Origin of the sequence: Enterobacter cloacae complex sp., assembly GCF_900322725.1 — a bacterium.
Lineage (GTDB): Bacteria > Pseudomonadota > Gammaproteobacteria > Enterobacterales > Enterobacteriaceae > Enterobacter > Enterobacter quasihormaechei.
The window spans coordinates 57,672-142,732 of the sequence record NZ_LT991959.1 but is presented as its reverse complement, the minus strand read 5'-3'; the positions used below and the strand labels follow the sequence as shown (position 1 = coordinate 142,732).

The following is an 85,061-nucleotide window of genomic DNA, read 5'->3' as shown; positions in this document are numbered from 1 at the left end:
CTCTTCAAACAGCTTTTTTACATCCAGATTATCCTTTTCCAGAGGGCCTCCGATCAGTGGATAAATAAAGGATAAAACCAGCCATTATCACAAAGTTACAGCTATAAGGGGCGACACGACTAGCTTCAGTTTATACACAGCTTTGATGTTATTTCAGAGAGTACACTTACTATAGTTTATTCTATTGGCTCATCACAGCATATCCTCTGCATAATACAGCTTATTGTTCACCAGTTACAGCTTATGATTAACAAGCTACAGCTTATGTGATCATGCTCCTGGTTCAGTACTGACGCGGCCTTCAGAGGTTCCGGGATCTTCTTTGGATCTAACTGGGATCGTTTTAAGGATCTTGTTGCTGGATCGAATGGCTGTATATGTGGATAACGTGCTAAAAATAAACGTAATTCAGAGTTTAACTAATGATCACCTTTCATCGTGATACCAAAGCGTAACTGCTCCCTCCAGCTTCTGTGATATTGCGCTTCCTCGCCTGCTCGCTCGCGTTGCTCGGTCACATGGCTGCGGCGAGCACTGCTAATCTCGTTATCACTTTTGATCACGACGGCTCATAGATAAATGCACTACTACTACCAGCGAATGTGCCGGCGGTGTTGAAGTTGTTCAATCGCTTTGAATGGCAGGCAGAGTCTGCATATGATGCCTCCCTGCTCCATCAGTTCATGCTGATCGCCGGACTGTAAATGCCGGGAAAGGATGGTTCGTGCAATTTTAGGATTGCTTCTCGCTCACCTTTTTCGATACTACGTCGGTTCACCGAGCTGAGCTCTTCTCGATATCCTTCTCTTAAAGTGTTATGCCATGGCCATAAGTGAATCTCCGTATTGCAACACACGCTGTGCCAGTTCGCGTACAAAGGCTTAGGCGCCAGATGCTTAGCCTTGTTCATGCCTTCTTCTTGAAGACATCTTTGTAGTTTTTACTTGCATAGCTGCAAAGATATTTATCCAGTCTGTTTATGACCTATCGCTTATAGATACACTATTTTCTTTGCTTTTTTCATACAGGATCATCGCTACGGGGAGGCTTTCGTCCATACCTATAAAGTTTGCATACTTACAATGGCGATCAGTTTAATTTGAGTAAGGAACACTAGTGTATTTACATTGAAACATACATGCTAAAGACCTTACTTTTTGAGATGCTTTGCTAAATTTTCATCGGTTTGCAAATTTGGTATTGCTTTGCTTTTTTTTCCAAGATTTAATATAACCATGCAAAGTTGTGAACAAGGAATATACAATGGGATTAATGGATACACTTGATCAGTGCATTTCTGCCGGTCATGAAATGACGAAAGCTATCGCCATTGCTCAGTTTAACGATGACAGCCCTGAGGCAAGAAAAATCACACGTCGCTGGCGTGTGGGTGAAGCAGCCGATCTTATTGGGGTGTCTTCACAGGCAATCCGCGATGCCGAAAAAGCAGGACGCCTTCCCCATCCGGATATGGAGAAACGTGGTCGAGTAGAGCAACGAGTGGGCTACACCATTGAACAGATCAACCACATGCGTGATGTTTTCGGCACACGTCTGCGCCGCCCTGATGATAGCTTTCCGCCAGTTATCGGAGTGGCTGCACATAAAGGGGGAGTCTATAAGACGTCTGTATCAGTCCATCTTGCACAGGATCTGGCGTTGAAAGGACTTCGCGTTCTACTTGTAGAAGGTAATGATCCTCAAGGTACAGCATCTATGTACCATGGTTGGGTACCAGATTTACACATTCACGCTGAAGATACTTTGCTTCCCTTCTACCTGGGTGAGCGTGATGATGCTTCATACGCTATCAAGCCAACATGTTGGCCTGGCCTGGATATTATCCCTTCTTGTTTGGCATTGCATAGAATCGAAACAGAACTAATGGGGCGTTACGATGAGGGTAAGTTGCCAACAGAACCGCATATGATGCTTCGTCTGGCAATAGAGACGGTTGCTCATGATTACGATGTTATTGTAATTGATAGCGCGCCTAACCTCGGTATTGGAACTATAAATGTCGTTTGTGCAGCGGATGTATTGATCGTTCCAACTCCGGCTGAGCTTTATGACTATACGTCTGCTTTGCAGTTTTTCGATATGCTGCGGGATTTATTGAAAAACGTTGACCTCCAAGGTTTTGAGCCAGACGTCAGAATTCTGCTGACGAAATATAGTAATAACAATGGTTCCCAGTCTCCCTGGATGGAAGAACAGATACGCGATGCCTGGGGAAGCATGGTTCTTAAGAATGTGGTGCGTGAGACTGACGAGGTGGGTAAAGGTCAGATACGTATGCGTACGGTATTTGAACAAGCAATCGATCAGCGCTCTTCGACCGGAGCTTGGCGAAATGCTCTGGCCATTTGGGAGCCTGTTTGTAATGAAGTTTTTGACCGCTTGATTAAACCTCGCTGGGAGATCAGATAATGAAACGTGCGCCTGTCCTTCCCAAAAACCCTATAAAAGAAGTCCGTCCTGATACTGAGCAGTCAGTGGCACCTGCTGCACCGATGGTAGATTCATTAATTGCTCGGGTGGGCGCTATGGCTCGTGGAAATTCTATTCTGCTACCGGTTTGTGGACGAGAAGTTAAATTTATACTGGAAGCCATACCGGGTAAGAATGTTGAAACCGCATCGAGTGTCTGGTCCGGTAATGAACGTGATCAGGAGCTACTGACCGAGGATGCTCTGGATGATCTGATCCCCTCTTTTCTTCTAAGTGGACAGCAGACCCCTGCATTTGGTCGGCGGGTGGAAGGCATCATTGAAATTGCTGATGGTAGTCGTCGTCGCAAAGCCGCTATCCTTACATCATCAGATTATCGTGTTCTCGTGGGGGATCTAGATGACGAACAGATGATGGCTTTATCCCGGCTGGGTAACGATTATCGCCCTGTAAGTGCTTATGAACGTGGAAAACGTTATGCATATAGGCTGGAAACTGTTTTCAACGGAAATGTCTCTGCGCTGGCTGAAGCGGAGAATATTTCCCGTAAGATCATCACGCGTTGCATCAACACGGCCCAGTTACCAAAATCTGTGGTTGCCCTGTTTACTCACCCAGGTGAACTTTCCGCACGCTCCGGTGAAGCGCTGTACAAAGCTTTTTCGGGAAAAGAAAATTTATTGTTGCAACAGGCACAGCAGCTTCATGAGCAAAAGACAGCTGGTGTCATCTTTGAACCCGAGGAAGTAATCAGCTTACTGACAGCTGTACTGAAAGAGCCATCAGGTAAAAAAGTTAATCTTAGTACCCGTCATCAGTTTGTGCCTGGTGCTACTGCCCTTTACAAAGGCGATAAGGTGATTTTTAATCTCGATAAATCTCGCTTGCCTGAAGAGTGTATCAAGCAGATAGAAAGCATACTGCGCGACTTACAAAAGGTTTAGTCTGTTTGGTTCAGCTAGAAAGCTTTGATGCTAATTTCCTATATCCTTAATATTTTACATGCTGCTTCGGTATATAGAGCCCGAAGCAGCCATTCTCTGTGCCATAGCACCTGTGTAATTGATAAGAGCATTTATATTTTTCTATCTCAGGGTTAACGCAATCTAAAGATCTAGTTGCTGTTACTTTTTCCAGTCAAGAGCTATCATTTCATCTCCCTTCTGCGTGGCGTAAATCATTCTGTAACCTGGCCCGGAACGCCATGCCGCACTCTGGATTGAACTGGGACCACGGTCCCACCTCGTGTCTGTGATGCAGAACCGCTCCGGTAATCCGGCCCGGACTCCCGGCACCGCACCCGAAATTGAACTGGGACCACGGTCCCATCTCGTGCCTGCGAGGCGGAACTGCTCCGATAAACAGCGCGGACTGCCGGTACTGCACCTGAAATTGATCTGGGACCACGGTCCCACCTCCTGTCTGTAATGCAGAACCGCTCTGGTAATCCGGCCCGGACTGCCGGCACCGCACCCGAAATTGAACTGGGACCACGGTCCCATCTCGTGCCTGCGAGGCGGAACTGCTCCGATAAACAGCGCGGACTGCCGGTACTGCACCTGAAATTGATCTGGGACCACGGTCCCACCTCCTGTCTGTAATGCAGAACCGCTCCGGTAACCGGCCCGGACTTCCGGTACTACACCCGAAATTGATCTGGGACCACGGTCCCACCTCGTGCCTGCTAGGAGGAACTGCTCCGGTAACCGGCCCGGACTTCCGGTACTACACCCGAAATTGAACTGGGACTACGGTCTCACCTCGTGCCTGCGAGGAGGAACTGCTCCGGTAACCGGCCCGGACTCCCGGCACTGTACCCGGAAATGAACTGGGAGCACGGTCCCACCTCCTGCCTTCGAGATGGAACTTATCTGGTAATCCGTCCCGGACTTCCGGTACTGCATCTGAAATTGAACTGGGACCGCGGTCCCACCTCCTGTCTGCGAGGCAGAACCGCTCCGGTAATCCGGCCCGGACTGCCGACACCGCACCAGGGATATAACTGGGACCACGGTCCCACCTCGTGCCTGCGAGGCGGAACTGCTCCGGTAACCGGCCCGGACTCCCGGCACTGCACCCGAATTTGAACTGGGACCGCGGTCCCACCTCCTGTCTGCGAGGCAGAACTGCTCCGGTAACCGGCCCGGACTCCCGGCACTGCACCCGGAAATGAACTGGGACCACGGTCCCACTCTATTCCGCAATTTCTATCACGATCTAAATTCTGAGTATGTCATCTTTATTCATGTGTATAGTGCGTCAGGATATTATGTTCGTTTTGTTCCCAGGTCCTTCCTCGCTCACATATGGACTTAATCCTGCCGTTCGGCTACGGCGAGCACTACTCGTTTTCTCAAAATTATAATTATCATATTGTTTTCAAAAATCTTGACCATCAGGGTGGGGTTCTTCAACTGATCCTCGCTATGGGAATATCTTCCCAGCGTGTGGTATAGGCTGGAGACAGCATCTCGCGTTTCATCTGCCATTCAGGAGATATGCCTCGCCCGGCAAACCAGACTTTGCCCTTGCCTGAATGATTAATCCCGTCCAGAACTTTCATCAAAGCGTCGCTATGCTTCCGGGGCTGCACCTCGTCGAACAAATTGAGCTGAGACACGCCGCTCGGTGTAAAGTCGTTCAGCATCACTCCGGCTTTTGCATAGCGATGACCATCGAGCCAGATACGGTCCAGAGCTTTCAGTGCGGCGCTTATGATGTCACGGGTATCTTGTGTAGGAAGGAACAGCTTTTCGCTCGCTATGTTGCCGTAATACGTTTCATTGACAGCAAAAGGGGAGGTTTTGATAAAGACCGATATATGTCGGCAAAATTGTTTCTCTCCTCGAAGCTTTTCGGCCGCACGTTCGGCGTACTGACAGATCGCCTGTCGCAGGGATTCGTAAGTATTGATGCGCTCCCCGAATGAGCGACTACAGACAATCTGCTGCTTCGCGGGCGGTGCCTCTTCAAGAGATATACAGGCCTCACCATTCAGTTCGCGAACAGTTCGCTCCAGCACTACGGTAAAATTCTTGCGTACAAATGCTGGATTCATGCGCGCCAGCTGCAGTGCGGTTTTTACCCCATATGTATTCAGCATTTTGCCGATGCGGCGTCCGACTCCCCAGATTTCCTCCACTGGCTGCAGCGACAGCAATTTCTCTGTTCGGCGTGGATTGCCCGTGGTCAAAGCCAGCACGCCGCCAAATTGTGGCCACTCTTTCGACGCCCATTGCGCGCTTTTAGCGAGCGTTTTGGTCGGCCCCATCCCTACCCCGATTGTCAGCCCAGTTCCGGAGCGCACGCATGCACGCAGTTGCCGCCCGAAGTCCTCATAATTGATGCAATTGTCTATACCGCGGATGTCCAGAAACATCTCGTCGATACTGTACTGCTCTACGCGTGGCGCCAGCTCCTGGAGGTGAGACATAACCCTGTTAGACATGGAGGCATAAAGCTCGTAGTTGCTGGAAAAAGTGACCACAGGCTCAGGAAAATGCATAGCCTTCAGCTGAAACCAGGGAATCCCCATTTTAATGCCGAGGCGCTTTGCTTCCTTTGAGCGGGCTATAACGCAGCCGTCATTGTTGCTTAGTACCACCACTGGCTTGTCCCGCAGGTCAGGCCTGAATACCTTCTCGTAGCTGGCGTAAAAGGAATTCACGTCTGCAAGGGCAAACATCAGCCTTCATTCCGGGTTTTGTGAATAAACGCCGTGACGACGCCGAATATCTGCATTTCATCAGGGTAGATTACGGGATAAGCGGGATTCATCGGAAGCAAGGCAATGCGCGGCTTCAGCTGCAGGCGCTTAACTGTGAACTCGCCATCAGTTTCCGCAATAACAATATCTCCGTGCACAGGTATTTCTGCCTTATCGACCACCATTAGATCACCGGAGTGCAGGCCCATATCCTTCATCGAATCGCCTAAAGCACGGACAAAGTAGGTCGCGCTGGGGCGGCTGATGCAGTAAGTATTCAGATCAAGTTCGTCTTCCGTATAGTCAGCTGCCGGCGAGGGAAAGCCAGCCGGACAGCTTTCCGTAAACAGCGGGACTTTATACTGTGAAGGCTCTGAAGCGGGAGAGACAAAAACGATCATGATATACCTCTTATAATAACTGTATTTATATACAGTATTATTTAAGATAATTTCCGTACTGCAAGCTGAATTTCAACTGCCTGGTACAGGTCATTGTTCTGGTTCAGAAAAGAGATGCTGTTTATCCACAGAATCTGTGAGTAACTTTGTGAGATTACTGTTTCTCAATTCATTTAAGACGTCGTGCCGCTACTGTAGCCGGGCCGCTTCGTATGCAAGGGTTCGCTCTGCCGGTGTCCTCACCCGGTCGCAGTTTCCTTCAAAGGTATTACCCGCTGTCTTCCCGTCGTTTTCCGTCTCAATTTTCGCCTTCAAACCGTCCAGCCAGCGTCTGCTTTTTCACTGCGCTGCGGCTTGCGGTACCGCCCCTGCATTCTCCGCTTTTCGCCCGGCTGTCGTATCGGCACGGCGTAACTGGCGCCGCATTTGAGAAAGGAGAAACAGCATGTCCCGATACGTCCTTGGCAATTGTGTTGAAGTTATGTCCGGTTTCCCGGACAAGGCCGTCGATCTGATCCTTACAGACCCACCCTATCTGGTCGGCTTTCGCGACCGTTCCGGGCGAACCCTTGCGGGCGACAAAACTGACGAGTGGCTGCAACCGGCCTGCAACGAGATGTATCGCGTGCTCAAAAAGGACGCGCTGATGATCAGCTTTTACGGCTGGAACCGCGTGGATCGCTTTATGGCGGCCTGGAAAAATGCAGGGTTCAGCGTTGTGGGCCACCTCGTTTTCGCCAAGACCTACACATCAAAATCCGTCTACGTCGGATACAGCCACGAGTGCGCCTACATACTGGCAAAAGGACGTCCGCCGCTGCCGGAAACCCCTTTGCGCGACGTGCTGGACTGGAAGTACACCGGCAACAAACATCACCCGACGGAGAAGCCCGTATCGAGCCTTCAGCCGCTCATCGAGTCCTTCACGCGCCCTGGTGGCATTGTTCTCGACCCCTTTGCAGGCAGCGCCTCTACCTGTGTGGCCGCACTACAGGCAGGGCGGCGGTACATCGGTATTGAGCTGCTCGAACGATATCACCGGGCCGGCGTTCAGCGGCTGGCCGCCGTTAAGCGTTCATTGTGCCTGCCCGCAGCCAACGGTGACTGGCTTCCGGAGGCGGCATGACGAATTACGCCGGAAACGAAGCGCTGCGGGCCGACGTTGCCGCCCTGGCAAACAGCATGTGCGATCTACGCGCCACGCTCAATGCGCTGGAATCCCGCTATCGATACGACGCGGAGAACCTGACGGAGCGCCTGGCCCGCCAGACAATTTTCCGCATCAACGCGCTTTATCTTGAAGCATACCGGCAGGCGCTGGAGCTGGACGCCAGCTTTAAAGACTGACACGGGCGGGCGGAAACGCCCGTCAGAAGACGACTCTGGAGAATAAAAATGTACGGAACACGCGAAGAACTCTGCACCCGGCTCGAAAACATGTTCACCCCCGACGAGCCGTTGGTACTGCTGGTCTGGACCGAAGAAGCTTTTTATGTCGCCTGCGGCGAACTGGACGTAAAGCCGGAGCCTGCCGAGATTCAGGGGCTGATGGAAACAACCGGCAATACCGATATGGCTGTATATCGCAGGGAAGGCGTCACAAATTCTGGCGTATGCGACCTTCTGATACGACACCGTGAGGCCGTGTCACGCGAGGTGAGCGTTCCCGCGGCGCTGCTCATGCGCGTACTGCGGCGACAGGAGGGCGATCTGGAAAATCTAATCGGGCAGGCATGGGAGGCGGGCCGACCGACGCCAGAATCCCTTAAACAGGCGCTGCACGACGTCAGAGTGCTGATGCAACGAATCTGATGCAGCCACAGGGCCGGGGGCAATCCTGGTCCTGCCTTGCCGGCCCTGCAAAGTAAAAGGATGTCGCCTGCTCCGCTTCTCAGGCCGCGCCGTTGCGCGGCGGCAGGAACGCCGTGCCTCCACTCTGGCCGTGCTGCGTCAGATACAAGGGAAGCTGGCGCCGTCACTCTCACCCGGTCGCAGTTTTGTCTGAAGGGATTCTCCGCCGTCTTCCCGTCGTTTTCCGGCTCAGATTTCGCCGTCAAACCGTCCAGCCTGCTCCTGCTTTTTCACTGCGCTGCGGCCTCGGTGACGCTCTTGTATCTGCCGCGTGCGCACGGCTGTCGTATCGGCACGGCGCAAAGGATGCCGCATTTGAAAAAGGAGATCGTCATAAATACCGCATACCATTTCATTCACCGCCATACCCGCAATACCCTTATCGCGCGCGGCTGGCCAGCAGAGATGGATATCCAGACCCGACTCAGCTATTCGCAGGGCGACGGCGTGGCGTTCTACGGCTCGCTCACGTCAGCACAGCTGGTTCACCTTCTCCCTGAAATTGCCCTGCGCGGCCTGATGGACGACCGGAACATGCGCGAACTCGTTGGTGAAATTGCGGGCAGTAGCCTGAGCGTGCGTCTGTATCCAAACTCGCTGAGCCGCCAGTATGCACACAGCGGTACGATCTCGCTGGAGTACAGTGGGCTGAGCGAGCGCCACGCCGTGATGCTGTTGACGGCGCTGCGGGCTGAAATCAACCACGTCTGCGGCTGCGTCGCGGCTGCGGGATATCGCGTACTCGAGGCGTTTTCCCCCTCCGGCAATCCTCTGCTCGTTTACCGGAAAACCCGCAATTTTTCGTGTCGATGAGGTTGAGCCGGAGGACGATGCTGATAGCTGGGATAACGAGGCCGTCGACAGGCTGCTGCTCGCTATCCTCGACGGCAATATCAGCTACCGCACCATTCAGATCCAGATTGAGGCGCACGGGCTGATGCTCGCGCAACATACCGTCCGGTATGCATGGCGAAAGGACGAACTGCCGGTACGCAGATGGTTTGATCGTAGCTGGCTGCGCATAGCGGTTCGTGAGGCGAGAGAGGAAGTCCAGGTACTTCTGAGGGCACTTTCCTCACTGCGGCCTGATATCTGACGCTGATGCGGGGCTGGAGCCCCGCATGGAAGAGGGTAATGCAAAACGGATGTCGCGCGCTCCGCTATGCCGGCGCGACCTCCACGGCGTTACGGCCGCGCGGGGAATGACGTTCGTGCGGCCTGCGGCTTACGCCGTGCCTCCACTGTAGCCCGACCGCTGCGACTGCAAGGGTTCGCTGCGCCGCCATCCTCGCCCGGTCGCAGTCATTTTCTAATGTCAGTCGCCGTTCTTCCCGTCGTTCTCTCGCTCAGTATTCGCTCGATAACCGTTCAGACCGTCTCAGCTGTTTTTCTGCGCTGCGGCCTCCGGTGGCGCCCCTGCATTCTCCGCTTTTCGTCGGGCTGTCGTGTCGGCACGGCGTAAGCCGGAACTCAGACGACATCGACTATGGAGGATTTTTTATGAGTACTACGACCGCCACACCGGCTGTTTACGTGGGCACGTACCACAAATACAACTGCGGCAGCATCTTCGGGAAATGGTTCGACCTGACGGAGTTCGACTCAAAGGAGGACTTTATCGGTGCTTGCCATGAGCTGCACGCAAACGAGCACGATCCGGAGCTGATGTTTCAGGACTGGGAGGGCATTCCGCCACAGTTTGCATCTGAATCCTCGGTGGAATGGGCGTTTGTCGAGGGGTACAGGCGCACGGAGGAAGAGGGCAGGGCCGCGGCGTATTTTGCCTGGGCGGAGTATACGGGCGAGTCCGATTACGACGCCTTTGACGATGCCTACCGGGGCGAGGCGCAGAGCGAGGAGGACTACGCATACGAGTACGTGACTGAGCACGCTTTGCTGTCTGCCATACCCGATGATTTGCGCTGCTATTTCGACTACGAGGCGTATGCGCGCGATCTGTTCAGCGGCGGCCTGGTGTTTGTCGACGGCTACGTGTTCCAGAACTGATTAACGGGCAGGGGCGGGGCCCCTGCCGACAGGAGAAAAACGATGAAGCTTGATGCACATATCCGTGACATGTTGCGCCAGTACAAAAAAACCATTAACGCGCAGCGCAGGGAGAACGGTTTGCGGGAGATAGACACCGCCCGGGTCGTGGAGGAAATGGTGGAGTTTATACGGTGCCAGCAGGCGGTATACATTGCAGGCGTGTATATCAGGCAGTCTTAACCGTCGGGCGGTGAGAGCCGCCTGTCAGTCCGCGCGAAAAACCTGGCAGGCCGGGCCTGCCGGCGGAGGACGCAGCGCCTGCGGCGCCGCGAACTTCCGCCTCCGTCGGTGTATACTTTGCTCGAAGCTTTTTCAAAGAGGTGATGTCGGATGAGCGACTTTAAAATCGCAAAGTTTTCAAAAGAAGATCAGGACAAAGTAGCCGTGGACCTGGTGGCGTCAGGCGTCGCGTACAAAGAGCGCCTGCCTGCCGGTCGTCGCTGAGGTCGTGGCCAGAGAGCAGCCGGAGCATCTCCGGGAGTATTTTATTGAACGGGTTAGGCACTACCGCATGCTCAGTACACATCTGCTGAACGCAAACGATCCGAGGTATATCGGGATGGCCGAAGCCAGTAGTAAGCCCAGGTAACCAGTCAGGATAAGTAAGAAAATCACAATGAAAATCAGATTTTTAACAGTAATTAGCCCTTAGCCTCTTTATGGATTGAGTGTAAAATAACGCTGATATCCCCGAGAGCGAAGTTATGGAGCCCAATCTGTAGCCGTGATGTATAAAAATTGTTGAACTAGTTGCATGTTTGCCGGGCTTGCCCGGTTTTTTTTCGCGCGCGTCCGGGCGGGCTGTCATGCTCCGCACAGAGCCAGCCAGGCTGTCTCTGCCCTCCGGGCTTCCATCCCATGACGCAATCCAACGCTTGCAGCAGCCGTTCCGGCTGCGCCGCTCAGTCGCACCGTCTCCTGCGCTTCCGGCATGGCATCGATTAAAACCAACGGCATCGATGCCATGTAAGGCGCAACACCGTTTTGCCGCGCGCGGCTTAGCGTCATTACGGCGTGACCCTGCTCATCCTCAGGGTGCTGATAACATGACTGTCCTCCTTGCTGTCCAGGGACGGTAAAGCCTTTCGCAATAAATTTTTCCCGGTCACCCAGGACGTCTGCCTTGACCGGTGGCGTTCACGCACTTGCGGCTAAGGTTCTCAAACGGGTTAAGTGCCTCATCCCCGGTATGGTTCAGCTGGTTCCCGCAAAACGTCAAAACCGCGGCTCCCGAAACACAACGGGTGACGGGGTTTAAGGGCAAAACGGGTTCAGATGGTGGGAGGCGGTGGCGGTTTTACCCGACGACACCTTTACCCGTGAACAGGCGGAGGCCGTTGCGGCGCAGTACGTCAACGTGGCGATCGAGGACGATCAGTGTTCGCAACTCTCACCCGGTCGCAGTTTTGTCTGAAGGGACTCCCTGCCGTCTTCCCGTCGTTTTCTGGCTCAGTTTTCGCCGTCAAACCGTCCAGCCAGCGTCTGCTTTTTTACTGCACTGCGGCATGTCATCTGATGCTGATGCGGGCCCGGGGCTGGATCCCCGCAAGGAAGAGGGTAATGCAAAACGGATGTCGCGCGCTCAGCTATGCCGGCGCGACATCCACAGCGTTAAAGCCCTGCGGTGAATGAAGTTCGTGCGTTCTGCGGCTTACGGTTAATCTAAGGAAGTTCTCATTCAAAGCCGCTTACGCTTGTTGATTACAGAGTATCTGCCAGGCTATCTATGACTCTGATGCGGAGAATGCCAACTCCGGGGAACATCAATAAAAAGAGCAACGAAACTGAGACTCCTGTAGCCCTCTCTGAGAGGGCTTTTTTTTGCAAAAAAAAGCCAGCTCGGACAGAACTGGCTGGGTCTAGCAGTAAGTAGGTATTACTTCGCACTCATTTCGACGTGTACCCTATTCCTTTAGTCAAGCATTCAGATGCCGGGTGCCTCCCGGTGGACTTGCATCACTTTGCAAACCCGCAACGTTACGTCCAGCAGTGACTGGTTGCCCCTCCGCTCAGGGGGATTCATCTGTATGGCAGAGATATCGAATCACTCGTGCCATTAAAATGTAGCTGACAGACAAAATAAAGTTGTGAGCATTGTTAAAATTCTTCGCTAATCATTCATTCCGTATACCCATCAGGCATTAGAAGAAAGTAGATTTTCGTTCCTTTGAGTTATTTATTTAATACACCTTTTTACTTTTGAGAAATGGATTACATTTACATTCTCTTGTAATGATGACCCCTTTGGTCTCCCTTCCGAATTGCAGGATTTCATTTCGGAAGGGACTTTTTTACTTTCCCGCCTTGATAAATACTCATTATTTTCTAGACTCTTACATAGACTTTGCTATGTCAGGTGAAGTCGTCGTTCAGGACTACCCGTGTGCTCAAGGATGAGCCACCCTGATTTGTTCAAGCTTTTCCCTGCCAATTAATCATCCGTCACTTAAAGAATTGTCCATTCGTATAACGGGCTCCTTAATACTTGCTATGGTTAAAGCCCAGAGGAGAGACTGTGTCCGAACCTCAGGGATGAGGTTCAATTTTTCCCGCAATTTGCTTTTCAGACTTTGTTATGCACCAGTATGTCTTTCTTAGTCTGGCGGTCCAGAACGTTAATGTCTTGATCAGTCAGGTAGATTGGCCTCACCCAATCGCAGGAGGTATCTACCACCATCGGAACGCTTCCACTCGTTACGCAGTTCGCGGTCAACATCGTCGCCATGCATATGATTAACAGTCTATTATACAATACTGATCTCTTTATTTGCTTCAACCCTGCGCTTCGTTACTGCTTCAGAGTTAGCGGATTTCTCTTCGGTACGCTGCTGGTCTGCTTTCGCTTTCGCCTTTCTGGTGACGCGAATACGGCCCAGGCCAAAAGTGGCGACAATAGTGTAAAAAACCGATGTGGCCAGCCTGACTAACTTATTGATATTCAGATACAAATCGCACCATGACTGATTTCGCCAGGTTAAACAGAGCGCGACGTTTATCCAGCCAGTTGGAGCCTACCTTGATTAGCAGTGTCACGTGCTCTACATCGTCTTAATGAAGCAGTTAACCGCTGGATGGATAGAATCACGCAGCTGAACGCGCAGGATATTAATCCTGCTCAGGATGGAGGAGCTATTGGACCTGTAAGAACGATAGCTTCACCGTTATGGCAAATGTCGAAGCCGTGAAACAAATGCCATACCCCATGGATTATTTTTCCCGTCAGCATATCTTCGGTTTTACCATGCGAGTAGTAGGCTATCTGCACACACTCATTGTGTCTTATCCAATAGTATCCTTCTTTCATAATTTACCCCATAAATTGTTGCATTGTGAAGTATATATGATTATTCGGAACATTAAGGTTCGCGGAGAATTTTTACATTGTGATGCCGGTGCTTTCCGCCGACTCATCTCTGATTTTCAGAATGAAACCCATATTTTCACTCAGTAGTTAAACAGACGTTCCACATCTTCGATGAAATTCGTTACATGCATAACTATAAGGATATATTCAAGCGTTCAATAGTTAATCTGTGTCGACAGAGTAAGCCTGAACTGGCATCGGGCATAAGTAGCTACATTGGTAATAAAAGAGGGGGCATGGCCGATTGGGTCAGGCGCGCCTTGTGATTAGTCATCCGGAAATTTGCACCACCAGGCTGTCCCTGGCTTGACGCTGGGCTTCATCACAATGGGGATCGCATTGCTGTGTCAGGGAAGTGTACCTGATCCCACCGGGATGTCGTCGCGATTGCTGTTGATTACGGCCATCTTGCCTTTTGGCTTGCGGTAAATGCTGGTGAAATGCATCAGCATTAATGGACAGCTGAAGACGTCAGGTATATTGCAGGCGTCCGGGCCGGAGGGTACCTGTCATCACGCGTAAAAAACTGGCAGGCTTCCGCCAGCGAGGGGAGGGACTTGAGCCGCGCTTCGCGCCACTCTGAGTACTTTCTTCGTGCTAAATAGCTAACTACAAAATAAATGAATTCTGTTAATCGAAAGTGTCAAAAAGACAAAATCAGAATTGTTGTATCAAAAATGACTCAGATATCCGGGGCTTTTCGGTTATGTTTTTTGAATCAGGTGCGGCCTGTATAACTACATAAATTGATCTTACGTTGACGTTGCCAGGCTTGCCTGGCTTTTTTTTACCGTGGAGTTGAGGAGAGTGTACACCGATGCAGGCAATCCTGGCCTGAGTCGTAAAGACTAAGCTAACGTTAAGGGGAACATGATAATTGATGGCTTCAAGATATTGAAAAATCAGAATTTTACAATCAATTATGCCTTAGTTTAAGTATGGTTTTAGTGTAAGATACAGCTCCTATCCCCGAGAACGTAGATGTATAAAAATTAATGTAAGTGTGCATATTTACCGGGCTTGCCCGGTTTTTTTTCGCGCGCGTCCTGGCGGGCTGTCATGCTTCGCACAGAGTCAGCCAGGCTGTCTCTGCCCTCCGGGCTTCCATCCCATGACGCAATCCAACGCTTGCAGCAGCCGTTTCGGCTGCGCCGCTCAGTCGCACCGTCTCCTGCGCTTCCGGCATGGCATCGATTAAAACCAACGGCATCGATGCCATGTAAGGCGCAACGCCGTTTCGCCGCGCGCGGCTTCCCGTCATTGCGGCGTGACCCTGCTCATCCTCAGGGATTCCTCTCGCCCGCCTGAGTTCCTCCTCCGGGTGCTGATAACACCATAGTCCTCGTTGCTGTCCAGGGACGGCAGCGCCTTTCGCAATAAATTTTTCCCGGCCATTCCGCAGAGCTTCATTAGACCGAAAAAAATTTCCCGCTCACCTCGGACATCTGCCTCGGCCGGTGGCGTTTACGCACCTGCGGCGAAGGTTCTCAAACGGGTGAGGTGTTTTATCCCCGGGATGGTTCAGCAGGTCCCCGCAAAACGTCAAAACCGCGGCTCCCGAAACTCAACGGGTGACGGGTTTAAGGGCAAAACAGGTTCAGAAGGAGGTTTTCAGTGAGCGAGGCGCTGGCGGTGTTACCCGACGACACCTTTACCCGCGAACAGGCCGAGGCCGTTGCGTCGCAGTACGACAACGTCGCGATCGAGGACGATCAGGGTTCGCATTTTCGTCTGGTTGTCCGTAAGGACGGGGAAATGGTCTGGCGTACGTGGAACTTCGAGCCGGGCGGCACGTACTGGCTCAACCGCTATATAGCGGAATACGGCATCCGTAAGCCGTAGTAAGTAAGTAGTGCCCTGCCGGAGCTGCCACTCCGCAGGGCCGGACAATTATCAACACGGAGAGGTATCAACAATGTCTGTAGCGAATGTTAAAGCAAAAGCACCCAAAAAAGCGAGCACCAGAAAAATCACGAAGGCGCAGGAGGCTGCCCTGAAGGCTGCCCTTGAGGCCGCCGAAGTCGAGTATGTTCCGCTGTCCGATCTCGTTAAATCCCCGCTTAACGTGCGTACCATCCCGTACTCCGTGGACAGCGTTCGCGGTCTGGCTGACTCCATTGAGACGCTCGGGCTGCTCCAGAACCTGATTGTGCAAACCCTCGAAGACGGGAAGTTCGGCGTGGCCGCAGGTGGCCGCCGTCTGACGGCCCTGAATCTTCTGGCGCAGGAGGGGCGTGTGCCGGATGACCACGCCGTGATGGTCAGGCGCGTCTCTGACGATATTGCTGTGCTCGCCTCCGTTGCCGAGAACGAGCAGCGCGCCGCCATGCACCCCGCCGAGCAAATCGCAGGTTTCCGTACGCTGGCAGAGCAGGGCAAAACCCCAGCGCAGATTGGCGACGCCCTCGGATTCAGCACCCGCCACGTCCAGCGCATGCTGAAGCTGGCAAACCTCGCCCCGTCCCTGATGGACAGGCTCGCGCAGGATGAACTGACGGTCGAGCAGTGTCAGGCGCTCTGTCTTGAGGACGATCATGCCCGTCAGGTCGAAGTGTTCGAAAGCGTGAAGGCCAGCTGGTCAGGCGCACCCGCACACCTGATTAAGCGCGCTATTACCGAAACTGAAATCAGCACCGACAGCGCCAGGTTCCGGTTCATCGGACGTGATGCCTACGAGGCGGCGGGCGGCTGTGTTCGCGAGGACCTGTTCAGTCAGGAAGAAGGCGACGGCACGGCTGACAGCGTACTGGTCGATCGTCTGGTGCAGGAAAAGCTGGAGCGCATCGCGCAGGACATTCAGCAGCGGGAGGGCTGGTCGTGGAGTCGCGGACGCGCAGCCCGCATCTGGTACTACGGCGAGGACGGCAATGAGTTCGTTCAGCCCGACGAACCCGAACCGGTATACACCCCTGAACAGCAGCAGCGCCTCGATGCGCTGCATGAAGAATGGAGCAGCTACGACTCCCGCTGTGACGAAACGGACGTGCTGGAAGCCGAAATCGATGCGATCGAACAGGCCGCCGCTGTCAGCGCGTGGACTGACGAAATGAAAGCTGGAGCGGGGGTGGTGGTCAGCCTGTACGAAGGGCAGGTGTACGTGCAGCGCGGGGTGCGCCTGAAAGCTGATGAGCCGGAAGAAACCGAAGAAAGCAGCAGCGGTGCCACGGTACCGTTCACCTCGCGCCAGCCCGATGCCGCAGAGGGGATCAGCCTCCCGCTGCTCACGAAAATGTCCTCCGAGCGTACGCTGGCGGTACAGGCCGCGCTGATGCAGCAGCCTGAAAAAGCGGTGGCGCTGATGGTCTGGCGCCTGTGTACCTGCGTCTTTTCGGGCTGTCTGACCACGACGCATCCGTTCCGCATCAGCCTGACGGTGTCTCACAGCAGCCTCACGGAGAATGCCCCGTCCGGAAAGAGCGGCGCAGCGTTTGAGATGCTCATGACCGAAAAAGCGCGCCTGAAAGCCCTGCTGCCGGAAGGCTGGGAGAAGGACTTCACGACCTTCTTTGCCCTGAGCGGCGAGGTGCTGATGTCGCTCATGGCCTTCTGTACAGCCTGTTCCGTGGACGGGGTGCAGACCCGCGATATGGGGCACACCTCTCGCAGCACCCTCGATACGGTCGAAGCGGCAATCGGATTCCACCTGCGCGACTGGTGGCAGCCGACGAAGGAGAACTACTTCTCCGGTCTGAAGCACCCGCAGATTGTGGCTGCCCTGAACGATGCAGGACTGACGGGCGCTGCGGGAGACGCGGAAAAGATGAAGAAGGGCGACGCCGCAGCACATGCGGAGCACTTCATGCAGCATACCCGCTGGGTTCCGGCATGGCTGAAAGGTCCGGAGCCAGTCGCTGAAGCCGACGCTGATTCTGATACTGACACCACTGACACGGCACAGGCCGCCTGATAACGGAGCGCCGCCCTGCGGGGCGGCAGTAAGGAGATACTCATGCAGACTGTTCTGACCCCCGACGTTCTGAAAACCATGTCCTGTGATGAGTTCGAAGACTGGCGCGACAGCGGCGAGGACTACCGCCGCGAACTGACCCACGCCGTCATGCGTGACCTGTGCTGCCCTGACAACTGGAGCATGAACGGCGAGTACCGCAGCGAGTTCGGCGGCTTTTTCCCCGTGCAGGTGCGCTTTACGCCCCCGCACGGCAGCTATCACGTAGCGGTATGCAGCCCTGGTGCCATCAGTCCGGTATGGATGGTGGTGTTCGTGCCCGCCAGCGGTCGCCCGTTCTCCGTGGTGCGTACCCTGAAAGGCTATCAGCCGGAGCTTGTCAGCCACACCCTCAGCCTGACGGCGCGTCTCGATATGGACGGTTATTCTCTGGCAAGCATCATCAGCATTCTGGCAGCGGAGGGTGCGGCATGATCCCTTCGCATCTTTCCCTGGTACCCTTCTGTCCTGAGCGACGCGCCGCGATGGAGGCCATTGCCGAGGTTGAGCGCAGGCGCTCGCGCGGCGCGGTGTCCACGGCGTTCCCGTATGCAAGCGCCTTTTTCCGCCGCCTGACCGGACGCAAACGCGTCACGCTCAAAGAGATACGCCTGTTCGCGCCGGTGCTAAGTGCGCAGGAGCTGCGGGGAAGCAGGGACAGCTGGCTGAGGGCCATCGATGCCCTGATAGAGAGCCGTGGAGTCTGCTGCTGGCTGCCGCTGCCCGTCAACGCAGGCGAGCGGCTCTTTCCGGAAGAAAGCTTCAGGCACACCGAACGGGCGCGCCGTCAGGACGCGATGCTTGCTGAGAAATACACCCGCCAGCGCCGCAAGAACTCCTGCGTACGTGAACGGGCGTACCAGGCGCTGGCGGGACAGGCGGAAATCGACCTGGCCTTCCACACGCCGGAGACGGTCAGCACCTGGTGCGCCCGCTGGTCGGGGACTGAACTGCGCCAGTTCGATCTTGAAGATATGTTCTGGCGCTGGAGCGAGCGTTTCCCGTCCCTGTCCGCACTGGACCAGGATGAGTATCACGGCGAACCGCTCTGGAGCGTGGTGTACGAGGCCAGCCTGCTGACGGAGGAGGCTCCCGCTCTCGTGCGGCAGCTGGAGCGCTGGATGGTCCCTAACAAGCTGATCGCGCGGAGCCACGTTTGAAGTGGCGTTACTCCTTGCGCTGGAAGCGTCCCGGTCCCTGTCCCGGTGAACCAGTGCTGGCTACCGAAGTGGTGGAGGCAGGGATGCCAGAACCCGAATCAGTGGTGTCACTGTGGGTGGCTGGCGCCGGATATGCTGTATGCTTGACATCCTCCCCCACCTTCTCACTTCGCGAATCAGGAGGGGGATTCCTTTTCAGGTAGCAACACGTTGCCGCATTGCCCGGTTCCACGCTTAACGGCTTATGCCGCCTTACGGGCGCGTCCAGGATACATCCCGGACAACACGGCATGTCCTGCCGCGAGAATATTACGAGCGCCGTTTATGTCGGCGTTCGCTTCGTAACCACACGCCACGCAGACAAATACTGCCTGCGATTGACGATTTTCCTTCGCTGTATAGCTGCAACACGCGCACTTTTGGCTAGTGTATGCAGGAGTTACGACTAGCACTTCTCCGCCGTGCCAGAGCTGCTTATATTCGAGCTGGCGGCGCATTTCGTACCAGCCCTGATCAAGTATCGCCCGGTTAAGACCAGATTTTGCCGCGACGTTGCGCCCCGGCTCGTCTACCGTACCCGCTGCCGATTTTGACATGTTGGAAACCTTCAAGTCCTCAATAACGATCATCGCGTGTTTTTTGCTGACTGTTGTTGTGACTTTGTGAAGATAATCGCGGCGGATGTTAGCGATATGCGAGTGTAAGCTGGAAATTTTCGCTTTCTGTTTCTTCCAGTTCGCGCTGAATTTCACCATGCGGGATAGCTGGCGCTGTAGCCGCGCCAGCTTCACCTGATTCTTTTTAAAGCTGTTTACCGGCTCAAAGATAGTACCGTCTGACAACGTTGCCAGCTTACTGATACCCGCGTCCAGCCCGATAGCAGACGTTGACGGGTGTACTGGCTGGGCGACCTCAATTTCTACCTGAAATGATATATACCAGCTGCCGGCGTGCTGGCTGACCGTTGCGTTTTTGATTTTGCCGATAACAGCGCGGGACTGGCGGAACTTCACCCAGCCCAGCCCCGACGGCAATTTAACGCGCTTGCGGTCGAGCTGGCAGTATTTGTCAAAGTTGACGAATCTGATCGAATCGTTACCTTTGCTCTTACGCTTGAATACCGGTTTTTCAGCCGCCAGCCGCTTATCAAAGCAACGTTTCCACGCCCCGTGCAGGTCTTTCAGTTTCTGCTGCAGGTTGTCTGTGTAGCCTTCTGATAGAAAGGCGGTTTCCGGCATCCCCTTCATCGCTGTAAGCATTTTGCATAATTCAGCGTATGTCGGCAGTTTCTGACCAGTATCAAGAATGCGTTGCGTTTCTGCCAGGCCATAATTCCAGACGAAACGAGCGCAGCCGCACATCTGGCGCAGTCGTTGCGCCTGTACGTCCGTCGGTTCCAGTCTGTATTTATACGCCTTCAGGATAAGCATTTTAATTCAGTATGTATTGAAGTAAGGTGTGTAAATTAACCACAGAAATGGCCTGGAATCAAGCGATGCAGGAAATCAAAAGAAACAGGCATAGTGCCTATTTATTGCATGTTCACATCGTTTTTGTGACGAAGTATCGCAGAAAGGTTTTCGAGGAATTTCACCTCGAAAAAGTGAATCAGTATGTATCAGAGGTGTGCGGTGATTTCGGGGCGGAACTTAAAGAATGCGACGGTGAAGCGGATCATGTTCATATGCTGATCGAGTACCCCCCAACGGTGCAGTTATCTAAGCTGGTCAACAGCCTGAAAGCCGTCACCAGTCGTCGGCTACGGAATGAGTTTCTGGACTTGCGGGCGGCGTACAGTAAGCCCGTGCTGTGGTCACGCAGCTATTTTGTCGGCTCGTGCGGAGGATCGCCTCTGGAAGTCGTGAAGAAGTACATCCAGCACCAGCGAGGCTGACAAATCTTTGACGCTGGCGCGTCATCGAAATTCCCCTCCCACCTCCTTCGGTGGGAGCACCCTTTCGTTTTTAGGTGGATTTTTTGTGTGGAGCCTCGATCAGGGGGGCGCCTGGAAAACGGGAAATATCCTGTGTTAAGCCTTTTTTCAGCTGGCATGACGGACTGCTAAGAGCGATCTGCGGACATTACTAATAGCATTCTGTATGAATAACGGGGAACTGGTCAGCATAGCTGTTAGCTCCTGCGACTGCTCCCCTGAACCTGGTAAGGTTGAATTTTCACGGCTATTGTTAAATATCTGCACACCGGAGGACGTATAAATGACTGAAGAAGTATATAAAGATGTTTCAGAGGATCTGTCTGAGTTTGTCGGAACGCATTTTGTTTACACCTATGACAACGGCTGGAAGTATGAGTGGTATGCGCGCAACAGCAATACCTGCGACTACCGTATCCACCAGGGACTTGTCGGCGGGCGCTGGGTCACTAATCAGAAAATGAATGCCGTACAGTTTGCACCCGGTATTTTCAAGGTTGACTGGCACGAGCCTACGGGGACATGTGTAAGCTTGTTGTTCGATATAAGGAGAAAGGTAATTCACGGCACGATCTTCTTCCCGCAATGGATCGCTGGAGAAGGACAGCATCCTGAGAAAACAATCTGTTACCAGAACGAATTCATTGAAGACATGCATCGCTTTCGTGACGAAGGTCCGGCTTATCCTTATGTGATTATTCCTGAATTTGCAAAAGTAACGTATATGAAAAATGAAGGGCCTGATAACGACGAGGTGATCAATATGCCACCAGGTCAGCTACCTTCTGATTTCTTCGATGATAAATAGCCCGGTGTATTCGGATAAAGGGAGGCCACCTCCCTTTTTTAGTGGGTAAAGTATGCCTCGTGATTTAACTTCACTCCGGTATATTTACAGTCAATCACCGAAATACTACTCACGTACAAACTCGTTTCTGTCATACGCGACCATTCCACTCAGGACAATAAAATAATGGTTATTTTCTTTTAACTGCAACAATGCAATGTTCGCAACAAAAATAATTAATTTTTGCTTATTATGCAGTAAACATTCTTCTTCCCTGCCTGGATCCGAAAACCTACAAAGTCGGATCTTTACTGACTATTCTCAGGAAGTGATGAGGAGCTACGGCAGGATTAAAAGGCGGTAAGCATCTGAAGGTCCGCTATGAGCGAAAAGCGGATGTCAAAATCATGGCGATAGTGATGTTATTCTACATTAGACATAACAACCCGGCCACGAACTCACGCATCAGGCGGTAAATGGTGGATGACTACAACCTCGGAATCCATCTTTATGGACGGATAGTGCTCACGCATCCCTTCCAGCATTTCGGCATCCGGCCATTCCGCACTTTTATTAAGCCTGGCCGCAACGACAGAAAGTGGCATTTTTTCAACGTGCGTGACACATACCATGACCGTGTCAGAGGCATCCTGAGCATTTTCGTAAAGCATAGGGCCCGGCACAATTTCCCGTTCCCGCCAGCGGATGGTATGAAGCTTCCTGCCTGCGCGGACGTTCGGCAGCAGGCGAGGCACGATCTTAAGTTTCTGCAATGACATTATCTCCGGTGAAAAGGCTCCTCCCGGGGGCGGGTGAGTGATGACGAAATATCCTGCGGCTACCACGCATCCCATTTTTAACATAACAATGCTTTCCTGCACCACTTGATAGGACCTCATCTCGTTTCGCGGCCTCAAGCCTGTTTACAGTATCTTTTCCTGTCTGTATATCGAAACGCGCCTGATTATCCCGGCTTGTTTGCATAACTATGCTGCGAATGTAGTTCTAGATGGATTAGTGAATGTAAATGTTAGAAACATCCGCTTCTGGCACTAAGCGGACTAGGTAACAGATCTGAAGGTCTGCTGCGAGCGATAAGCAGACATTCATTTATGAAGCTTGAATGTGAGCGCCCTTATCAGTTCACGGATTCAGCCTGTTCTACAAACAAACTTCGATTGATGAATTGAATTAATAGAAGCTTTTAGTCTGCCTCATCACATATTGTTTTTTGTCGACAAAACTTAGGATTGATTTGCATCTCAACCATAAGGACGAAGTATGTCAGCTAAAAAACGTATAGCCATTACCGGTGCTTCAGGGAAAATTGGCAGGGTTACAGTCGAGTGGCTTGAGAAAGCAGGTTATGAACTGTTTCTCATAGATAAAAAAGCCCCCTTAACCGATGCCCATCCAGCGATGATCGCGGATTTAGAGAATTTTGGTGCAACGCTCGATGCACTTTCCTCCGTAGGGGAGGATGTTTATTCAGGACCTGAACCTGCCGCCTTTGATGCCGTAGTTCACCTTGCCAGTATTCCTCACCCCCGAATGATCCCTGATTCTGACGAGTTCAGAAATAATATGCTGGTCACATTCAACGTGTTTGAGGCATCCAGGCGCCTGGGGATTAAAAATATCATCTGGTCATCTAGCGAAGTCCCTACCGGCGTGCCTTACGACCAATGGGATGCACCGTATGTTCCGGTGGATGAGCACTACCCAGCCCGGGGGATCAGCATTTATGCACTGACTAAAGTGCTGGGTGAAGAGATGGCCCGTCAGTTCTGCCTTAATAACGCTGACATGCGCATTACCTGTCTGCGACTTTCTAATGTTATGGCTCCAGAAGAGTACGCGCAGTTTGAAAGCTGGCAGAACGATCCTGCCGTAAGGCAATGGAATATGTGGACTTATGTTGACGTCCGGGATGTTGCCCAGGCGATTGAGAAAGCTATCGAATATGATGTCAGGGGTAAAGATGTGTTCTTTATTACCTGCGATGTGACCTGCATGCGAACCCCCACTCAGGAACTTCTGGATCGCTACTATCCAGGCGTTGAACAACGTAAAAATTTTGCAGGTAATGAGTCAGCACTCAGCAGCGAAAAGGCAATGCGCGTCCTGGGATATCGCCCTGCGCACCGTTGGACCGATAGCATGTAATGCTCATGCTCCCTCCTTCGCTACCGGTCTTCACATGGCCGGTTAACCCCTTTAACCGGAGAATCATATGAGTGAGAAAAAACTGGCTCTGATTACTGGCTCGAGCAACGGTATCGGCCTTGCACTTGCTGAAGAATTTGCAGCTAACGGATACGATCTTGTCATCGTCGCCAGGGATGAAAAAAAACTTTCAGCCACGGGTGAAAACCTGCAAAAACGTTTTTCAGTTAACGTACACGCGTTCAGTGCTGACCTGAGTGAGTATGACCAGATAACAGACCTGCAGGCCAGAATGGATGATGCCGGTTTAGCCCCTAATGCACTGGTCATCAACGCCGGCCAGGGACTCGGCGGCGCGTTTATCGACGGTACCGATCTTGAAAAAGAGCTTAGATTAATCCGGCTCAACGTTGATGCTGTGGTACATCTTTCTAAAATATTTATCCCACAGCTCGTTGAGCAGGGTAACGGGCACGTTCTTATCACATCGTCGCTTTCCGGCTCGGCGCCAATACCTTTCGAAGCGGTTTACGGGGCGTCAAAGGCTTTCGTAAACTCCTTCTTTTACGCCATACGTAACGAGCTGATGGGTAGCGGTTTATCAATGACGCTTCTGATGCCTGGGGCAACGGAGACCAATTTCTTCAAAAATGCAGGACAGGCTAGCACGACCGTGGGTTCGATGAAAAAGGACGATCCGAAAGAAGTGGCAAAACGTGCCTGGTATGCGCTGATGACAGGACATGAATTTGTCTATGGCAGTGAATATGCCGAATATGAGGGCGAGGTGATGAACAGAATGATGAGTGAGTCACACAAGGCTCAGCGTCACCGAATCATTTCTGAACCCGACTCTGCCACAAAAAAGTAAATCCGCACGGCGACGGGCATCAGCCCGGCGCCTCTTTCATCAGCATAAATACAATGCCAAAAGCATGGTTGCTGACGGCCTCATTTCATCTTTTAAGCAACCTGCCCCGAGCAGGCTACCGATGACACATTAGTTTTTCATCCAGCGTTCAAAAGCCGTCTTCCAGTCAGGATGCCAGCGCGACAGGGCCGGGCGGTTGTCCAGCATATCCTGGGCGGCCCATAGGATACGCTTAGCATCCATCTCGCTGGTAACGGCGTTATCAGGGCAGATGATATAGAAGTCACCACGCTCAAAGCGCGGGAGGAAATAATCAATAACCTGCGCAGCCGTCCACGCTTCATCGGGCTTGTTACCGCTGCGCTCATTCATACCGGGATCGTTCATATCGGTCCATGTATAGCCTGGCACCAGAAGATGAGCGGTGAGCCTGGTGCCGGTTTCCTTCACAAGCTGATGAGACAGCTGCTCCGTCAGCACCTTTACGGCTGCCTTAGAGGCGTTATAGGCTGCGAACCCTGGTGGGGTCGTAATACCCTCCTTCGAGCCCAGGTTAACGATCGCACCGTTCTCATCCATTTTTAACATTTCCGGCAGAAAAATATGCTGTGTGGCAACCATGGACAGCAGGTTTATCTCCATCTGCTGTCGCCAGAGAGTTGGGGAATCACAGGCGCCGGCAGCTATTTTCACGCCGGCATTGTTAAACAGCAGATTTACTTTCCCCCAGGCGCTGTAAACGGTGTCCTTGAGCTGTTGGAGATCTTCATCACGGGTAATGTCGCCAGTGACCAGCAGCGTTTCAGCCTCCAGTTCGCCGGCCAGCTGCTCGAGCGCCTGTCTGTTCCGGTCAAAAAGACAAAGCTTCATGCTCTTTCGTGCCAGCTCCCTTGCCGCCGCAGCGCCAATACCTCTCGCCGCGCCGGTTATTACGGCAACGTTACCTGCACTGATGACTTTATCGTTCATGATTTACTCCCGTCAGTAATGCGTACCGATATGAACATAAGAAGAAGTGCTAACAGGGAAAAAGCAGCCCCTGTCCACCCCGTAGAAATCCAGCTTCCTCCCGAAGCGATAACGAAACCGCCTGCAGCTGCGCCAAGTGCATTGGAAATATTAAACGCGCTGTGGGTCAGGGAGGAGGCGAGAGTCTGTGCTTCACCGGCAATGTTCATCATATGGGCCTGAAGCGCCGGCACGAGCGAAAATCCGCACCCGAGCATAAACAGCACTATGAGAACCGGGGTCTGCAGTGTGCCCGTAAGGGAAAACAGGCCCAGAAAGACGATGTTCCAGGCGATGATGCCAAATATGGATGGGATCAGCGCAATGTCCGCCAGCCTGCCACCGATAATGTTGCCGGCAACCATGCCCGCCCCCCAGAGAACCAGGATCCATGGCACGGCTGAGGTTGAAAACCCGGCAGCTTTCGTCAGCGCTGGGGTGATAAAGCTGTATACGGCAAACATGCCCGCAAAGCTGACTGAAGCGACGGCAAATGTCATCAGGATCTGTGGGCTCTTCAGGGCGCCAAGTTCCTTGAGCGGTGAAGCGGACCTGTCGGCCGCCACGGATGGAACAAAAAGCATAACCATTATGGACGTCAGCACCAGTCCCGCTGCCACCATCCAGAAAGAGATTCTCCAGCCCAGCGTCTGGCCCGCCCATGTGACAAGCGGAACGCCGGCAACGTTCGCTACGGCCAGTCCCAGCATAACGTAACCGATATACCGGGCTTTGTGCTGTGGCGAGACCATTGAAGCCGCCACGAGCGCGGAAACGCCGTACCAGGCGCCATGAGGCATACCAGAAATAAAGCGGGCTGCGAACATGGAGTTATAGCCCATGGCCAGAGCGCTCAGGGCATAGCCTGCAAGTGTAATAATTAACAATATCAGCAGAAGGTTTTTACGGGCCTGGCGCGCGCCAAGTATCGCGATCGCAGGGGCACCGACCACCACGCCTGCAGCATAGGCGCTGATATAGCCTCCCGCGGCAGGAATTGAAACGCCGGTTCCCCGCGCAAGATCCGGCAGGAGGCTCATGGGCGCAAACTCGCCCGTTCCAATGCACAATCCGCCCGCGCCCAGCGCAAGCATGGCCGGAAAAAGGCCCCCTGGTGGATGAATACGTTCATCCTGCCGTGAAAGCGTTTGTTCAGACATTGACTATAACTCCTGATCCTGCTCACTGCCGGCTGCAAAAAAAGAAGAACCGCCACCTGTCGGGTAACGGCTCTCAGCTATGTGCAACTTATGAGTCACAATGTTCCGGAAAGAACGGCAACAGGCAGTGGTATATTGAACTGAAATAAACTATAAACGCCTCCTTTCGGTTATTGATGAATCAGATAGTCAGTAACGATGAGTATTATTCAACAATTCTGTTTCTGGTTTCGCCATGCAGGGTGATAAGCGTTATTTCGGCAGGTTTCCCAAGCCGGAAGGGAAAACCGTTCCAGATGCCGGAACCGTTGCTGACGTAAAGCATCATGGTCCCTGCTTCGTAGAGCCCGGATACAAAACCGTTATTAGCCGATGCGACCAGCCTGTCCAGACCAGCAATCATACCGCCGTGAGTATGTCCGGAAAGCTGAAGGCTAACTCCTCTTTCTGCGGCTTCGTCAGCATTTTCAGGCCTGTGGTCAAGAAGGATGACGGTTTCACCCGGGCGGGAAAACTTCAGGGCCAGGGGCAGATCAGGACCCGGCAGGCCGTATGATGGCGCAACGGCATCCGTCACGCCCGAAAGATACAGCGAGTCGCTGCCACGGCTTATACGGTAACCGGCATTATTAAGTAAATGCAGGCCCAGTTTTTCAAAGGTCTGGATCCAGTTTTCAGCGCCGAAGTAATATTCATGATTGCCCGTTACGGCAAAAACGCCGTCCTCAGCCCGCAGCTGTCCAAGCGGCTCAATGTCGGAGAAACGCGCTTCTGGCCAGCCATCAATCATATCCCCGGTAACCACAATCATATTCGCACCGAGCTCACGGGTGCGGGTAACAACATCCTGTATCCAGCTTCGCGGCAGCAGTCTGCTGGCGTGCAAATCCGTCAGTTGAACTATCCGGTAACCTTCAAAACGGGGGGGCAGGCTCCTGAGCGTGACGTCTATCTTTTTCACTTCAGGAACCGCTGTACCATTTTTCAGGGCCAGCGCTGTGAGCATGGCCGCCAGAACAGGCAGGATAAACCAGAAAGCCGTATGCCATTTCATCCGGCGTCCTGATACCAGTCGGTGCAATATCCAGAATAGGTCACGCAGTACTAACAGGACTGCCATAAAAACGGTCATACCGAAAAGGCCGGTAGTAAGCAGCAGCAACGGTTTTGGTATCTCGGGAGAAAACATATTCCCCGTAAATAATTTCGTGAGCAGATGAAACTCGCAGGCCACAATCATTGCGCCTGCGACGGCTATTTTTACCGAAACCGGGGCGGGAAGCGGCCTGATAAAACGAAACAGCACGTAAAGCGCTGGAATGAGGGTCCAGATATGAAACACGCGGAAATCTCCCGGGAATGAAAAACTGTTAGTTTGCCGTGGCAGCGGGTTGCAACGTTTTGTTGATTGAATCTAAACTTACCATCCTTCAGGAACGATTCAATGCAATGTCATTTGACATTGCATTGAATTTTAATCAACGGTTTAACGCCATGTCCTCCAGACTGTCTACCACGCTCACCCGAAGCGATCTTGCTGAGCTCAACGCATTTCTTATCACTGAGAAAAGGCGCAGTTTTACCAGGGCCGCTATAGAACTGGGGATCACCACCTCTGCGCTGAGCCATACCATACGCAATCTCGAGACGCGCCTGGGTGTCAGGTTGTTGAACAGAACAAGCCGTACGGTCTCTCCGACCGAAGCGGGCGCAAGCCTTGCTCTGCGTCTTGAAACAGGCTTTAAAGAAATAGGCGACGCGCTTGAGGAAATTAACCGCATGCGCGATCGGCCTGTTGGAAAGCTCAGGCTTAATGTGCTGAGTGACGGAGCACGCCTCATCATGGCGCGACATCTTCCGCGCTTTATCAGCAAATATCCTCAAGTGGAGCTCGAAATCAGCGTTGATGACAGAATGGTCGATATCGTCCAGGAAGGATTTGATGCCGGGATCCGCTTTGGTGGCACCGTTCCTGAAGATCTCGTTGCAGTCCGACTGGGGGGAGAGCTCAGATGGGTGGCGGTGGCATCGCCACGCTATCTTTATCAGCATACCCCACCTGCCGTGCCTGAGGATCTGCGCCTGCATAACTGCATTCAGCTGCGAACCGGGCAGGGCGTCATCTACAAATGGGAATTCCGTAAAGGAGAAGACTATCGCGTCATTGACGTCAGGGGGCAGCTCTGTGTGAGCGAAACGGCGCTGGCAATTGAGCTGGCGCTGTCCGGCGTCGGTATTGCTTACTGCCTCGAAGACCGGGTGCGTGATGATATTCGTGAAGGCAGACTCAGGATTGTTCTTCCGGAATGGGCTCCTCTGGAAGAGCCGATGTATCTGTACTATCCAGGTCACAGACAAGTTCCCCAGGGATTAAAGGAACTCATCGAAATTCTGAGAGAAGAAATAGAACTAACACACGCAGTTTCAGCCTGAATCAGACTCAGGGATTCGCAAATCACCTGAGCCTGAGTTTCATAACCTGTTATGGATGTTTTTGAAGCATTTCCTTAAGGTTATGACGCGAGGTCGTAATGATAGTCCAGGGATCTTTTGGCGCGTCATGCTCAACAATATACCACTCAACCCCACTGCTTCTCCCCGCACTGATGATTGAGCGCCATTCCAGCAAACCTTCACTTGCCGGAGTGAAATTCATTTCGTCATCACGAATACCGATAGCAGCGTTATCTTTTGCATGAACCGCATAGACGCGTCCTGAATATCTTGCAATTATTGACGCAGGATCCTGTCCTCCACGTGCAGCCCATGCCACATCGAGTTCAAGGCTAAGATTATTTTTGTGGGTGTGCTTCATAATCAAGTCCAGGGCTGTCACATCATCATACTTCTTCATCTCAAAATTATGATTATGGTAAGACAACGACATTCCTTCATTCCTTAACGCCTCCCCCATACGATCAAGCCTCCTGGCGTAATCTATCCATTCCTGTTTTGTCGTAGGTCGTTCATTAACCTCAATCCATGGTACAACGAGGTGAGAGTTACCTATACCTTTGTTAAACTCGACAATTTTTCCGCGCTCGCTCTCAAGAGCAGATAGCTGTACATGCGATGAAATAACGTTAAGCTGATATTTTTTCAACGTTTCCTTCATTGTCGGTAAATCCAGGTGATGATCACCGACAAGTTCTACATGTGAAAATCCCGCTTTTTTAGCCATAGCAAACTGTGCATCGGTATCACCAACATTTCTAAGCGTGTACATCTGAATAGCAATATCGTCCTGCGCTTCGGTACGGGCATACCCCACCATGCTTGTCATCATAAGGAACCCACAAAAAAACGATTTATTAATCATTATCGCTCCCATCAAAAAAGTAATCGATTACAAAATATATTTTGGCAGATTTTTAATACAGCAAGCATTACATAAAAACGTGAACTAAATCACTGAAAGTAATTTTCCCCAATAAGCAACAAAAGTTAATTTATTTGACATTTTGTTAAAAATCTATCCACAACAGTAATTCAACTTCATTACAGAGGTCGCTAAATATACGGGTCGGCATTAACCATTAGAGTCCGTGCTTAACGTCCGCTCATGGCACGAAGCGGACTAGCTAACTGAGCTTAGGGCCTGCTGAGAGGGAAAATCGGTCGTTAACAAAAGGTCTAAGGGAGCGCGGAAATTATCCAGAGAGCCCTAATCCAGTTTGATAGAACAGGGCTAGCTAAGAAATAACAGCATTAAACTATTATTAATAAACCATGCTCGTTGGGGGAGACTGTGAGCATGTCCAGTGGTGTACAGGCAAAAACACTACTAGTAGCGTCCACATCGGGTACGACCGCAATAACCCGGGCTCCGCTGGCATTGCCGGCGCGTATCCCCGCATCGGCATCTTCGAAAACAAGGCATTCAGTAGCACTGAAGCCTAGAATGGATGCTGCTTTGAGATACCCTTCCGGAGATGGCTTACCGTTAACAACATCTTCTGCGCAGACCATAACGGAAGGAAGCGGTAAACCAGCTGCGGTCATCCTTTTAATTGCCAGTTCCCTGCTGGCCGAAGTGACCAGCGCCCAGCGTTCTGCAGGGAGGCTGTTCAATAAATATGCTGCGCCAGGAAGAGCAACTATGCCGTCAAGGATCAGCAGTTCACGGGCATCGAGCTCATCTGCGGTTGCTATGGCTTCTTCACCTGCGCCAATGAAATGCACGACTGTATCAAGCGTTTGACGACCATGGGCAAAACTAATGACCTTTTCTGCATTCAAATGGTACCGGGCGCTGAATCTCCGCCATTCGTTTTCAACCACCGCCGTAGAGTCTACCAGTGTGCCATCCATATCAAACAGTAACGCCTTAACGTGTAACACGTAATATTCTCCTGCTGCTTAATATATTAATCACACCAGGTCTCACTCCCCTCAATGACAGTGCGGATGCTGGCATGGATTTCTTCAGGTACGATGCGCGTAAGAGAAAGCTCAGGCAAATTATCTGGATCGAAATAGCCAATATCCAGGGATTCATGACTGACAGCAAGTTCTCCCCCGGTAACTTCACAGGAAAAAATCATTTTATAAACGTGCCAGGGATACGGAGGATGCCCGTGCTGGTTACGATCCCAAACTCCTAACAACCGACTGACGCTGACCTCCAGGCCCGTTTCCTCATGTACCTCTCTGATGATGGCTAAAGAGGGGCTGTCACCAACATCGGCCCAGCCGCCAGGCAGACTCCATCCCATATCATCAGATTCACGTACCAACAGAACTTTTCTCTCATTGAGAATGAGGGCGCGTACGTCAGTTTTAGGCGTGGCATATCCGGTCTCTGCTTTATGCAGGGCTTTGAGCGTGTCAGTCTGAAGATCAAAACGGGAAGAGAGCATCCTTTCCGCAATGCTCATAAGCGTGTCATAGCGCTCACGATCATAAATGTCTTTCGCATAGGTCAGCCCGGATTGAGCCAGTGCCTGCAGGCGCTGAGCGATACTGACCAATTCTTTGTCGTTTAAGGTTTCAGGCATGTAGACTCCGTTCTGAAAGGGATGACGGGAAATAATGACCACTGCAGTTGATGATTATCCCTCTTCAACGCAGCCTGTATATCAGCAAATCTATTATGTTTATCCAGAACTAAATTAATGAGGTCGGAACGGATAAACAACAGGAAGATTCCCATGACGTCGCACTCAGAGCATTTCTTAAGGGAGCATATGCGTGATGAGATGGCATCTATGTCTGACCTGCTCCCCGCTGATTAATACATTGTGATATCAGTAACGTCCGCTTCTGGCACATAGCAGCCCGTCCTGCCAGCTCAAAAAACAGGCTTAACACAGGATATTTCCCGTTTTCAAGTCATACCTCATGGAGAGCTGGAGTGAGGAGTGAAAGGCGGCTACCCGTAGGCAGAAACTGGAGCGTCGTGGTAACAGGATCGCTCACCTGTCTGCTGATGAATTGATTGAGCGGAAAATGACTGCACAGCCTGACTGTTTTCATGGAAAGTCACCTCGTTGAGCAAAACGATATAACCCAGGCGTCGTCCCTGACGGGACACGGCTGTCGTGAACAGAGCCAGCAAGCTGTCTCTGCCCTCCGGGCTTCCATCCTGACTCAACCTCAACACCACGGCTTGCTCCGACCGTTCCGGTCACGCCGCCTTCACTGCACCGGCGGTAAACCGCCGATGCTCTGCTGACCGGAACGCGATTCGCCAGCGGCGATTCACGTTCCGGCGGGTGTGCATCCTCCGCCCTCCGGCGAACCACCTCCCGTGGGTTCTGCGCGGATGGCGTAGTCGTAGCACCGGCTGGTCACACCGCAAGGGGTGAAATGCACGCCGTCATAAACTTTTTGCAGGCAAAAACTTTCCGCCGTCGCCCCTTGCGCTGCTCCCTGTCGCCGTTGCTCCTCTGCCCTTGCCGCGAAGAACTCACCGGGAGATGGAAACATCACCAGACAAGGAGAAAACCAGAATGCACACACAAAACGTCAAAACCGCCGCTTCAGAATCTACCGGAAGATGGGGTTTAAACCCAAAAATCCGTCTGGCCTGCGTTATCGCCGAACAGCGTACTTATCTGAATGAACTCTGTCAGGTCTGGAACCTGCAACTTTCTCAGGACGACGAGGCGGAAGAAGTCTGCAACATCCTCTGTGCCATGAGCAAAAACGTCTGGTACGAGGGTGTCCTCGACTGGATGCGCGAGAAGCCGCTCCTGTCATTCCACGTCGTGCAGCCGTGGCTGGAGGCAAAAGCCCACGCCGTGCGCCTGTACGGTGATACGGGGCTGGCAGCATGGAATTATGCGAACCAGAGCCTTAAAGACTGCATGAACTTTGAATACGCCATGCTCGCAGAGTGAGCGCGGCAACATTAACACCCACGGCGGCAGGGGATGCCGCCAGCGACAACGGAGAAACATCATGATCAGCAATAACAGCACGTTCAGCTTTGACGCATGGGAAAAAAACGCACTCAGCGAGCTTGGAAGCCTGCAAATCCGCTTCAGTAAAGCCCTGCTTAAGTATCAGGGTAGCACCGATAAAACGGCTGTCGGAGAGGCTGCAACCCGCTATATGAGCGAACTCAGGGATGCAGCCAGGCGCATCCAGAAAGCCACGCCAGCCATCCAGCAGAAAGTCGACGAGATTGCCGACATGCTGTGCGTGATGGCGCAATTTTCGGGTATTACGTTCGACGAATAACCACCACGGCGCTTTCAGATCAGCGCCACTAACCAGAAGGAGATAAGCCATGCATTTACACCTGACCGAATCCAGCGCCGAAGCGGGCATTTACGCAACCAGTGAGGCCGAGCGCGCGTACTGGCTGAGCCGCGAAAGGTCATACGTTACCGCGCCCGTTGAAATCGACGTGACCGCGTTTCACGAGGCGGCGGGACGCATGTACCCGATGAACTGGCAGTGCAACACGGCGCAGAACACGGAAACCTTCATGCTTCAGGAGATGATTTGCGGAAACGTCACGGAAATCTATGTGCGCTGCGGTCGTCGTTATTTCCGTATGCAGGACTACAGCAACAGGAACCACGCCGACATCGTGCGGAAAGTTAAGGAGGTGTTCAGCCCGAAAACCACAGGCCAGAAATGAAAAAGGCAGACTTTCGTCTGCCATCTCCCGCCGGATTCCACGCGGCTAAACGATGAATCCGGCCTCAACTAAAAGGAAACATGTATGAATCATTTCAGTAGAGCGTCGATTGTCACACCGACCGCCCTGTATGTCCAGATCTGCGCGGCAGAAAATCAGCCCGTGAAAAGGCAGGTGCGGATCAAACGCGCCGAGATCGCGCCGGAGGATCTCAGCACCGAAATGCGGGCGCTGGGGCGTCATATCGCGAAGTGCCGCAAAAAAGGGCGCGCCGTTCGTGTTCCCGCCATGCGCGGGAGCGAGTGGGGGCAGGTGTTACGCACGCTCGAAATGAAGCGGGCATTTAACTGACGGAGGAGCCGCCCCGCAGGGGGCGGCATTTAAGGAGGAGGAACGATGTCTCAACTCAGTTTTGCCAGCTTCTTTGATCGGGTGAAAGAGGCCGCACCAGCCACCCCCGTTAAGCCCGCATTGCCCGCCGTGAATGCGCAGACGATGCCGCACCGGATGATGGGCATCGAAGAAGCCCGTCGCCGGTTTATCACCGTGTTCGGGGATACCGCCCGCAACCTGCGCCGCTGGGAGGTGTTCAGCGACTTTATCACGCTGGCGGCCAGCGAGCTTGATATGGCGCGTATCCGAACGCCTGAGAACATTGCCCGCAGTCGTGAAATCTGCGCGAAGTACGGAGAACGCGATATCAGCAACCTGCACGAACTTTTCGGCCTGATGGTCTGCGCTCTGGAGGCAAAATTTCACGACTTTCTCGGCGCGATCTTCATGGAGCTGGAGCTGGGCGACGACCGCAACGGGCAGTATTTCACGCCCTATAACGTCCAGTCACTGCTGGCGAAGCTGCTGATGCCGGATATTGACGAGACGATACGCCGCGAAGGGTTCGTGACGGTGAGCGATCCGGCAAGCGGCGCGGCGGGGATGATTGTGGCGTATGCGGAGTTAATGCTTGAGGCGGGCTACAACCCCTCTGAGCAGATGTTCAGTAGCTGCATCGATATTGACCCGATCGCGGCGGATATGGCCTTTATCCAGCTTTCACTGCTCGGTATTCCTGCCGAGGTGGTCACGGGCAACACGCTCACGATGCAGCTTAAAAGGGTGCGGTATACGCCCGTGTACTACATCAACAACTTTGAGAAGCGCCTGGAGGAACAGCGCCGTATAGCTGCCATGCGTAAATTTTTGCAGGGATTAAGGGAGGCCGCGTAGCCGTAAGCAGGGCAGGGGACAACCCTGCCTTTTGCGCCGCTAAAAACATCACGCCCCTGCGGGGCGAACGGTGCGGGCCGCGCTGACGCGCCGCCCCTCTCCGTTCTCCGTGTGTCGTTTTGCCAGCTCTCAACATCCTGGTCTGTCCGGTACATCCTCTGTGCTCTTTCTTCTGCTGTATCTCTCTGAGGGCAAAACAGGCAGAACCATGGCCCCCTTCGGCTCCCCGTCCGTTCCGGCCGGGTCGTCAGCCCGACTGCGCCAGACAGCTGCTGGCGCACCTGTCAGTCTCCGCCGAACCCCTTCGGGTTTCGGGCTCACGCTACGGTCTGATGGCGAAAAGCAACACCCGCGCTTGCAGTGTCCCTACAGGACACGCCGCTTAAACCGTGACGTAAATCAAATTTCCGTCACTTTAATGGCCGGAATGATGCTTTGCCGCCGGCAAATCTTCATTCCGGACGTGCGCATTTTGCCGTCTGAAACAGTCCGTCTTCATCCTTTCGCGGAGGGCTGCTTTTAGCAACAGTCCCTTTTTAAATCCAGGGGTAAATAAACGCTTCGCGCCCCTGGATTTAAAAATTGCCGGTTGCTCATTGCCCTTCGCCGCTCAGTGATGAAGTCGAACAGTTTTTTTATTCAGACAGGGAGAAATGAAAAATGCGCACGCAAAAGGTCAACACCGCCACTAATGAATCAGCCGAACCGTTTAATTCAGGATTTACGGAAAGCTGCCGCGTGGAACAGCCGGAAAGAAAACTCAGGATTGTTCCGTTTCTTTTTTGCTCGCCAGTGGGTGACAAGCTGGCTGCGGACTGGTTACGCCGCAGTTCGGATTACGACGGCGGAAACTGGGATTATTTTTTGATCCCAAAGGGAGTGCAGGGGAAAATTGCGCCGCACACGATAATTACCACGCAGGTCACGACAGGGTTTATTGCGCCAGTCGGAGAGCAGACGTTTAAAATGGATATTGCCGGAAACTATTTCAGCGCGGAGGTCAGTGCTCAGGCTGCGGGCATCATAGCCACGCTGATGGTGATAAACGGACTGTCCTGGAAATTGTCGGCAATGGGTCCGGAATATTCACGACTGTGCGAAGGATTAATTGCCCGTCAGGATGCGCTTAAGGACTATATCAGTATCATTAAGCACCCTGAACGCCATTTAATATGGCGGGCGATTGACTGACCGTTAAGAAGTAAAAAAAGGCTCATTAATGAGCCTTTTTTTACTTCTTAACGATGGCGCTGGATTTTTTGCTCTCCTTGATGGCCCTGTACGTTGCCTCAATTTTACGGGCGTATTCATATCTTCTCTGCGCCTGCTTCTCTGTTTTTCTGAAACCTGCATTATATGCGCCGACTGCCTGCCAGCTTACGCCCCACTTCCTGAATGCGATAGCGAGATAGTAGGCTCCTGTGTAAATATTCATGCACGGGTCCGTAAGCAGATGCTCCGGTTTTATTCCATATCGCGCCAGTTCGTTAAAGTGCTGGGAATCGACCTGCATGAGTCCGGAGCCGAACCCTGAAACCGGATTGTATCCTTTAACGTCCGTGCGAAAATTCGATTCATTCCAGGATATTGCGCGCAATAAATCCGGATCTATTCTGTAATCCTTCCCCGCAAGGTCGAAACAGTCTGCGGCACTGAGCGAACCAGATAAAACCAGCGATATAATCAGGGTGACGATCCGTTTCATTTATTCCTCCGGGCGTTATGCCGGAAATACGTTAATCCATCCCGGAGCCGTATTCAACAAATATGCACTCCTCACCACAAAAGCACCACACCCCACGCAAAACGTACTTTTTGCTGATTGGCTATTCAGTTCAGTAACTTAGCGTTTGAATAATGTGAAATAAATTATTTTAAATTACTAATCAGGTTCACTTGTGACTACTGTATGAATCTCTGGAGATTCGTCAACGATTCATATACGATTCACAATATTGTTTTCATGAAGTTAGGTAATAGTAATTCGCCGGCAATCTGCCATGTGAATCGCCGACGATTCGTTATAAAACTACTGGATGAATCGCAGGCAATCCGCCTGAGCTTTATCGGATAAACGGCGCAGCTCAGGAGTCGAAATATTATCCGTCCACAGCATAAAAAAAGGATCTGAGCTATGGCAAAAATACAGGCATACGTAAGCGATGACGTGGTCAATAAAATAAACGCAATTGTCGAACAGCGGCGTGCAGAGGGTGCCAGAAAAGAAGATGTGAGCAGTTCCAGCGTTATCTCAATGCTCGTTGAGCTGGGGCTGCGGGTTTATGAGGCGCAGATGGAGCGCAAGGAGTCTCCGTTCAATCAGATGCTTTTCAATAAAACGCTTCTCGAAGCTGTCTTAAAATCACAGTTTATTTCCAGCAAGCTGCTGGCAATGGAATCTATGAGCCCTCATTTGACTGGAAACGATAAGTTTGAGTTCAGGTCGATGGTGCAGAACATACGTGAAGATGTTCAGGTTATAGTAAATAACTTCTTTCCGGAAGATGTGGAAAATTCCGAGAGTGATTAACTTTTTTTGGGCTAAAAAAATAATTTTGATCTGCGGTTTTTTAATGACAATAAATGAAGGTAAAGGTATATTTTAAGTGTGACTTAACTAAAATTTGATGCGGCAATTATTGCCGATTCGCTGGTAAGGAGGGATTAGGGCCCTCCCTACCAGCTACCCACTAAAACCTTCAAAGGAGGCTTTATGAGTGCCCGCGATCCTAGTAGCCCTGCCCAAGTAAGTCAATCACTAGATCTTGATAATGCCATTAAGCTCATAGATGGACTTTATTGTAACTCTCCACTTCCTGTTTGTATTCGCAATCAGTTCCGCGAAGTAATTTATAAAAATGATGCATTTAACCATTTCTTTCATCCGTCATCTAAAGATTATGCAGGATTTAGCTTTGATAAAGATGAGATTGAACTTGAGTTATCGAGTATAGAGCTTGAATCGTTTATGATGGGGCCCGGTACTGCAATCTGTCGATCCTTTAGCTTTAAGGGCGAGTATTACCAGTTACGCATAGAAATTCGTGCAGTTGATAATGAACTGTTCGCTGTATGGTTTATAAATTACTTTCCAGATTATAGGGCATTGTTTCATGTTCATGAAAAATCTACCAGCGAATCATTCAATATAGATTTTTTTCTTTCTAATATCACAACCAGAAAAATGATAGCTTTATGTTTTTATGTTTTAGGGTTCCAGCTTACTACAGCATCCAGATACTTAGGTGTTACCGAAAAAGCCATTTCAAACAGGCTTTCGAGTGTGAAAAAAGAAATCAGCAAGCATTTTATAGATCACGACGATTTTAGAGTTTATTGTTTGAAACACGGGGTTTATACCAAGATGATATCTGTTGTTCTCAAAATTATTAATGTTAAGCCAGTGTTAAAAAAATAGTGGATTTTATCCTCTATTGCATAAATTGGAATTGCCATGGCAGGATTGCTGCACGGGATTATTATTAAAGGGATTAATATGATTCGACGCCAAAGGCTCCGAGGTCCAAACATAACCATGTCTATTTATCTGGACCCCGATACAGACCTTCGACTCCTTAAAGCAAAAGACAGAAGTGGTCGTTCAAAATCTCAGGAAGCTCTGCTGAGGCTTCGTGACCACCTGGAGAAATACCCTGACTTCTATAACTCTGAAATGGCGGAGGTGATACCTAATAACTTAAGTAAACATAGTGATGAATAACTTAAGATTTTTTCAGTAATAAATGTTTAGTTAAAGGACTAATGAAATGACTGATGTATCTGTAATGAATGACGTAACTTCTGCTCCAGCTAAAAAGAAATTCAGCAAGCTGGGTTTCCTTAAGGCACTGAAAGTTGCTCTGCCCGTTGCTGCCGTCGCGGCATTCTTCCCTGAAACAGTTCTGGCTGCCTCCACGGGTAAAGATCTGATGGCAAGCGGTGACGATACCGTTAAGGGCACCTTCGGTAAGGACTCCAGCGTCGTCAAATGGGTGATCCTCGCCGAGGTACTCGTCGGGGCCGTCATGTATATGACCACCAAGAACCTGAAGTTCCTTGCTGGCTTCGCAATTCTGTCGGTGTTCGTGACGGTTGGTATGTCCGTAGCCGGATATTAATCCCCCTCACGGGTTAGAACAGATCTCCATTTAATACCTGAAAAAGTATTTATGGGCGCATCGCGCTCAGGGGATTGCTTTGCCCTGAAAACGGCTGGCGGCTTATTTTGCTGCCAGCCGACATGCGGACTTAAATATGGCTGACGACTCTCTCAAAAAATACCGATTCCCGGAAACGCTGACCAACCAAAGCCGCTGGTTTGGCCTGCCCGTGGACGAGCTGATCCCGGCCGCCGTGTGTATCGGCTGGGGTTTCTGGACCCAGCACTACATCCCCGGAATTATCGCGGCGGTGCTGGCGTATCTCGCAATAAAAAAACTCAAGAAAGGGCGGGGAAGCGCCTGGCTGCGCGACCTCGTGTACTGGTATATGCCGACCGCGCTGCTGCGGGGAATATTTCACGACGTCCCGGACTCCTGCTACCGCCAGTGGATTAAATAAACGGAACCGAATACATGGAACATGGAGCTCGCCTTAGTACCCAGCGCGTTATTGCCATCGGTTTTATTTCGATGGGGACGCTGCTGCTTCTGAGCAGCATCACGAACGTTATTCAGGGCGTGAATAACTACCGCCTGCAAAACGAACAAAAAACGGTGGTCACACCGATGCTGTTTCGCGCGCCGTTCGCGGTGTCGCAGAACCAGTCGGATGCCTCCTATCTTCAACAGATGGCGCTCTCGCTAATTGCCCTGCGACTGAACGTGACGCCGGAGACCGTCAACGCGTCTCACGAGCAGCTGCTCACCTACGTGCGTCCCGCCGCGCAGAACGATCTGAAAATCAAGCTTGCCGAGGATGCGAAGCGCATCAAGGACAACAACGTTAACTCCGCCTTCTACATGACCAGCGTGCAGGTGTATCCCGCCATCAGCCGCGTGGAGGTGCGCGGACAGCTGAAAACCTGGATAGGCGACTCTAAACCCTATCCGGACATGAAGCATTACGTGCTCACGTTTGAGCGCGAGGACGGCATCAGCTGGCTCAGCCATTTTGGAGAAATCACCGATGAGAAGAAATAAGCGCCACAGCCTGCCCGCGCTGCTGCTGTTCGTTTGTGGCCACGGCGTCGCAGCGCCTCAGGCGCAGACCGCGACGGTGGTACCGCTCTCCAATGGCGGTCAGGCCAGCATCGCGCTGAGCAATACCGATCCCAATCTCTTCACCGTGGCGGGCGATCGCGTCACGGCCCTCACCAGCCTCGACGGCGAGCTGACCCGCCAGGAGCAGACGGCCAGCGGTGGCGTTATTGTCAGCACCCTGAACAAGAAACCGTTCACCTTCATCCTTGAGACCGAGCGGGGCCTGAACTTCTCAGTGCGTGCCGTACCGCGTGCGGGTGCGGGCAGAACGGTGCGCCTGGTCAGCGAGCTGTCCGGCACGGGAGAGGCGGCACGGAGCTGGGAGGAATCCTCACCGTATGAGACCACGCTGGTCTCCCTCAGCCAGCACCTGCTGGGCGGTAGGCTGCCGGAAGGCTGGTACGAGCTTCCCGTTACCCGCGAGACGCTGACGCCGCCGCCGGGCCTGCTGGCCAGCGCCGAGCGCGTCTGGGTCGGCAACCACCTGAAAGTGGTGCGCTACCGCGTCACTAACAAGACCGCAGAGGCACGCCGCGTGTCTGAAAGCGATTTCTGGCAGAACGGTATCCGCGCGGTGCTGTTTGCCGAACCGGCCCGCAGCCTCATGGCTGGCGGCACGATGCAGGTGTACATCATCAGCAGCGGGGAGGCGAACCATGGCCAGTATTAACGCCATTGTGAAGCGCAAGCAGTTCCTCTGGCTGGGCATCGTGCTGGCCAGCGTCGGCGTGGTGGGCGGGGGCGGCTGGTATCTGGCCGATGCCCGCTATGACGGTGCCTCTGCCGCGCAGGGAGAAAACGAGCCTGCTCCTGATATGACGGGCGTGGTCGACAGCACCTTTGACGCGAAGGTGCAGCAGCACGCCACCACGGAGATGCAGGCCACCGCGTCTGATATGAAAAAACACTACGAAGAGATGCGTCGCGAGCTGGATCTGCTCAGCAAGGGCCAGGCGAGCTACCAGCGTCAGATAGACAGGCTGACCCAGGATAACGCGGCGCTTACCGCGCAGGTCAGCGCGCTGGGCGCAAAACCGGTCACCGCATCGGGCGAACCCGCGCCGCAGCCGCCGGTGCCTGCACCAGGTCCGGAGGGGGAACCTCAGCCTGTGGCCTTTCCGCCGCAGACGCAGGCGGGTGCAGTGCCTCCGCCGACCGCGTTCTATCCGGGTAACGGTGTGACGCCGCCGCCTCAGGTGCAGTACCAGCCTATTCCGGTCCCTAACCAGCTGCGCCGCCAGAGCTTTGTCCGCGAGGATAAAAAGGGCCCGTCCCTGCCGTACATCCCGTCCGGCAGCTTTGCCAGGTCCATGCTGATCGAGGGTGCTGATGCCAACGCGTCCGTAACCGGCAACGAGTCCACCGTGCCGATGCAGCTGCGCATTACGGGCCGCGTCGAAATGCCCAACAGCAAAAGCTACGACCTGACCGGCTGCTTTATCGGTCTTGAGGTCTGGGGCGACGTGTCCAGCGAGCGCGCCATTGTGCGCACCCGCAACATCAGCTGCCTGAAAAACGGCGTCACCATCGACCAGCCGATCAGGGGGCACGTCAGCTTCATGGGCAAGAACGGCATCAAGGGTGAGGTGGTCATGCGCAACGGCAAAATTCTGGGCTGGGCGTGGGGCGCGGGCTTCGTTGACGGCATCGGGCAGGGCGTGCAGAGCGCCTCCCAGCCGTCGGTCGGTCTGGGTGCCACCGCCTCGCTGGGCGCGGGTGACGTCATGAAGATGGGGATTGGCGGCGGTGCCTCCAAAGCGGCCCAGACCCTCAGCGATTACTACATCAAGCGCGCCGAGCAGTATCACCCGGTCATCCCGATCGGGGCAGGCAATGAGGTGACCGTCGTTTTCCAGGACGGCTTCCAGCTGAAGACCATCGAGGAGCTTGCGCAGGAGCAGGAGAAGAACCGGAGCAGTGCCGGCGCTGCTGACAGCAGCCCCGTGCCTGCGCCATCCCTTCCGCAGGGCAACCTCAATGGCTTCAGCACCGATCAGATGCTGAACCAGCTGGGCAAGCTTAACAAGAACCAGTTTATGCCGGACTCCGGCTCTCAGTAACGCACGCAAAGGAACCGCTTAATGAACAGGATTCTCCCTTTCGCACTCTCCCTGGCCAGCGTCCTGACGCTGTCCGGCTGTGCCGGTACGGCCAGCGATTTTGAATGTAACGCCACCACGTCCGACACCTGCATGACCATTGAGCAGGCCAACGAGAAGGCCAAACGCCTTGAGGAAAGTGCGGTAAAGCCGGATGCGGCCGCGCTGCCACGCCTGGCTGAGGGCAACTTCCGCACGGCTTCCGCGCAGCCGCTGACGCCGCCTCCGGTACCTGCACAGTCCGTTGCGTCGCGAAACGCACCGTCCGGCGGATCTCACTTCGTCGCGAATCCGTTTGCGCGCCCTGCTGACGTGAAGCCCGCGAGTAAGACCGCCCCCGTCGTGGCACCGCAGCCGACGTACGAGTCCATCGTTGACCCGCGTCCGCTGCGCCTGGGCGAGAAGACAGCCGGACTGTGGATAGCCCCCTATATCGACACCCGGGACGTGTATCACCAGCCGGGCCGCGTGTTCTTTGTTGTTAAACCGTCCGCCTGGGGTAAGCCCCGCGTTAACTGAGTTTCTTCCCGCCGCCCGACGTGGCGGCCTTTTATCAACAATCCGTCGTTATCACGCGTGCCCTGAAACGTGAAAAGGGATGGGCGGTAGCGTGTCCGGACGACACCGAGCAGGAGATGTCATGGCCGACGAACTCGATCAAATTCAGGAGCAGGAGGAGCTGCTGAACCAGCTGCACATTCAGGCCGCCAGAGGGCGGGGAAACAGGGCAGGGCAGAGTCTGACTCACTGTGAAGCGTGCGGAAATAACATTCCGCAGGAACGGCGCGACGCGGTGCCCGGCGTCCGGGTGTGCGTGGCGTGTCAGCAGCGGCTTGAGTTTCAGTCAAAACAGTATCAGAGGTGGGGATGAACATGAGTAGTGCCGAAAAGGGAAATTTTATGGTTGTGGGCAGCACAGGCGGCGGCAAGACAACGCTCTGTTATGAGGTGCTGAAGAAACGTCTTTCAAGGAAACAGCGCACCGACTGGCTACGCCTGCGAAACGTTGTTCAAAAAAACAGGGAAGACAAGTCATGAGCAACCCTCTGGATACCGTTACACGTACGGTCAACGCGCTGCTGACCGCGCTGAAGATGCCCGATGAGTCCTCTGAGGCCAATGACGTCCTCGGTCAGATGCGCTTCCCGCAGTTCAGCCGCCTGCTGCCGTACCGCGACTACGACGCCGAAACGGGCCTCTTCATGAACGAAAAGACGATGGGCTTCATGCTGGAGGCGCAGCCCATCAACGGGGCCAATGAGACCATCGTTTCGTCGCTGGAAAACCTGATGCGCACCAAACTTCCCCGCGAGGTGCCGGTGGCCATTCACCTGGTCTCCAGCCACCTGGTGGGGCGCGACATCGAGTATGGCCTGCGCGAGCTCTCCTGGACGGGAGAACAGGCCGAGAAGTTTAACGCGATCACGCGCGCCTACTACCTGAAGGCCGCCGAGGAAGGTTTCCCGCTTCCCGATCACCTCAACCTGCCGCTGACGCTGCGCAACTACCGCGTGTATATCTCCTGCTGTGTGCCCCGCAAGCGCGGCAGCAAGGCCAGCGTAATGGAGATGGAGAACCAGGTGAAAATCATCCGCGCCTCACTTCAGGGAGCGCAGATTTCCACCCGCAGCGTGGATGCGGACGCCTTTATCTGTATTGCCGGCGAGATGATCAATCACAATCCGGATGCGCTGTACCCGACGGCGCGCGAGCTCGATCCGCTCAAGGACCTGAACTACCAGTGCGTGGACGATACCTTTGACCTGAAGGTGAAGGCTGACCATATGACGCTGGGGCTGCGCGAGAACGGGCGCAACAGCACTGCGCGCACCATGAACTTCCAGCTGACCAAAAACCCGGAGATGGCCTTTCTGTGGAACATGGCCGACAACTACAGCAACCTGCTGAACCCGGAGCTGTCCGTCTCCTGCCCGTTTATCCTGACGCTGGTCCTCAGCGTCGAGGACCAGGTGAAGGCGCAGAACGAGGCCAACCTGAAGTTTATGGATCTCGAGAAGAAGTCCAAAACCAGCTACGCCAAGTTCTTCCCGGGCGTGGAGCAGGAGGCGAAGGAGTGGGGAGATTTACGCCAGCGCCTGTCGTCCGGTCAGTCCTCGCTGGTGAGCTATTTCCTCAACATGACCGTCTTCTGCCGGGATGACCAAGAGGTTGCCCTGAAGGTGGAGCAGGACGTCCTGAACAGCTTTCGCAAGAACGGCTTTGAACTGATCTCCCCGCGCTTTAACCAGATGCGTAATTTCCTCGTGAATCTGCCGTTCATGGCGGGTGGCGGTCTCTTTAAGCAGCTGCGCGAGTCCGGCGTGGTGCAGCGTGCCGAGAGCTTTAACGTGGCGAATCTCGCGCCGGTGGTGGCCGACAGCCCGCTCGCCACCTCCGGCCTGCTGGCACCGACCTACCGTAATCAGCTGGCGTTTATCGACCTGTTCAGCCGCGGCATGGGTAACACCAACTTTAACATGGCGGTATGCGGCACCTCTGGCGCCGGCAAGACCGGGCTTATTCAGCCCCTGATACGCAGCGTCATCGACTCCGGCGGCTTCGCCGTGGTGTTTGATATGGGCGACGGCTACAAGTCCCTGTGCGAGAACATGGGCGGGGTATACCTCGACGGCGAGACGCTGAAGTTTAACCCGTTTGCCAACATCACTGACGACACCATTGATGAGATGGCCGAGCGCCTGCGCGACCAGCTGTCGGTGATGGCCAGCCCCAACGGGAACCTGGACGAGGTGCACGAGGGCCTGCTGCTCAAGGCGGTGAAGGCCACCTGGCTTGCCAAGAAAAACCAGTCGCGCATCGATGATGTGGTCGACTACCTGGTGATGGCCCGCGACAGCAGAGAGTATGAAGGCTCACCGACCATCCGCAGCCGCCTCGATGAGATGGTGGTGCTGCTGACCCAGTACACCCGCGACGGCGTCTACGGCAGCTACTTCAACTCCGATGAGCCGTCCCTGAGGGACGACGCCCGGATGGTGGTGCTGGAGCTGGGCGGTCTGGAAGACAGGCCGTCCCTTCTGGTGGCCGTCATGTTCTCGCTCATTCTCTACATCGAGAACCGCATGTACCGCACGCCGCGCAGCCTGAAGAAGCTGAACGTGATCGACGAGGGCTGGCGTCTGCTGGACTTCAAAAACAACAAGGTCGGGGCGTTTATCGAGAAGGGCTACCGCACCGCGCGCCGCCATACCGGGTCGTATATCACCATCACGCAGAACATCGTCGACTTTGACTCGGATACGGCCTCCAGCGCCGCGCGCGCGGCCTGGGGCAACTCCTCCTACAAAATTATCCTCAAGCAGTCGGCCAAGGAGTTCGCCAAGTACAACCAGCTGTATCCGGACCAGTACTCGCAGCTGCAACGCGACATGATTGCCCGCTTCGGCAGCGCAAAGGACAACTGGTTCAGCAGCTTCATGCTCTCCGTTGAGCACCTCACGTCCTGGCATCGCCTGTTCGTCGACCCGCTCAGCCGGGCAATGTACTCCTCGGACGGCCCCGACTTCGAGTTTGTACAGCAGCGACGGCGCGAGGGGGCAAGCATTCATGACGCAGTATGGGAGCTGGCCTGGAAAAAGTCCGGACCGGAAATGGCCTCGCTGGAGCGCTGGCTGGAAGAGCATGAAGGGAAGAAAATCCGATGAAAAAACGCACGTTACTCACCGCCTCGCTGATTGCCGGCACGCTGGTTGCCAGCGCGGGCGTCAGCTGGTTGACCTGCCGCCTCAGCATGCCCGCTGTGGCTGCCTTTGACATGAAGGCGACCGTGGATGCCTTCTTTGACAGCGCGAGCCGCCGCTCGCTCGACGAGGCGCAGACGAAGGCGCTCTCGGAGCGCTTTAACGCCTCGCTGGAGGCCAGCCTGCGCGAATGGCAGGTACGTCACCGTGGACTCATCCTCGTTGCCCCTGCCGTGGTGCAGGGGGCACCGGACATCACGCGTGAAATCCAGACCGACGTGGCCCGCCGGATGAAGGAGGGGGCGTAATGCGCGCCCTTGCCCTGAGCATGATGCTGCTGAGTTCAGTTACTGCCGCGTCAGATCTCGGTACCTGGGGCGACCTGTGGCCGGTCGCGGAGCCGGACATGCTGAACGTGATTGAGCAGCGGCTTCAGGCGCTACAGCAGTCCGGCGAGATGGATAAAAAGATGGGAGACTTTAAGGAGCGGGTGATGCGCAACAGCCAGCGCCCGCCGCCCGTGGCGGGGATCACCCGCGCGGTGCGCTATGAGAAGCGCTGGTTTGATCCGAGCGTGCGGGTGGACAGGGATCTGGCTGACGGGCACGGCAACGTCTTTGCCCGCGCGGGCCAGGTGTTTAACCCACTGGCGGTGGTGCCCTTTAACCAGACGCTGCTCTTTATCGACGGCGACGATCCTGACCAGCTGGCGTGGGTCCGGCGCCAGAAGCCCGCCACGCTGGTCTCGCGCATTATCCTGGTGCGCGGCAATATCCCGCAGACCTCGGAGGCGCTCGACAGCCGGATCTTCTTCGATCAGAACGGCGTGCTCACCGCGCGGTTCGGCATCAGCCAGGTTCCGGCCCGGGTGACGGCGGCACCGAGCGGGCTGCGCCTCCGGGTGGAGATTATCCCCCCGCTGCTCACAGAGCATGATGCGGGAGGCACGCCATGAGGACGCTGTTTACCGCACTCATCGGGCTGCTGCTCTGGGGTAACAGCCACTCTGCCTCGGCCGACGCGGCCTGCGACGGTAATTTCGTGAATCCGATCACCGATATCTGCTGGCGCTGCATGTTTCCACTCTCGCTCGGCAGCACGTCGGTGACGGGCGGCGACCTGCCGGATACGAAGAACCCCGGCAGCCCCATCCAGATCTGCCCGATGACGCCTGTGGCGCGAATTGGCCTGGCTATCGGGTACTGGGAGCCGATGGCGCTGACAGACGTGACCCGATCGCCGGGCTGCATGGTGAACCTCGGCGGTTTTTCCATCAACCTCGGCAAGATGGGGATGGGAACTGCGAAGAAAGAGGACAAGGCGGTGAACGGGGCGTTCTACCACGTCCACTGGTACAAGTACCCGCTGACGTACTGGCTGAACATTATCACATCCGTGGGATGCCTTGATGGCGGGGACCTCGATATTGGCTACCTGTCCGAGATTGACCCGACCTGGGGGGACAGTGCCCTGACCTCCATTCTTAACCCGGAAGCGGTCATCTTTGCCAACCCCATCGCGCAGGGGGCGTGTGCTGCCGACGCGATGGCCAGCGCGGCGAAAACCGCCATAGACACGCTGTTCTGGTGCGCAGGCTCTCAGGGGACGATGTATCCCTTCAACGGCTGGGTGAGCAACGAGTCCAGTCCCCTTCAGTCGTCGGTGCTGGTCAGCGAGCGCATGGCGTTCAAGCTGCACCGCCAGGGGCAAATCATGGAGAGCATCGGTGAGAACACGAAGGTCTGCAATGAGTATCCGTCTCCGATCATCCCCAAGACACGCTGGCGCTACCAGATGGTGAACACCCATCCGGACGTGGCGCAGTGCCATCCCTTCGGTCGGACGGTGATGCGCTGGGAAGCGGGGCGTAACCCGCCGAACACGAAGAAAAACTATGGCTATCTGCTCTGGCGCAAGCGTAACTGCGTCTTCCTCTGAGAAAAGGACACCCTCATGAACATCAGGATCGTATCAGGATTACTGCTCACAATGCTCTGCGGCGCAGCGTCAGCAGACACCGGGTCAGATCGCGCGTTCATCCGCGACCAGGAAACCTTCAGCCAGCAGCTGCGGGCGCAGGACCACAGCGCGCTGCGTGACATGCTCTCACAGCAGGTACGGCAGAACCCGCTCCCGGCAGAGGACACCCGCTTTATTGGCGGACTGAAGCAGCGCCAGCAGGAGGCTCAGCAGGACAAGCCGACGCACGGGGCGCTGTATTTTGTCTCCTTTGCCATTCCGGAAACCGGCCTGAAGCGCATGCTGACCGAGGCCCGCCGCTACGACATTCCCGCCCTGCTGCGCGGGATGGTCAACAACGATATGAAAGCCACCGCTGACGCAGTCATGTCGCTGGTCCAGGAAGGCAGCGCCTCCGGCGTGGCCATCGATCCCAACCGCTATCGTGAGTACGGCATCACCAGCGTGCCGTCCCTGGTGGTGTACTGCGAAAGTGGTCACGACGTCATCCGCGGCAACCTACGCCTGAAGCAGGCACTCGGGAAAGTGGCGGAGCAGGGAGACTGCCGCGACGAGGCGCGGGCACTGCTGGAGAAAGGAGGGCAGTCATGAATATCCTGAAAGGGGCTTCTTTCTTTACCTTTACCGCGCTCATCCTGTGTGCGACGAGCATGAGCGCGTTCGCCAGCTCTGATTCTGACTACAAGGCTGGCTCCGACTTTGCAAAACAGATCAAGGGGCAGGGGGAAAGCAGCCTCAGTAACTTCAACCCGTCAGCCACGCTTCCGGGCTATACCGCCTCGCCTGCGGAGACAAAATACTACGGTGGCGTGACGGCAACCGGCGACGGGGCGCTGAAGGCAGATGCGGCCACCGGCTGGACCACCAATGAGGCCACGAAGGCGGTGACCGACGCCTTCATTAACAACCCGAAGGAGACTATCTCTCAGGACGCGCCGTTCATTACCGCCAGTAAGGACGTGCAGGGGCGCGCTGACAGCATCATCGGCCAGACCGGCCAGCTACAGTGCAGCGCGCAGAACATCAGCCGCAGCGAATTCACCAACTATACCTGTGAGCGCGACCTGCGGGTTGAGCAGGCCTGTACGCGCACGGCCAGCATTACCGGCCACTATGAAGATACATCTGAAACAAAACAGATTGTTATCCAGTCTCAGAATATTTCGTTTGCTTCCTCCGAAGCGGGATACACAGGAACATGGACTGCGCCGGTGACAGGGAAGGTTGTTGCTGCAACAGCTACCTATTCCTGGAATAAACGTCTGGCGTTCAGTAATCCTAACTGGTTTATGCGAGTAACCACGCCTTTCGGGTTGATTTCCATGGATAACGATACCGGTAGCCTGGTGCTGAGTAGCGGTATGCAGCTGAAGAAAGGCGCTGGGATGGTGTTTTCCATTCGTACCAGGAGAAACAATCCCACTACAGATTCAATCTGGAAGCACAGCAATATGCGCTACAGCTTCACCGTTACGCTCCAGATTGAAATTCCCGCCAAAAAATGGGTACCAGACGTGGTCTGGAACGAATCCTGCCCGTTCAGCAAGAGCGAAGGTACGCTCAAAAAAACCGAGTGCATCTCGCCAGGCAGCACGAAAACGGTGGTTGTCGACGGCATAACCTATCCGGTGACGCAGGCCTGCTGGCAGTACCGCGACACGTACATGACCCAGGCCGCCGATAACGGCAGCTGCAAAACGTATACGGATAACGCCGCCTGCACGCTTGCCTCGCGCAGCTGCGCCTTCACGGCAGAAGACGGCAGCGGCTGTCTTCATGAATACGCCACGTACTCCTGCGAAACGCGTACCGCCGGAAAGGTCATGATATGCGGCGGGGACACGTTCTGCCTTGACGGCGAGTGTGACCGCGCGCAGCAGGGCAGCAACAACGACTTTGCGCCGGTGGTCTCGGCGCTCGCGGCCCTTGCCGCAGCGGGCAAGGATGCGGCTGCGATTAACAGCGTCAACGTCCGCGCCTTTACCGGCAGCGCGAAGTTCTGCAAGAAATTTGCGGCGGGCTTCAGCAACTGCTGCAAGGATTCCGGCTGGGGCCAGGACGTCGGCCTGGCCAGCTGCAGCAGTGACGAGAAGGCGCTCGGCAAGGCGAAGGAGAAAAAGCTGACGGTAAGCGTCGGAGAATTCTGCTCGAAGAAGGCCCTGGGCGTGTGTCTGGAGAAGAAGCGCAGCTACTGCCAGTTTGATTCAAAGCTTGCGCAGATTGTGCAGCAGCAGGGGCGCAACGGCCAGCTGCATATCGGGTTCGGCAGCGCCAGCAGCCCGGACTGCCGCGGCATCACCCAGATCGAGTTACAGCAAATCAAATTCGACGCGCTGGACTTCACGAACTTCTACGAAGATCTGCAGAACAACCAGAACATCCCGGACAACGATGTCCTGACCCGGCGGGTGCAGGAAGAAATCGCCGCGCAGCTGAAGGCGCAATAAGGAGGTCCCATGAATAAACGCACGTTAATCATCATTGCTGTGGGGCTGACGGCTGTGATGCCTGCCCTGCCGGTGTCAGCAAACGACGCGGGATGGCAGTGGTACAACGAGAGCCAGAGGCGTCCTGATGCCGAATCCACGGTTACGCCGCCCGCCCCCGCACAGCAGGACATTATGGAAAAGCTCGCCACGCTCCAGCAGGCGACGAAGCGCGCCATGTACGAGGCCATTCTGTATCCGGGCGTGGAGAACTTTGTCCGGTACTTCCGGCTACAGAACTACTGGACACAGCAGGCCGGGCTGTTCTCGATGAGCGCCAAAAAGGCGATGCTTGAACATCCGGAGCTGGACTATAACCTCCAGCACAGCCACTACAACGGCACGGTTCGCAACCAGCTGGCCGCCGACTTTGCCGACCAGCGCCGCGCTATCGAGACCCTGGCGCAGCATTACGGCGTGATGTTCTTTTATCGCGGCCGGGACCCGATCGACGGCCAGCTGGCGCAGGTGATCAACAACTTCCGCGAGACCTATCACCTCAGCGTTATACCGGTCTCGGTGGACGGCATCGTAAATCCGCTTTTGCCGGACACCCGTATTGACAGCGGGCAGGCGGCTCGCCTCGGCATCAGCCACTTCCCGGCCCTGATGCTGGCCGACCCGAAAAGCGGCACCGTCAAACCCGTTTCTTACGGATTTATCAGCCAGGACGACCTGGCGAAGCAGTTCCTCAACGTTTCAACCGATTTTGCCCCCAACTTTTAAAACAGGGAGAGTTTCCATGCGCAGATTTCGTTTTCGCCTGCCCGAGTTTGATGTGCCCGGACTCTGGGTTCTGAGCCTGGGCATCTGGTTTCATATCGTGTCGCGACTGGTGCGCCACAACCCGTCCATGGCCGTTACGCTGGCGCAGATAATCGGCCTGTCGATGGCGCTGTGGGGCGGCTACCGCATCGTTAACCGGTGGATCGCGCAGGCACGCGAGGCAGAGAAGCGTCAGGAGGAGGGCGGGCATCATGAAGGCTAACTCAGCGATCGCGGCCGCCGCGCTTATCTTCAGTATGGCCACACAAGCCTCCACGCTGGACGAGATCAAATCGTTGTGGAACCCGCAGGGCATACGTGCAACGACCGGCGCGCAGCAGACAGATACCGTCGCCGCAAGGCCCGCACCCGCCAGACCCCCCGTCTGGTACCGCCTCAGCAACGGGCAGCAGGTCAACCTGGCCGACTGGAAGGTGGTGCTGTTCATGCAGAAACATTGCCCTTACTGCCACAAGTTCGACCCGGTGCTGAAGTCGCTCTCGCAGCAGGTTGGTTTCGGGGTGATGGCCTACACCATCGACGGCCAGGGTGATGCGGCCTTTCCGGAGGCCCTGCCCGCGCCGCCGGAGGTGATGAAGACCTTCTTCCCGAACCTGCCCGTGGCAACCCCGACAACCTTTCTCGTGAACGTAAACACCCTTGAAGCCCTGCCGCTGCTTCAGGGGGCAACGGACGAACAGGGCTTTATGGCCCGTCTGGACACCGTCCTGCAGATGCGCGGAGCGGGTAACAATGGCTGAGCATAATAACGACCTGAAGGAACACGATATGAAGACGTCACAGACGATGCAGGGACTGACAACGCCTGAGCTTATTACGCTGAATGCGCGAAAAAATGACGCCCGTCACGCCGCTTATCTGGAATGGGCGGGCATCCTGCTAATCGCGGGCATACTGTCCCGTATCTTTTTGGCATATGTGTTTGATGCCTGTGTCGACGACTGGCTCAGGGACGGGTACCGGCAGGTAAAAGATCTGTGGAACGTGCTGATGTACTTTATTCCGCTGATTTTTATCGCGCTGAGCGGCGGGCTGGCCGTTGCCGCCGTCGTTTATTCGGTCCTGAACGTCATTGAGACAAACCGGCGGATTTTCTTCCTGAAGCGCAAAATGAAAAAGCGCGCCCTGCTGGCAGGTCAGGAGGACGCCGATGTTCGTCCGTAAACCGCTCTCCATGCTGTGTGGCCTCCTTCTTGCGTGTTCAGCGAGCGTGAGCGCCGACGTGAACAGCGACATGAACAGCTTCTTCAACAAGCTGGGCTTCGCCTCCAATACCAGCCAGCCACAGGTCTGGCAGGGGCAGGCGGCGGGCTATGCCACGGGCGGCTCGCTTTACGCCCGCACTCAGGTTAAGACCGTCCAGCTGGTCTCCATGTCGTTACCCGACATCAACGCCGGGTGCGGGGGCATCGATGCCTACCTCGGCTCGTTCAGCTATATCAACAGCGACCAGCTACAGCGCTTCGCCAAGCAGATTATGTCCAACGCGGCGGGCTACTTCTTTGATCTCGCCCTGCAAACCACCGTGCCGGAAATCAAGACGGCCAAGGACTTCCTCCAGAAGATGGCCAGCGACATCAACAGCATGAACCTGAGCTCCTGCCAGGCCGCACAGGGCATTGTCGGCGGGCTGTTCCCGCGTACTCAGGTCTCCCAGACCAAGGTGTGCCAGGACATTGCCGGTGAAAGCAATATGTTTGCGGACTGGGCGGCATCCCGCCAGGGCTGCACCGTGGGGGGCAGCCTTGATAAGGTACGTGACAAGGCCGGCGTGGCGGATAAAGAGCGCATCACCAAAAACATCAACATCATCTGGAATGCGCTGGGTAAGAACGGCATGTTCAGCGGGAACAAAGAGCTGAGGGAATTCATCATGACCCTCACCGGGACCCTGATTTTTGATGAGAAGGGGAACATCACGCCTCTGCCTGCCCGTACTACCGACCGCGACATCATTAAGGCAGTAATGGAGGGTGGGACGGCGAGAATTTACCACTGCAACGACAGCGAGAAGTGCCTGAAGGTGGCCGCCGACGCGACCGTCACCATCAGCGAAAAGAATGCCCTCAAAAATCAGATAAAGGACATTCTCTCCAGTATCCAGAACAAGGCCGCCACGGACACCGCGCTGACCGACAAGGAGAAGGGGTTTGTCTCCAGCACCACTATCCCGGTCTTCAAGTACCTTGTGGACCCGATGATGCTGGGCGTCTCGGACAGCCTCGTCTACCAGCTGACGGACTACATCGGCTACGACATCCTGCTTCAGTACATCCAGGAGATGGTGCAACAGGCGCGGGCCATGATGGCCACGGGTAACTATGACCAGGCCGTTATCGACAGCATCAATAACAACCTCAACGAAGCCACGCGGCAGATTGCGTCCTTCCAGGCGCAGGTGCAGGTGCAGCAGGACGCGCTGCTGGTCGTTGACCGCCAGATGAGCTACATGCGCCAGCAGGTTTCGGCCCGCATGCTTCAGCGCTATCAGAACAACTATCACTTCGGGGGGGCACGCTGATGCAGGCCATATACGTGATTGCGGGCGGAGACTGGCTGAGCCAGACGCTGAACGCGATAGTGACTTTCATGAACACCGACAGCTGGGCCATCATCCGCCGGATCGTGACTGCGCTCTCGGTGCTGGTCGTGGCCGTCTCCTGGCTGCGCCGCCATAACATTATGGACATGCTGGGCTGGATAGCCACGATCGTTCTGATGTCCCTGCTGGTCAGCGTGCGTACGCCGGTGCAGATTATCGACAACAGCGATCTGACAAAGGTGTACAAGGTGGATAACGTGCCCGTCGGGCTTGCGCTGCCGGCGTCGCTGACGACCACCATCGGGCACGCCCTGGTGCAGGGCTACGAGATGGTCTTTTCGCAGCCGGACAGCGTGACCTACAGCAAGACCGGCATGCTCTTCGGCGCAAACCTGGTCGCGCGCAGTACCGACTTTATGTCGAAGAATCCGGAAATCGCCACGCTGTTCCCGGACTACGTGCAGAACTGCGTGATGGGCGACATCTTCCTCAACGGGAAGTACACCCTTGACGAACTGATGAACAGCACCGATCCCTACACCATCATTTTCTCTAAACCCAGTTCGCTCCGGGGGGTTTTTAACAAGAACAATCAGTTTATGACCTGCGAACAGGCCGCAAATGAGCTTAAACCAAAACTGGCGCTGGATACCCAGACGGGCGGAAAGAGCTGGAGCTATTACGCGCGCTGGATCTTTGGGGGACGTCCGAACCCCGATCTCCTGCTGAACCAGATGCTCGGGGAAAGCTACAGCTATTTCTACAACTCCGGGACGAGCGCCTCGCAGATAATCCGGCAGAACGTGACGATGAACGCCCTGCGCGACGGCATCATGGGCTATGCGGCCCGCAACGGCGACACATCGAGCCTGCTAAATATCGCCACCACGACCTCAATGGAGAAGCAGCGCCTGGCGCACGCCACGGTCGGTCAGGTGGCCCTGCGATCCCTACCTATGTCCCAGACGCTGATTGTGGGGCTGACCATCGGTATCTTCCCCCTCATGGTACTGGGCGGCATGTTTAACGCGGTCACGCTTAACGTGCTGAAGGGCTACGTCATGGCGATTATGTGGGTGCAGAGCTGGCCGCTGCTTTACGCCATCCTGAACAGCTGCATGACGTTCTACGCGAAGGCGAACGGTCCACCGGTGGTGCTCTCCGAGCTGTCGCAGGTGCAGCTGAAGTACTCGGACCTCGCCACCACTGCGGGCTATCTGTCGATGCTTATTCCGCCGCTGGCGTGGGGGATGCTGAAAGGTCTGGGCTCGAGCTTCTCAAGTCTTTACAGCCACCTGGCGTCCTCTGCCATCAGCCCGGCGGCGACGGCGGCCGCGGGAGCGGTGGATGGCAACTACTCTTACGCGAACATGCAGACCGAAAACGTCAGCGGGAACAGTTTCAACACCAACAGTTCGACCCTGTTCGGCCAGATGAGCCATCAGCTGTCTAACGGGGCGACGTCGACGCAGATGCGGGATGGCAGTACGGTGACTGACTCCACGCAGGCGGCGAGCAAGCTGCCGGTGAGCATTAACTTTGCCCGCCAGCTGGCCTCCGCACAGCAGGAGATGGCGCGTGAGGCGCAGACGCAGTCCCAGAGCGCCATGCAGAGCTTCAGCAGCAGCATGTCGAGCACGTGGCAGACCCTCAGCCAGTTTGGCACCAACCGGGGGAATAGCGACACGATGACTCAGGGCGTGGACAGCACCATGAGCGCGCAGGACTCCATGATGGCCAGCAAGATGCGCAGTGCGGTGGAGAGCTACGCGAAGGCGCATAACATCAGTAATGAGCAGGCGACTCAGGAGCTGGCTTCACGAAGTAGTCGCGCTTCTACAGGACTTTATGGTGATGCTAGTGCACATGGAGGTATAGGAATTAAAGCTTTTGGTACTGGTGGTGGTTATAGCTTTAAAGGCGGCGTTAGGGTTGGGGTTGATGGTGAGGATCTTGATTCTCATCAGGCTAGCAATAGTTCACGAGCCAGCCAGGATGCCCGTCATGACGTTGACGCCAAAGCCTCTCAGGACTTTAAAGAGGCCAGCGATTACTTCACCAGCCGCAAGGTTAGCGAGTCCGGAAGTCATACGGATAACAACGCCGCTTCACGCGCGGATCAGCTATCAGCCTCACTGAGTTCAGCAAAACAAAGCCTTGAACAGTACGCGACCAGCCAGGCACGCAGCAAGGAATATGCTGAAATGGCATCCCGTACCGAAAGCATGAGCGGCCAGATTAATGAAGACCTGAACCAGCAGTTTGCGCAGTACGTTCGCAGACAGGCGCCACATGATGCCGACAAGCTGCTGACAGATACGGCATCACCTGAAGTGGCTGATAAGCGCAGGGAGCTGGCCTGGTCGTTTGTACAAAATCAGGTTCAACCTTCGGTGGATAATGAATATTCTGATGCAAAAGACGGGCTTGGTCTTAATATGTCTACTGTATCTTCGGGCGGCGGGAGAGAGGACGTTTTGCTCGACTACGCTGGCCATAAGGGAACGATTGATAATGCAACTACAGATGCAGGAATCAAAGATGATGTAAGAGGTTCTGTAGATGGTATGTTGGTCGAAACACGGGGTAATATTGCAGATACACAGGGTGAAATTAAAGGAGCATTAAAGGCGGTCGATACTCAGTATACAGCACTGGAAAAACATCACAGGTCAGAGGCTCAAAATCAAGATACTGCGTTCAATAAAGAAAAAGCATCGCAAAACGTAATTCCGGGTGCGGATAGCCCTGAAGAACTTCTGGAAAAAGCAAAAAAACTGGAGAATAATCGGAATAAATAATCAGACAGGTGAAAACCTATGAAAGAATTTGTGCGGATTTTGTGGATCTTACTTATACAGTACTTTGCTTGTTGGCTTGCCGGGTGGGCAACATCGGTTACACTCCTATTTCTTACCTTTGTAATAATATGGCAAGGTATATTTGCAGGGGTTAATCATATTATTCGGCAACGGAAGGGTAGTCATAGTAAGAAAGATGTCACGTCGGTAAAGTATATGGCCCTTTCGGTTTTCGCACTCTTTTCCCCCCTACTGTCTGCGCTAATTTTTTGCGGCCTTTCAGTTTACAGAGTATGTCTCATTGGCGGGACCACTGTAGGGGATAAGCCATTCAAAGAACAGTTTATCTTTCATAGCGAATACTTAGGGCAGCCTGATACAGATTCCTCTATAGTTGCACTCTCAAATCCTGCAACTGGTTTGCCGATGTGCGGTATTGTTGACTCGTCTGGTAATGCATATGGAGGGGGGGGGAATAATAGGTGGTAATTAAAGATTTGAGTTTGCTTTGATGTTTTCAAATTTTAAGAGTTATGGAGAATCTTATGCTTCAAAAAAAAGGATGGCGAATAATAATCTTATTGACTACTTTAATCCTTTCGGGATGTAGTAGCGTAAAGGATGTCGAGTATGTAGACCCAGGAAAATATTCAGACTTGGCTAGTTATCTAACTGAAGTATTTGAAAAATCAAATTGTACGGGTGCTATTTTCTCCCCTCAAGGCCATAAGTTTGTAAATTCTGATGGATTAAATTATCAATTATCTGGGAGGAATCTTCGTTGTTATGTGGTATCAATTGAAGAGTCTATAAATAGGTATTGTACTGTTAAGCGCGGGGTTATGAAGCAAGGGGGGACATGGTGTGTTGTAGGTGACTCTCCGTTGTTCCATGTGGATTATAGCCCTGACACCTCAATGGTCAGCACCGGCTTGGGTTCAGACAATTTCTCTACAGTAGAGCCACCTGAGACTTTGAGTGGAAAACAATGGCTAAACACTGCTGAGAAACTTGGTTATATTAGCGAGCGTGTCCAGCATAATATTGATGTGGACAAAGAGATTGAGGCATCTAAGGAGAAAGCTGTAAAAGCGATGAGGGATATTCAGATGAATACACCAGTTAATGCCAATATCGGTGACTTGATCTGTCGAGATGATTATGAGGTAAAGTCTAATCAATATCCTGGAACTGTATATTACAAAGCTTATGTTGAAAAGAAAGAAAAAAACAAGCTGCAATTACGTTTGGTTTGGCACGGTGGTGATGGATTTGTCATCAATGACTTAACCAATGTGAATAATATAATCTGGTCAAGCCCTAATGGATGGCGCCACTGTAATTAACATTAATAAATTCTTCTTTACTATTTGAGCCCGTCTACACGGGCTGTTTTTTCTTTTTGTCCGTCTGAATGTTCATCCTGAATACCCAGTTTAACTATTCTAAACCTCAATGAGTATAATATGAGTTTTAATGCCAAGGATATGACCCAGGGCGGTCAGATCGCGAGCATGCGCATCCGCATGTTCAGCCAGATCGCCAACATCATTTTGTACTGTCTCGTTATTCTCTTCGGGATCATCGTCGCCCTGACGCTCACCGTGAAGCTGTCGTGGCAGACGTTCGTCAACGGCATGGTCTGGTACTGGTGCCAGACGCTTGCTCCCATGCGTGATGTTTTGAAGTCACAGCCCGTTTACACCATTCGCTACTACGGCAAGGAACTGAAGTACAACGCGCAGCAGCTGTTGCAGGACAAGTACGTTATCTGGTGTGCTGACCAGGTCTGGACCGCTTTTATCCTCGCTGCCATCATTGCCGCCGTGGTCTGCGTCATCGCCTTCTTTGTCACCACGTGGATTCTGGGACATCAGGGCAAACAGCAGAGCGAGGACGAAGTCACGGGCGGTCGCCAGCTGACCGACGACCCCAGAGAAGTGGCCAGAATGCTCAAACGCGACAATCTGGCATCCGATATCAAAATTGGTGATCTGCCGCTCATCAAAAACTCCGAGATACAGAACTTCTGCCTGCACGGTACCGTCGGGGCAGGGAAGTCCGAAGTCATCCGCCGCCTGATGAACTATGCCCGCAAGCGCGGCGACATGGTCATCGTCTACGACCGCTCCTGTGAGTTCGTTAAAAGCTACTACGACCCGGCAATCGACAAGATACTCAACCCGATGGATGCGCGCTGCGCGGCTTGGGATTTATGGCGCGAGTGCCTGACACAGCCTGACTTCGATAACGTCTCCAACACCCTCATCCCGATGGGCACAAAAGAAGACCCCTTCTGGCAGGGCTCCGGGCGCACCATCTTTGCGGAAGCGGCCTACCTGATGCGTAATGACAAGGACCGCAGCTACAGCAAGCTGGTCGACACGCTGCTCTCCATCAAGATTGAGAAGCTGCGTTCATACCTTCAGAATTCGCCGGCGGCGAACCTGGTGGAGGAGAAAATCGAGAAGACGGCCATCTCGATCCGTGCGGTGCTGACCAACTACGTCAAGGCCATCCGCTACCTTCAGGGCATTGAGCACAACGGCGAACCCTTCACAATCCGCGACTGGATGCGCGGCGTGCGGGAAGACGGGCGGAACGGCTGGCTGTTTATCTCCTCAAATGCCGATACCCATGCCTCCCTGAAGCCGGTCATCTCCATGTGGCTGTCCATTGCCATCCGTGGCCTGCTGGCCATGGGAGAGAACCGCAACCGCCGCGTCTGGATTTTTGCCGACGAACTGCCGACCCTGCACAAGCTGCCGGACCTGGTTGAAATCCTGCCGGAGGCGCGTAAGTTCGGCGGCTGCTACGTCATCGGCATCCAGTCCTATGCCCAGCTGGAGGATATCTACGGCCAGAAGCCCGCGGAAACGCTGTTCGACGTGCTGAACACCCGCGCGTTCTTCCGTTCCCCGTCACGCAATATTGCCGAGTTCGCCGCCGGTGAAATCGGCGAGAAAGAAATCCTCAAGGCTTCAGAGCAATATTCTTACGGTGTCGACCCGGTGCGTGACGGCACGTCGGTCGGTAAGGATATGGAGCGCGTGACCCTGGTCAGCTACTCCGATATCCAGACGCTGCCCGACCTGTCCTGCTACGTCACCCTCCCCGGACCGTATCCGGCGGTGAAGATGGCCCTGAAATATCAGGAGCGCCCGAAGGTGGCGCCTGAATTCATTCAGCGCCGTATCGATGACAAGGCCGAGCAGCGCCTGAATGCGGCGCTTGCGGCCCGCGAGGCCGAGTCCCGCAGCGTGGCCATGCTTTTCGAGCCGGATACGGAAGCCATTGCTCCGGTGTCAGCCCCGGAGAATGCTGGCCAGCCACAGCAGCCACAGCAGCCACAGCAGCCACAGCAGCCACAGCAGCCACAGGAGACACAGCCTGCCCCTGTTATAACGCCACGTCCTGCGCCTGTCGCAGCCAGTACCTCTGCTGCTGCGGCCGCCGCCGTTGCGGGTACCGGCGGCACCGAATCGGTGCTTGAGACGAAGGCCGAGGAGGCCGAGCAGCTGCCGCCGGGCATTGATGAAAGCGGCGAAGTAGTCGATATGGCTGCCTGGGAGGCCTGGCAGGCGGAGCAGGACGAGCTGACGCCGCAGGAGCGGCAGAGGCGTGAAGAGGTGAACATCAACGTTCACCGGACCCATGACGACGATCTTGAGCCGGGAGGATATATCTGATGATGAGCATCGGCTCGGTTAAGTCTGCCGGCAGCGCGGGCAACTACTATACCGACAAGGACAACTACTACGTTATCGGCAGCATGGGCGAACGCTGGGCGGGTGAAGGCGCTAAGGCGCTGGGACTCAGCGGCAACGTGGACGTGAAAACCTTTACCCGCGTACTGGAAGGAAAGCTCCCCGACGGCAGCGATCTGAGCCGCGCCCAGGACGGGACCAACAAACACCGTCCTGGCTACGACCTGACGTTTTCAGCGCCGAAAAGCATCTCGGTGATGGCCATGCTGGGCGGCGACACGCGCCTCATCGACGCCCACAACCGCGCCGTGGACACGGCCATTAAGCAGATCGAGGCGCTGGCCTCCACGCGCGTCATGACCGACGGCAAAAGCGAGACGCAGCTGACCGGCAACCTGGTGATGGCGCTGTTTAACCACGATACCAGCCGCGACCAGGAGCCGCAGCTGCACACACACGCCGTGGTGGCCAACGTCACGCAGCACGACGGAACCTGGCGCACGCTCAGCAGCGACAAAATCGGAAAGACCGGCTTTATCGAAAACGTCTACGCGAACCAGATAGCCTTTGGCCGCCTGTACCGCGCCGCGCTGAAGGACGACGTGACGTCAATGGGCTACGAGACCGAAACGGTCGGCAAGCACGGAATGTGGGAGCTGAAGGGCGTCCCGACGGAGCCGTACTCCAGCCGCAGTAAGGCCATACGCGAGGCAGTCGGAGACGATGCGTCACTGAAGTCGCGCGACGTGGCGGCGCTCGATACCCGCCAGTCCAAACAGAAGGTCGATCCGGAGCAGCGCATGGCCGAATGGATGGCCACCCTGAAGGAGACGGGCTTCGACATCCAGGCCTACCGTGAGGCCGCTGACCTGCGGGTACGTGAAGGTGCCGTTCCGGTGAGCACTCCGGAATCCCCTGATGCGCCTGCGGCGGTCAGCCAGAGCATTGCCATGCTCAGCGACCGGCGGGCGCGGTTTACCTACTCCGAGCTGCTGGCCACCACCCTCGGCCAGCTGCCCGCGCGTCCCGGCATGATTGAGCAGGCGCGGGAAGGCATCGATGCGGCCATCAAAAACGAGCAGCTGATCCCGCTCGATAAAGAGAAGGGGCTGTTCACCTCAAACGTTCACGTTCTGGACGAGCTGTCCGTGTCGGCGCTGTCGCGCGAACTTCAGCAGCAGGGCCGCGTGGATGTCTTCCCCGACAAAAGCGTGCCCCGCAGCCGGGCGTTCAGCGATGCCGTCAGCGTGCTGGCGCAGGACCGCTCTCCGGTGGCCATCATCTCAGGACAGGGCGGGGCGGCCGGACAGCGCGAGCGCGTGGCGGAGCTTGCCATGATGGCGCGCGAGCAGGGCCGCGACGTGCAGATTATGGCCGCTGACCGCCGTTCGGCCGCAAACCTGGCCAGGGATGAGCGCCTCAGCGGCGAGCTGATCACCGACAGGCGCGGACTGACTGAAGGGATGACGTTCATTCCCGGTAGCACGCTGATTGTCGACCAGGGCGAGAAGCTGACCCTGAAGGAGACGCTGACACTGCTCGACGGCGCACTGCGCCATAACGTCCAGCTGCTGATTGCTGACAGCGGCCAGCGCACCGGAACCGGCAGCGCGCTGACCGTGATGAAGGAGGCGGGCGTCAGTACGCTGGCCTGGCAGGGCGGCGAGAAAACCCGTGTCTCGGTCATCAGCGAGCCGGACAGGCGCGAACGCTACGATCGCCTGGCGGCGGACTTTGCGAAGAGCATTCGTGCCGGCAAGGAGGCCGTGGTGCAGATTAGCGGCGCCCGCGAGCAGGCGGCGCTGGCGGCCACCGTGCGCGATGCCCTGAAAGGTGAAAAGGTGCTGGGCGAGCGCGATATCAGCATTACCACGCTTGAGCCGGTGTGGCTTGACGGACGCCACCGGCAGGTTCGGGATCACTACCGGGAGGGCATGGTGATGGAGCGCTGGAATGCTGAAGAGCGCAGCCGCGAGCGCTTCGTTATCGATCGCGTCACCGCCCGCAACAACAGCCTGACGCTGCGCAACGCGCAGGGTGAAACGCAGGTGACCCGCCTGACGGAACTCGACAGCAGCTGGTCCCTCTACCGCACCGGCACCCTTCAGGTGACCGAAGGTGACCGCCTGGCCGTGCTGGGCCAGACGCAGGGCGCGCGCCTGAAGGGCGGGGACAGCGTGACCGTGACGGGCATCGATGAGAAGGGTATCCACGTCAGCCTGCCGGGGCGAAAAACGCAGGTGGTGCTGCCGGCGGGCGACAGCCCGTTCACGGCCCCGAAGATCGGTCAGGGCTGGGTGGAGTCGCCGGGCCGATCGGTGAGCGACAGCGCCACGGTCTACGCCTCGCTGACGCAGCGCGAGATGGATAACGCCACGCTGAACGGCCTGGCCCGCAGCGGTGCTGAGATCAGGCTTTATTCCGCGCAGACGGTGCAGAAAACGGAGGAGAAGCTGTCCCGCCAGTCTGCCTGGACCGTGGTGACGGCGCAGGTGAAGGAGGCCGCCGGGAAGGACTCCCTTGGCGAAGCGCTGGCGCATCAGAAGGCCGCGCTGCACACGCCGGAGCAGCAGGCCATCCACCTGGCCATTCCCTCGCTTGAGGGTAACGGGCTGGCGTTCACCCGACCGCAGCTGATGGCCGCCGCGAAGGATTTCGCACAGGACAAGCTCAGTCTGGCCGCGATTGAGGATGAAATTGCGCGCCAGACGCGCAGCGGGGCGCTGATATCGGTGCCTGTTTCGCAGGGGAACGGACTGCAGCAGCTCGTCTCGCGTCAGTCCTACAACGCTGAGAAAAGTATTATCCGCCACGTCCTTGAAGGAAAGGATGCCGTCACCCCGCTGATGGGCAAGGTTCCGGACGCGCAGCTGGCGGGCCTGACCGACGGGCAGCAGAACGCCACGCGCATGATTCTGGAGTCCCCCGATCGCTTTACCCTGGTCCAGGGCTACGCGGGCGTGGGCAAGACGACGCAGTTCCGGGCGGTCATGTCGGCCATCGGCACGCTGCCGGAAGAGCGGCGGCCGCGCGTTATCGGCGTGGCCCCGACTCACCGGGCGGTGGGGGAGATGCGGGATGCGGGCGTGCCCAAATCACAGACGCTGGCGGCCTTTATCCACGACACGCAGCAGCAGCTGCGCGGCGGCGAGCGTCCGGACTTCAGCAACGTGCTGTTCCTCATCGACGAAAGCTCGATGGTGGGCAACGCCGACATGGCGAAGGCGTACAGCCTGATTGCGGGAGGCGGCGGCCGCGCGGTATCGAGCGGCGACACCGACCAGTTACAGTCCATCGCGCCCGGCCAGCCCTTCCGGCTGCTTCAGAAGCGCAGCGCCATCGATACGGCGGTGATGCAGGAGATAGTCCGCCAGACGCCTGCGCTGCGGCCAGCGGTGTACAGCCTCATTGAGAGGAATATCGGCAGCGCCCTGACCACCCTTGAGAGCGTGGCGCCGCAGCAGGTTCCGCGCAGGCCGGACGCGTGGCAGCCTGACGGTTCGGCCATGGAGTTCAGCCGCGAGCAGGAGAAGGCGATTGCCGATGCGATTAAGGCCGGAGACCTGGCGCCCGGCGGGCAGCCCGCAACGCTGCTGGAGGCCATCGTGAAGGACTACACGGGGCGCACGCCGCAGGCGCAGGCGCAGACCATCGTCATCACCGCCCTGAACGCCGACCGGCGCCAGCTTAATGCGATGATCCACGACGCGCGCCGCGAGGCGGGAGAGCTGGGCGAGAAAGAGGCGATCGTGCCCGTGCTGACGCCGGCAAACATCCGCGACGGCGAGCTGCGGCGAATGGACACCTGGCAGAGTCACGCCAGCAGCATGGTCCTGCTGGACAACACCTACTACAGAATAGACGCGCTGGATAAGGACGCGCACCTGGTGACGCTGAAGGACGCACAGGGCAATACCCGCAGTCTTTCACCCGCACAGGCGGTGACCGAAGGCGTGACGCTGTACCGCCAGGACACCATCGCCGTCTCGCCGGGGGACCGGATGCGCTTTTCGAAAAGCGACAACGATCGGGGCTTTGTGGCCAACAGCGTCTGGACGGTCAGCGACATTAAAGGTGACAGCGTCACGCTGACGGACGGGAAGCAGACCCGTACGGTCAGGCCGGGTGTGGAGCCTGCGGAGCAGCACATTGACCTTGCCTACGCCGTGACGGTCTACGGCGCACAGGGCGCGAGCGAGCCCTTCTCCATTTCACTTCAGGGCACGGACGGCGGGCGTAAGCAGATGGTGAACTTCGAGTCGGCCTACGTGGCGCTGAGCCGCATGAAGCAGCACGCGCAGGTCTACACCGACAACCGCGAGAAGTGGGTGGCCGCCATGGAAAAATCGCAGGCGAAAAGCACCGCTCACGACATCGTGGAGCCGCGCAACGACCGCGCGGTGGCGAACGCCGCCCGCCTCACGGCATCGGCAAAGGGGCTGGGCGAGGTCCCGGCGGGCCGCGCCGCGCTGCGCCAGGCCGGGCTGCGGCCTGAGACTACGCTGGCGAAGTTTATCTCTCCGGGAAGGAAATACCCGCAGCCGCACGTGGCGCTGCCTGCCTTTGACCGCAACGGCAGGCAGGCGGGTGTCTGGCTGAGCACCCTGACCGACGGGGACGGGCGGCTTCAGGGGCTGAGCGGTGAAGGGCGCGTGATGGGCAGCGGGGACGCTGCGTTTGCCGGCCTTCAGGCCAGCCGAAACGGTGAGTCGCTGATGGCGGGGGATATGGCAGAAGGTGTGCGGCTGGCGCGGGAGAACCCGCAGAGCGGCGTGGTGGTCCGTATTGGCGATGCAGAAGGCCGCCCGTGGAATCCGGGGGCCATCACCGGAGGCCGCGTCTGGGCTGACGTTGTACCCGACGGGACGGGTACGCAGCACGGCGAGAAAATCCCGCCGGAGGTGCTGGCGCAGCAGGAGCTTGAGGCGCAGCAGAGGCGTGAGCTGGAGAAACGGGCGGAAGATGCGGTGCGCGAGCTGGCGCGCGGCGGCGAGAAGTCTGCCGAACCTGCCGACGCGGTCAGGGAGCTGGCGCGTGAGCTGGGCGAGGGAAAAAACCGGGAACGGTCGACGGATGTCACGCTGCCTGAAAGCCCGGACGTTCGCGCCCGGGATGAGGCGGTATCGAGGGTGGCGCACGAAAACGTGCAGCGCGACCGCCTGCAACAGATGGAGCGCGATACGGTGCGCGTGCTGGAACGTGAAAAGACCCTGGGAGGCGACTGATGCGTGCTGAAGATAATCCTTTTTTCCCTCTGGTTGTGGTGGGGGTCGTCTCAGAAAACGGAAAATAAAGCACGCTAAGCGTGCGTGGAGGCTGGCACCCAGCGGTACAGCGTCGGAATGGACACGCCGAGGTTCTTGGCCACGTCCTTGGGCGGCACCCCGCTGGCCAGCAGCTTCTTGGCCGACTCGATCTTGCTGTCGGTCATCTTCGGCTTGCGGCCGCCTTTGCGGCCGAGCTGCTTGGCGACTTCCAGCCCGGCGCGGGTGCGCTCGACGGTCAGCTCGCGCTCCATTTCGGCAAGGCTCGCCATGACGTGGAAGAAGAACCGCCCGGATGGTGTGCCGGTGTCGATGGAGTCGGTGAGGCTCCTGAACTGGACACCGTGCTTGTGCAGATCGCCGACCAGATCGACCAGTTGCTTGACCGACCGGCCCAGCCGGTCGAGCTTCCAGACGACCAAAGTATCGCCTTCGCGCAGCATTTCGAGCGTCTTGGCCAAGCCAGGCCGGTCTGCCCGCGTGCCACTCACCTTGTCCTCGAAGACCTTTTTACATCCGGCCTTGCTCAAGGCTTCGCGTTGCAGCTCCAGGTTCTGATCCTGCGTCGAGACGCGCGCATAGCCAATCAACATGGCTTGTCTCGCGCCCGGTCGATGCGTTCCTGCATCGCCTGCATCACTTCTTCGTGGGTGTACGATCTGGCGTTGGCGTCGGTGGCTTGCCGCAGGGCTTCCTCAACCTCGCGCGTCATCCGCTCGTAATCCTCCGGCCACAGCGCTTGCTCCATGCGCAGCGACGCCTGACCCAGCAGGTGCAGCAGGCTGAACAGCCGCATGTCGTTGGTGGCGACGATGCGCTCCCGAATCTGCTCCTGAATAGCTTCGCTAGCCCGATGCGCTTGTGGTGTGGCAGTCCCCTCGTAGTCAGCGGGGAATTCCGCTTCCTCGGCAATCCTTGCCCAGGCGCTGGCCAGCGCCTCGATGGTTGACGTGCTCATTTCCGCCGCTCCTGTGCTCTTTGGCGAATCAACCGGCCAAGGGGCCTCGACGCGAAAACCAGCAGCATCACGCCTATCGGATACCAGGTCGAGAAGACCACCAAGGCATCGAAGGCTGGCCGTCCGGTGTTGGTAGGCAGTACGGCGGTCACAGCCATCAACCCGCCGACCGTCCAGATGATGCGCCACACGTAGGGCATCACGCGGGGCACGTAGCCGTCATCGAAAGCGGTCTGGTAGTAGCGGCGCAGGCCGCGCTCGGCAAGCGCCTGGCGCTGCCGCTCCGACAGCGCATCCGTCCGGCCATACCAGCGCCGGAATGGTGGACAGCGCAGCAGCAAAGGGGTGAAGAGGATCATCACCGCCACGATCGCGACACCCCACGCCATGACGGCGCCGGCATCGGGCCGCTTGGCGTTCTCGATCACGGGCGCGAAGACGCCCGGAGCACCGATCATCCAGAACAGCGCAATGTGCTGATGGAAGGAGAGCTTCATTTGCTCATCCACTTGCGCAGCAGGCGCTTTTTCAGGGAGGCGCGTTCTTGCGGGTTGCGTCCCTTGTGATTGGCGATGCGATCCGCCGTGGCGGCCTGGCGCTTGACGGGCCAGTAGGAGCGGCCATCCTTGCCCATCGACCAGACGCTGCTGGCCTGGTTTTCCAGCAGGGGCAGATGGGCGCTCAGGGCTTCGGGCGACGCGCTGGTCAGCGCCGTGCTCTCACGGGTGCGCCAGCGCTGATGCCAGAGCTTCTTGTCCTCGCGCTCGCTGCCGCAGGTCGTGTGCCCGACGATGGGTGTTTTGCGGCGGCTGCGGCTCATAACGTAGTGGTCTCCAAGAACATTCAGGACTGATCCCAGGCGTCGATGGTCAAGACCTGATCGGCAGGACAGGCGGCTACGCGGTCGGGAACTGGATGGTGTTCAGTCTCATGCCGACCCCATTCGATTGATCGCGTCGCTTGCGGCACGCTGCGACGCAAGGAGGTTTGCGACCTGGTTTAGCAGCCGTGTCCGCTGCATGTCTGTTACCTATCTCCCCGACCGCTCATTGGACCAACTCCAGAGATTGGGCTCTATCGCTCAGCCAATACGAAACCGGCATTGGCTGATGCCACAACCGAGACGAACACAAATGGCTCGGTACCTGTATTTCGCGCCCCGTGCACTTGGCCCGGTCTTGCCACGGCTATCTCACCTTCCCTGAGGGCACGAACAATCCCATTGCCCTGAAAGTAATCAGCCATTCCCGACAAAACAGTCCACGTGTCTTGGCCGTGAGGATGAATGTGAGCCGCAATTTCCTGCCCGGGATGGACATGCCAAACCACGATAATTGAGTCTCGGGTTTCAAGCACAACGGAACGAATAGGCTCGCCTTCGGACGGCTGAACATACTCGGCTACAGAAAATATTCTCGATTCAACAGTCATCGGAGATCCCTCTTTCACAGTTGTCGTTACGGTCTTCATCGTCGGCATCCTGACGCACGGCGGGCAATTGCTGGAGCAACGCCGGCAGCCATTCCTGTACCGTCTCCCACACCACATCGAGGTTGATGTCGAAATAGCCGTGAGCCATGCGATTACGCATATTGCGCATGCTGCGCCACGGCACGTCGGCATGCGCCTGGGTGAACTCGACGTAGCCATCCATCACCTTTGTGGCCGCCTCGCCGATGACGATCAGGCTCATGATGACGGCCTGCTGGGTGCGCTTGTCGGCCAAGAAGTCGTCCTTGGCCATCCCTTCCACGAAGCTGCGCGCATCGGTTGCGGCCTGCTGAATGTGGTCGAGGTAATCGGGCAGGCGGTTCTCGCTCATATCGGTTGCGCCTCCGCGAGCACCTTGGCCCGGAACTTCGGCGGCAGGTCGCCGGGAGTCAGCAGATCGACGTCAACGCCGAGCAGCGATTTCAGTTCTTCTTCCAAATCGCCCAAGTCCAACAACGTGGCACCGGGCAGCGCATCGACCAACAGGTCGAGGTCGCTGCCATCCCGGTCGGTGCCATGCAGCACCGAGCCGAAGACGCGCGGGTTCGCGGCGCGAAAGCGGCCTACCGCTTCACGCACTGCGCTTCGCTTCATGTCAAGCACAACAGACGGTCGCATGCGCATCCTTTCTTATCGAAACTCGTTGAGATGATATGCAATCAAGAATAGAATTTCAAGAACTATTTTCGAGAATCGCAATGCCTTGATTCCCGTGCCGCGCCTGTCGTTTTCAGAAGACGGCTGCACTGAACGTCAGAAGCCGACTGCACTATAGCAGCGGAGGGGTTGGATCCATCAGGCAACGACGGGCTGCTGCCGGCCATCAGCGGACGCAGGGAGGACTTTCCGCAACCGGCCGTTCGATGCGGCACCGATGGCCTTCGCGCAGGGGTAGTGAATCCGCCAGGATTGACTTGCGCTGCCCTACCTCTCACTAGTGAGGGGCGGCAGCGCATCAAGCGGTGAGCGCACTCCGGCACCGCCAACTTTCAGCACATGCGTGTAAATCATCGTCGTAGAGACGTCGGAATGGCCGAGCAGGGGTCGTTTGCGGGAGGGGGCGGAATCCTACGCTAAGGCTTTGGCCAGCGATATTCTCCGGTGAGATTGATGTGTTCCCATCCGAGCGGCGAAACATGGGCCAAGAGATCGGGCGATAGCAGCTTTCCATCGCGTTTCTGGTTTGCAACGACCTCGCCGAGCTTCATGGTGTTCCAGAAGATGATGATGGCGGCGAGCAGATTCATGCCGGCGATGCGGTAATGCTGGCCTTCGGCGGAACGGTCGCGGATTTCACCGCGGCGGTGGAAGCTGATTGCCCGCTTCAGCGCATGATGAGCTTCGCCTTTGTTGAGCCCGATCTGGGCACGCCGTTGGAGTTCGGCATCCAGAATCCAGTCGATCATGAACAGGGTGCGCTCGACGCGACCGACTTCCCGCAGGGCTGTCGCGAGCTCGTTCTGCCGCGGATAGGAGGCGAGTTTCCGCAGAATCTGGCTTGGCGCGACGGTCCCGGCAGCAATGGTGGCGGCGATGCGCAGGATGTCGGGCCAATTGCGCTCGATCATGGCTTGGTTGACCTTTCCGCCGATCAACGCTCGCAGGTGCGCCGGGGCGGCCGACGGATTGAACGCGTAGAGCCGTTTGGATGGCAGGTCGCGGATGCGCGGAGCGAACCGGTAGCCGAGAATGGCACATGCGGCAAAGACGTGATCGGTGAAGCCGCCCGTGTCGGTGAACTGCTCGCGGATATGGCGTCCAGCATCGTTCATCAGCAGGCCATCGAGGATGTAAGGCGCTTCGCTTGCCGTTGCAGGAATCACCTGGGTTGCGAACGGCGCATATTGGTCGGAGACGTGGCTATAGGCTTTCAGGCCCGGGGTATTGCCATATTTCGCGTTGACCAGGTTCATGGCCTCACCTTGCTCTGTAGCGACGAAGAACTGTCCGTCGCTCGAAGCCGACGTGCCCATGCCCCAGAACCGGGCCATGGGTAACGCTGCCTGTGCCTCGACCACCATGGCCAGCGCCCGGTCATAGGCTTCGCCCTCGACATGCCACCGTCCAATGCGGATCAATTCCCAGAAGGTGTGGGTGTTTGTCGCATCCGCCATTTTGCGCAAGCCGAGGTTGATCCCTTCCGCCAAGATAACGTTCATTAGCCCGATCCGGTCAGCGCAGGGTGCTCCTGTGCGCAGATGGGTGAACGCTTCGGTGAAGCCGGTCGCCGCATCCACCTCCAGCAGGAGATCGGTGATGCGCGTGGGCGGGATCTGCTTGTAGAGATCGAGCACCAGATCTTCGGCGCCTGTCGGCGCGGCGGCTTCGAGTTTCTCGATATGCAGAACGCCGTTTTCAATCGACCCGCCCGGGATCGTGCCTGCGCGAGCGGCACGGCCAAGCTCGCGCAACCGCATGTCGAGGCGATCTTGCCGGTCTGCCAGCCATTCCTCCGGCCGCAATGGCACAGCGAGACGACCGCCTTCCGCGATGGCTTGTGCCGGAACGAGTGCGTGTTTCAGATCGCCATAGCGCCGGGACCTAGTAAGCCAGACATCTCCGGAGCGGAACGCATCGCGCAGATGGAACAGCACCGCGATCTCCCATAGGCGAGCGTCGCCAGCCCTCTGGGCCCGAAGGTGGCGATGCCATTTCGAGCTGGGCCGCAAGAAGCTGGTCATCGCGGCATCGTTCAAACCGGTACGAAGGGCCGTCACCGCTTCCAGAAGCGGCAGTGCAACGGGCGCAGCTCGCAGATCGAGCAGGCGCAACATGCGTGGAGCGTATCGGCGGAAGCGGTGATAACCGTCGAGCACATGATTGAGCGGATCGTCGGCCATGGTGGCGGTCAGCCTGGTTGCCATTGCAACAAGGGTTTTTAAGCCGTCCCACCCTGACCCACTCGCGATGACATCGCCCAGCGGCTGGCCATCATCCTGTGCATCGACCAGGGCGCCCCCGATCTCGGCGAAGGATTTCAGGGTGTCACGCACCACCCCCGCTTCGTCTGCGACCTTTGCATGGCAAATACGCTCCGAAGCACGGTAGAGACGGCCGACGATCCGGTCGTGGGTTTCGACCACTGCGTCGGCCAACATCGCCTGCCATTCCGAGACGCAAACAGCCAAGATCGCAAGCCGCCTGTCCTCCGGGAGATCGCGCATGCCGTCGGCATAATACCGTTCACCCTGCCTGCGCAGACGAGTCACCCGATGGGCAGGAACGCCGGCAAGCAGATCCTCGGGGAGATCGACGCGTTGCAGATATTCGAGCCGGTCGAGCAGCCGGTTGGCCGACGAAGAGTTCGAGCCAGGCTCGAACTGGCGCAGCCACACAAAACGGGTCACCCGATCATCAGCCGTCTCCTCGAGCAATGCCAGCAACTGTTCTCGGATCGACATAGGCAGCCGACTGGCGATCCTCGTCTCGATGCGTCGCTCGGCATCGACGAGAGCCGCGGCACAAAGCCGCTCGATCGTGGATGTCGCGGGAAGGACAGTGCGGGTGCGTCGGCACTCGGCTACGAAGCGACGGGCGATATCCTCGTTCGACACCGCCATCTCGGCTTCTCGGAACAACCATTCCTTCAGCTCGCTCGCACCACGTCCGGAGAAGGTGCGGAAGCCGTAGAGCCCCCGTAACTCGGCAAGATGCTCGTGCCGTGTTTCCTCGCGGGCAGCATAGTCTACGAGATCGTCGGCACCCAGGCCAAGCTGCGCTCCGATAAATTCGATGACCTCTGCAGGGATCAGTTCGCCTGGAGCCAGCACCCGGCCGGGATAGCGCAGGACACACAATTGCAGGGCGAAGCCGAACCTGTTGTGAGCGCGCCGACGCAGCCTGATATGCCCAAAGTCTTCATCACTCAGCGTATAGTGCTTGAGCAAATCCGTCTGTGAAGTCGGCAAGCGCAACAGCGCGTCTTTCTGCCGATCGGTTAGAGTGACGCGACGCGGCATACATGTTCCTTTTTCAAAATCTGATAGCGTTCAAGACGCTTTGTTTATGAAGCTGGTTGAGATACATTTCCAGAGGTCAATGCAATCGTGGCCGAAGCGCCGCCTCAAACCAACGTTTGTGATACATGCTGATCGGATATGCCCGCGTCTCCAAAGCCGATGGCTCGCAGTCTCTCGACCTGCAGCACGACGCCTTGCGCGCCGCAGGTGTCGAACGGGACAATATCTATGATGATCTTGCTTCCGGCGGTCGTGATGATCGCCCTGGCTTGACTGCCTGCCTCAAGTCATTGCGTGACGGCGATGTGCTGGTGGTCTGGAAGCTCGATCGCCTCGGACGATCGCTTGCCCATCTGGTCAACACGGTGAAGGAGCTGTCAGACCGCAAGATCGGCCTGCGGGTTCTGACTGGAAAGGGCGCTCAGATCGACACCACGACTGCGTCCGGTCGCATGGTGTTCGGAATCTTCGCCACCTTGGCCGAGTTCGAGCGGGATCTGATCCGAGAGCGCACCATGGCGGGTCTCGCCTCCGCGAGAGCGCGCGGTCGCAAGGGCGGACGAAAATTCGCGCTCACCAAAGCTCAGGTGCGTCTCGCGCAAGCCGCCATGGCCCAGCGCGATACTTCAGTTTCCGATCTCTGCAAGGAACTCGGCATCGAGCGCGTCACTCTCTACCGATATGTCGGTCCCAAAGGCGAGCTCAGAGACCATGGAAAGCATGTTCTCGGACTTACGTAGCAACTCGTTTCTTTTCGCAGGTTGAGCCACCTCCGCGCTTCATCAGAAAACTGAAGGAACCTCCATTGAATCGAACTAATATTTTTTTTGGTGAATCGCATTCTGACTGGTTGCCTGTCAGAGGCGGAGAATCTGGTGATTTTGTTTTTCGACGTGGTGACGGGCATGCCTTCGCGAAAATCGCACCTGCTTCCCGCCGCGGTGAGCTCGCTGGAGAGCGTGACCGCCTCATTTGGCTCAAAGGTCGAGGTGTGGCTTGCCCCGAGGTGATCAACTGGCAGGAGGAACAGGAGGGTGCATGCTTGGTGATAACGGCAATTCCGGGAGTACCGGCGGCTGATCTGTCTGGAGCGGATTTGCTCAAAGCGTGGCCGTCAATGGGGCAGCAACTTGGCGCTGTTCACAGCCTATCGGTTGATCAATGTCCGTTTGAGCGCAGGCTGTCGCGAATGTTCGGACGCGCCGTTGATGTGGTGTCCCGCAATGCCGTCAATCCCGACTTCTTACCGGACGAGGACAAGAGTACGCCGCAGCTCGATCTTTTGGCTCGTGTCGAACGAGAGCTACCGGTGCGGCTCGACCAAGAGCGCACCGATATGGTTGTTTGCCATGGTGATCCCTGCATGCCGAACTTCATGGTGGACCCTAAAACTCTTCAATGCACGGGTCTGATCGACCTTGGGCGGCTCGGAACAGCAGATCGCTATGCCGATTTGGCACTCATGATTGCTAACGCCGAAGAGAACTGGGCAGCGCCAGATGAAGCAGAGCGCGCCTTCGCTGTCCTATTCAATGTATTGGGGATCGAAGCCCCCGACCGCGAACGCCTTGCCTTCTATCTGCGATTGGACCCTCTGACTTGGGGTTGATGTTCATGCCGCCTGTTTTTCCTGCTCATTGGCACGTTTCGCAACCTGTTCTCATTGCGGACACCTTTTCCAGCCTCGTTTGGAAAGTTTCATTGCCAGACGGGACTCCTGCAATCGTCAAGGGATTGAAACCTATAGAAGACATTGCTGATGAACTGCGCGGGGCCGACTATCTGGTATGGCGCAATGGGAGGGGAGCAGTCCGGTTGCTCGGTCGTGAGAACAATCTGATGTTGCTCGAATATGCCGGGGAGCGAATGCTCTCTCACATCGTTGCCGAGCACGGCGACTACCAGGCGACCGAAATTGCAGCGGAACTAATGGCGAAGCTGTATGCCGCATCTGAGGAACCCCTGCCTTCTGCCCTTCTCCCGATCCGGGATCGCTTTGCAGCTTTGTTTCAGCGGGCGCGCGATGATCAAAACGCAGGTTGTCAAACTGACTACGTCCACGCGGCGATTATAGCCGATCAAATGATGAGCAATGCCTCGGAACTGCGTGGGCTACATGGCGATCTGCATCATGAAAACATCATGTTCTCCAGTCGCGGCTGGCTGGTGATAGATCCCGTCGGTCTGGTCGGTGAAGTGGGCTTTGGCGCCGCCAATATGTTCTACGATCCGGCTGACAGAGACGACCTTTGTCTCGATCCTAGACGCATTGCACAGATGGCGGACGCATTCTCTCGTGCGCTGGACGTCGATCCGCGTCGCCTGCTCGACCAGGCGTACGCTTATGGGTGCCTTTCCGCAGCTTGGAACGCGGATGGAGAAGAGGAGCAACGCGATCTAGCTATCGCGGCCGCGATCAAGCAGGTGCGACAGACGTCATACTAGATATCAAGCGACTTCTCCTATCCCCTGGGAACACATCAATCTTACCGGAGAATATCGTTGGCCAAAGCCTTAGCGTAGGATTTCGCCCTCTCCCGCAAACGACCCCGAGCAGATCCTGCACGGTTCGAATGTCGTAACCGCTGCGGAGCAAGGCCGTCGCGAACGAGTGGCGGAGGGTGTGCGGTGTGGCGGGCTTCGTGATGCCTGCTTGTTCTACGGCACGTTTGAAGGCGCGCTGAAAGGTCTGGTCATACATGTGATGGCGACGCACGACACCGCTCCGTGGATCGGTCGAATGCGTGTGCTGCGCAAAAACCCAGAACCACGGCCAGGAATGCCCGGCGCGCGGATACTTCCGCTCAAGGGCGTCGGGAAGCGCAACGCCGCTGCGGCCCTCGGCCTGGTCCTTCAGCCACCATGCCCGTGCACGCGACAGCTGCTCGCGCAGGCTGGGTGCCAAGCTCTCGGGTAACATCAAGGCCCGATCCTTGGAGCCCTTGCCCTCCCGCACGATGATCGTGCCGTGATCGAAATCCAGATCCTTGACCCGCAGTTGCAAACCCTCACTGATCCGCATGCCCGTTCCATACAGAAGCTGGGCGAACAAACGATGCTCGCCTTCCAGAAAACCGAGGATGCGAACCACTTCATCCGGGGTCAGCACCACCGGCAAGCGCCGCGACGGCCGAGGTCTTCCGATCTCCTGAAGCCAGGGCAGATCCGTGCACAGCACCTTGCCGTAGAAGAACAGCAAGGCCGCCAATGCCTGACGATGCGTGGAGACCGAAACCTTGCGCTCGTTCGCCAGCCAGGACAGAAATGCCTCGACTTCGCTGCTGCCCAAGGTTGCCGGGTGACGCACACCGTGGAAACGGATGAAGGCACGAACCCAGTTGACATAAGCCTGTTCGGTTCGTAAACTGTAATGCAAGTAGCGTATGCGCTCACGCAACTGGTCCAGAACCTTGACCGAACGCAGCGGTGGTAACGGCGCAGTGGCGGTTTTCATGGCTTGTTATGACTGTTTTTTTGTACAGTCTATGCCTCGGGCATCCAAGCAGCAAGCGCGTTACGCCGTGGGTCGATGTTTGATGTTATGGAGCAGCAACGATGTTACGCAGCAGGGTGACGGTGTTCGGCATTCTGAATCTCACCGAGGACTCCTTCTTCGATGAGAGCCGGCGGCTAGACCCCGCCGGCGCTGTCACCGCGGCGATCGAAATGCTGCGAGTCGGATCAGACGTCGTGGATGTCGGACCGGCCGCCAGCCATCCGGACGCGAGGCCTGTATCGCCGGCCGATGAGATCAGACGTATTGCGCCGCTCTTAGACGCCCTGTCCGATCAGATGCACCGTGTTTCAATCGACAGCTTCCAACCGGAAACCCAGCGCTATGCGCTCAAGCGCGGCGTGGGCTACCTGAACGATATCCAAGGATTTCCTGACCCTGCGCTCTATCCCGATATTGCTGAGGCGGACTGCAGGCTGGTGGTTATGCACTCAGCGCAGCGGGATGGCATCGCCACCCGCACCGGTCACCTTCGACCCGAAGACGCGCTCGACGAGATTGTGCGGTTCTTCGAGGCGCGGGTTTCCGCCTTGCGACGGAGCGGGGTCGCTGCCGACCGGCTCATCCTCGATCCGGGGATGGGATTTTTCTTGAGCCCCGCACCGGAAACATCGCTGCACGTGCTGTCGAACCTTCAAAAGCTGAAGTCGGCGTTGGGGCTTCCGCTATTGGTCTCGGTGTCGCGGAAATCCTTCTTGGGCGCCACCGTTGGCCTTCCTGTAAAGGATCTGGGTCCAGCGAGCCTTGCGGCGGAACTTCACGCGATCGGCAATGGCGCTGACTACGTCCGCACCCACGCGCCTGGAGATCTGCGAAGCGCAATCACCTTCTCGGAAACCCTCGCGAAATTTCGCAGTCGCGACGCCAGAGACCGAGGGTTAGATCATGCCTAGCATTCACCTTCCGGCCGCCCGCTAGCGGACCCTGGTCAGGTTCCGCGAAGGTGGGCGCAGACATGCTGGGCTCGTCAGGATCAAACTGCACTATGAGGCGGCGGTTCATACCGCGCCAGGGGAGCGAATGGACAGCGAGGAGCCTCCGAACGTTCGGGTCGCCTGCTCGGGTGATATCGACGAGGTTGTGCGGCTGATGCACGACGCTGCGGCGTGGATGTCCGCCAAGGGAACGCCCGCCTGGGACGTCGCGCGGATCGACCGGACATTCGCGGAGACCTTCGTCCTGAGATCCGAGCTCCTAGTCGCGAGTTGCAGCGACGGCATCGTCGGCTGTTGCACCTTGTCGGCCGAGGATCCCGAGTTCTGGCCCGACGCCCTCAAGGGGGAGGCCGCATATCTGCACAAGCTCGCGGTGCGACGGACACATGCGGGCCGGGGTGTCAGCTCCGCGCTGATCGAGGCTTGCCGCCATGCCGCGCGAACGCAGGGGTGCGCCAAGCTGCGGCTCGACTGCCACCCGAACCTGCGTGGCCTATACGAGCGGCTCGGATTCACCCACGTCGACACTTTCAATCCCGGCTGGGATCCAACCTTCATCGCAGAACGCCTAGAACTCGAAATCTAACGTCCGTTCGGGCATCGAGGTCCATGTCGGGGTGGGACGGGCCCGTGGCTTCAAGATCACTTGCAGTCCGACCGCGATGTCTTGGTTGCGCGAGAGGTTGTCGATATCCTCCACTTCCATCATCAACCCTGGATAATGCCGCCGCCGTCATCGCCGCCGACGCCCGTGCCGGGCTTTTCGGGCCTGTCAGGCTTGCTCGGCCTTCAGCCTGCCTGGGCGAGATCTCCGGCGGACGGATTAACGGCGGAGCTTCGCCGCCTTTCGTGCGTGTGAAGGCCGAAGATAGTTCTCTCAAAAACATCCGTTTATGAGAGATACCAAATGTCATTTTCAGAAGACGACTGCACCAGTTGATTGGGCGTAATGGCTGTTGTGCAGCCAGCTCCTGACAGTTCAATATCAGAAGTGATCTGCACCAATCTCGACTATGCTCAATACTCGTGTGGGCTCTGTTGCAAAAATCGTGAAGCTTGAGCATGCTTGGCGGAGATTGGACGGACGGAACGATGACGGATTTCAAGTGGCGCCATTTCCAGGGTGATGTGATCCTGTGGGCGGTGCGCTGGTATTGTCGCTATCCGATCAGCTATCGCGACCTTGAGGAAATGCTGGCGGAACGCGGCATTTCGGTCGACCATACGACGATCTATCGCTGGGTCCAGTGCTACGCCCCGGAGATGGAGAAGCGGCTGCGCTGGTTCTGGCGGCGTGGCTTTGATCCGAGCTGGCGCCTGGATGAAACCTACGTCAAGGTGCGGGGCAAGTGGACCTACCTGTACCGGGCAGTCGACAAGCGGGGCGACACGATCGATTTCTACCTGTCGCCGACCCGCAGCGCCAAGGCAGCGAAGCGGTTCCTGGGCAAGGCCCTGCGAGGCCTGAAGCACTGGGAAAAGCCTGCCACGCTCAATACCGACAAAGCGCCGAGCTATGGTGCAGCGATCACCGAATTGAAGCGCGAAGGAAAGCTGGACCGGGAGACGGCCCACCGGCAGGTGAAGTATCTCAATAACGTGATCGAGGCCGATCACGGAAAGCTCAAGATACTGATCAAGCCGGTGCGCGGTTTCAAATCGATCCCCACGGCCTATGCCACGATCAAGGGATTCGAAGTCATGCGAGCCCTGCGCAAAGGACAGGCTCGCCCCTGGTGCCTGCAGCCCGGCATCAGGGGCGAGGTGCGCCTTGTGGAGAGAGCTTTTGGCATTGGGCCCTCGGCGCTGACGGAGGCCATGGGCATGCTCAACCACCATTTCGCAGCAGCCGCCTGATCGGCGCAGAGCGACAGCCTACCTCTGACTGCCGCCAATCTTTGCAACAGAGCCTCCGTCGCCATGCTCACCTCGCTTTGGTGCACACGAGTATTGAGCATAGTCGAGATTGGTGCAGATCACTTCTGATATTGAACTGTCAGGAGCTGGCTGCACAACAGCCATTACGCCCAATCAACTGGTGCAGTCGTCTTCTGAAAATGACAGCGCCGGTTGCCTTGGCGGGCTTGTCACAAACCTACGTTTTCAAGAAGAAGGAAACCGCATGCCCCGCCGTTCGATCCTCTCCGCCGCCGAGCGCGAAAGCCTGCTGGCGTTGCCGGACACCAAGGATGAGTTGATCCGTCACTACACGTTCAGCGAAAGCGACCTCTCCATCATCCGGCAGCGGCGCGGCCCGGCCAATCGGCTGGGCTTCGCGGTGCAGCTCTGCTACCTGCGCTTTCCCGGCGTCATCCTTGGCGCTGATGAGCCACCGTTCCCGCCATTGCTGAGACTGGTCGCCAACCAGCTCAAGGTCGGCATCGAAAGCTGGGACGAGTACGGGCAGCGTGAGCAGACCCGACGCGAGCACCTGGTCGAGCTGCAAACGGTGTTCGGCTTCCAGCCGTTCACGATTGGCCACTACCGGCAGGCTGTCCAGTTGCTGACCGAGCTGGCCATGCAAACCGACAAGGGCATCGTGCTGGCCAGAGCCTTGATCGAGCACCTGCGGCGGCAGTCGGTCATTGTGCCCGCCCTCAACGCCGTCGAGCGGGCGAGCGCCGAAGCGATTACCCGCGCCAACCGGCGTCTCTACGACGCCTTGGCTGAGCCGCTGACGGACGTGCATCGCCGTCGCCTCGACGATCTGCTCAAGCGCCGCGACAACGGCAAGACGACGTGGCTGGCCTGGCTGCGGCAATCCCCGGTCAAACCGAACTCGCGGCACATGCTGGAACACATCGAACGCCTCAAGGCGTGGCAGGCGCTCGACCTGCCCTCCGGCATCGAGCGGCTGGTTCACCAGAACCGGCTGCTCAAGATCGCCCGCGAGGGCGGCCAGATGACGCCCGCCGACCTGGCGAAGTTCGAGCCGCAGCGGCGTTACGCGACCCTGGTGGCGCTCGCCATCGAGGGCATGGCCACCGTCACCGACGAAATCATCGACCTGCATGACCGCATCCTGGGCAAGCTGTTCAATGCCGCCAAGAACAAGCATCAGCAGCAGTTCCAGGCATCCGGCAAGGCGATCAATGCCAAGGTGCGGCTGTTCGGGCGCATCGGCCAGGCGCTGATCGAGGCCAAGCAAGCGGGCCGCGATCCGTTCGCCGCCATCGAGGCCGTCATGTCCTGGGATGCTTTCGCCGAGAGCGTCACCGAAGCGCAGCGGCTCGCGCAACCCGAGGACTTCGATTTCCTGCACCGCATCGGCGAGAGCTACGCCACGCTGCGCCGCTACGCGCCGGAATTTCTCGACGTGCTCAAGTTGCGGGCCGCGCCCGCCGCCAAGGACGTACTCGACGCCATCGAGGTGCTGCGCAGCATGAACAGCGACAACGCCCGCAAGGTGCCCACCGACGCGCCGACCGAGTTCATCAAGCCGCGCTGGCAGAAGCTGGTGATGACCGACACCGGCATCGACCGGCGCTACTACGAACTGTGCGCGCTGTCGGAGCTGAAGAACGCGCTGCGCTCCGGCGACATCTGGGTGCAAGGCTCGCGCCAGTTCAAGGACTTCGAGGACTACCTGGTGCCGCCCGCGAAATTCGCCAGCCTCAAGCAGGCCAGCGAATTGCCGCTGGCCGTGGCCACCGATTGCGACCAGTACCTGCATGACCGGCTGACGCTGCTGGAAACGCAGCTCGCCACCGTCAACCGCATGGCGCTGGCCAACGAGCTGCCGGACGCCATCATCACGGAGTCGGGCCTGAAGATCACGCCGCTCGATGCGGCGGTGCCCGATACCGCACAGGCCCTGATCGACCAGACGGCGATGATCCTACCGCACGTCAAGATCACCGAATTGCTGCTGGAGGTAGACGAATGGACGGGCTTCACCCGGCACTTCGCCCACCTGAAGTCAGGCGACCTGGCCAAGGACAAAAACCTGTTGCTGACCACGATCCTCGCCGACGCGATCAACCTGGGCCTGACCAAGATGGCGGAATCGTGCCCCGGCACGACCTACGCCAAGCTGGCCTGGCTGCAAGCCTGGCACATCCGCGACGAAACCTACGGGGCGGCACTGGCCGAGCTGGTCAACGCGCAGTTCCGACATCCCTTCGCCGAGCATTGGGGCGACGGCACCACGTCATCGTCGGACGGCCAGAACTTCCGCACCGGCAGCAAGGCCGAGAGCACCGGCCACATCAATCCGAAATACGGCAGCAGCCCAGGGCGGACGTTCTACACCCATATCTCCGACCAGTACGCGCCGTTCCACACCTAGGTCGTGAACGTCGGCGTGCGCGACTCGACCTACGTGCTCGACGGCCTGCTGTATCACGAATCCGACCTGCGGATCGAGGAGCACTACACCGACACGGCAGGGTTCACGGACCACGTCTTCGCGTTGATGCACCTGCTGGGCTTCCGCTTCGCCCCGCGCATTCGTGACCTGGGCGACACCAAGCTCTACATCCCGAAGGGCGATGCCACCTACGAGGCGTTGAAACCGATGATCGGCGGCACGCTCAACATCAAGCACGTCCGCGCCCATTGGGATGAAATCCTGCGGATGGCCACCTCGATCAAGCAGGGCACGGCGACGGCCTCGCTGATGCTCAGGAAGCTTGGCAGCTACCCGCGCCAGAACGGCCTGGCCGTCGCCCTGCGTGAGCTGGGACGCATCGAGCGCACACTGTTCATCCTGGACTGGCTGCAAAGCGTCGAGCTGCGCCGCCGCGTGCATGCCGGGCTGAACAAAGGCGAGGCGCGCAACGCGCTGGCCCGCGCCGTGTTCTTCAACCGCCTGGGGGAAATCCGCGACCGCAGCTTCGAGCAGCAGCGCTACCGGGCCAGCGGCCTCAACCTGGTGACGGCGGCCATCGTGCTATGGAACACGGTCTATCTGGAGCGGGCCGCGAACGCCTTGCGTGGCCACGGTCAAGCCGTCGATGACGGCCTGTTGCAGTACCTGTCGCCGCTCGGCTGGGAGCACATCAACCTGACCGGCGATTACCTCTGGCGCAGCAGCGCCAAGATCGGCGCGGGCAAGTTCAGGCCGCTACGGCCGCTGCAACCGGCTTAGCGTGCTTTATTTTCCGTTTTCTGAGACGACCCCAATAACAGGCGAGAGAACCGACATAACCGGGGGCGGCCAGGAAAAGTTGCCATGATTGACAAAAAGACTGCTTTTTGTTTGTACCTGCATGATTAACGGTGCGAATTTTTTCGGCAAACTATAAATGCGGGCACCAGTGTGATGATAAGCACCTGAATAAATGCCGACGGTAATGAAGGTGGCCCTGTTGATTAATAAGTTTGCAGGGAAATAAAAATCCCCGTCATCACGGGGATTTTCCGGACCCGAATGCGTTACCGGGAAGGATGCGAAGGAGAAAAGCGCAGTATCAGCATACCCGCCAGTGCTGCCAGTACAGAGCCGGCAAGTACCCCCACCTTGACCTCGTCCACCAACAGGGGGCTTTCTGCAAACGCCAGGTTGCCGATAAACAGGCTCATGGTAAACCCTATTCCGCACAGGACCGATACGCCGTAAACCTGCAGCCAGGTACTTTTTTCAGGCCGTTTTGCCAGGCCCAGGCTGACGGCCAGCAGCGACAGGCCGAAAATGCCCGCCTGCTTGCCAACAAACAGGCCCAGCGCAACGCCGACCGGTACCGGCGACATCAGGTCATCAGCCGTCATACCGGAGAGCGCGACCCCCGCATTTGCGAAGCCAAACAGCGGCAGTATCAGAAACGTCACCCACGGATTGATGCCGTGCTCCAGCCGGGCAAGAGGGGATTGTTTATCCGGATCGGTTACCCGCAGCGGGATAAAGAGCGCCAGCAGGATACCCGCGATGGTGGCGTGCACCCCGGACTGAAGCATGAAAAACCACAGCACGCCCCCCGCCAGCAGATAGGGAAACAGCCGGGTAATCCCGGCACGGTTCATGATAAACAGCAGAGCAACCGTGACCGCCGCACCGGCCAGCATCAGAAACGAAATATTACTGGTATAGAAGAGCGCAATAATAGCCACTGCGCCCATGTCGTCCAGAATAGCCAGCGCCGACAGGAAAATTTTCAGCGAGGCAGGTACGCGACTGCCCAGCAGTGCCAGTACCCCGAGCGCAAAGGCAATGTCCGTGGCGGCAGGAATTGCCCAGCCAGCGAGGGTTTCATCGCTGCCCGCATTAAACCATACGTAAATGGCCGCAGGCACGGCCATCCCGCCCAGCGCGGCAAATCCCGGCAGCGCGCGCTGGCCCCAGGTGGCAAGCTGACCGGTGAGAAGCTCGCGCTTGATTTCCAGGCCGACCATCATGAAGAACACGGCCATCAGGGCGTCGTTTATCCAGTGCTCAACGGAGAGGCCGGCGGCGTTGTATTTCAGGAATACCTCATATCCCTCCCTGAGCGGAGAGTTAGCCACGATGATAGCGGCTGCTGAGGCGATGATGAGCACGATGCCGCCGGCTGCGGGCGAGCTGAAAAATGCAGATGGCACTTCTGACATCCTCTTTTTATTTCTGTCTGGGATTTCTGACACACTCCCTCCCTTTATTCAAAAAAAACAGGCCTTCCCCTGATATACAACCGCTGGTTATCAGAGGATAAGCCGGCTGAGCTACGCTGAAGATATAAAAAATACGATAATTAATTGCTGATAAATTAACGAATTAGCGTGACGTTAATTTTATCATAACGTCCGGCCCGCTTCAGGCGGAAGAGGTAAAGCCCTGTAAAGCTGCCGCAGGCAGGGGCATTTTTATCCGTCATCAGCCACACGCTCACAGCAGCCATGTGACGACAAAAAAACCCAGGGCAGTCATCAGAATGGAGCCGGTTACGTGTACCAGCAGTGAAGTAAACGCCCAGAAATAATTACCGGACTGCAGCTGTGAGAATATTTCCAGGGAAAACGTGGAAAACGTGGTCAGCCCACCGCACAGCCCGGTGATAACAAGTAATCGCCAGGCCGGATCCAGGTCAGGATGGCGCATGAACCAGGCCAGCGACGCACCAATGATAAATCCGCCCGCAAGGTTCACTACCAGCGTGCCCGGTGGCAGGTCAGGAAACAGGCTGTTCAGGCGTGCGCCAAGCAGCCAGCGGATCAGGCAGCCAGCGGATCCACCAATGATAATGGCCAGATAAGATTTCACGGGGTTTACCTCTGTGTCAGAGGGAGTATGCAGGCTGATGATACGGGGCGGCCTGACATACTCCCGGTTAAAGGGGAGTAATATCAGGCGTCATCAGCTTCTCAGGGGAAGCGGTTGGGTAAGGTGGAACGCCATCACCTCGCCGCAATTCTGGCCCGGTCACGGGCGTTAATCAAGCGGCTATCCACTGTTTTTGTGCGACTCCCCCTGCGGCGGGCATGAGGAGCCCGTTTTCAGGCTTGACCTGAAGAGCATTAAAAATTATCGTTTCGGCAGCATTTTATATCTGACTGTGAGTCATGCACATTACGCCACCCTGAGTTTCTCTTCGCCCGTCCTTTATCAGAGAGCCTGCCGCGACAGCCAGTCCGCGCCGGGTACCGTTCTCTCATATCCGTTACGGGACTGCCACCTTTCACGGTGAACCCGCGTGTACCTGCTTCAGGGACGCAGGCGCCGTGTCCGCAGCAGCCGGTACGGACACGTCGTGATTAATCGGCGGGCTGCAGCCCGCCTTCAGGGATATTCATGCGTCAGCTTTTTCGGTTTATGTTTCATCACGCCTCTCACCTTACGTTCGGTGCGATGCTGATGGCCATGTCCAGCTTTGGACAGACCTATTTTGTCTCACTTTACGGGCAGGATTTTCGTGAGGCCTTTGGGCTCACCGACGGCGGACTGGGCGGCCTGTACGCAATCGGAACGGTGATGAGCGCCATCACGCTGACCTGGGCCGGACGGCTGATTGACTACACCACGACCCGCCGCTTCACGCTGGCGGTCACCCTTTTGCTGCTCACGGCCTGCCTGCTGGTTTCCGGCGCACAGGCGGCGTGGATGCTGTGCATCGGGTTTTACTTTCTGCGCCTCGGCGGCCAGGGACTGATGGTGCATACTGCGCTGACCGCAACGGCGCGCCAGTTCCCCCTTGATGCAGGCAAGGCGCTCGGCGCCATCGCGCTGGGGCTCTCGCTGGCGCAGGCCGTTTTTCCTGTGATTGCGGTGCAGATAAGCGCGCTGACGGGATGGCGCGCTGCCTGGGGCATCAATGCCGGAATGCTTGTTGCCGGCGTGGGGGTCGCGCTGATGTTTTTGCCCCGCGGGAAAGAGAAGCCGCTGCGTACGTTCAGAAAGCGGGGTGAGGAGAAAGAAAAAGAGGCGCCGGTATGGCGAAACCGCAACCTGCTGCTGGCGCTGCCTGTCGTGCTGGCCTCCCCCTTTATCACCACCGGCTTCTTCTTCCACCAGGCGAGGCTGGCACAGGAGAAAGGCTGGGAGCTGTCGTGGGTGGCG

General features: G+C 56.3%; 83 protein-coding genes, 7 pseudogenes and 1 riboswitch (1 of these 91 only partly in view). Of the genes and pseudogenes, 62 read left to right on the top strand and 28 right to left on the bottom strand.

Features of this window, described 5'->3' with window-relative positions; translation table 11 throughout:
- The first annotated feature begins 1,263 nt into the window (after positions 1 to 1,263).
- Together sopA and DBR02_RS26060 are read left to right on the top strand one after the other, a co-directional pair.
- A complete protein-coding gene (gene sopA / locus DBR02_RS26065) occupies positions 1,264 to 2,430 on the top strand; it encodes a plasmid-partitioning protein SopA (RefSeq protein ID WP_107535755.1) in 1,167 nt (388 codons plus the stop codon).
- Positions 2,430 to 3,395: a ParB/RepB/Spo0J family plasmid partition protein gene (locus DBR02_RS26060; protein WP_107535754.1), complete on the top strand. Its 966-nt coding sequence runs from the start codon at positions 2,430 to 2,432 to the stop codon at positions 3,393 to 3,395. The genes sopA and DBR02_RS26060 overlap by 1 nt, the downstream gene beginning before the upstream one ends.
- A gap of 1,466 nt (positions 3,396 to 4,861) precedes the next feature.
- Here the strand turns inward: DBR02_RS26060 and DBR02_RS26050 are convergent.
- The gene (locus tag DBR02_RS26050; protein ID WP_107535752.1) at positions 4,862 to 6,136 is read right to left on the bottom strand and encodes a Y-family DNA polymerase; all 1,275 of its coding nucleotides are present in this window, start codon (positions 6,134 to 6,136) and stop codon (positions 4,862 to 4,864) included.
- Positions 6,136 to 6,558: a translesion error-prone DNA polymerase V autoproteolytic subunit gene (gene umuD / locus DBR02_RS26045; protein ID WP_107535751.1), complete on the bottom strand. Its 423-nt coding sequence runs from the start codon at positions 6,556 to 6,558 to the stop codon at positions 6,136 to 6,138. Before umuD ends, DBR02_RS26050 begins: the two co-directional genes overlap by 1 nt.
- A 445-nt stretch (positions 6,559 to 7,003) precedes the next feature.
- Here umuD and DBR02_RS26040 point away from each other — a divergent pair, with 445 nt between their 5' ends.
- The 7 genes and pseudogenes from DBR02_RS26040 (at position 7,004) to DBR02_RS26010 (ending at position 11,047) form a co-directional block, all read left to right on the top strand.
- Positions 7,004 to 7,684 carry a DNA methylase gene (locus DBR02_RS26040; RefSeq protein ID WP_107535750.1) on the top strand — a complete coding sequence of 227 codons (681 nt, stop codon included), beginning with the start codon at positions 7,004 to 7,006 and terminating at the stop codon, positions 7,682 to 7,684.
- Complete coding sequence (locus tag DBR02_RS26035) at positions 7,681 to 7,905, top strand: hypothetical protein (RefSeq protein WP_107535749.1); 225 nt, start codon at positions 7,681 to 7,683, stop codon at positions 7,903 to 7,905. Before DBR02_RS26040 ends, DBR02_RS26035 begins: the two co-directional genes overlap by 4 nt.
- A gap of 48 nt (positions 7,906 to 7,953) precedes the next feature.
- Positions 7,954 to 8,370: a DUF1380 family protein gene (locus DBR02_RS26030; RefSeq protein ID WP_107535748.1), complete on the top strand. Its 417-nt coding sequence runs from the start codon at positions 7,954 to 7,956 to the stop codon at positions 8,368 to 8,370.
- A 345-nt stretch (positions 8,371 to 8,715) separates the two neighbouring features.
- On the top strand, positions 8,716 to 9,222 hold the full coding sequence (locus tag DBR02_RS26025) for a hypothetical protein (protein ID WP_107535747.1): 507 nt from the start codon (positions 8,716 to 8,718) through the stop codon (positions 9,220 to 9,222).
- A 687-nt stretch (positions 9,223 to 9,909) separates the two neighbouring features.
- Positions 9,910 to 10,416 (top strand): antirestriction protein ArdA, encoded by a 507-nt coding sequence (locus tag DBR02_RS26020; RefSeq protein ID WP_107535746.1) that lies wholly within the window; start codon positions 9,910 to 9,912, stop codon positions 10,414 to 10,416.
- Positions 10,417 to 10,458: 42 nt separating this feature from the next.
- Positions 10,459 to 10,638: a hypothetical protein gene (locus tag DBR02_RS26015; RefSeq protein ID WP_107535745.1), complete on the top strand. Its 180-nt coding sequence runs from the start codon at positions 10,459 to 10,461 to the stop codon at positions 10,636 to 10,638.
- Between the two features lie 150 nt (positions 10,639 to 10,788).
- A pseudogene (locus tag DBR02_RS26010) lies at positions 10,789 to 11,047 on the top strand (DNA polymerase III subunit theta).
- Positions 11,048 to 11,262: 215 nt separating this feature from the next.
- Here DBR02_RS26010 and DBR02_RS26005 read toward each other — a convergent pair.
- Positions 11,263 to 11,466 (bottom strand): hypothetical protein, encoded by a 204-nt coding sequence (locus DBR02_RS26005; RefSeq protein WP_107535744.1) that lies wholly within the window; start codon positions 11,464 to 11,466, stop codon positions 11,263 to 11,265.
- A 280-nt stretch (positions 11,467 to 11,746) separates the two neighbouring features.
- On the opposite strand from DBR02_RS26005, the pseudogene DBR02_RS25995 reads away from it, so the two are divergent.
- Positions 11,747 to 11,836: pseudogene (locus DBR02_RS25995) on the top strand (DUF905 family protein); the annotation flags it as partial.
- A gap of 1,366 nt (positions 11,837 to 13,202) precedes the next feature.
- Here DBR02_RS25995 and DBR02_RS25990 read toward each other — a convergent pair.
- Together DBR02_RS25990 and DBR02_RS25975 are read right to left on the bottom strand one after the other, a co-directional pair.
- Positions 13,203 to 13,406 carry a hypothetical protein gene (locus DBR02_RS25990; RefSeq protein ID WP_369750628.1) on the bottom strand — a complete coding sequence of 68 codons (204 nt, stop codon included), beginning with the start codon at positions 13,404 to 13,406 and terminating at the stop codon, positions 13,203 to 13,205.
- A gap of 1,473 nt (positions 13,407 to 14,879) precedes the next feature.
- Complete coding sequence (locus DBR02_RS25975) at positions 14,880 to 15,083, bottom strand: hypothetical protein (RefSeq protein WP_157959565.1); 204 nt, start codon at positions 15,081 to 15,083, stop codon at positions 14,880 to 14,882.
- Between the two features lie 353 nt (positions 15,084 to 15,436).
- Here DBR02_RS25975 and DBR02_RS25965 point away from each other — a divergent pair, with 353 nt between their 5' ends.
- The 5 genes and pseudogenes from DBR02_RS25965 to DBR02_RS27080 form a co-directional block, all read left to right on the top strand.
- Complete coding sequence (locus DBR02_RS25965; RefSeq protein ID WP_107535742.1) at positions 15,437 to 15,664, top strand: DUF905 domain-containing protein; 228 nt, start codon at positions 15,437 to 15,439, stop codon at positions 15,662 to 15,664.
- A 73-nt stretch (positions 15,665 to 15,737) separates the two neighbouring features.
- Positions 15,738 to 17,729 (top strand): ParB/RepB/Spo0J family partition protein, encoded by a 1,992-nt coding sequence (locus DBR02_RS25960; RefSeq protein WP_107535741.1) that lies wholly within the window; start codon positions 15,738 to 15,740, stop codon positions 17,727 to 17,729.
- Positions 17,730 to 17,771: 42 nt separating this feature from the next.
- Positions 17,772 to 18,203 (top strand): conjugation system SOS inhibitor PsiB, encoded by a 432-nt coding sequence (gene psiB / locus DBR02_RS25955; RefSeq protein ID WP_107535740.1) that lies wholly within the window; start codon positions 17,772 to 17,774, stop codon positions 18,201 to 18,203.
- Positions 18,200 to 18,928, top strand: a complete 729-nt coding sequence (locus tag DBR02_RS25950; protein WP_107535739.1) for a plasmid SOS inhibition protein A — start codon at positions 18,200 to 18,202, stop codon at positions 18,926 to 18,928. The genes psiB and DBR02_RS25950 overlap by 4 nt, the downstream gene beginning before the upstream one ends.
- Positions 18,925 to 19,074: pseudogene (locus DBR02_RS27080) on the top strand (theronine dehydrogenase); the annotation flags it as partial. The gene DBR02_RS25950 and the pseudogene DBR02_RS27080, both read left to right, overlap by 4 nt.
- A gap of 96 nt (positions 19,075 to 19,170) precedes the next feature.
- On the opposite strand, the gene DBR02_RS25940 reads toward DBR02_RS27080, so the two are convergent.
- Entirely contained in the window at positions 19,171 to 20,358 is a 1,188-nt protein-coding gene (locus tag DBR02_RS25940; protein WP_107535738.1) for an RNA-guided endonuclease InsQ/TnpB family protein, read from the bottom strand.
- Between the two features lie 47 nt (positions 20,359 to 20,405).
- Here DBR02_RS25940 and tnpA point away from each other — a divergent pair, with 47 nt between their 5' ends.
- Both tnpA and DBR02_RS25930 read left to right on the top strand, forming a co-directional pair.
- On the top strand, positions 20,406 to 20,822 hold the full coding sequence (tnpA, locus tag DBR02_RS25935) for an IS200/IS605 family transposase (protein ID WP_107535737.1): 417 nt from the start codon (positions 20,406 to 20,408) through the stop codon (positions 20,820 to 20,822).
- A gap of 322 nt (positions 20,823 to 21,144) precedes the next feature.
- Positions 21,145 to 21,669, top strand: a complete 525-nt coding sequence (locus tag DBR02_RS25930; RefSeq protein ID WP_100121962.1) for a phenolic acid decarboxylase — start codon at positions 21,145 to 21,147, stop codon at positions 21,667 to 21,669.
- 437 nt (positions 21,670 to 22,106) lie between these two features.
- Here the strand turns inward: DBR02_RS25930 and DBR02_RS25925 are convergent, their stop codons facing one another.
- Positions 22,107 to 22,511, bottom strand: coding sequence for an ASCH domain-containing protein (locus DBR02_RS25925; protein WP_233157806.1), 405 nt, complete (start codon positions 22,509 to 22,511; stop codon positions 22,107 to 22,109).
- Between the two features lie 418 nt (positions 22,512 to 22,929).
- Between DBR02_RS25925 and DBR02_RS25920 the strand changes: the two genes are divergently transcribed.
- Positions 22,930 to 23,814 (top strand): NAD-dependent epimerase/dehydratase family protein, encoded by an 885-nt coding sequence (locus DBR02_RS25920; RefSeq protein ID WP_107535736.1) that lies wholly within the window; start codon positions 22,930 to 22,932, stop codon positions 23,812 to 23,814.
- Between the two features lie 67 nt (positions 23,815 to 23,881).
- Entirely contained in the window at positions 23,882 to 24,685 is an 804-nt protein-coding gene (locus DBR02_RS25915; RefSeq protein ID WP_107535735.1) for an SDR family NAD(P)-dependent oxidoreductase, read from the top strand.
- A 129-nt stretch (positions 24,686 to 24,814) separates the two neighbouring features.
- Here DBR02_RS25915 and DBR02_RS25910 read toward each other — a convergent pair whose 3' ends face one another.
- The 3 genes from DBR02_RS25910 to DBR02_RS25900 form a co-directional block, all read right to left on the bottom strand.
- A complete protein-coding gene (locus tag DBR02_RS25910; RefSeq protein ID WP_107535734.1) occupies positions 24,815 to 25,654 on the bottom strand; it encodes an SDR family NAD(P)-dependent oxidoreductase in 840 nt (279 codons plus the stop codon).
- Positions 25,651 to 26,853 (bottom strand): MFS transporter, encoded by a 1,203-nt coding sequence (locus DBR02_RS25905; RefSeq protein ID WP_107535733.1) that lies wholly within the window; start codon positions 26,851 to 26,853, stop codon positions 25,651 to 25,653. Before DBR02_RS25905 ends, DBR02_RS25910 begins: the two co-directional genes overlap by 4 nt.
- Positions 26,854 to 27,058: 205 nt before the next feature.
- Positions 27,059 to 28,195, bottom strand: coding sequence for a metallophosphoesterase (locus tag DBR02_RS25900; RefSeq protein ID WP_107535732.1), 1,137 nt, complete (start codon positions 28,193 to 28,195; stop codon positions 27,059 to 27,061).
- A gap of 107 nt (positions 28,196 to 28,302) precedes the next feature.
- On the opposite strand from DBR02_RS25900, the gene DBR02_RS25895 reads away from it, so the two are divergent.
- Entirely contained in the window at positions 28,303 to 29,286 is a 984-nt protein-coding gene (locus DBR02_RS25895; RefSeq protein ID WP_233157807.1) for a LysR family transcriptional regulator, read from the top strand.
- A 49-nt stretch (positions 29,287 to 29,335) separates the two neighbouring features.
- Here DBR02_RS25895 and DBR02_RS25890 read toward each other — a convergent pair whose 3' ends face one another.
- From DBR02_RS25890 to DBR02_RS26675, 4 genes are all read right to left on the bottom strand, one after another.
- A complete protein-coding gene (locus DBR02_RS25890; RefSeq protein WP_107535731.1) occupies positions 29,336 to 30,172 on the bottom strand; it encodes a sugar phosphate isomerase/epimerase family protein in 837 nt (278 codons plus the stop codon).
- 389 nt (positions 30,173 to 30,561) lie between these two features.
- On the bottom strand, positions 30,562 to 31,194 hold the full coding sequence (locus DBR02_RS25885) for an HAD-IA family hydrolase (RefSeq protein WP_254058674.1): 633 nt from the start codon (positions 31,192 to 31,194) through the stop codon (positions 30,562 to 30,564).
- 26 nt (positions 31,195 to 31,220) lie between these two features.
- Positions 31,221 to 31,850: an NUDIX hydrolase gene (locus tag DBR02_RS25880; protein ID WP_107535730.1), complete on the bottom strand. Its 630-nt coding sequence runs from the start codon at positions 31,848 to 31,850 to the stop codon at positions 31,221 to 31,223.
- 703 nt (positions 31,851 to 32,553) lie between these two features.
- Positions 32,554 to 32,781 carry a hypothetical protein gene (locus DBR02_RS26675; protein WP_157959564.1) on the bottom strand — a complete coding sequence of 76 codons (228 nt, stop codon included), beginning with the start codon at positions 32,779 to 32,781 and terminating at the stop codon, positions 32,554 to 32,556.
- Positions 32,782 to 32,804: 23 nt separating this feature from the next.
- Between DBR02_RS26675 and DBR02_RS25875 the strand changes: the two genes are divergently transcribed.
- From DBR02_RS25875 to DBR02_RS25845, 6 genes are all read left to right on the top strand, one after another.
- Positions 32,805 to 33,194 (top strand): ammonia monooxygenase, encoded by a 390-nt coding sequence (locus DBR02_RS25875; protein WP_102750519.1) that lies wholly within the window; start codon positions 32,805 to 32,807, stop codon positions 33,192 to 33,194.
- A 61-nt stretch (positions 33,195 to 33,255) separates the two neighbouring features.
- Positions 33,256 to 33,537 (top strand): hypothetical protein, encoded by a 282-nt coding sequence (locus tag DBR02_RS25870; protein ID WP_233157808.1) that lies wholly within the window; start codon positions 33,256 to 33,258, stop codon positions 33,535 to 33,537.
- 49 nt (positions 33,538 to 33,586) lie between these two features.
- Positions 33,587 to 33,943, top strand: coding sequence for a hypothetical protein (locus DBR02_RS25865; RefSeq protein WP_107535729.1), 357 nt, complete (start codon positions 33,587 to 33,589; stop codon positions 33,941 to 33,943).
- Positions 33,944 to 34,027: 84 nt separating this feature from the next.
- The gene (locus DBR02_RS25860; protein ID WP_107535728.1) at positions 34,028 to 34,294 is read left to right on the top strand and encodes a hypothetical protein; all 267 of its coding nucleotides are present in this window, start codon (positions 34,028 to 34,030) and stop codon (positions 34,292 to 34,294) included.
- Positions 34,295 to 34,339: 45 nt separating this feature from the next.
- Complete coding sequence (locus DBR02_RS25855) at positions 34,340 to 35,170, top strand: N-6 DNA methylase (protein WP_107535727.1); 831 nt, start codon at positions 34,340 to 34,342, stop codon at positions 35,168 to 35,170.
- Between the two features lie 660 nt (positions 35,171 to 35,830).
- Positions 35,831 to 36,361, top strand: coding sequence for an antirestriction protein (locus tag DBR02_RS25845; RefSeq protein WP_107535725.1), 531 nt, complete (start codon positions 35,831 to 35,833; stop codon positions 36,359 to 36,361).
- A 40-nt stretch (positions 36,362 to 36,401) separates the two neighbouring features.
- Here DBR02_RS25845 and DBR02_RS25840 read toward each other — a convergent pair whose 3' ends face one another.
- The gene (locus DBR02_RS25840; RefSeq protein ID WP_063449770.1) at positions 36,402 to 36,875 is read right to left on the bottom strand and encodes a transglycosylase SLT domain-containing protein; all 474 of its coding nucleotides are present in this window, start codon (positions 36,873 to 36,875) and stop codon (positions 36,402 to 36,404) included.
- Between the two features lie 429 nt (positions 36,876 to 37,304).
- Between DBR02_RS25840 and traM the strand changes: the two genes are divergently transcribed.
- The 27 genes from traM to traI all read left to right on the top strand — a co-directional run bounded on the left by traM (position 37,305) and on the right by traI (position 65,698).
- Positions 37,305 to 37,700, top strand: coding sequence for a conjugal transfer relaxosome DNA-binding protein TraM (gene traM / locus DBR02_RS25835; protein ID WP_107535724.1), 396 nt, complete (start codon positions 37,305 to 37,307; stop codon positions 37,698 to 37,700).
- Between the two features lie 183 nt (positions 37,701 to 37,883).
- The gene (locus DBR02_RS25830; RefSeq protein WP_107535723.1) at positions 37,884 to 38,588 is read left to right on the top strand and encodes a PAS fold family protein; all 705 of its coding nucleotides are present in this window, start codon (positions 37,884 to 37,886) and stop codon (positions 38,586 to 38,588) included.
- 78 nt (positions 38,589 to 38,666) lie between these two features.
- A complete protein-coding gene (locus DBR02_RS25825; protein ID WP_046622499.1) occupies positions 38,667 to 38,891 on the top strand; it encodes a TraY domain-containing protein in 225 nt (74 codons plus the stop codon).
- A 46-nt stretch (positions 38,892 to 38,937) separates the two neighbouring features.
- Positions 38,938 to 39,288, top strand: coding sequence for a type IV conjugative transfer system pilin TraA (gene traA, locus DBR02_RS25820; RefSeq protein WP_046622497.1), 351 nt, complete (start codon positions 38,938 to 38,940; stop codon positions 39,286 to 39,288).
- A gap of 136 nt (positions 39,289 to 39,424) precedes the next feature.
- Positions 39,425 to 39,730: a type IV conjugative transfer system protein TraL gene (gene traL, locus DBR02_RS25815; protein ID WP_063449767.1), complete on the top strand. Its 306-nt coding sequence runs from the start codon at positions 39,425 to 39,427 to the stop codon at positions 39,728 to 39,730.
- A gap of 14 nt (positions 39,731 to 39,744) precedes the next feature.
- Positions 39,745 to 40,311 (top strand): type IV conjugative transfer system protein TraE, encoded by a 567-nt coding sequence (traE, locus tag DBR02_RS25810; RefSeq protein ID WP_063931979.1) that lies wholly within the window; start codon positions 39,745 to 39,747, stop codon positions 40,309 to 40,311.
- The gene (traK, locus tag DBR02_RS25805; RefSeq protein WP_107535722.1) at positions 40,298 to 41,041 is read left to right on the top strand and encodes a type-F conjugative transfer system secretin TraK; all 744 of its coding nucleotides are present in this window, start codon (positions 40,298 to 40,300) and stop codon (positions 41,039 to 41,041) included. Before traE ends, traK begins: the two co-directional genes overlap by 14 nt.
- Positions 41,028 to 42,431 (top strand): F-type conjugal transfer pilus assembly protein TraB, encoded by a 1,404-nt coding sequence (gene traB / locus DBR02_RS25800; RefSeq protein WP_107535721.1) that lies wholly within the window; start codon positions 41,028 to 41,030, stop codon positions 42,429 to 42,431. The genes traK and traB overlap by 14 nt, the downstream gene beginning before the upstream one ends.
- A gap of 21 nt (positions 42,432 to 42,452) precedes the next feature.
- A complete protein-coding gene (gene traV, locus DBR02_RS25795; protein WP_107535720.1) occupies positions 42,453 to 42,989 on the top strand; it encodes a type IV conjugative transfer system lipoprotein TraV in 537 nt (178 codons plus the stop codon).
- A gap of 121 nt (positions 42,990 to 43,110) precedes the next feature.
- Positions 43,111 to 43,341: a TraR/DksA C4-type zinc finger protein gene (locus tag DBR02_RS25790; protein WP_107535719.1), complete on the top strand. Its 231-nt coding sequence runs from the start codon at positions 43,111 to 43,113 to the stop codon at positions 43,339 to 43,341.
- A 2-nt stretch (positions 43,342 to 43,343) separates the two neighbouring features.
- Positions 43,344 to 43,508: a hypothetical protein gene (locus DBR02_RS26850; RefSeq protein ID WP_173937213.1), complete on the top strand. Its 165-nt coding sequence runs from the start codon at positions 43,344 to 43,346 to the stop codon at positions 43,506 to 43,508.
- Positions 43,505 to 46,135 carry a type IV secretion system protein TraC gene (traC, locus tag DBR02_RS25785; protein ID WP_107535718.1) on the top strand — a complete coding sequence of 877 codons (2,631 nt, stop codon included), beginning with the start codon at positions 43,505 to 43,507 and terminating at the stop codon, positions 46,133 to 46,135. The genes DBR02_RS26850 and traC overlap by 4 nt, the downstream gene beginning before the upstream one ends.
- Complete coding sequence (gene trbI / locus DBR02_RS25780; RefSeq protein WP_102750535.1) at positions 46,132 to 46,479, top strand: type-F conjugative transfer system protein TrbI; 348 nt, start codon at positions 46,132 to 46,134, stop codon at positions 46,477 to 46,479. The genes traC and trbI overlap by 4 nt, the downstream gene beginning before the upstream one ends.
- Positions 46,479 to 47,126 (top strand): type-F conjugative transfer system protein TraW, encoded by a 648-nt coding sequence (traW, locus tag DBR02_RS25775; protein ID WP_107535717.1) that lies wholly within the window; start codon positions 46,479 to 46,481, stop codon positions 47,124 to 47,126. Before trbI ends, traW begins: the two co-directional genes overlap by 1 nt.
- The gene (gene traU, locus DBR02_RS25770; RefSeq protein ID WP_107535716.1) at positions 47,123 to 48,109 is read left to right on the top strand and encodes a conjugal transfer pilus assembly protein TraU; all 987 of its coding nucleotides are present in this window, start codon (positions 47,123 to 47,125) and stop codon (positions 48,107 to 48,109) included. The genes traW and traU overlap by 4 nt, the downstream gene beginning before the upstream one ends.
- A 15-nt stretch (positions 48,110 to 48,124) precedes the next feature.
- Complete coding sequence (trbC, locus tag DBR02_RS25765; protein WP_107535715.1) at positions 48,125 to 48,742, top strand: type-F conjugative transfer system pilin assembly protein TrbC; 618 nt, start codon at positions 48,125 to 48,127, stop codon at positions 48,740 to 48,742.
- A gap of 59 nt (positions 48,743 to 48,801) precedes the next feature.
- Positions 48,802 to 50,598 carry a type-F conjugative transfer system mating-pair stabilization protein TraN gene (gene traN / locus DBR02_RS25760; protein ID WP_233157813.1) on the top strand — a complete coding sequence of 599 codons (1,797 nt, stop codon included), beginning with the start codon at positions 48,802 to 48,804 and terminating at the stop codon, positions 50,596 to 50,598.
- Between the two features lie 9 nt (positions 50,599 to 50,607).
- The gene (traF, locus tag DBR02_RS25755; RefSeq protein ID WP_107535713.1) at positions 50,608 to 51,363 is read left to right on the top strand and encodes a type-F conjugative transfer system pilin assembly protein TraF; all 756 of its coding nucleotides are present in this window, start codon (positions 50,608 to 50,610) and stop codon (positions 51,361 to 51,363) included.
- A gap of 16 nt (positions 51,364 to 51,379) precedes the next feature.
- Positions 51,380 to 51,625, top strand: a complete 246-nt coding sequence (gene traQ / locus DBR02_RS25750; protein WP_102750541.1) for a type-F conjugative transfer system pilin chaperone TraQ — start codon at positions 51,380 to 51,382, stop codon at positions 51,623 to 51,625.
- Positions 51,615 to 52,163, top strand: coding sequence for a type-F conjugative transfer system pilin assembly thiol-disulfide isomerase TrbB (trbB, locus tag DBR02_RS25745; RefSeq protein ID WP_107535712.1), 549 nt, complete (start codon positions 51,615 to 51,617; stop codon positions 52,161 to 52,163). Before traQ ends, trbB begins: the two co-directional genes overlap by 11 nt.
- A 28-nt stretch (positions 52,164 to 52,191) precedes the next feature.
- On the top strand, positions 52,192 to 52,587 hold the full coding sequence (locus tag DBR02_RS25740) for a conjugal transfer protein TrbF (protein WP_233157809.1): 396 nt from the start codon (positions 52,192 to 52,194) through the stop codon (positions 52,585 to 52,587).
- A complete protein-coding gene (gene traH, locus DBR02_RS25735; protein ID WP_107535710.1) occupies positions 52,574 to 53,944 on the top strand; it encodes a conjugal transfer pilus assembly protein TraH in 1,371 nt (456 codons plus the stop codon). The genes DBR02_RS25740 and traH overlap by 14 nt, the downstream gene beginning before the upstream one ends.
- On the top strand, positions 53,944 to 56,766 hold the full coding sequence (gene traG / locus DBR02_RS25730) for a conjugal transfer mating-pair stabilization protein TraG (RefSeq protein WP_107535709.1): 2,823 nt from the start codon (positions 53,944 to 53,946) through the stop codon (positions 56,764 to 56,766). Before traH ends, traG begins: the two co-directional genes overlap by 1 nt.
- An 18-nt stretch (positions 56,767 to 56,784) precedes the next feature.
- The gene (locus tag DBR02_RS27200; protein WP_107535708.1) at positions 56,785 to 57,255 is read left to right on the top strand and encodes a hypothetical protein; all 471 of its coding nucleotides are present in this window, start codon (positions 56,785 to 56,787) and stop codon (positions 57,253 to 57,255) included.
- Between the two features lie 56 nt (positions 57,256 to 57,311).
- On the top strand, positions 57,312 to 58,112 hold the full coding sequence (locus DBR02_RS25720) for a hypothetical protein (RefSeq protein ID WP_107535707.1): 801 nt from the start codon (positions 57,312 to 57,314) through the stop codon (positions 58,110 to 58,112).
- A gap of 120 nt (positions 58,113 to 58,232) precedes the next feature.
- Positions 58,233 to 60,455 (top strand): type IV conjugative transfer system coupling protein TraD, encoded by a 2,223-nt coding sequence (traD, locus tag DBR02_RS25715; RefSeq protein ID WP_107535706.1) that lies wholly within the window; start codon positions 58,233 to 58,235, stop codon positions 60,453 to 60,455.
- A complete protein-coding gene (gene traI / locus DBR02_RS25710; protein WP_107535705.1) occupies positions 60,455 to 65,698 on the top strand; it encodes a conjugative transfer relaxase/helicase TraI in 5,244 nt (1,747 codons plus the stop codon). The genes traD and traI overlap by 1 nt, the downstream gene beginning before the upstream one ends.
- A 74-nt stretch (positions 65,699 to 65,772) precedes the next feature.
- Here the strand turns inward: traI and DBR02_RS25705 are convergent, their stop codons facing one another.
- The 9 genes and pseudogenes from DBR02_RS25705 to DBR02_RS25655 all read right to left on the bottom strand — a co-directional run bounded on the left by DBR02_RS25705 (position 65,773) and on the right by DBR02_RS25655 (position 72,145).
- Complete coding sequence (locus DBR02_RS25705) at positions 65,773 to 66,330, bottom strand: recombinase family protein (protein ID WP_003100847.1); 558 nt, start codon at positions 66,328 to 66,330, stop codon at positions 65,773 to 65,775.
- Positions 66,324 to 66,695, bottom strand: a complete 372-nt coding sequence (locus DBR02_RS25700; RefSeq protein ID WP_003100853.1) for a hypothetical protein — start codon at positions 66,693 to 66,695, stop codon at positions 66,324 to 66,326. The genes DBR02_RS25705 and DBR02_RS25700 overlap by 7 nt, the downstream gene beginning before the upstream one ends.
- Positions 66,692 to 67,192 carry a hypothetical protein gene (locus DBR02_RS25695; RefSeq protein ID WP_003100856.1) on the bottom strand — a complete coding sequence of 167 codons (501 nt, stop codon included), beginning with the start codon at positions 67,190 to 67,192 and terminating at the stop codon, positions 66,692 to 66,694. The genes DBR02_RS25700 and DBR02_RS25695 overlap by 4 nt, the downstream gene beginning before the upstream one ends.
- A complete protein-coding gene (locus DBR02_RS25690) occupies positions 67,189 to 67,515 on the bottom strand; it encodes a hypothetical protein (RefSeq protein ID WP_006812576.1) in 327 nt (108 codons plus the stop codon). The genes DBR02_RS25695 and DBR02_RS25690 overlap by 4 nt, the downstream gene beginning before the upstream one ends.
- Before the next feature lie 254 nt (positions 67,516 to 67,769).
- A complete protein-coding gene (locus DBR02_RS25685; RefSeq protein ID WP_003465043.1) occupies positions 67,770 to 68,126 on the bottom strand; it encodes a cupin domain-containing protein in 357 nt (118 codons plus the stop codon).
- The gene (locus DBR02_RS25680) at positions 68,116 to 68,517 is read right to left on the bottom strand and encodes a HepT-like ribonuclease domain-containing protein (protein ID WP_001293886.1); all 402 of its coding nucleotides are present in this window, start codon (positions 68,515 to 68,517) and stop codon (positions 68,116 to 68,118) included. Before DBR02_RS25680 ends, DBR02_RS25685 begins: the two co-directional genes overlap by 11 nt.
- Entirely contained in the window at positions 68,514 to 68,804 is a 291-nt protein-coding gene (locus tag DBR02_RS25675; RefSeq protein ID WP_001247892.1) for a nucleotidyltransferase family protein, read from the bottom strand. Before DBR02_RS25675 ends, DBR02_RS25680 begins: the two co-directional genes overlap by 4 nt.
- 306 nt (positions 68,805 to 69,110) lie before the next feature.
- Positions 69,111 to 69,227: pseudogene (locus tag DBR02_RS25660) on the bottom strand (integrase); the annotation flags it as partial.
- Between the two features lie 32 nt (positions 69,228 to 69,259).
- The gene (locus DBR02_RS25655; protein ID WP_032428972.1) at positions 69,260 to 72,145 is read right to left on the bottom strand and encodes a Tn3 family transposase; all 2,886 of its coding nucleotides are present in this window, start codon (positions 72,143 to 72,145) and stop codon (positions 69,260 to 69,262) included.
- A 125-nt stretch (positions 72,146 to 72,270) separates the two neighbouring features.
- On the opposite strand from DBR02_RS25655, the gene DBR02_RS25650 reads away from it, so the two are divergent.
- The 3 genes from DBR02_RS25650 to DBR02_RS25640 all read left to right on the top strand — a co-directional run bounded on the left by DBR02_RS25650 (position 72,271) and on the right by DBR02_RS25640 (position 74,590).
- Positions 72,271 to 72,885 carry a recombinase family protein gene (locus DBR02_RS25650; RefSeq protein WP_000904906.1) on the top strand — a complete coding sequence of 205 codons (615 nt, stop codon included), beginning with the start codon at positions 72,271 to 72,273 and terminating at the stop codon, positions 72,883 to 72,885.
- Between the two features lie 65 nt (positions 72,886 to 72,950).
- Positions 72,951 to 73,754, top strand: a complete 804-nt coding sequence (gene aph(3'')-Ib, locus DBR02_RS25645; protein WP_001082319.1) for an aminoglycoside O-phosphotransferase APH(3'')-Ib — start codon at positions 72,951 to 72,953, stop codon at positions 73,752 to 73,754.
- Positions 73,754 to 74,590 (top strand): aminoglycoside O-phosphotransferase APH(6)-Id, encoded by an 837-nt coding sequence (locus DBR02_RS25640; protein WP_000480968.1) that lies wholly within the window; start codon positions 73,754 to 73,756, stop codon positions 74,588 to 74,590. The genes aph(3'')-Ib and DBR02_RS25640 overlap by 1 nt, the downstream gene beginning before the upstream one ends.
- On the opposite strand, the gene DBR02_RS25635 is transcribed toward DBR02_RS25640, so the two are convergent.
- A complete protein-coding gene (locus tag DBR02_RS25635; protein WP_032428971.1) occupies positions 74,562 to 75,599 on the bottom strand; it encodes a class 1 integron integrase IntI1 in 1,038 nt (345 codons plus the stop codon). The genes DBR02_RS25640 and DBR02_RS25635 overlap by 29 nt on opposite strands.
- A gap of 101 nt (positions 75,600 to 75,700) precedes the next feature.
- Here DBR02_RS25635 and sul1 point away from each other — a divergent pair, with 101 nt between their 5' ends.
- From sul1 to DBR02_RS25610, 4 genes and pseudogenes are all read left to right on the top strand, one after another.
- Entirely contained in the window at positions 75,701 to 76,552 is an 852-nt protein-coding gene (gene sul1, locus DBR02_RS25630) for a sulfonamide-resistant dihydropteroate synthase Sul1 (protein ID WP_000946487.1), read from the top strand.
- 127 nt (positions 76,553 to 76,679) lie between these two features.
- Positions 76,680 to 77,180 (top strand): GNAT family N-acetyltransferase, encoded by a 501-nt coding sequence (locus DBR02_RS25620; RefSeq protein ID WP_000376623.1) that lies wholly within the window; start codon positions 76,680 to 76,682, stop codon positions 77,178 to 77,180.
- Positions 77,181 to 77,500: 320 nt separating this feature from the next.
- A pseudogene (locus DBR02_RS26725) lies at positions 77,501 to 77,569 on the top strand (EAL domain-containing protein); the annotation flags it as partial.
- A 117-nt stretch (positions 77,570 to 77,686) separates the two neighbouring features.
- Complete coding sequence (locus DBR02_RS25610) at positions 77,687 to 78,451, top strand: IS6-like element IS6100 family transposase (protein ID WP_001389365.1); 765 nt, start codon at positions 77,687 to 77,689, stop codon at positions 78,449 to 78,451.
- A 139-nt stretch (positions 78,452 to 78,590) separates the two neighbouring features.
- Here the strand turns inward: DBR02_RS25610 and DBR02_RS26720 are convergent.
- Positions 78,591 to 78,656: pseudogene (locus DBR02_RS26720) on the bottom strand (EAL domain-containing protein); the annotation flags it as partial.
- Between the two features lie 60 nt (positions 78,657 to 78,716).
- Between DBR02_RS26720 and DBR02_RS25595 the strand changes: the two are divergent.
- Positions 78,717 to 81,683 (top strand): annotated as a pseudogene (locus DBR02_RS25595) (Tn3-like element ISPa38 family transposase).
- Positions 81,684 to 81,970: 287 nt separating this feature from the next.
- On the opposite strand, the gene nhaA reads toward DBR02_RS25595, so the two are convergent.
- Together nhaA and crcB are read right to left on the bottom strand one after the other, a co-directional pair.
- On the bottom strand, positions 81,971 to 83,119 hold the full coding sequence (nhaA, locus tag DBR02_RS25590; protein ID WP_011977829.1) for a Na+/H+ antiporter NhaA: 1,149 nt from the start codon (positions 83,117 to 83,119) through the stop codon (positions 81,971 to 81,973).
- A gap of 274 nt (positions 83,120 to 83,393) precedes the next feature.
- Entirely contained in the window at positions 83,394 to 83,768 is a 375-nt protein-coding gene (gene crcB, locus DBR02_RS25585; RefSeq protein ID WP_004118534.1) for a fluoride efflux transporter CrcB, read from the bottom strand.
- A gap of 77 nt (positions 83,769 to 83,845) precedes the next feature.
- Positions 83,846 to 83,916: riboswitch (Fluoride riboswitch) on the bottom strand.
- A 380-nt stretch (positions 83,917 to 84,296) separates the two neighbouring features.
- Here crcB and DBR02_RS25580 point away from each other — a divergent pair.
- Positions 84,297 to 85,061, top strand: partial view of an MFS transporter gene (locus DBR02_RS25580; protein WP_001549953.1) — the 5' portion only. The gene runs 432 nt beyond the window's last position; the window shows 765 of its 1,197 coding nt (coding positions 1-765); the start codon lies at positions 84,297 to 84,299; its stop codon lies beyond the right edge, outside the window.

What these genes read in the sequence shown, in the direction of transcription:
- sopA (WP_107535755.1), top strand. Translation starts at nt 1,264, where the DNA reads ATGGGATTAATGGATACACTTGATCAGTGCATTTCTGCCGGTCATGAA.
- DBR02_RS26060 (WP_107535754.1), top strand. Translation starts at nt 2,430, where the DNA reads ATGAAACGTGCGCCTGTCCTTCCCAAAAACCCTATAAAAGAAGTCCGT.
- DBR02_RS26050 (WP_107535752.1), bottom strand. Translation starts at nt 6,136, where the DNA reads ATGTTTGCCCTTGCAGACGTGAATTCCTTTTACGCCAGCTACGAGAAG.
- umuD (WP_107535751.1), bottom strand. Translation starts at nt 6,558, where the DNA reads ATGATCGTTTTTGTCTCTCCCGCTTCAGAGCCTTCACAGTATAAAGTC.
- DBR02_RS26040 (WP_107535750.1), top strand. Translation starts at nt 7,004, where the DNA reads ATGTCCCGATACGTCCTTGGCAATTGTGTTGAAGTTATGTCCGGTTTC.
- DBR02_RS26035 (WP_107535749.1), top strand. Translation starts at nt 7,681, where the DNA reads ATGACGAATTACGCCGGAAACGAAGCGCTGCGGGCCGACGTTGCCGCC.
- DBR02_RS26030 (WP_107535748.1), top strand. Translation starts at nt 7,954, where the DNA reads ATGTACGGAACACGCGAAGAACTCTGCACCCGGCTCGAAAACATGTTC.
- DBR02_RS26025 (WP_107535747.1), top strand. Translation starts at nt 8,716, where the DNA reads ATGCCGCATTTGAAAAAGGAGATCGTCATAAATACCGCATACCATTTC.
- DBR02_RS26020 (WP_107535746.1), top strand. Translation starts at nt 9,910, where the DNA reads ATGAGTACTACGACCGCCACACCGGCTGTTTACGTGGGCACGTACCAC.
- DBR02_RS26015 (WP_107535745.1), top strand. Translation starts at nt 10,459, where the DNA reads ATGAAGCTTGATGCACATATCCGTGACATGTTGCGCCAGTACAAAAAA.
- DBR02_RS26005 (WP_107535744.1), bottom strand. Translation starts at nt 11,466, where the DNA reads ATGACGCTAAGCCGCGCGCGGCAAAACGGTGTTGCGCCTTACATGGCA.
- DBR02_RS25975 (WP_157959565.1), bottom strand. Translation starts at nt 15,083, where the DNA reads ATGACGGGAAGCCGCGCGCGGCGAAACGGCGTTGCGCCTTACATGGCA.
- DBR02_RS25960 (WP_107535741.1), top strand. Translation starts at nt 15,738, where the DNA reads ATGTCTGTAGCGAATGTTAAAGCAAAAGCACCCAAAAAAGCGAGCACC.
- psiB (WP_107535740.1), top strand. Translation starts at nt 17,772, where the DNA reads ATGCAGACTGTTCTGACCCCCGACGTTCTGAAAACCATGTCCTGTGAT.
- DBR02_RS25950 (WP_107535739.1), top strand. Translation starts at nt 18,200, where the DNA reads ATGATCCCTTCGCATCTTTCCCTGGTACCCTTCTGTCCTGAGCGACGC.
- DBR02_RS25940 (WP_107535738.1), bottom strand. Translation starts at nt 20,358, where the DNA reads ATGCTTATCCTGAAGGCGTATAAATACAGACTGGAACCGACGGACGTA.
- tnpA (WP_107535737.1), top strand. Translation starts at nt 20,406, where the DNA reads ATGGCCTGGAATCAAGCGATGCAGGAAATCAAAAGAAACAGGCATAGT.
- DBR02_RS25930 (WP_100121962.1), top strand. Translation starts at nt 21,145, where the DNA reads ATGACTGAAGAAGTATATAAAGATGTTTCAGAGGATCTGTCTGAGTTT.
- DBR02_RS25925 (WP_233157806.1), bottom strand. Translation starts at nt 22,511, where the DNA reads ATGTTAAAAATGGGATGCGTGGTAGCCGCAGGATATTTCGTCATCACT.
- DBR02_RS25920 (WP_107535736.1), top strand. Translation starts at nt 22,930, where the DNA reads ATGTCAGCTAAAAAACGTATAGCCATTACCGGTGCTTCAGGGAAAATT.
- DBR02_RS25915 (WP_107535735.1), top strand. Translation starts at nt 23,882, where the DNA reads ATGAGTGAGAAAAAACTGGCTCTGATTACTGGCTCGAGCAACGGTATC.
- DBR02_RS25910 (WP_107535734.1), bottom strand. Translation starts at nt 25,654, where the DNA reads ATGAACGATAAAGTCATCAGTGCAGGTAACGTTGCCGTAATAACCGGC.
- DBR02_RS25905 (WP_107535733.1), bottom strand. Translation starts at nt 26,853, where the DNA reads ATGTCTGAACAAACGCTTTCACGGCAGGATGAACGTATTCATCCACCA.
- DBR02_RS25895 (WP_233157807.1), top strand. Translation starts at nt 28,303, where the DNA reads ATGTCATTTGACATTGCATTGAATTTTAATCAACGGTTTAACGCCATG.
- DBR02_RS25890 (WP_107535731.1), bottom strand. Translation starts at nt 30,172, where the DNA reads ATGATTAATAAATCGTTTTTTTGTGGGTTCCTTATGATGACAAGCATG.
- DBR02_RS25880 (WP_107535730.1), bottom strand. Translation starts at nt 31,850, where the DNA reads ATGCCTGAAACCTTAAACGACAAAGAATTGGTCAGTATCGCTCAGCGC.
- DBR02_RS26675 (WP_157959564.1), bottom strand. Translation starts at nt 32,781, where the DNA reads ATGTTTCCATCTCCCGGTGAGTTCTTCGCGGCAAGGGCAGAGGAGCAA.
- DBR02_RS25875 (WP_102750519.1), top strand. Translation starts at nt 32,805, where the DNA reads ATGCACACACAAAACGTCAAAACCGCCGCTTCAGAATCTACCGGAAGA.
- DBR02_RS25870 (WP_233157808.1), top strand. Translation starts at nt 33,256, where the DNA reads ATGATCAGCAATAACAGCACGTTCAGCTTTGACGCATGGGAAAAAAAC.
- DBR02_RS25865 (WP_107535729.1), top strand. Translation starts at nt 33,587, where the DNA reads ATGCATTTACACCTGACCGAATCCAGCGCCGAAGCGGGCATTTACGCA.
- DBR02_RS25860 (WP_107535728.1), top strand. Translation starts at nt 34,028, where the DNA reads ATGAATCATTTCAGTAGAGCGTCGATTGTCACACCGACCGCCCTGTAT.
- DBR02_RS25855 (WP_107535727.1), top strand. Translation starts at nt 34,340, where the DNA reads ATGTCTCAACTCAGTTTTGCCAGCTTCTTTGATCGGGTGAAAGAGGCC.
- DBR02_RS25845 (WP_107535725.1), top strand. Translation starts at nt 35,831, where the DNA reads ATGCGCACGCAAAAGGTCAACACCGCCACTAATGAATCAGCCGAACCG.
- DBR02_RS25840 (WP_063449770.1), bottom strand. Translation starts at nt 36,875, where the DNA reads ATGAAACGGATCGTCACCCTGATTATATCGCTGGTTTTATCTGGTTCG.
- traM (WP_107535724.1), top strand. Translation starts at nt 37,305, where the DNA reads ATGGCAAAAATACAGGCATACGTAAGCGATGACGTGGTCAATAAAATA.
- DBR02_RS25830 (WP_107535723.1), top strand. Translation starts at nt 37,884, where the DNA reads ATGAGTGCCCGCGATCCTAGTAGCCCTGCCCAAGTAAGTCAATCACTA.
- DBR02_RS25825 (WP_046622499.1), top strand. Translation starts at nt 38,667, where the DNA reads ATGATTCGACGCCAAAGGCTCCGAGGTCCAAACATAACCATGTCTATT.
- traA (WP_046622497.1), top strand. Translation starts at nt 38,938, where the DNA reads ATGACTGATGTATCTGTAATGAATGACGTAACTTCTGCTCCAGCTAAA.
- traL (WP_063449767.1), top strand. Translation starts at nt 39,425, where the DNA reads ATGGCTGACGACTCTCTCAAAAAATACCGATTCCCGGAAACGCTGACC.
- traE (WP_063931979.1), top strand. Translation starts at nt 39,745, where the DNA reads ATGGAACATGGAGCTCGCCTTAGTACCCAGCGCGTTATTGCCATCGGT.
- traK (WP_107535722.1), top strand. Translation starts at nt 40,298, where the DNA reads ATGAGAAGAAATAAGCGCCACAGCCTGCCCGCGCTGCTGCTGTTCGTT.
- traB (WP_107535721.1), top strand. Translation starts at nt 41,028, where the DNA reads ATGGCCAGTATTAACGCCATTGTGAAGCGCAAGCAGTTCCTCTGGCTG.
- traV (WP_107535720.1), top strand. Translation starts at nt 42,453, where the DNA reads ATGAACAGGATTCTCCCTTTCGCACTCTCCCTGGCCAGCGTCCTGACG.
- DBR02_RS25790 (WP_107535719.1), top strand. Translation starts at nt 43,111, where the DNA reads ATGGCCGACGAACTCGATCAAATTCAGGAGCAGGAGGAGCTGCTGAAC.
- DBR02_RS26850 (WP_173937213.1), top strand. Translation starts at nt 43,344, where the DNA reads ATGAGTAGTGCCGAAAAGGGAAATTTTATGGTTGTGGGCAGCACAGGC.
- traC (WP_107535718.1), top strand. Translation starts at nt 43,505, where the DNA reads ATGAGCAACCCTCTGGATACCGTTACACGTACGGTCAACGCGCTGCTG.
- trbI (WP_102750535.1), top strand. Translation starts at nt 46,132, where the DNA reads ATGAAAAAACGCACGTTACTCACCGCCTCGCTGATTGCCGGCACGCTG.
- traW (WP_107535717.1), top strand. Translation starts at nt 46,479, where the DNA reads ATGCGCGCCCTTGCCCTGAGCATGATGCTGCTGAGTTCAGTTACTGCC.
- traU (WP_107535716.1), top strand. Translation starts at nt 47,123, where the DNA reads ATGAGGACGCTGTTTACCGCACTCATCGGGCTGCTGCTCTGGGGTAAC.
- trbC (WP_107535715.1), top strand. Translation starts at nt 48,125, where the DNA reads ATGAACATCAGGATCGTATCAGGATTACTGCTCACAATGCTCTGCGGC.
- traN (WP_233157813.1), top strand. Translation starts at nt 48,802, where the DNA reads ATGAGCGCGTTCGCCAGCTCTGATTCTGACTACAAGGCTGGCTCCGAC.
- traF (WP_107535713.1), top strand. Translation starts at nt 50,608, where the DNA reads ATGAATAAACGCACGTTAATCATCATTGCTGTGGGGCTGACGGCTGTG.
- traQ (WP_102750541.1), top strand. Translation starts at nt 51,380, where the DNA reads ATGCGCAGATTTCGTTTTCGCCTGCCCGAGTTTGATGTGCCCGGACTC.
- trbB (WP_107535712.1), top strand. Translation starts at nt 51,615, where the DNA reads ATGAAGGCTAACTCAGCGATCGCGGCCGCCGCGCTTATCTTCAGTATG.
- DBR02_RS25740 (WP_233157809.1), top strand. Translation starts at nt 52,192, where the DNA reads ATGAAGACGTCACAGACGATGCAGGGACTGACAACGCCTGAGCTTATT.
- traH (WP_107535710.1), top strand. Translation starts at nt 52,574, where the DNA reads ATGTTCGTCCGTAAACCGCTCTCCATGCTGTGTGGCCTCCTTCTTGCG.
- traG (WP_107535709.1), top strand. Translation starts at nt 53,944, where the DNA reads ATGCAGGCCATATACGTGATTGCGGGCGGAGACTGGCTGAGCCAGACG.
- DBR02_RS27200 (WP_107535708.1), top strand. Translation starts at nt 56,785, where the DNA reads ATGAAAGAATTTGTGCGGATTTTGTGGATCTTACTTATACAGTACTTT.
- DBR02_RS25720 (WP_107535707.1), top strand. Translation starts at nt 57,312, where the DNA reads ATGCTTCAAAAAAAAGGATGGCGAATAATAATCTTATTGACTACTTTA.
- traD (WP_107535706.1), top strand. Translation starts at nt 58,233, where the DNA reads ATGAGTTTTAATGCCAAGGATATGACCCAGGGCGGTCAGATCGCGAGC.
- traI (WP_107535705.1), top strand. Translation starts at nt 60,455, where the DNA reads ATGATGAGCATCGGCTCGGTTAAGTCTGCCGGCAGCGCGGGCAACTAC.
- DBR02_RS25705 (WP_003100847.1), bottom strand. Translation starts at nt 66,330, where the DNA reads ATGTTGATTGGCTATGCGCGCGTCTCGACGCAGGATCAGAACCTGGAG.
- DBR02_RS25700 (WP_003100853.1), bottom strand. Translation starts at nt 66,695, where the DNA reads ATGAGCACGTCAACCATCGAGGCGCTGGCCAGCGCCTGGGCAAGGATT.
- DBR02_RS25695 (WP_003100856.1), bottom strand. Translation starts at nt 67,192, where the DNA reads ATGAAGCTCTCCTTCCATCAGCACATTGCGCTGTTCTGGATGATCGGT.
- DBR02_RS25690 (WP_006812576.1), bottom strand. Translation starts at nt 67,515, where the DNA reads ATGAGCCGCAGCCGCCGCAAAACACCCATCGTCGGGCACACGACCTGC.
- DBR02_RS25685 (WP_003465043.1), bottom strand. Translation starts at nt 68,126, where the DNA reads ATGACTGTTGAATCGAGAATATTTTCTGTAGCCGAGTATGTTCAGCCG.
- DBR02_RS25680 (WP_001293886.1), bottom strand. Translation starts at nt 68,517, where the DNA reads ATGAGCGAGAACCGCCTGCCCGATTACCTCGACCACATTCAGCAGGCC.
- DBR02_RS25675 (WP_001247892.1), bottom strand. Translation starts at nt 68,804, where the DNA reads ATGCGACCGTCTGTTGTGCTTGACATGAAGCGAAGCGCAGTGCGTGAA.
- DBR02_RS25655 (WP_032428972.1), bottom strand. Translation starts at nt 72,145, where the DNA reads ATGCCGCGTCGCGTCACTCTAACCGATCGGCAGAAAGACGCGCTGTTG.
- DBR02_RS25650 (WP_000904906.1), top strand. Translation starts at nt 72,271, where the DNA reads ATGCTGATCGGATATGCCCGCGTCTCCAAAGCCGATGGCTCGCAGTCT.
- DBR02_RS25640 (WP_000480968.1), top strand. Translation starts at nt 73,754, where the DNA reads ATGTTCATGCCGCCTGTTTTTCCTGCTCATTGGCACGTTTCGCAACCT.
- DBR02_RS25635 (WP_032428971.1), bottom strand. Translation starts at nt 75,599, where the DNA reads ATGAAAACCGCCACTGCGCCGTTACCACCGCTGCGTTCGGTCAAGGTT.
- sul1 (WP_000946487.1), top strand. Translation starts at nt 75,701, where the DNA reads ATGTTACGCAGCAGGGTGACGGTGTTCGGCATTCTGAATCTCACCGAG.
- DBR02_RS25620 (WP_000376623.1), top strand. Translation starts at nt 76,680, where the DNA reads ATGGACAGCGAGGAGCCTCCGAACGTTCGGGTCGCCTGCTCGGGTGAT.
- DBR02_RS25610 (WP_001389365.1), top strand. Translation starts at nt 77,687, where the DNA reads ATGACGGATTTCAAGTGGCGCCATTTCCAGGGTGATGTGATCCTGTGG.
- nhaA (WP_011977829.1), bottom strand. Translation starts at nt 83,119, where the DNA reads ATGTCAGAAGTGCCATCTGCATTTTTCAGCTCGCCCGCAGCCGGCGGC.